An 81,620-nucleotide genomic window follows, 5' to 3' on the forward strand; every position below is an offset into this window, starting at 1 on the left:
TATAGACGATGGGGTTGATAGGCCGGGTGTGGAAGCCTTGTGAGGGGTGGAGCTGACCGGTACTAATAGGTCGAGGGCTTGTCCGCTGCAGATTATTGGGTGCTCGCGCATACTTGTTCACATCATGGTTTCCGTGGTGGTTATGGCGGGGGGGTTACACTCGGTTACATTCCGAACCCGGTCGTTAAGTTCCTTTGCGCTGATGGTACTGCCCTGTGGTGGGGTGGGAGAGTAGGTCGCTGCCACGGTTTTTTGTTGGGAGGGGGTCGTCCTTGGGGGCGGCCCTCTTTCTTTTTTGTGTGTTGGGGGTGCCGGGGTGGGCGCCCCCTTTTTTGTTGTGTGGGTGGGTTGTGGACGGGCGGGGGCCCGGGAGGGAACCCCTCTCCCGGGCCTGGGAGGATCGAGTCATGACGACCATTCCTGCCGAGCTCCTGTCGGCCGCCGAGACGGCCAAGGGGTTCATGCCCACCGACGAAGGCACCGCGCTGTACGAGACCGCACTCGCCTACGCGCACCTCGGCCCGATCGTCGAGATCGGAACCTACTGCGGAAAGTCCACCGTCTTCCTCGGCGCCGCGGCTCGCCGGACCGGTGGTCGGATTCACACCGTGGACCACCACCGGGGGTCCGAGGAGCACCAGGCCGGATGGGAGTACCACGACTCCTCCCTCGTGGACGAGGCCACGGAGAGATTCGACACCCTTCCGCACTTCCGGCGCACGATCACCCGGGCCGGGCTCGACAGCGAGGTGATCGCGCACGTCGGACCGTCAGCGGAGGTCGCCGCCGTGTGGGGCGCGCCGCTCGGGATGCTCTTCATCGATGGAGGCCACAGCGAGGAGGCGGCCCAGACCGACTACGTGTCATGGAGCCCGCACATCGCCCCGGGCGGGGCGCTCGTGATCCACGACGTCTTCCCCGACCCCGCGGACGGAGGCCGGCCCCCCTACCACATCTACTGCCGCGCCCTGGAGTCAGGCAGGTTCACTGAGGTGCGTGTGGTCGGTTCCATGCGTGTCCTCGAACACACTTCCTGACCCCCCTCCCCGAAGACGGGGATGGCCGGATGGGATCCCCCGCCGAGCCTCACACCGGGATTCCCGGATCTGGCCGGGTGAACGCCTCTCGGGCGTGCGGATCCTCCGCCCTCCGGGTCGCCAGGCCCAACGGCCTCGCGCGCGGAGTGCGGGGACACGGGCTCCGCGCACACGGCGCCGATGCGGGTCCTCGGATCGGAGGCAGCACGCGCCGTGGCCGGGGCCGCTTTCCGGGCACGAGGACCTACGCATCCTCACGCAGTGACACGCCGCGGAACGTTAAGCCTTCGGTAAGAACTGCGGGCCTGGTCGGCCGACCGGCGGTCGCGCTGTTACGTCCCGGTATCGTGTGGGAGAGGGTTGAGCGAACGTGGCCTTATTCCCCGAGTCACCGCATCAGTCCTGATTCTTACCGAACCGATCCGGGGCACTGGCGCGTCAAAGACAGGGCGGCACCGTGCCGGACGTGATTTGCCATGGGGGCGGGGAACTGAGCGAGAGCACACACGGCGAGGGCGGGGCGGATGGACAGCGTCCTGAGACCGACACGCCGGAGACGAGAACCTCTGCCGAAGAGCTGTCCAACGAGGCGACCTCGGAGAGCGGAGTACCCGCTGCCGGGGAGGACCAACCTTCCCCGGACGTAGCGGAACCCGAGTACGAGCCCGGAGTCTTCAAGACCAGCGGGTCCTTCCTGCGTGAGCGAGTCGCACAGACCCTCCAGGACCAGGGCTTCGGACCGTCCGGGCGCGACGCCGACTCCTCCCCCTCGGAGCGCTCCGAGGGGGAGGAGTCGGCGCCCTCCGAGACCGGGAGTGTCGCGGCCGACACGTCGGAGTCCGAGGAGACTGAGAGCACCGTCGCCGGCGCCGCCGGCGACCAGGTGCGTTCGGTGTCCCCGCCGTCCCCCGCGCAGGCTCCGAACGCCGACAACGACGCGTCGTCCTCGGGGGAACCCCCCTGCTCCGAGGAACCCCCGTCCTCCGAGGAGACCGCGTCCGAGGCCCAGCCCCCCACGCGCCCCTTCTCCCCGGTGGTGGAGGACGACTCGATGTGGCCGTCCCCCCAGCGGATGTCGACCATGGCGTTCCCGCCCCCGAGCGAGGCCGGCGGTCACGCGCCGAGCCAGGCCGGGTCCGGGGCCCCGGACCAGGGCCCTGCCCAGGCTGACGGTCGGGGCCCGACCGCCGAGGCGCGGCCGGCGCCGTCGTCACGAAGAACGGGCCCAAGGCGGCCGGGAAGGCAGGAAGAGCGGGAGGGCTCCGCTGTGGTGGCGGATCCTGCGGGTGTGCCTGGTGGTCGCCGGTGTCGCGGTCATCGCCGGGTGCGGCGTGTTCGCCTACTTCTACTCCACGGTCGAGGTCCCCGACGCGGCCCAGGCGGACGCGGTCGAGCAGGGCTCCACCTTCTATTTCGCCGACGGCGAGACGATGTTCGCCGAGCGCGGCACCCACCGGGAGATCATCTCCTACGACGACATGACCGCCGGCGGTGACCACGTCGTCGAGGCCGTCATCTCTGCCGAGGACCGCGGCTTCTGGACGGAGCCGGGCGTCTCCGTGCGCGGCACCACGCGCGCGGTCTGGTCCACCATCACCGGTCAGCAGGTCCAGGGCGGTTCCACCGTCACACAGCAGATGGTCCGCAACTACTTCGAGGGTGTCTCCAACGACCGGACGATCTCCCGGAAGGTGCAGGAGATCATCATCGCCATCAAGATCGACCAGAGCCAGTCGAAGGAGTGGGTGATGGAGCAGTATCTCAACACCATCTACTTCGGCCGTCAGGCGTACGGGATCCAGGCGGCGGCGGAGGCCTACTACCACAAGGACGTGGACGAGCTCACTCCTGAGGAGGCGGCCTTCCTGGCCGCGGCCATCCAGCAGCCGACGCCCTTCGGCCAGGCGAACGTGGAGACCACGCCCGAGATGGAGCAGCGCTGGCAGTACGTCGTCGACGGCATGGTCACGACCGGGGCGATCACCCAGTCCGACGCCGACGCGATGGAGTTCCCCGAGCCCGAGCCCGAGCGTCCGGGCGCCGGTGCCGATCTGAGCGGCTACCGGGGCTACATGCTCCAGGAGGCCATGAACGAGCTCGACCGGCTCGGCTTCACCGAGGACATGATCAACCGGCAGGGCTACCGGATCGTCACCACCTTCGACGAGGACAAGATGGAGGCCGCCTACCAGGCGGTCGAGGACACCGTGTCCCAGGACGACCTCCCCGAGGGCGTCAACATCGGTATCAGCACCGTCGACCCGGCGACCGGTGAGGTCGTCGCGTTCTACGGCGGGCACGACTACAACGCGAACCAATACGACAGCTCGTTCCTGGGCCGGGCCCAGGCCGGGTCGGCGTTCAAGCCGTACGTGCTGGCGACCGCGCTGGAGCAGGGCATCGGCCTGCACACGACCGTGGACGGTCGCGGTCCGCAGAACATCAACGGAAGCCGGATCCAGAACCCGGGCGATGCGCCCGGCGGCATCATGTCGCTCCTCCAGGCGACAGAGGTCTCCAACAACCTCGGCTACATCGAACTCGCCCAGCGGGTGGGCTTCGACGAGGTCCGCCAGACCGCCTACGACATGGGCTGGCCCGAGGGAAGCATCGGCGACGACCAGCTCGTGCCCGTCATGCCGCTGGGGGCGGCCAGCGTCCGTCCCATCGACCAGGCCAGCGGGTACGGGACGTTCGCCAACGGCGGTGTGCACGTCGAGGCGCACGTCGTCCGGGAGATCGTCAACACCGAGGGCGAGAACGAGCGACCGGAGCCGGAGAGCAGCCGGGCCCTGGCGGAGTCCACGGCCTCGGACGTCACCCACGCCCTTCAGCAGGTGGTCAGCAGCGGTACCGGTACGGCCGCCAACCTGTGGGGCCACCCCACGGCGGGCAAGACGGGCACCACCAACGACAGCGTCGCCGCCTGGTTCGTCGGGTACACGCCCCAACTGGCGACGTCGGTGGGCGTGTACAACGAGAGCAACCAGAGCTTCAGCATTCCCGGCCAGAACATCTCCGGCGGCGGCATGCCCGCCCAGCTCTGGAACCGGTACATGTCCGCGGTGATGGAGGACTACGAGCCGGGCAGCTTCCCGAGCCCGGATTTCGCCGGCAGCAGCGAGAACTGGGCGCCCGTGGTGCCTCCCGAGGAGCCCGACACACCGGTCGAGGACGCGCCGCCGGTCACGGAGGTGCCCGAGGCTCCGGAGTTCCCGGAGTTCCCGGTCGAACCCGTCGAGCCCAATCCGGAGATCCCGGTCGAACCCGTCGAGCCGGATCAGGAACAACCCGGTGAGCCGGGCGGCCCGGGCGGTCCGGGCGGCCCAGGCGGCACGGACGTGCCGCCCGGCCGCGGTGAGGGCGAATAGACGGGGCCCCGCACCGCCACGACGCCGTTGAACTGCTCCCTGGAAGTTGGACTGGAGATCCAGTTCCATCGACCAGGGAGCAGTCCCATGAGAGCGAACAGCTCGCTCAGCCAAGACCAACGCCACGACGCGGTGCGGGGCCTCGCCCGTGCCGCGGGTGCGCCCCTACACGCCGTCCCAGGTGTGCAGGAAGACGCGTGACCCGTCGGTCGTGCCGCTCAGGGCGTCCACCGCGAGGATCACCGCGGCCGACGTCCACGTGCTGCGCTCCACCGGCCAGCGCACGTCCTCGGCGAACTGGTAGCCGGTCCAGAAGGCGCCGTCCTCGGCGTCCCGCAGGTGCTGGACGTCGGCCAGGACACGTGTCCCGGCCTCGCGCTCGCCCATGGCCGCCAGGGCCAGGACCAGCTCGGCGGACTCCGCGGCGGTCACCCACGGCTGGTCGCTCACGCACCGCACGCCCAGGCCCGGGACGACGAACCGCTCCCACCGGTCCTGGAGGCGTTCCTTGGCGGCCACTCCGCGCACGGCGCCGCCGAGGATCGGGTAGAACCAGTCCATCGAGAACCGGCTCCGGTCCGCGAACAGGTCCTCGCGGTCGTTGATGAGCGTCTCCAGCCGGTCGGCGGCCGAGGTCCACGCCGGCCGCTCGCGGCCCAGCCGTGCGCCGAGGGCGGCGCCGCAGCGCAGGGCGTGGTGGACGCTCGAACACACCGTGAGCAGCGCGTGGTCGCCGGGGGAGCCGTCCTCCGACCGCGCCCACAGGATCTCCCCGTGTTCGCCGCGCAGGCCGAGCACGAAGTCCAGCCCGCTCTCCACCACCGGCCAGGTCCGTTCGGCGAACGCCGCGTCACCGGTGACCAGCAGGTGGTGCAGGAGCCCGACCGCCGGGTAGGCGGCGTGGTTGGCCTCGCGCAGGTCGGTGACGGGCGCGCCCTGGCGGAACTTGGCGGGCCAGCCTCCGTCCGCGTGGCGGCTCCGCGCCAGCCATAGGTAGGCGCGGCGGGCCGCCTCGGCGTGCGCGGGCACGGTGCGTCCGGTCACGGTCAGCGCCATGGCGCACTCGACGTGGTCCCACACGTCGGTGTGGCCGCCGGGGAACCAGGGGATCGCGCCGTCCGGCTCCTGCGCGCGCACCAGGTAGTCGGCGGAGCGCAGGACCTGGTCGGCGGTCAGGACCTCGGGCAGAGCGGGTGCGGCGCCCATCACGGCTTGCGCACGTACACGACGACGCTCTTGCCGATGACCGGGTTGAGCAGCCGCTCGGCGACACGGGTCACCTTCGGGGCCTGGAGCATGTCCCAGACCAGCAGGTCGTGGTAGGCCCTGGCCGCCGGGTGGTCGTCGTTGGAGGTGCCCACGGCGCATTTGATCCACCAGTAGGGCGAGTGCAGGGCGTGCGCGCGGTGGTGCGGGCCGATCTCGAATCCGGTGGCCTTGAGCTTGGCCTCCAGTTCGGCGCGCGTGTAGATGCGGATGTGGCCGCCCTCGTTGGTGTGGTACTCCTCCGAGAGCGCCCAGCACAGTCGCTCGGGCAGGAAGCTCGGCACGGTGACCGCGGCGATCCCGCCGGGTCGCAGCACCCGGAACAGCTCCTTCATCGCGGCCGTGTCGTGGGGGACGTGCTCGAAGATCTCGGCGGCCACCACCCGGTCGAAGCTGGCGTCGTCGAAGGGCATGTCGAGGGCGTCGCCCTTGACCGTCTCCGCCGTGGCCTCCTCGGGCGCCTCGCCCTCGGCGCGCATGGCGGCGAACATCGTCTCGACCTCGGCCAGGTCACTGACGTTCTGGTCGAAGGCGACGACGTCGGCGCCGCGCCGGTAGATCTCGAAGGCGTGGCGGCCTCCGCCGCAGCCCAGGTCGAGGACGCGCTGGCCCGGGCCGACGGGGAACAGGTTGAAGTCGACGGTGATCAGTGGAGGCTCCCTACAGGTGTGGTGCGCGGTCAGGCGCGGTTCGCGCGGGTCCCTGGCCAGAACCCCTGACGGTGTCGATGGTGGAGGCGTAGCGCTGGGCGGTGAGCTCGGCGACGGCCCGCCACGTGAACCGTTCCTGGACCCGGCGCCAGGCGGCGGCGCCCATGCGGGCGCGTTCGGCGTCGTCGTCCAGGAGGGCGGCGAGTTCGCTCGCCAGCGCCTCGGGGTCGCCCGGAGGGACGAGCCGTCCGGCGTCGCCGTCGGTGCCGACCACCTCGGGCAGGGCTCCGGCCCGGCTGGCGACCAGGGGGGTGGCGCAGGCCATGGCCTCGACGGCGGGCAGGGAGAAACCCTCGTAGAAGGAGGGCACGACGGCCACCTGGGCGCTGGCGACGAGTTCGGCGAGGGCGGTGTCGTCGATGCCGCTGACGAACTCGACGCGGTCGCGCAGGCTCAGTTCGTCGACGAGGCGGTCGGTGGGCCCTCCGGGCTTGGGCCTGCTGACGACGGTCAGCCGCACGTCGCGTTCGGTGGCGAGTTTGGCGGCGGCGCGCAGGAGGGTGGCCACGCCCTTGAGGGGGCTGTCGGCGCTGGCGGTGCACACGATGCGGCCGGGCACCCGTTCGGTGTCGGGGCGCGGGTGGAAGTAGCGGGTGTCCACGCCCAGTGGGGTGACCTCCATGGCGGCCGGGTCGACGCCGAACTCGCGCGCGATGTCGTCGGCGGAGGAACGGGAGGGGACGAGGATCGGGTCGAGCCTGCGCGCCACCTTGGCCTGCATGGCGACGAACCCGTACCAGCGGCGCTTGGAGAGCTTCTGTAGGCCGCGCGCCTCGGCGAGTTCGATCCGTCGGTCGACGCTGATGGGGTGGTGGATGGTGGTGACCAGCGGGAGTCCGGCGGCCTTGACGCCGAGCAGGCCCCACCCGAGGGTCTGGTTGTCGTGGACGACGTCGAAGTCGGCGAGGCGTCGGCGTAGCGCGCGGTTGGCTCGCAGGGAGAAGGTGAGCGGTTCGGGGAAGCCCGCGGTCCACATGGTGGCGACTTCGAGGACGTCGATCCAGTCGCGCCACTCGCGCACGGGCGGCGCGACGAACGGGTCGGCGTCGTTGTAGAGGTCGAGGGAGGGGAGCGGCTCCAGGGTGACGCCCCCGTCCAGGACGGGGTAGGGCTGGCCCGAGAACACGGTCACCTCGTGCCCGAGGGCGGCCAGCTCGCGGGACAGGTGGCGCACGTAGACGCCCTGGCCGCCGCAGTGCTCCTTGCTGCGGTAGGACAGCAGCGCGACGCGGAGGGGGCGGTCGCCGGACGGGTGCGGGCCCGGTTCCCTGCTGGTGCCCGACTGGGTCAAGAGTCCACCTCTTCGTTGGGTCGCGGGCCCGGTCGCCGCCGCGCCGCAGGACAGCCGCGGACGGTGGGCGTCCCGGTGGGGCGCGCGTTCGCCGGTGAACAGGCGCCCCATATGTTACTCGGGAGTTTTATGCGGGTCGGCGTCGGGCTGGTTGGTAAGGGATCCTATGCGTGGCTTGCCCGATCAGTGACGGCGACCCATCGGGGCCGGTCGTCCGGGCCGGTCCGGACGGCGCGGCCGCGTTCCTCCAGGGTGCGCAGGTGGGCTGCGGTCTCGGAGGCGGCCATGTGGCGGGCCAGGAGGCGCATGTCCGACCAGGGGCGCTTCCAGCGCAGGCGCGAGGTGAGCTCCCACAGGGTGGCGGGGCCCGCGTCGAGGAGACGGGCCATCGCGTCGAGGCGCTCCTCGTGGTGGGCGACGATGTGCGCGGTGCGTTCGGCCAGTCCGGTGAAGCGGTGCTCGTGTGAGGGAAGGCATAGCAGTCGGTCGGCGTCGGGGAGAGCGCCGACCGCCTTCTGCGAGGCGAGGAAGTCGCTGAGCGGGTCGCGGTGGGGGTGTGGAGGGGGAAGTGGCCTACGTGCGGAGTGATCCCCGGTAGGACGTGGTCGCCGGTGAAGAGGACGTCGCCGTCGGCCAGGCGTAGGCACAGGTGCCCGGGGGTGTGGCCGGGGGTCCACAGGACCCGCAGGTCGCGGCCGGGCAGGTCGACGGCGGCGCGTCCTCCAGGGCGAGGTCGGGGACGGCGGAGGGGGCGATGACGTGGGGGGCGGCGAGGAAGGCCTCGACGTCCTCGTCGGGGAATCCGGCGGCGCGGAACTGGGCGGCCACGGCGTCCGCTCGGTGGGGCGGGCTGGCGGAGGCGAGCTGTTCGGTGACGGCGATGTCGGCGGGGTGCATCGCGATCCAGGCGTCGGAGGTCGCTCGCAACCGTGCGGCGAGCCCGGAGTGGTCGGGGTGGAAGTGGGTGAGGACGGCGCCGCGGACGTCCTCGACGGTGTGCCCCGTCTGCTTGATGCCCTGGAGGAGGCCGTCCCAGGAGTCGTCGTGGTTCCAGCCGGTGTCGACGAGGACGGGCCCCTCGTCTCCCTCCACGAGGTAGACGAGGGTGGCGCCGAGGGGACTGTGGGGGATGGGGACCGGCAGGCTCCACACGCCGTTGCCGAGGTCCTCGACCGGGGGGACGTCGTTCATGGTGGACCTCTCCGTAGAAACCGAATCTGGTTCGATTCTATGGCGGACGGCGCGGGCCGGGGTGTGGGCGGGGTGCCCGAGGGGCGGGATGCGGGCGGCTCCGGTGACAAAGTAGAACAAATTCTACAAATCTGGTCGCATGATCCGAAAACCATCGCCATGTCCTCGTATTGCTACCGCCACGTCGGGCAATGAGGCGAGGATCATGGGTTCGAAGCGCTGCGCGAGCGGGAAATCTTTGGATAACGTGTTCTCGTCTGGAGCCCGGGCGGGCTCCGGCTCGGACGAACGGCTCTCGGTGCCGTGGCGAGTGGGCCGCGCGCGGACCGATGACGAATGGGAGACCCAGTGGCGGTGCAGGCGCCGAGCGGAACCTTGTCGCGAAGTCAGACCCAGCGCCGCAAGCGCATCGTACAGACCGCGGCGGCCCTGGCCGTGCGCGGGGGCGTGGACGCCATGCAGATGCGTTCGGTGGCCGAACGCGCCGGGGTCGCCCTCGGCACGCTCTACCGGTACTTCCCCTCCAAGATGGACCTCGTCGTCGCGGTGGTCACCGAGGAACTCGACCTGCTGGAGGGCGGCATCGTCCGCCGTCCGCCCACCGCGGAGACCCCCGCGGGCCGTGCCGTCGACGTCCTGCTGCGCGCCACCCGGGGGCTGATGCGCGAGCCCGAACTGGCCGACGCGCTCGTGCGCTCGCTCATCATGGCCGAGGTCAAGGTCGAGCTCGACACGCGCATCTCCGACCTGGTGTGGCGGGTGGCCACGGGCAACCCCGAGGGTGTCGCGCCCGGCGGGGCCGAGGACGACGACACCGGTTCGCCCGTGGACCGCGGTGAGGTCGGTTACGTCCTGGTCGGTTCCTTGACGAGCGTGTGGATCTTCGAACTGGTGGAGGTCCTCAAGGGCCGCCGGGACGTCGACGAGGTCGAGCGGCGCCTGCACACCGCCGCCGAGCACCTGCTCGCCTCCTTCTGAGCCCCGGGAGCCCGGGGCCTCCGCGGGTCCGGCACGGCTCAACCGTCGCCGAGGAGGAGCCCCAGCAGACCGTCGAGGAAACCGCCCCCGGCCCCCTCGCCCGCGGGATCGGCGGCCGCGTCCTCCTCCGCGCTCTGGGAGCCGTACGCCCCCTCCCCCTCCTGCGGTGAAGGGGTGCTCGGCCCGTCCGTGGGCGCGGCCGAGTGCGTCGCAGACGGAGGGGCGGCGTCCTGCCCGCTCTGCCCGCTCTGCCCGCCGTGCTCCTGCCCGGAATCCTGATGAGCGTGCTCGGAGGGCTTCGCCCCCTGGCCCGGGTGGTCTCCGGTGCGCGGTTCGTGCGGCTGGTCGCCGTCCTGCTCCGTCGGCTCGGCCGCCGGTCTGCCGTCCGAGGCGGTGGACGTCGTCTCCACGTCCTGACCCAGGGGGTTGCGTTCGGCCTCGCGCGTGTCGGGGCCGATGATCGTGGACGGCGCGCCCAGGGCGCTGGCCCACCACCACAGGGCGACGGCGAGCACCACGGTGACCACCCCGGACACGGCGGGCAGCGACCAGCGCCGGGGGGAGGAACCGTCTGCGGCGTCCTCCGCGGTGGCGGAACGGGGACCGGGAAGCGGGGTCGTCGGTTCGGCGCGCACGGGGTGGTCGCGGGTCATCACCCGGTCCCTGGGCAGCGCGCGGGGCAGCCGTTCGACCGTCGGCGCGGGGGCTCCGGCGCGGGCTCCTCGGGGGCGCCGCCGAGGCGCGCGCGGTGCACCGGGTAGCCGTCGCTGGTCAGGGGGCGCGCCTTCGCGGCGATTCGCTCGCGCGCCTGGGCGTGGTCGGGGTCCACACAGGTGCGCACGACCTGGTCGCGCAGTCCGGGCGGCGGCCCCGGCGGGCGGAGCAGGGCCAGGGCGAAGGAGACCTCCTGGACGCGGGCGCGCCACGCCGCGGAGGGGGACTCGTGCGGGTCTGCGTCGCTCCGGTCCAGGTCTGCCAGGCCGTCGGCGGCGCGGCGGATCGCCGAGCGGGACAGTTCCGCGCACAGTTGGGTGTCCAGGCCGAGGATCCGGGCGATCGCGGACACCGGCAGCGCGTGGCGCAGGTTGAGTTCGACCAGTTCGCGGTGGCTGGACGGGAGCCGGGAGAACATCCGTGCCGCGGGCTCCTCGGCGGGGACGGTCGCCAGTCGGGCGTAGGGGCAGGTGAGTGCGAGGCCGCGGCGCTGGCACGCCGAGCGGACCAGCGCGTAGAGCCAGGGGCCGCGGTCGCTGTCGTCGGCGAGTTCGGCGGACAGGACCACCCCGGCCACCAGCCGTCGTGCACGGCCTCGGCGACGCGGTCGGCGGCGTCCCGGCCGACGGTTCCCGTTGTCGGGTCGGCTGCACGGCGAGGGTCGGCCCCGCCGCCCAGCAGGGACCAGGCGTACCGGTACAGGGCCGGTGCGAAGGCGTCGTAGAGCCGCTCGACCGCCTCCGGGGTCGGTTCGTCGCGTTCTGTGCTTCTGGTCACGATTCTCCCCCCGCTCCATCCGTGACGGTAGCGGGGCCCGGCGCCGGCGCGGGCTTTTCGGTGACGTTGGCCCCGAAGGTGAGGGTTCTGTTATCACGAACGCCGCCGACCCGACGCGCGGTCGGGCCGGCGCCGTGGTGCGGAGGGCTACTCGCCGCCTCGCGACGGGGAGCCGATGGCGATCATCCGCTCGACCGAGCGGCGGGCGCGCGCGGAGGTGTCGGCGTCGACGGTGATCTCGGTCGTGCCGTGGCGCAGCGAGCCGAGCAGCTTGTCGGCGTCGATCATCTTCATGTAGTGGCACTCGGCGCGCGAGTTGACCGGCTCGAACCGGGTGGTCGCGTTGGCGTTGCGCAACTGGTGCAGCATCCCGGTCTCGGTGGCGATGAGCACCTTCTTGGCGGTGGTGTTCTCCGCGGCGGTGAGCATTCCGCCGGTCGAGAGCACCTTGACGCGGTCCTCGGGGACGGCGCCGCTGCCCACGAGGTAGAGGGCGGAGGTGGCGCAGCCGCACTCGGGGTGCACGTAGACCTCGGCGTCGGGTTCGGCGGCGACCCGCTCGCGCAGGGTGTGGCCGTCGATCCCGGCGTGCACGTGGCACTCGCCCATCCACACGTGGATGTCGTCCCGGCCGGTGACGCGCTTGACGTGGGCGCCGAGAAACTGGTCGGGGAGGAAGAGGATCTCCCGGTCCTCGGGGATGGACCGGATGCGTCCGCGGCGTTGGACGAGGTGCAGCAGATGTCGGTCTCGGCCTTGACCGCCGCGGTGGTGTTGACGTAGGCGACGACGACCGCGCCGGGGTGCTCGGCCTTCCAGGCGCGCACGTCCTCGGCGGTGACGGTGTCGGCGAGGGAGCACCCGGCGTTGGGATCGGGAAGCAGGATCGTCTTCTCCGGGGCGAGGATCTTCGCGGTCTCGGCCATGAAGTGCACGCCACAGAAGACAATGGTGCTGGCGTCGACGCTCGCGGCCAGGCGGGAGAGGGCCAGGGAGTCGCCGGTGTGGTGGGCCACGTCCTGGATTTCCGGGCGCTGGTAGTTGTGCGCGAGGATGACGGCGTCGCGCTCGTTCGCCAGGCGGCGGACCTCGGCGGCCCACTCCTGCCTGGTCATGGTGTCCGCCGCGGCGGTGACCGGTGCCATGTCGTACTACTTCCTTGAGGCTGTGGGCACGCCGTACGGGCTTCGTGCCGGTGGTGGCCGGTGCTGGTCGACAGGTTTTAGCCTGCCAGGCACAAACCTGGTTCAGCTTAACATGGCGTGGAACGGAAGGGACAGGGTGGACATCCCTCAAGTAAACGGACGGACCATGGCACATGGTGCGGATGGGGTCGAACCACTCGCTGCGCACGAGGCACTGGCCGTCGTCCTCCAGATTCGCGGCGGGGAGTTGTGCGTCCTCCTGTGGCGGCGGGCGCTGCCGCCCTGCGAGGGGGAGTGGTCACTGCCCGGCGGCAGACTGGGTTCTGGCGAGAGCCTGGGCGCCTCCATCCGGCGCCAGCTCGCGCAGAAGGTGGACGTGCGGGACCTGGCCCACCTCGAACAGCTGGAGACCCGCAGCGATCCCGAGCGCCACCCCGACCGCCGCACGCTCGCCACCGCCTACCTGGGCCTGGTGCCCGCCCACATCGACCCCGTCGTGCCCGAGGACACCGGATGGCACCCGTCCGCCGAGCTGCCGGCGATGGCCTTCGACCACGCCGCCATCGTCCGCTCCGGACGGCTGCGGCTGCGCGCCAAACTGGGCTACACCAACGTCGGCTTCGCCCTGGCGCCGCCTGAGTTCACGATGTCGGAGCTGTCCGGCTACTACCGCGCGGCCCTCGGCTACGACGTGGCCGCCACCAATCTGCGCCGGGTCCTGCTGCGTCGGGGTCAGATCCAGGAGACCGGCCGCTCCGTGCCCTCCGGCCGTTCCGGCGGGCGTCCCGCCGCGCAGTTCCGGTTCCGGGCCCGGGAGCTGGAGATCACCGACGCCTTCGCGGTGCTGCGGCCGCCCGAAGGCGGCTGATGGCCGACTGTCCCGCGTCGGCCTGGCGCGCTCGGGCACGCCTTGTACACTCCCTCTTCGTGGCAATTCGTACTGTGGTGTTCGACGTCGGAGAGACGCTGGTCGACGAGACGCGGATCTTCGCGCGCTGGGCCGACCGCCTCGGAGTCCCGCACATGGCGTTCTTCGGCACCATCGGCGGCGTCATCGCCTCCGGCGGCACCCTCACCGACGCGTTCCGGCTCGTCGCGCCCGGGTTCGACCTGGCGAGGGAGAGCGCGCGCTGGCGGGTCGAGGACCCCACGGCGAACGCGAGCACTTCGCGGACGAGGATCTGTACCCCGACGTGCGCCCCGCCTTCGCCGCCCTGCGCGAGGCCGGGCTGTCCCTGGTGATCGCCGGGAACCAGCCCTCCGAGGCCGGACCGGCGTTGGCCGCCATGGACCTGGGCGTGGACGGCATCGGCATCTCCGACGACTGGGGGGTGAGCAAGCCCGACGCCGCGTTCTTCGACCGCGTCCTCGCGCTCGCCGGCACCGCCCGTCCCGGGATCACCGCGGCCGAGGTCCTCTACGTCGGGGACCGCGTCGACAACGACGTGCTGCCCGCCCGCGCGGCGGGAATGCGCGCCGCCCTGCTCCGCCGCGGCCCGTACGGCTACCGGCACGCCGCGGGCCCGGACGCGGGGCGGGCCGACACGGTCGTGGACGACCTCCACCAGCTCGCCTCCTGGATCGCAGCCCAGGACTGAGGGAAGCATTCCCGTGCTCGGCGTCGGACATCTCACGTCGTACACCTGTCCGTCTTGGCTCGGTGTGTCACCCGTTTGATCTACCTTCGCGTGGGTAACGTGCCATTTTGCGCACGCCTCCCACCACCGTCCGCCCCCGAATGGAGGCAGCCCGGCCGATGATCACGTTCGAGGGCGTCAGCAAGCACTACCCGGATGGCACGGTCGCCGTCGCGGACCTGGACCTGACCGTCGAGGCCGGGGCGACGACCGTCTTCGTCGGGCCGTCGGGCAGCGGCAAGACCACATCGCTGCGGATGATCAACCGGATGGTCGAACCGACCGGCGGCACCGTCCGCGTCGACGGAAGGGACGTCCGCGACCAGGACCCCGCCGTGCTGCGCCGGTCGATCGGCTACGTCATCCAGCAGGCGGGCCTCTTCCCGCACCGCACCGTCCTGGACAACATCGCCACCGTGCCCCTCCTCCTGGGCTGGCGCAGGTCCAGGGCGCGGGCGCGCGCCGCCGAGCTGATGGAGCTCGTCGGCCTCGAACCGTCCCAGGCACGGCGTTACCCGCACCAGCTCTCCGGCGGACAGCAGCAACGCGTGGGGGTGGCCCGAGCCCTGGCCGCCGACCCGCCCGTCCTGCTCATGGACGAGCCGTTCAGCGCCGTCGACCCCGTCGTCCGGGCCACCCTCCAGGACGAGCTGCTACGCCTGCAACAGGAGCTGCACAAGACCGTCGTGTTCGTCACGCACGACATCGACGAGGCCGTCCGGCTCGGCGATCGCATCGCCGTCTTTCGGCCCGGCGGCGTGCTCGCGCAGTACGACGCGCCCGAACGCCTGCTCGCCGATCCCGTGGACGCGTTCGTGGAGTCCTTCATCGGCTACGACCGGGGTGTGCGCCGACTGTCCTTCTTCCCCGCCCGCGCGCTGTCCCCGCGCGAGGACGCCGTGTTCGACGACCAGACCCGGGCCGGGGACGCGCGCGAGATCGCCGCTGGCTACGGCATCCCGTGGGTGCTGGTGGTGAGCGCCGAACGCCTGCCCCTGGGCTGGGTGGACGCCGGCCAGCTCGCCCGGGTGCCCTCGGGGATCCCGCTCGGCGGGCTCGATCTGACCCCCTACGGACACACCTTCAACGTCGGCGCCGACTCGCTGCGCGCCGCCCTGGACGCCGCGGTGCTCTCCCCGGCTGGGCGGGCCGTGGGCGTGGACGACGACGGGTGCGTGGTCGGCGTGGTCTCCCAGGACGACCTCGGCGCCGCGCTCTGGTCGGTGGCCGAGTGAGCGCGGCCGAGGCGGCGCACGCGTCGGTCGCGGCCTGGGACTGGGTCACGCGCGTCGCGGAGTGGGGGGTGGACGACTGGAGCCACCCGGGCGACCCCGACCGCGGCATCCGGCCGCGCCTGGTCCAGCACATGCGGCTGTCCTACCTGTCGATCGGCATCGGGCTGGCGCTGGCCCTGCCGCTGGGCCTGGCGTGCGCGCGGTGGAGACGCCTGTACCCGGCGGTGCTGACGGGCGTGAACGTGCTCTACGCCGTGCCCTCGATCGCGCTGTTCTTCCTCATGCTCCCCTACACCGGGTTCAGCGACTGGACGGCGGTCATCCCGCTCGCGCTGTACACGCTGGTCATCCTGTTGCCCAATGTCGTCGACGGGCTGCGACAGGTACCCGACCACGTGCGCCAGGCGGCCGTGGCGATGGGGTTCGGTCCGCTGCGCCGCCTGGTGTTCGTCGAGACCCCGGTCGCCGTCCCGGTGATCATCGCCGGACTGCGCGTGGCCTCGGTGGCCACCATCAGCATGGTCAGCGTCGCCTCCCTCGTCGGGCTCGGCGGTCTGGGGCAGCTGATCCTCACCGACGGGTTCCGGCGCCAGTTCGACGCGCCCATCGTCATCGGCATCCTGCTGACGGTCGCGCTCGCTCTGGTCACCGACGCCCTGCTGGTCCTGGCGCAGCGCCGGCTCACCCCGTGGCGCGCGGGGACCGCACGCGCACCCGGCGTGTGCGGGCGGTCGCCGCGGCTGCGGAGAAGGGGTAGACATGGGCATCCTCACCGACCTCTACCTGTGGTTCGCCGACCCCGCCCAATGGTCCGGGGCGGCCGGAATCCCGGCGCGGCTGGGCGAGCACGTGTACTACTCGGTGCTCGCGCTGGTGCTGTCCAGTCTCGTGGCGGTGCCGCTGGGCCTGCTCACCGGACACACCGGCGTGGGCGGGTTCGCCACCACCAGCCTGGCCAACTTCGCCCGCGCCCTGCCCACCATCGGCGTGCTCTTCCTCGTCGTGCTGTTCGCGGGGATCGGACTGGTCCCGGTGGTCTGCGCCCTGGTGGCGCTGGCGGTGCCGCCGATCCTGGTCAACACCCACGAGGGCGTGCGCGGAGTCGAGCCGCGTCTGAAGGACGCCGCCCTGGGGATGGGCATGCGCGGCCGGGAGGTGCTGCTGGGCCTCGAACTCCCGGTGGCCGCCCCGCTCATCCTCATCGGCATGCGCACCGCCGCCGTGCAGGTGGTGGCGACCGCGACCATCGCCGCCTACGTCGGCGTGGGGGGCCTGGGCCGCTACATCGTGGACGGACAGGCCCGCCAGGACCTGACGATGATGCTGGGCGGTTCCGTGCTCGTGGTGGCCCTGGCCGTTGCCACCACCCTCCTGTTCGCCGGGTTGCGCGGGCTGCTCGTCGCACCCGGATTACGCGCCGAGACGGCGTCGGCGCGCTAGGGCGTGTGCCGTGGATGCTGCCCGTCGCGAGCGGCGTATCCAGTGCGGCTGTCGCAAGGCCGAAGAAGGAGTGCCCCTACTGTGCCCTGCTCCGCAAGCTCCGCAGTGTCGCACAGCGGGGGCCCGCCCGGGTTGGCTGTCGACTGATGAGAACGTAGCGAGAGTTGTGCTCGGGCGCCGCGCAGCAGGGTATGTGTCCGCGGCACACGTCCTAAGGCGCGCACACCATGAGAGAGAAGGTTGGGACATGCGGAACAGAATCGCCCTCGTCGGGCTCCCGCTGGTGTTGCTGCTGAGCGCGTGCGGCGCGAGCGACCCCTACGAGGAGGGCGGCTCCGGCGGGGAGGGCGACGGCGGAGCCGTCGTGGTCGGGTCGGCCGACTTCCCGGAGAGCCAGCTGCTGGCGGAGATCTACGGACGGGCCATGGAGGCCGCCGGGGTCGAGGTCGGGTACCAGCTGGGCATCGGCAGCCGTGAGGTGTACTACTCGCAGATCGAGTCCGGCAACCTGGCGGTCTTCCCCGAGTACAACGGCGCCATCCTCGCCTACCTCGACGAGGACGCCCCCAGCGGACCGAGCGAGGAGACCAACGCGCTGTTGGAGGAGGCGCTGCCCGAGGAGCTGGAGATCCTGGACTCCTCGGCCGCCGAGAACAAGGACTCGGTGACCGTCACCCGGGAGACCGCCGACGAGTTCGGCCTGACCAGCCTGGCCGACCTGACGGAGGCGTCCGGGGAGATGGTGCTCGGCGGGCCGCCCGAGTTCGAGACGCGCCAGCAGGGCGTGGTCGGGCTCGCCGAGACGTACGGCGTGGAGTTCGCCTCCTTCCGGTCCGTGGACGTGGCTCTGCTGACCCAGGCGCTGCTGGACGGGGACGTGCAGGCCGCGAACCTGTTCACCACCGACCCGCAGATCGCCGCGAACGGGTTCGTCGTCCTGGAGGACCCGGAGAACCTGTTCGGCGCACAGAACGTCACGCCCCTGGTCAACTCCGACCAGGTCGGCCCCCAGGCGCGCGAGGCACTCGACGCGGTGTCCGCGGCGCTGACCACCGAGTCGCTCACCGCGCTCAACGAACGGGTGATCATCGACAACGAGAACGCGGCGGACGTCGCCCAGGAGTGGCTGGCCGAGGAGGGTTTGGCCTAGCAGTGCTCGCATTGGGCCTCCGCTTCGGCCCGTGTTCGGGCGCCCCGAAGAGCGGACCGGCGGGCGCCCCCGGCTCCGTCCACGGCGAGGGCCTGTAGCCCACCGGAACGCGTGACGGCCGCGCACGGACTCCCTCCGAGCGCGGCCGATCCCGTTCCGCACCATGATCGGCATGCCCACGCCGACCGTGCCGCCGCTGAGGGGGCTGTTCGTCGCCAGCCCCAGGCGCTGCCCGGCGACGGCGGGCGTGGTCGTGAACCCGGCCGTCTCCTCGGTGGCGCAGTTCGCCGACGACGTCAGGTCAGCGAGTGGTAGCGGCCCGACCAGCGGGCCAGCGCCGGACCCCGCCCCGCGACCTGCGGCAGGTCGACGACGTCGGCGAAGAAGACCACGTGGTCGCCGACCGGGACCCGGAGACGGACCGAGCACTCCAGCGCGGCCAGCGCCTGGTCCAGCACCAGCGCGCGGGTGCGTCGACCCCGGTGGTGGGCCTGCCCGGAGACCAGCAGGCGCGCGCTGGGGCGTCCCTCGGCGGAGAACCGCCCCGCCAGGGCGCGCTGGCCCGCGCCCAGCACGCTCACCGCGAACTCGCCCACCTCCTCGATCACCTCGGCCATGTACCCGTCCGCGCGCACGCTCACCGACACGATCGGCGGGTCGGCGGACACGGACCCGAAGGCGCTGACCGTCGCGCCGACGTCGTCACGGCCGTCGGCGACGGTCACCACGGTCACGCCGGTCGGCAGCAGGGCCATCGCGTCCAGGAAGGGACCGGTCAACGGATGTCCCAACCGTCGACCATCGACAGCGGACCCGTCACGGGCAGCCCCATCGCCAGGGCGGCGTCCGTCAGCGCTCCCCACGGGCTCAGCGTGCTCTGGGGCTGCGCGGAGGCCAGGTCCTCGCTGGACTCGTGCGGGCGGAACCGGTCCAGGGGGTGTGTGCGCGGGAAGGCGCGCAGGGGAAGCGGACCGGCGTCCGCCTTCTCCCGGGCCAGGCGCACGGCGGTCGCCAACCCGCCCAGTTCGTCCACGAGTCCGCGCTCGTGCGCGTCGCGCCCGGTCCACACACGGCCCCGGGCCACCTCGTGCACCTGCTCGCGGGTCATGCCGCGGGCCTGGGCGACCTTGCCGACGAAGTGTCGTAGATCTCGTCCAGCAGGGCGTTGATCCGCTCCCACTCGGACTCGGTGAACGGGCGCGTGGTGTCGAACATACCCGCGTGATCGCCGCTGCTCACGGCGTCCGTGGTCACCCCGAACCGCTCCATGAGGGCGCCGAACACCGGCTTGCCGGTGATCACGCCGATCGACCCGGTGATCGTGCCGGGCTGGGCGACGACCGCGTCCGCGCCCAGCGTCACGTAGTAGCCGCCCGACCCGGCGATGTCGCCCATGGCGGCGATCACGGGGATGCCCGCCTCGCTGGTGAGCTGGCTCTCGCGGCGGATGGCGTCGGAGGCCGTCGGGGAGCCGCCCCGGCTGTCCACCCGGAAGACCACGGCCTTGACCCGCGGGTCTCGTCGGGCGGCGCGGAAGGCGGCGGTGACGGTGTCGGAGCCCATGACCGAGCCGCCGCCCAGCGGCGAGCGACGCGACCTGCCCAGGGCGATCGCGCCGTGGCCGGTGATCAGCGCGATGTGGCCGGGGCCGTCGCCGAGGGCGGGCTTGGGCATGGGCGTGTGCTTGCGGTGGTAGCGGGCCACGTACTGCAGTTCGGGGTCCTGGCCCCTGGGGTGCTCGGCGCGTACCCGCTCCGTGAGCTCCTCGTACACCTCGTCGCGGTAGGACAGGGCGTCGACCAGTCCGGCGTCCAGAGCCTCCCGTGGCATGAGCGGTCCGCGTGAGACGAACGCGCGGACCTCGTCCTCGGTCAGGCCGCGCGCCTCGGCGACGGCTCGGTGATCTGGTCGCTGAGCGAGGTGACGATGCGGTCGGCGGCCTCGCGGTGCGCCTCGGTGAACCCGGTCTCGGTGACTCCGTTGAGGGCGTTCTTGTACTCGTGGCGCTTGCCTACCTCGTAGGTGACGTCGAGCTTGTCGATGGCGCCCTTGACGAAGGTGCTGCGCATGATCAGGCCGGTCAGCCCCAGGACGCCGGTCGGGGACATCACCACGCGGGAGAAGGCGCACGCCAGGTAGTAGGGAAGGTTTCCGGAGCCCGTCTCGCCGAAGGAGTCGGCCCAGGCGACCGCGGTCTTGCCCGAGGCGCGAAAGTCGGCGACCGCCTCGCGCAGCTCCTGGGTCCTGGCGAAGCCGAGCGGGCGGCCGTCGATGCGCACGACCAGTGCGGCCACCTTCGGGTCGCGCGCGCCGCGCCGGATGCCCTCGACGACGTCGAGGAAGTGCTGCCGACGGCGGTTCATGATCTGGCTGATCGGGTCTCCGGGGGCCTCGTCGGCGACCCCCTCGGTCAGGTCCAGTTCCAGCACCAGCGGGCCGTGCGGGCCCGGCCGGAGGCGGGAGAGGGACAAGGGCTCCGTGATCTTCGCGAGGTCCACCATGGAACCACCCTAATGGCCGGGGCTCGGGGCGGCCCCGTGTCCAGGTGAGGGGGTGGGGCGCCGGCGCGGTGATCGGGGACCGCCAGGGCGGGTGCGCCGAAGATGCCCTAGGGTCGTGGTTGTTCTGAGCACGGGACGCGGGGTTGAGAGGGACGAGGCATGGCGGGCACGAACGACGGGGTCGGTCGACGACGGCGGACGCCCGCAGCGCGCACGGGTGCGGGAGTCGCAGCGGCCGCCGCGGCGCTGACGGTGCTGGCCGCCTGTTCCGGGGGCGACGGCGACGGCGGCGACGGCGGGCCGCGGATGGCGCTCGGCGACAGCGGGCTCATGGAGGGCGTCGCGCCCCCGGGCCCCGAGGGGTTCACCCCGGTGGAGGTCGCGGGCATCGCGGTCAACGCCCCCGACGGGTGGGAGGTCCAGAACGAGGGCGACTCGCTGTGCATGAGCCCGCCCGGCCAGGCCGCGTGCGCCTACGGCTCGGTCCAGCTCGTCGCCCGGGCTGCGGCGAACCAGCCCCAGGGCTGGCCCCTGGAGGGCGAGGCCTATCGGGAGGACGAGGGCTGGGCGGCCGCCCCCGACAGTTGCCGCAGCCTCAACACGGCCGCCTCGGGCGACATCGGCGTGGAGGACTCCGACCTCCGCGAGTCCGGTTTCTTCGAGGACCACGCGGACGGCCTGACGTCCCACCAGGCGCTGTGGGACGTCACCTGCGTCAACGACGAGACCTTCCAGGTGCGCATGTGGTTCCTGCCGATCAGTGACGTGCTGCTGTACGTCTGGTCGGTGGACGCCCAGTACGAGGAGGTCTACACCCAGATCGCCGCTTCGATGGACACCTCCGGCTACCGGAACTGAACCGGGGCGCCGCCGCGTCCGTCCGGGGCCGTTCACCCGATGGGTGCCCGTCAGCCCTCCGGAGGCCATAGGGTCGTAGTCGTCAGGTGACGACAGTTCGGCTACGGCGCGAATCGGGGTGCAGCACTGGTGACCACCAATGGAGCGGCGGGACGTGTGGTTCAGTACACGCTCGACAACGGATTGCGGCTGGTGACCGCACCGGCGTCCACCGGGAGGGTCGCCGCTGTGAACCTCTGGTACGGGGTCGGGTCCCGCCACGAGGTGCCCGGCCGCACCGGGTTCGCGCACCTGTTCGAGCACCTGATGTTCCAGGGCAGCGGGAACGTCGTCAAGGGTGAGCACTTCGAGGTCGTCGAGCGGCTCGGCGGCGACATCAACGCCTCCACCTCCACCGACCGCACGAACTACTACGAGACGGTGCCCGAGCACGCGCTCGACCTCATCCTCTGGCTGGAGGCCGACCGCCTGTCCACGCTGCGCGACGGAATGACCCAGGAGGTCCTGGACAACCAGCGCGACGTCGTCAAGAACGAGCGCCGCCAGCGCTACGACAACCAGCCCTACGGCACGGCCCTGGAACGCATCCTGCGACTGGGCTACCCCGAGGGCCACCCGTACCACCACCCGACCATCGGCTCCATGGCCGACCTCGACGCCGCCGACCTGGACTACGTCAAGTCCTTCCACAAGGCGCACTACGGCCCGGACAACTGCGTCCTCACCGTGGTCAGCGACCTGGACCCCGAGGACGTCCTGGCGCGCGTCGAGCGCTTCTTCGGACCCGTTCCCGCCCGCGACGCCCTGCCCGAGGCGCCCGACGCCTCCCTGCCCGAGCCATTGGGCGGCCCGGTCCGCGACTCCGTCACCGAGACCGTGCCCGCCGCGGCGTGTTCGCCGGGTACCGCGTCGCACCCTACGGTTCGCGGGACTTCGACGTCATGCACCTGGCCTCGGCCGTGCTCGGCCAGGGGCAGGGCAGCCGCCTGTACCGCGCGCTCGTGGTCGACCGCCCCATCGCCGCCGACGACGGCGGGGCCGCTGCCGACATCCTGCCGTTCCGCTACACCGACAGCCTGATGCTGGTGAACATGCTCGCCCGCGAGGGCGTCAGCGGCGACGAGCTGGAGACCGCCATGCGCGAGGAGATCGCCAAGCTCGCCGCCGGCGTCACCGAGGAGGAGCTCGACCGCGCCCGGGCCGTCCTGGAGCGCGACCACCTCCAGACGCTCGCCAGCCCGGCGGGTCTGGCCGACGCCATCGGCAGCGCCACGCAGCTGCTGGGGGACCCCGAACTCGTCTTCACCTGGCCCGAGCGCTGGGCCGACATCACCGCGGAGGAGGTGCGGTCGGCGGTCGAGCGCCTGCTCGTCGACGACAACCTGCTCGTGGTCCGTTTCGACCCCGAGACCGCACAGGCGTCCTCGGAGCCCGAGCCCGCCGCCTCCTAGTCACAGGCACTGTCACCGCAAGTCGCAGAAAGAGCCGTAGAGCATGCCGCAGACACGCCCGGACCTCGGTTCCCCAGCGTCCTACTCGTTTCCCGTGCCCCAGCGGGTCACCGTCGGGGGCGGCACGGTCGTCGCCGTCGACCTGCCCGGTCAGAACCTGGCCTCCCTTCGCCTCGTGCACCCCCACGGCGGTGCGGCCGAGCCGCTCGACGCGATGGGCGTCAGCGTGCTCACCAGCGAGGTCCTGGAGGACGGCCCCGACGGAAACAGCTCCCTCGCCCCGGCCCTGGAGCGGCACGGCGCCGAGTGGGTCTCCCGGGTCACCTGGGACGGTTTCATCACCGGCCTCGACGTCCCGGTGAGCCGACTGGGCGACGCGGTCCGCCTGTTCGCCGACGCCGTGCGCCGCCCCGCCCTGACCGCCGACGACGTCGTCCGCCGCCGCGACCAGCTTCTGGAGCGGTTCTGGCTGGAGGCGGCCTCCGCGTCCACGCTCGCCATGCGCTGCCTGGGAGGGCAGCTGTTCACCGGCCGCTACGCCACGCCGCTGTCGGGCGGCCCGGTCCGGTTGGCCGACGTCACCCCGGAGATGGTCGCGCGCCACCACAACGACTTCGTCGCCTCGGCGGCCGGGACGCTCGTGGTCGTCGGCGACCTGCGCGGGGTCGACCTGGAGGCGCTGGGCAAGACCGTTTTCGCAGACGTGGCCGCGACGCCGGAGCCGGAGTTGGCCGAGCCCGCGCCGCCGCCGGGGGAGCTGCCCCGCCTGCTCATCGTGGACCGGCCCGGCTCGGTGCAGTCCGCCCTGGTCATCGCGCACCGCGCTCCGTCGCGTTCCCAGGTGGACCTGCCGCGCGCCGAGGGCGTCAGCGAGGTCCTCGGCGGGATGTTCACCTCCCGCCTCAACATGGAGCTGCGCGAGCGGCTCGGCTACACCTACGGCGCCGGTTCGCGGTTCGACCTGCGCCGCGACAGCGGGGTCTTCTTCGCCTCCACGCAGGTCGAGGCGGACACCACCGCGCACTCGATCACCTCGGCACTGGAGCAGATCACAAGGCTGCGGGAGTCGGGGGTGACCGAGGACGAACTGGCGTCGGTCCGCGAGTCCAACATCGTGGGCCTGCCGGTCACCTACTCGACCGCGCGGGCGATCGCGGGCGCGCTGGTGGACATCGTCGTGCACGACCTGCCCGACGACCACGTCGACCGCAATCGCGCCGGATACGAGCGGCTCACCCGGGCCGACCTCGACTCGGCCGCCGTCGAGTACCTTCGCCCGGAGGAGGCGGTCGTGATCGTCGTCGGCGACGCCGAGCGGCTGCGTCGGCCCCTCGCCGACATCGGTGTGGGCCCGGTCGAGGTACGCTCACCCGAGTCCCTCTGGTCCTGAACGTCGTACCGGGCGCGGCGCCCCGCCGCGCCCGGACCCGACCTCGTCCCAGGTCCCGGGCAAGGAACGGTCAAGGAGACGTAGGTCACCGCATGTGTGGCCGAGCATCGGACATAACGAAAACGAACCTATGTATCAGTGTTCCGGCGTCGACCTGCGTCGACCCGGGGCGCGACTGATATAACGAGTGATCCGTGCACCTACGTGGTGACAGCGACCGCAATGCTCCGCAGGAGGCCGCCATGACCGGTGAATGGACCCGTGGATAACCTTGTCCTCCCTAGACAACCCCCACACCCAGCGGCCCGAGGCATCGCCCGGCGCGGCGACCCCGGAGGGTGCCAACATGGCCGACGTCGAGCCTGAGGGTCGGCTGCTCAAGGGTCGCTACCAGTTGACCTCCGAGATCGCTCGGGGCGGAGTGGGCACCGTGTGGCGCGCCACCGACCTCGTCATCGACCGCGAGGTGGCCGTCAAGGAGTTGCGCCTGCCCGCCGACCTCAGCCGGGCCGAGCGCGAGTCCCTCCTGCAGCGGACCACCCGCGAGGCCCGTGTCGCCGGGCGTCTGACCCACCCCAGCCTGGTCACCGTCCTGGACGTCGTGGACGAGGACGACCGGCCGTGGATCGTCATGGAGCTGGTGGAGGCCTCCACCCTGGAGGCGATCATCCAGATGGGCGGCCCGTTGCCCTACCAGCGGGTGGCCGAGATCGGGCTCCAGCTGATCGACGCCCTGAAGGTGGCGCACGCCGAGGGGATCGTGCACCGCGACGTCAAGCCCGAGAACGTGATGATCAGCGAGTCCGGCCGCGTGGTCCTGACCGACTTCGGCCTGGCCGCGTGGAACGGCGAGTCGGCGCTCAGCGCGTCCGGGCGCATCATCGGTTCGCCCGCCTACATCCCGCCGGAACGGGCCAAGGCGGGGCCGGTGGGTCCGGAGTCGGACCTGTGGTCCCTGGGCGCGACCCTGTACGCGGCAGTCGAGGGCCACCCGCCCTACGACCGCAAGGCTACATCAAGATTCTGCGCCAGGAGCAGCTGGACGAGCCCGCCGCCGCGGCCAACGCCGGTCCGCTGGCGCCGGTGCTGGCCGGGCTGTTGAAGGTCGAGCCGAGTGAGCGGCTCACCGCGGAGAACGCCACGAAGATGCTGAGGATCGCGGCGCTGGCCCCGTGGGCTCCGGAGACGAGCCCCGAACGCGGCGCGGACGGTCCGGCCACGCCCGCCGAACCCCGCCCCGCGGAGGCAGAGCACGGCCACCACGGGTCGGCGCGCGAGCAGGCGCGGGAGCACTTCCGGGCGGGCGCGCACGTGCTGGCCGAGTCGATCAACGAACGGCTGCGCCACAGTCCCGAGGCGATGAACACGATCATGACGTCGATCCGCGAGTCGACGGACACGCTGGGACTGACGAGTTCGGGCAAGCACGCCGAGCGCGGCCGGCTGCCGGTGGTGGCCGCCGTGGTGCTGGGGATCGCCGTGCTGCTGGCCATCGTGCTGTGGGCGCTGCTGGGCCGCTGAACCGGTCGCGCACGCGCACGGACCCGCGGACGTGGACGCGCCCGCCCGCGGGGCCGTCCGCGAACCGAGTAGGGCCGGCGGGATTCGAACCCGCACTGTACAGCACCTAAAGCTGCCGTCTCCTGCCGGTTGGACTACGGCCCCGTCTGGACAACTGTACCGGTGGTGGACAGCGGTCCCGCTCCGTAGGCGGGCGACGGCGCCGGGCCGCACGGGCCGGGCGCCGGGGGAACGGGGACGTCAGACGCCGAGTTCGCGCTTGATCCGGTCGACGTGGCCGGTGGCCTTCACGTTGTAGAAGGCCTTGGCGACCCTGCCGTCGGCGCCGACGACGATCGTGGAGCGGATCACGCCCTGAACGAGGCGGCCGTAGTTCTTCTTCTCCCCGAAGGCGCCGTAGGCGCGCAGAGTGTCCTTCTCGGGGTCGCCGAGCAGGGGGAAGGTGAGGCCCTCCTTGTCCCGGAACTGCGCGAGCCTGTCCGCGGTGTCCGGGGAGATGCCGAGCACGGTGAACCCGGCGGAGTCGAAGTCGCGCAGGTTGTCGCGGAAGTCACAGGACTCCGTGGTGCAGCCGGGCGTCATCGCGGCGGGATAGAAGTAGAGGACGGCGCTCTTGCCGGTGGAGGCCAGCACCTCGCTGAGCGTGACGGGTTTGCCGTCGGCGTCGGGGAGGGTGAAGTCGGGGGCCTGGTCGCCGGGCTCCAGACGGATCGGGTCGCTCACGTGGTGTTCCAATCTGTGGCTGGCGGAGCGGTCGGCCCCGCTGTCCTTGGCCCTCACACTACGCCCCGAGCCCGGGGTGCGGGCCGCCGCTTCGGAGGTCAGGGGCGCTGGCGAGGGCGTTCTTCGGTTGCGATTGCGGTTCGGTTCCTCCGCGACGGCGGAGATCCGTGGTGCTATCGCCTATCGTTGACCGCACTCGTGGTTGTGGTCCGATCCGTCGATGATCCGGACCTTGACCCGCACTCGGGCGACACGCCCTCGTCCGGTAGGCGGCCTCGGAGCCCCGGGACCGGAACAGACCCGCTTCGCGTTTGGGAGTCATTGCCGACGATGCCTGGATTCACACTCGACGAGGTCAGGACTCGGACCCTCAAGCAGCGCGACTCCTGGTGGACGGTCTACTTCGTGGACCCGATGGCCGTGCGGCTCGTGCGCCTGGTCGCGAACCGGACCTCGATCACACCCAACCAGTTGACGGTGGCCGCGCTCTTCCTGGGGCTGGGCGCCGCGGTCTGCTTCGCGCTGGGCTACCGGGAGGCCCTCGTCCTGGGCGCCCTGTTCTACTTCCTGTGCTTCCTGGTCGACTGCATGGACGGCAAACTCGCCAGGCTCACGGACACCGAGTCCCTGTTCGGTTCGTGGATGGACTACGTCTCGGACCGGTTCCGGGTGTTGGTCTGCGCGGTCGCCTGATGGGCGGGCAGTACGTGGTCGCCACGGAGGAGAACCCCGACTCAGCGCCGGTGGTGTTCGTGTGGCTGGCCCTGGCCGTGGTGTTCATCGACATGCTGCGGTACCTCAACGCGCTCCAGGTGCACAAGCTGCGCCGTGAGATGCGCTCGCACCTGGCGGCGGCCCTGGAGCGGGCGCGGGCCACCCTGTCGATGCTGGAGCCGGAGGCCGGCGACGCGTCCGGGGTCGGCGGGGAGCGTGGCGGCGCGATGAGCGACGGTGGCGAACAGGCGGTGCTGCGGCACGGGATCGACGTGCTGGAACAGATCCTTCACATTCAGAACGAGCGGGAGACGCGCAATCAGCGCACGGCGGGCAAGCAGCCGGACCTGACCCTGCCCAAGGTGGACCTGCACCAGGAGTTCCGGGCGCGTTTTCCCTGGTACACGCGGTTCTGGGGGGCGCTCAACGAGCGTCGGACGCGTACCCATCTGTTCAGCGGCATCGAGTTCCAGATCGCGGTGTTCGTGGTCGCGCCGCTGGTCGTCGCGGTGACCGGGGCGCCCGCCGCCATCGGCTGGATCGCCGCCTTGGCGGGCGTTTTGCTGCTCGCGTTCGAGATCGCCATCATCTATAAACTGTGGTTGTCCACGCGGGACTTCTTCCGCGTGGTCGACGGAATCGATGGCGCGCTGAGATTCTCCGGTCCGTCCGACGGCGCGGAGGATGGGAGCCGGGACACCGGCTCGGACACGGACTCTCATTCGACCCTGCGCTGATGGAGGAAGGCACCCAATGACGGGACGCGACACCGAGCCGCGCCAGACCCCGGCCGACGTCGAGGCCGAGATCGACCGCGAACAACGGCGGTTGGCGCAGACCCTGGACGAGCTGGCCGTGCGGGCCCGCCCGCGCAACATCGCGCGGCGGCAGATCACCCGGGTCCGTGAGCGCGGCGCCAGGATCGCGGACGAGGCCAGGGCGCTGGTGGTCGGCGGCGGCGCGGTGCGTGTGGAGAGCCACGCGGTCGAGCCGGAGGAGGGGAGCATCCTGCTCCGGGGCGACGAGGAGGTCGTGACGACCTACCAGTCGCGGCGGCCGCTGCCCCCCGAGGCACTGATCCTGATCGCGGGTGTGGGCACGGCCATCGCCGTGGGCGTCGTGGCCTGGGCGGTGCGCCGGAGGAGGTAGCGAGGACGTGAACGTGGGGCCCGGGCGGCATTCCCGCCCGGGCCCCACGTCTGTCCGGGGTGCGCGCCTCGGCGAGGTCAGAGGAACGTGCGTCCCTCGCCGCGGTAGGTGGGGGCGCTGCCGAGGTACTCGCCCGTGTCGCCGTCGACGAGGTGCAGCGTGCCGAAGCGTTCGCACATCTCGCCCGCCTTGGCGTGGCGCATCCACACGCGGTCGCCGACCTCCAGGCGCGCGCGGCCTCGCCCACCAGAGGGGTCTGCACCTCCCCCGCGCCCTCGTTCGCGGTGTAGGCCAGCCCCTCGGGCAGATGGGGCACCGGCGCACGGAGGGCGTCGACCGGACCCGAGGCGGGGTAGCCGCCGCCCAGGACGGTGGCCACGTCGGGGGCGGGGCGGCGGACGACGGGGAGCGCGAACAGGGCGGCCGGGCGGCCGTCGAAGGAGCGGAAGTGGTCGAACAGGTGCGGGTGGTAGAAGCCCGATCCGGCGGCCAGTTCGGTGACGGCGCGTTCCCGGCCGGTGGTGTGCAGGCTGCCGGTCCCGCCGCCGTTGACGAAGCGCACGTCGGCCACCTCCCGCACCGCGCGGACCACGGCCGCCCGCCGCCGGGCGAGTTCGACCGCCGAGCGCCGTTGGACGCCCCGCAGCACCCGGCCCAGGAGGGGCTTGCCGGGAGGGGCGTCCCCGACCCCGGCGATCTGGCCCTCGTAGGCCATGACGCCGTCCAGATGGAGTTCGGGGCGGCGGACGACCGCGCGGGCGAGCGCGGCGGCCTGGGCGGGCGTGCGCACGGGTGAGCGGTAGGCGCCCACGCGCAGGCGGGGGCCGAGCGGTTGCCAGCTGGTGTCGATGTCCAGGCACACGCGGATCGGGGGCGCGTCGGACGCGCGGGCGGCGGAGGCCTCGGCGACGGCGGCCGTGATGAGGTCCAGGTGCGCAGTGGAGTCCACCATGAGGGTGATGCGGTGGGCGGCGTCCGGGGTGCGCGCGAGCCGGACGAGGGCCTCGCGGTCGGCGGTGGGGTAGGCGACGAGGATGTCGTCGCTCAGGGGGCCCCGTTCCCCGTCCGCGGCCAGCCAGAGAGCCTCGGGCAGGGTGAAGGCCATGATGCCCGCGTAGCCCGGCAGGTCCAGGGCGGCGCGCATGAGTCGCCGGCAGCGGAGGGACTTGCTGACCACGCGGACGGGGCGGCCGTGGGCGCGACTGGTCAGGGCGGTCGCGTTGGCGCGGAACGCGGCCAGGTCGACGACGGCGAAGGGGGCGTGGAGCGCGCGTGTGGCGGCCTCGTACTTCTCGCGCTGGTTCGTCATGCGTCGAGGATGCCAGAACATGAATAGATTTCATATTCCCTTGGCCGAACCTGGACCGGTGTGGGTCGCCGACGCGGTCGAGTCCCGACGCGGTTGGACAGGTGCCGATATCCTGGAGCATCCTGGCTGTTCAGCCGGTCCGATCCCTGGAATGGTTCTTTCGATGAGTGAGCGCGAGTACGTCCTGACCCTTGCGTGTCCCGACAGTCGGGGCATCGTCGCGGCGGTGGCCAATCTGTTGTCCGACCACGGTTGCAACATCACCGAGAGTCAGCAGTACGGCGACCACTACACGGGACGCTTCTTCCTGCGGATGCAGTTCCTCGCGGAGCGCGGTTCCGACGGCGCCGTGGTCGGCGAGGACGTCCTGCGGGGCGCGTTCGCCGCCCTGTCCGGCGACTTCGGCAAGGGGCCGGGCGACCAGGTCGTGGAGTGGACGCTCCAGGCCCGCGACATCCGCCCCAGGATGATCGTCATGGTCTCCAAGTTCGGGCACTGCCTCAACGACCTGCTGTACCGGCAGCGCAGCGGACTGCTGGACGTCGACATCGCGGCCGTGGTGTCCAACCATCCCGACCTGGAGTTCCTCGCCGAGTCCTACGGCGTGGACTTCCACCACCTGCCGGTGACCGCGGCGACCAAGGGGCGTCAGGAGGCGCGGCTGCTGGAGTTGGTCGAGTCCTGCGACGTCGACCTGATCGTCCTGGCCCGGTACATGCAGGTGCTCACCGAGCGGCTGTGCGCGAAGATGTCCGGCCGGATCATCAACATCCACCACTCCTTCCTGCCGAGCTTCAAGGGTGCCCGCCCCTACCACCAGGCGCACCAACGCGGCGTGAAGCTGATCGGCGCGACCGCCCACTACGTGACGGCGGACCTCGACGAGGGGCCCATCATCGAGCAGGAGGTCTCCCGGGTCGACCACACCCACAGCCCCGAGCAGCTCACCGCGATCGGTCGGGACCTGGAGTCCGTGGCGTTGGCGCGCGCGGTCAACTGGCACGCGCAGCGCCGTGTGCTGTTGAACGGGGACAAGACCGTCGTCTTCGACTGACCCGGCCGGGCGGCCCGGGAGCGGGGGCCGCGGCCGTGACAAACGTCGGGGGCGCCTGGGGCGCCCCTTGCGTTTTCCCTGAGCAGGGGGATTCCCGACGCGGATTTGGGGCAGGGATGGTGATGTCGTTGCTCCCGTGCTTCGCGAAACCTTACTGAGAGCATCTTGTCGACTACGTAGAGTGCGTATATGGTGTGTTGGGGTCGATTCCCGTCGGTTCACGGTCGGACACCTTGACCGGGTTTCGGTCTGACTGGTACCGCCGGGCGAGGGCGACCACGGGACGCGTACACGGCGTAGGGGGGACCGGTGTCGGAGACCAGGAGCGAGGCGAGGGTACCGGGAGCCCGCGACGCGGCCACCGCGGAGCGCCCGGCGGTCGGCGCGGGGCGCACGCACATCGCGGACGGCGTGGTCGCCAAGATCGCCGGCATGGCGGCCCGCGAGATCGGCGGCGTCCACGCCATGGGCGGCGGGGCGGCGCGCGCGGTGGGCGCTGTGCGCGACGCTGTCATTCGGGGAGGCGACAGCGGCTCGGTGACGCGGGGCGTGGCGGTCGAGGTGGGTGAGCGCCAGGCCGCCGTCGACATCGACCTCGTGGTCGAGTACGGGGTGGCCATCCAGGACCTGGCTGCGGCGGTGCGCCGCAACGTGACGGCGGCGGTGGAACGGATGACCGGGCTGGAGGTCACCGAGATCAACATCAGGGTCGACGACATCCATCTGCCCGACGACGGCGATGGGGCGGGAGCCCAGCCGACCCGCGCGGCGTCGGCGCAGACGCGCCCAGGGTCCAGTAGCGGTGACCGGTGCGGACGACCCCGGGCAGCTCGCGGCGGTCCTCGCCGCAAAGGCGGCGCGCCACCCGGACGTGGCCTGGCTGTCGTCGGGGGCGTTCAGGACGATCAGCACCCCGGTTCGGGGAGGGACCGTGGTCGGCGTCGCGGTTCGGTCGACGGCGGTCGAGGTCGGACTCGTGACGCGGTTCGGGAGGTCGATCCCGGACATCGTCGCGGAGGTGCGTGACGTACTGGCCCCGCTCGCCGGTGGCCGCGTCGTCCACGTGTTCGTGGAGGACGTGGTCGCGGGTCTGGGCGGGGGCGCGCCGAAGGACGGCTGAGGCCGTCGCGGGCGTGGGAGGCGGTTGGACACGAGAGGGGGCGGCTATGTGGCCGATCGTGGGGTTGGCGTTCGGGACGGTGCTGGGTCTGGCCGGGGCGTTCGGCGGGTTCGTGGCCTTCCTGCTCGTGCTGGGGCTGGGGATCGCCGGATACGTCGCGGGGCGGGCGGTCGAGGGTGAGATCGACTCGCGCAGGTGTTCACACGGCGCTCGGTGTAGGGGGGCGCTGTGGAGCGGTCGCTGAGCACGGAGGCGGCGGCGCCACCGCCGCGGAGTGGCGGGGCGCCGGTGACGGGCCTCGGGCACGCGGTGGCGCGCGACCCCGGCGGCCGGACGGACATCCCGCCGCGGGTGGTCGAGCGGGTGGCGGTCCAGGCGCTCCGCGAGGTGCCCGAGGCGGGCCCCGCGCGGTCGCGCGTGGTCAGGGCGTGGATGAGCGGCGACAACGTGCGGTTGCGGCTGAGGATCACGGTCCGCTACCGCAGGTCGGTCACCGGGGTGGCCGACCGGGTGCGTTCGCACGTCAGGGAACGGGTCGAGTGGGCCACGGGAGGACGGGTCCACCACGTCGACATCGAGATCGCGGAGTTGGTGCGCTGACATGACCACCGTGGAAGAGGTCCTGGGCCGACCCGACCAGGGGATCGACCGACGGGCGAAACGCGTGGCGGTCCACACGTTCCGCCCCCGCAGGTCCTGGCCCGCGGTGGCCACGGGAACGGTGATCCTCGCGCTGGCCGTGGTGTCGGCGGCCGAGGTCATCTCGGCGCTGGCGGGCAGTCCCCTGCGGATGATCCCGTTCGGGGCGGCGAGCGACTACGCGGCGACCACGACGTGGTCCGAGCCGTCGGTGCAGATCGCCTCGGCGGTGCTCGCCGCGATCGGGCTGGCCCTGATCGTCGTGGCGCTGGCGCCGGGGAACGGTCGGTGGACGGCGCTGCGCACCGACGACCCGGCGCTGGTGGTCGGGCTGACCCGGCCGGCCCTGCGTCGGACGGTGTCCTCCGCGGCGCGGGAGGTCAGCGGGGTCGACTCGGTGCACGTGGCGGTGCGCGGACAGCGGATCCGGGTCCACGTGCGTACGGCCGTGCAGGACTGGGAGGGTCTGCCGGCCGAGGTGACCGCCGCCGTGGAACGGAGACTGGAGGAGCTGGCCCCGCTGCGGAGCATGCGGATCGTCACGCACGTGCGCTACGCGGAGGACTGACATGGGACGGGACATGAACCGACGGTCGGCCAGGGGCAACAGGATCGGACTGGTCGTGGTGGGCGCGGCCCTGCTGGCCGTGGGACTGGCGTCGCTGGCCGCGGGCAGGGGCGTCCTCGGTCATGACCTGGCGGGTGAGGCGATCGCCAGCGCCCAGGTCAGGGACGTGCTCGACCAGCGGTGGGTGCCCTACGCGACCGTCGCGGCGGCTTCCTGGCGGGGTTCCTCGCCCTGCGGTGGCTGCTGGTGCAGGGGACGAACGACACCGTCGGCAGGCTGGTGCTCGAACACGGCCCCGAGGGACGCGTGGAGATGAGCGAGAGCGTGGCGCGGGGCGCCCTCGAACAGGAGGTCGCCGATTACCCGGGGGTGCGGCGGGCGCGGGCGCGGCTGACGGAGTCGGGCGAGGCGCCGCACCTGCGGCTGGCGCTCCTGCTGGAGGAGGACGCGGACGTGACCCGGGTGTGGGAGCGGGTGCGCTCGGAGGCGGTGGCCAACCTGGGGGAGGCCCTCGACCTGGAGCGGATTCCGACCGTGATCCGCATGTCGGTGGCGGCCCCGGCCCGGACGCCGCGCCGCAGCCTGGCGTGAGGGGGCGGACACCCACGACGTACCGGATCGGCGCGTTCGTGGCTCGTGGGGGGACGGTTGGGCGGCCGGTGCGTCATGGGCCCTTCTGCCGGAATTCTGTACCGACTTCGAGGCAGATTCGGACTGGCATGGGGATATGACGACGCTGCCCCTCACCGAAGCCCGCAACCGCTTGTCCGAGCTGGTCGACGAGATCGTCCGTACCCACGAGTGAGTGACGATCACCAGACACGGGGATGCGGCGGCCGTCATCATCTCCACCGATGACCTGGGAGCCGTCGAGGAGACACTGGAGGTGCTCTCCAACTCCGACCTGATGCGTCAGGTCGCCGAATCGCGGGCCGCGGTCGAGGCCGGGGACGTGCTGGACTCCGACGAGTTCGCCGCGCTGATGGCCAAACGGCAGCGTGATGCATGAGTGCGGAGGAAGCGGAGGCCCACCGTCTGATCCTCTCCGGTCCGGCGGCACGGGCGGTCGCCAAGCGGCTTCCCGAGAAAGTGGCGACGGCGGTGTACGAGTTCGTCACGACGTCGCTCGTGGCCAACCCCCACCGGCTCGGCAAGAGGTTGCTCCTTCCACCCTGTGAGGGCGTGTGGTCAGCGAGGCGGGGAGCGTACCGGGCCCTGTACGAGATCGATGAGTCGGACCGCACCGTGACGGTCCTGGCGGTGGAGCACCGAGCGGACGCGTACCGGTCGCGCTGAGACGGGAAGGCACGAGACACGACATGGAGCAGCAGCGCAGCGTGATCGACGCGGTGGAGCGAGTGATGCGTGTCTCGTGGCGGCTCAGCGCGCGGCTGACTGGGGAAGCGGACCCGGATCGGTGGCGGCGGCTCGTCGAGGAACGTCTCGACTCTCCCGAGACTCCGATGAGTCAGGTGTTGGCCGAAACCTTGGAGCGGAACGGGTAGGCGCTGGCCCGCTGGAGACTCTCAGCACTCGATGACGTTGACGGCCAGCCCGCCGCGCGAGGTCTCCTTGTACTTGTCGTGCATGTCCCGGCCGGTGTCCCTCATGGTTTTGATCACCTTGTCCAGCGAGACGAAGTGGCTCCCGTCGCCGCGCAGGGCGATCCGCGCCGCGCTGATCGCCTTGACCGACGCCAGCGCGTTGCGCTCGATGCACGGCACCTGCACCAGCCCGCCGATCGGGTCACAGGTCAGCCCCAGGTTGTGCTCCATCGCGATCTCCGCGGCGTTCTCCACCTGGGCGGGGGTCCCCCCGAGCACCTCGGCCAACCCCGCGGCGGCCATCGACGACGCCGATCCCACCTCGCCCTGGCACCCGACCTCGGCCCCCGAGATCGACGCGTTCTGCTTGAACAGGATGCCGATCGCCGCCGCGGTGAGCATGAACCGCACGACGCCGTCGTCACCGGCCCCCGGGCTGAAGTGCAGGTAGTAGTGGAGCACCGCGGGCACGATCCCCGCCGCTCCGTTGGTCGGCGCGGTCACGACCCGGCCTCCGGCGGCGTTCTCCTCGTTGACCGCCAGGGCGTACAGCGTGATCCAGTCGCTGCCCCGCATCGGGTCGGAGTCCACCGAGGTCGGCGCGAGCAGCCCGGAGGCGTCGCACACCCCGCCCAGCTGCCGGTAGAGGCGGTGCGCCCGCCGGGGCACCCTGAGACCGCCGGGCAGACTTCCCTCGGTGAGCACGCCGCGGCGCACGCACTGGCGCATCGCGGTCCAGATGGCCAGCAGCTCGGAACGGATCTGCTCGGTGGTACGGCCGAACGCCCGCTCGTTGGCGAGCATCACCGCGCTGATCGACTTCCCCGTCTGCTCGCAGATCCGCAGGAGCTCCTCCGCGCTGGCGAAGGGGTGCGGCAACGGGGTGTCGTCCTGGGTGATCCGGTCGGCGCCGGCCGCCTTCTCGTCGACGACGAACCCGCCGCCCACCGAGTAGTACACCTTGGACGCGATCTCGGCGCGACGGAGTCCAACGCCACGAACCGCATCCCGTTCGGGTGGTCGGGCAGGCTCTCCTTACGGCGAAAGTCCACGTCCACCGCCGGGTCGAAGCTGACGGTCGGACCATCGGCGCCGCCCAGGGAGACGGTGCGCCCGGAGCGCACGCACTCGACGAGTTCGGGAACCGCGTCCACGTCCACGTTCTCGGGCGTGTGTCCCATCAGCCCCAGGATGACGGCGGTGTCACTGCCGTGCCCCTTGCCGGTGAGCGCGAGGGAGCCGTAGAGCTCCGCCCGCACGTGCGCGGCGTCGGACAGCCGGCCGCGCGAACGCAGACCCTCGACGAAGGTCAGCGCGGCCCTCATCGGGCCGACCGTGTGCGAGCTCGACGGTCCGATCCCGATCGTGAACAGGTCGAAGACACTGATGGCCATGGCTGTCCTCCTCGATGAGCACAGGTGTGGCGAGTGGGCCGCGCGGGGCGCGCGTGGCACCCCGCGCGGTGGTATTACAGGTTGGGGTACAGCGGGTGCTTGTCCGCCAGCGCCCGCACCCGGCCGCGCAGCGCCTGGGCGTCGAATTCCGGCTTGAGCGCCTCGGCGACGACGTCGGCGACCTCGGCGAAGTCCTCGTCACCGAAGCCGCGCGTGGCCAGCGCCGGGGTGCCGATCCGCAGCCCCGACGTCACCATCGGCGGACGCGGGTCGTTGGGCACCGCGTTGCGGTTGACCGTGATCCCGATCTCGTGCAGCCGGTCCTCGGCCTCCTGCCCGTTGATCGCCGAGTCCACCAGGTCGACCAGGACCAGGTGCACGTCCGTGCCCCCGGTCAGCACCTTGACGCCGACCTCGGCCATGTCCTGCCGGGTCAGGCGCTCGGCCAGTAGCCTGCGCCCGAGACGGTGCGACGCTGCCGCTCGGCGAACTCCTCGCCCGCGGCGACCTTGAGCGCGACGGCCTTGGCGGCGATCACGTGCTCCAGCGGCCCGCCCTGCATGCCCGGGAACACCGCGGAGTTGATCTTCTTGCCGAACTCCTTCCTGGCCAGGATCAGCCCGCCGCGCGGGCCGCCGAGGGTCTTGTGCGTGGTGGTGGTGACCACGTCCGCGTGCGGCACCGGGTTGGGGTGCTCGCCCGCGGCGACCAGGCCCGCGAAGTGGGCCATGTCGACCATGAGCAGCGCCCCCACCTCGTCGGCGATCTGGCGGAACCGCGCGAAGTCCAGCTGGCGCGGGTAGGCCGACCAGCCCGCCACGATCATCTTGGGCTGGTGCTCCTTGGCCAGCGCCGCGACCTCGTCGTAGTCGACGGTGCCGTCCTCGTCGCGCACGTGGTAGGCCACGGCGTTGAGGATCTTGCCCGAGTAGTTGATCCGCATACCGTGCGTCAGGTGCCCGCCGTGCGCCAGGTCCAGGCCCAGGATTGTGTCACCGGGCTTGAGCAGCGCGAAGTACACGGCGGTGTTGGCCTGGGCGCCCGAGTGCGGCTGCACGTTGGCGTGCTCGGCCCCGAACAGCTCCTTGGCGCGGTCGATGGCCAGCTGCTCGACGACGTCGACGTGCTCGCAGCCGCCGTAGTAGCGTCGGCCGGGGTAGCCCTCCGCGTACTTGTTGGTCAGGACGGTGCCCTGGGCCTCCAGGACCGCCTGCGGAGCGAAGTTCTCCGAGGCGATCATCTCCAGGGTGTCGCGCTGGCGACCCAGCTCGGCGTCGACCGCGGCCGCCACCTCCGGGTCGAGTTCGCTGAGGCTCTGGTTGAGCAGGGTCTTGTCGGTCGCCATCGGGGGCTACTCCTCTTCCTTGGTCAGAGCCTTGTACTCCTCGGCGGAGAGCAGGTCGGAGGGCTCCTCGGAGACCCGGGCCCGGAACAGCCACGCGCCGTAGGGGTCGGAGCTGACCGACTCCGGCTCGTCATCCAGCGCTTCGTTGATCTCGACGACCTCACCGCTCACCGGCGAGTAGATGTCGCTGACGGCCTTGGTGGACTCCACCTCGCCGCATTCCTGCCCCGCGACCACCTCGGTGCCGACCGCGGGAGGCTCGACGAACACGATGTCGCCCAGCGACTCGACGGCGTACGCGGTGATCCCGACGGTCGCGACGCCGTCCTCGATCCGGACCCACTCGTGTTTTTCGGTGTAACCCAGCTCCGTGGGAACGCTCACTTCGACTCTCCTTGGAGATATTCGTGCATCCTGCCGTGCGCCGTCACGCGCCCCGGCCCGACCTACGTCTGGTCACGCCCCGACCGTGCCGGTCCCCGGATCGGGGATCCCGCCGTGGGGGCGCGCGGGCCCCGGGGTGCGGGGCCCCGCTGTCACGGCTGCCGCTGGTAGAACGGCAGCTCGACCACGTCGACGTCCTCGCCGCGCCCGCGCACGTCCACGGTGAACGCGCCGGTCGCGGTGTCGAGGTCGCCGTCCACGTAGGCCATGGCGATGGGGCGGCCCAGGGTGGGCGAGGGCGCGCCGCTGGTGAGGGTGCCGACGACGGCGCCGTCGCGCAGAACCTTCTGGCCCTTGCGCAGCGGGCGGCGACCGTGGCCGACGAGGCCGATGAGGCGGCGTTCGCGCGCGGTGCGCGCGGCCTCCTCCAGGGCGGCGCGGCCGACGAAGTCACCCGGCTTGTCGAGCTTGACCACGCGGCCGAGCCCGGCGTCGAAGGGGGTGAGGTCGCTGGTGAGCTCCTGCCCGTACAGCGGCATCCCGGCCTCCATGCGCAGGGTGTCGCGTGCGGAGAGCCCGGCGGGGACCAGGCCGTGCCCGGCGCCCGCCTCCATGAGGGCCCTCCACACGTGCGGGGCGCGCTCGGCGGGGCGGACGAAGATCTCGAAGCCGTCCTCGCCGGTGTAGCCGGTGCGGGCGAGCAGCACGGGCTCCCCGGCCACCGTGTGCTCGTAGCCGGCGTAGTAGCGGATCCCGTCGAGGTCGGCGTCGGTCAGCGGCGCCAGGATCTCCACCGCGCGCGGGCCCTGGAGGGCGATGAGCGCGTACTCGGCGGACTCGTCGGTAACCTCGACGTCGAAGTCCCGTGCCCGTTCGGTGAGGGCGGCGGCGACCACGGACACGTTGGCCGCGTTGGCCACGACGAGGTACTCCTCCTCGCCGAGCCGGTAGACGATGAGGTCGTCCAGGACACCGCCGTCGACGGCGGTGATCATGGTGTAGCGGGCGCGGCCGACTCCCACCTTGGACAGGTGACCGACCAGGGCGTGGTCGAGGGCCTCGGCGGCCTGCGGTCCGGACAGGCGGATCTCACCCATGTGGGAGAGGTCGAAGAGCCCGGCGGCCTCGCGGACCGCCGTGTGCTCGGCGGTCTCACTGCCGTAGCGCAGGGGCATGAGCCACCCGGCGAAGTCGACCAGTGTGGCCCCGGACTGTTCGTGGATCTCGCGCAGCGCTGTCGCGCGTGGCGCGGACGCGGGCTCTGGCATGGGCACTCCCGAGAGGATGGGCGTCTTCGTGCGTGGCGTTGCCATCCTCCCCCTCTGTCATCTGTGCCTGAGAGCTTCACCGCGCGCTCGGCGTGGTTTGCACCTTCGGCGAGGGACGGCGGTCCCTGCTTTCCAGAGTGGTCTCGCCCGTACGGTCCAGCGTGCCTGAGAGGTTGTCATCGGGGAGGGATTGCTCCTTCGGCGGCCCGCATTGGCTACGCGGGCTCTCTCCCGTACGGGGTCAGCAACACGATCAGACTAGCAGCGGCGACTGCCGACACCCAAGGGCGGTCGAGGTCCCATCCGGCACGCCTGTGGAAAACGCCGTACGGGCGGTGACGAAGCGTTAGCGTGGACGCGATGGTCGGGGCGACGTGCGAAGGGGGCACGAGTGGTCACCGGTGGCAGGCGAAGGAAGCGGTCTGCGGCGCCGGGCCGCGGGACGACGCCGTGGGCCATGGCGGCCGTGGCGCTGGTCGTGCTCGTCGGGGTCGCGTGCACGGGCACCGCGCCGGAGACGGCCGACCACGTCCGGGGCGACGCGCGCCTCGTCGACCGGGTCGGCGGTGACGTCCCGGCGGAGGAACGCGAGGACCTGGAGGCGGTCTTCGAGGAGGCGGGCGTGGAGGGCACCTTCGTCCTCTTCGACACCGGTGAGCGCACGGCGACCGTCGTAGCGCCGGAGGAGGCCCGTCGGCGCACGGTTCCCGCGTCCACGTTCAAGCTGGTCAACTCGGTGATCGCGCTCCAGACGGGCGCGGTCTCCGATGTCGACGAGGTGGTGCCCCACGGCGGTGGATCCCGGCCCGTCCCGGAGCGGGAGCGGGACATGAGCATGCGCGAGGCGCTGCCCGCGTCCAACGTGGCGGTGTACCGGGAGATCGCACGCCGGGTCGGCCACGGCCGGATGGCCGCGTGGGTGGACCGGTTCGACTACGGCAACCGCGCGATCGGCGGTGAGGAGAGGGTGGACCGGTTCTGGCTGGAGGGGCCGCTGGAGGTCTCTCCGATGGAGCAGACCGCGTTCCTGGCGAGCCTCGCCCGCGCGGAGCTGCCGGTGGAGGACCGCCATCTGGCAGCCGTGCGCGAGATCGCGCTGGTCGACCGGATCGGGGACCACGCCCTGTTCGCCAAGACCGGGTGGGGCGGGACCGTGGAATCGTCGCCGGGCTGGTGGGTCGGTTGGGTCGAGCACGGGGAGGACGTGTACACCTTCGCCCTGCGGGTGCACATCGAGGAGGAGTCGCAACTGGAGCTGCGGGAACGGCTCGGGCGGGAACTGCTGGTCGAGTTGGGTGTGCTGCCGCCGGAGGCCGCCCGCTGATCCTGGCGGCGGGCGACCTCCGTCGCGGGTCCCCTTTGGAGCGGACGCGGGGCCCGGCGGCGCGCCGCCGGGCCCCGCTCGACCGGCCGCCCGGTCTCAGTCGGTGCTCTTGCGGCGCTGGCGCACGGACTCGGCCAGCTGGGTGAGCACGTGCTCGGTGGTCTCCCAGCCCATGCACTTGTCGGTGATCGACTGGCCGTAGGTGAGCGCGGCCGGGTCGCTGAGCTTCTGGGCGCCCTCCACGATGAAGCTCTCCAGCATGACGCCGATGATTCCCGCCTGGCCCTCGGCGATCTGCTCGGCGATGGCGGACGCCACACCGGGCTGCCGGGTGTGGTCCTTGCCGCTGTTGGCGTGGCTGGCGTCGATCATCAGACGGCGCGGCAGCCCCGCCTTGCCGATGACGTCCAGCGCGGCGTTCACCGACTCGGCGCCGTAGTTCGGGCCGACCCGGCCGCCGCGCAGGATGACGTGGCAGTCGGGGTTGCGTCGGTGACCACGACGGACCCGGCGCCGGCCGGGTCGACGCCGAAGAACGTGTGCGAGGCGGCGGCCGCGCCGACGGCGTCCACGGCGACCTGGACGTCGCCGTCGGTGCCGTTCTTGAAGCCGACCGGGGTGCTCAGGCCGCTGCTCAGCTGGCGGTGGACCTGGCTCTCCGTGGTGCGGGCGCGATGGCGCCCCAGGTCACGGCGTCGGCGATGTACTGGGGCGTGATCGGGTCGAGGAACTCGGTGCCGGCCGGCAGCCCCAGGGAGTTGATGTCCAGCAGCAGCTGGCGCGCGGTGCGCAGACCGTGGTGGACGTCGTAGGTGTCGTTGAGGTGGGGGTCGTTGATCAGGCCCTTCCAACCCACGGTCGTGCGCGGCTTCTCGAAGTACACGCGCATGACGACGCACAGGTCCTCGCGCAGGGACGGGACGAGGCCGAGCAGGCGCCGCGCGTAGTCCATCGCCGACTCGGGGTCGTGGACCGAGCACGGGCCGACGACGACGAGCAGGCGGTCGTCGTCGCCGTCGAGGACGCGCTTGACCTCGGCGCGCGACCGTTCCACCAGGGTGTTGCGGTCGTGGCCCAGGGGGAGTTCCCTGAGCAGGTCCCGAGGGGCGATGAGCGGCTGGTAACTCGCCACCCGTGTGTCGTTGGTGCTCGGCATCGTGATCCCCTCGGTCCCTCGGTCGGTGCTGGCTGTCGCCGCGACTGACAGTAGCGCGGTCCGGGCTGGTCGGACACGGTCGCGTGGGGTGGTGGCGCGGGTCTGGGGAATGGGAAACACCACAACGGGTGTGCCGCCGAATCGTCTCCGCACGCGGGACGGCCGTTGCGGGAACCGTTCCGCCTCGGGGCCGCGAGGATCAGTCCTTCAGCCCCGGCAGGTCCTCTTCCCAGAACTCGCCCGGGTTGCGCTCGCCATCGGTGACCGTGCCGCGTTCGGCCTCGGCCCGACGCAGTTGTACACGCCGGATCTTACCCGAGACGGTCTTGGGAAGCTCGGTGAACTCCAGGCGGCGCACCCTCTTGTAGGGCGAGAGGCGTTCGCGGGCGTAGGCGAGGACGGCACGGGCGGTGTCCGCGTCCGGAGGCACCCCCTCGGCCAGGGCGACGAAGGCCTTGGCGACCGACAGCCGCAGTGGATCGGGAGAGGGGACCACCGCTGCCTCGGCGACGAATTCGTGCTCGACGAGCACGCTTTCGAGCTCGAACGGTGAGATCCGGTAATCGGACGCTTGAACACGTCGTCGATCCGGCCGATGTAGGTGATGTGGTCGCGTGCGTCCCTGGTGGCGATGTCGCCGGTGTGGTATAGGCCGCGCCGGGTCACCTCGCGGGTCAGGTCCGTTCCGTCGGCGTACCCCGTCATCACCCCCACCGGGTCCCCGGACAGGTCGACGCAGATCTCCCCGCTGTCGGAGGGCTCGTCCGTGGTCGGGTCGGCGAGCACGATGTCGTACCCGGGCAGCGGGCGGCCCATCGATCCTGGCACGACGGTCTGGCCGGGCGCGTTGCCGACGAGCATGGTGGTCTCGGTCTGGCCGAAGCCGTCACGGACGGTGATCCCCCAGGCCTCGCGCACCCGGTCCACCACCTCCGGGTTGAGCGGCTCGCCCGCGGCCACCGCCTCGCGCAGCGGCACGTGCCAGGACCGCAGGTCGGTCTGGATGAGCATCCGCCAGACCGTGGGCGGCGCGCACATGGTGGTCACCCCGCAGCGCACGACCTGGTCCAGCAGGCGTTCGGCGTCGAACCTGGTCTGGTTGACCACCAGTACGGTCGCCTCCGCGTTCCACGGGGCGAACACGCTGCTGTAGGCGTGCTTGCCCCATCCGGGGGAGGAGATGTTCAGGTGGATGTCGGCCGGCCGGACGCCCAGCCAGTACATGGTCGACAGGTGGCCGACCGGGTAGGAGCGCTGGGAGTGGGAGACCAGCTTGGGCCGGGAGGTCGTGCCGGAGGTGAAGTAGAGCAGGAGCGGGTCGTCGGCGGCGGGCACGTGCGGGGGCGCGAAGTCCAGGGCCGAGTGCTCGGAGTCGGGGTAGCTGAGCCAGCCGTCCATGTACCCGACGCAGATCCGCGTCCAGTGGCCGCGCAGGCTCGCGAACTTCGCCGTCTCGGCGGGGGCGCTCACCACGTGCGCGATCTCGCCCCGGTCCAGCCGGTCGACCAGGTCGCTCTCGTTCAGCACGGGCGAGGTCGGGCAGACCACGGCGCCGAGCTTGATCGCCGCGAGGGTGGTCTCCCACAGCTCGACCTGGTTGCCGAGCATGAGCATGATCCGGTCGCCGGCGTGCACCCCCTGGCCGATCAGCCAGTTGGCCACCTGGTTCGAGCGCTCGGACAGATGACGGTAGGTGTACTTCGCCTCGCTTCCGTCCTCCTCCACGATCCACAGCGCCGTCCGGTCGGGGACGGATTCCGCCAACGCGTCGAAGTGGTCCAACGCCCAGTTGAACCGTTCGGACCGGGGCCAGGTGAACTCCCGGTGCGCTCTCGGCTGGTCCTCACGGAGTCGGAGCAGCAGGTCGCGCGCGGCATGGAACTCCGCCGCGCCCTCCGCGGCCCTCTGTTTCGACATCCTCGGCGACCTCCGGGTCGGGGACGGCGGCCGGGCCGGACCGTCCGCGTGCTTGGCCCGCGCGGGGCGGTGGATACGCGTGTGCGCAGCGAGTCCTACCCGGGATGCGCGCGGGCGATGCCTCCGGTCCGGGAGCCCTACTATGGGGCGCATGGAGGAACTGCGCGGACATCACGGAACCTGGCGAATCGACGAAGAGACGGTACGGATCAGGTTCGACTCGGGGCGCAAGGTTCCCACCTTGCTCAGGCACGTGAGTGAGTGCGCGGTCCCGCTGGTGGCGGTGCGTGAGGTCGAGTTCGGGCGCGGTGACCGCAAGCGCGGGTGGCGGATGCGGCTGTGGCTGGTCGACGGTGCGGACCCGTACGCGGGGCTGGGTGCGCCCGGACGGGGTGCGACGACCCCGCTGGAGCTCACCGGCCCGTATGACGGGGAGCTCGTCGCCGAGTACGTCGCGGACAAGATCACCTCCGCGGTCGGCTTGGCCCGGGAGATCGCCGGCGGGGCCGTCGACCCGCGCGAGGTGGCGCGGTCGCTGGTGGCGCGGCCTCCCTTCCAGGCCCGCACCGCCGAGGGCACGGCCACCTTCGACGGCACCCGTGTCCGGCTCCAGTGGGACGGCCTGATGGCCAGTTCGGCCAAGGAGAAGGAGAAGGCGAGGGAGTTCCGCCTCGCCGAGATCGCCGAGGCCCGGTGGTTCCCGCCGGTCGACCTGACCGAGGGCCTGCTGCGCATCGAACTGCGCGGCGTGAGCGAGGCCACCGACGTCGCACACGACTTCTTCACCCTCGCCTCCCACGGGACCAAGGGCAGCGAGGAGACCCTGCTCATGGCGGCGACGATCAACGCCCACCGCGTTCCGGCCGAGCCGGAGGCCGCGCCGCCCGGCCCGCTGCCGGCCCCGCTGGCCGAGCAGGGCGCCGAGGCGGTTCTGGCCACCATTCGTGAGTTGGGCAGGCTCCATGCGGAGGGACTGCTCACCGATGAGGAGTTCGACGCGAAGAAGGCCGAACTCCTCGGACGCCTGTGACCGGGACGGCCGCCCCGCGCCCCGCGTCCGCTCCCGCCGGGTGACCGCCCGGCGGTTCGCGACTGGAAAGGTCATCCGCCTTGCGCACCCTCTACCCGCGTATCGAGCCGTACGATTCCGGGACGCTCAACGTCGGAGACGGACACCGCGTCTACTGGGAACTGTGCGGCAACCCCGTGGGCAAACCCGTCGTGTTCCTGCACGGCGGGCCCGGCGGCGGCTGCTCGCCGACCCACCGCCGGCTCTTCGACCCCGAGCGGTACCGCATCCTGCTCTTCGACCAGCGCAACTGCGGCCGGTCGACGCCGCACGCCAGCCGGATGGACTCCGACCTGTCCACGAACACCACGTGGACGCTGGTCGAGGACATCGAGCGACTGCGCGAGATGATCGGCGTGTCGCGGTGGCAGGTGTTCGGCGGGTCCTGGGGCAGCTGCCTGGCGCTGGCCTACGCGCAGCGCCACCCGGAGCGGGTCAGCGAACTCGTCCTGCGCGGTGTCTTCACCCTGCGCGACGAGGAGCTGCGCTGGTTCTACCAGCAGGGCGCGTCGATGCTGTTCCCGGACCTGTGGGAGTCCTACCTCGCGCCGATCCCGGTCGAGGAGCGCGACGACCTCATCGCCGCCTACGCACGGCGGCTGGGCGATCCGGACCGCGCCGTGCGCCTGGCGGCCGCCCGAGCGTGGAGCGTGTGGGAGGGGTCGACGGTGACGTTGCTGCCCAACGACGAGATCCGCGCCCAGCACTCCGACGAGGACTACGCGCTGGCGTTCGCGCGGATCGAGAACCACTTCTTCAGCAACCGGGGCTTCCTGGCCCCGAACCAGCTCATCGACGGGGCCGAGAAGATCCGCGACATCCCGGGCGTGATCGTGCAGGGGCGCTACGACGTGTGCACGCCCGTCCACACCGCCTACGATCTGCACAAGGCGTGGCCGGAGGCGCGGTTCCACATCGTCGGCGACGCCGGGCACGCGTTCAACGAGCCCGGCATCCTCGACCGGCTCATCGAGGCGACCGACCGTTTCGCCGGGTAGCGACCGTCCGGGGGCCGCAGGGCCCGGCGGGTCGCGGTGGGCGGGACCCTGGAGACGACGGGAAGGGCGACCCGGCCCGGACGGGTCCCCGATCCCACGATGCGGCGCACTAGAGTCGAGGCACCCGAGATCCGCGCGACGAAGGGACAGACATGCGAGTCGAGGTCGACTTCGACCAGTGCGAGAGCAACGCCCTGTGCATGGGGGCGGCCCCCGAGGTCTTCGAGGTCCGCGACGACGACTTCCTCTACGTCCTGACCGAGGAACCGTCCGCCGAGCTGCACGAGAAGGTGCGTGAGGCCGCGCGCCTGTGCCCCAAGCAGGCCATCACCCTGAAGGCGTAGCTCCCGCTGCGGTCAGCGCCTCGTCCCATGTCGTGGGCTCGTCCAGCAGACCCCGGTAACGCATGGTCCGCGGCGTTGACCGCAACCCCAGCACCCCGGTGAGGAGCCCGCCGCGGCCCAGGAAGGCCACGAACTTGCGGTCCTCCGCAGACCCGTGCACGAACGCGACCTTATCGGCGGGTGCGGCCTGTCCCAGCAGCTGGATCTTCATCTTGTATTGGTCCGACCAGAAATAGGGCACCGGGGTGAAGGGGGTGCGCCCCGAGCCCGCGAGGAGGTTGCGGGCCGCCGCCTCCCCCTGCTGACTGGCGTTCGTCCAGTGCTCCAGCCGGATCCGGCCGCCGTAGCGCGGGTGCGGCCAGTTCGCCAGGTCGCCGACGGCGTACACGTCGGGCACGGACGTCGCCGAGAACGCGTCGCAGGCGACCGCGCCGTCGGGGAGCAGTTCCACGCCCGACCCGTGCAGCCACTCGGTGTTCAGGTGCACACCCAGCCCCGCCACCACGAGGGACGCCTCGACCGCGGATCCGTCGGCCAGCCGGACGCGCTCCACGCGGTCGGCGCCCTCGAATCCGGTCACGCCCACCCCGAGACGCACGTCGACGCCGTTCTCCCGGTGCAGTTCGGTCAGGATCCGTCCGATCCTCGGGTCGATCACCCGCGTCAGCGGCGTGGTCGCCGCCTCCACCAGCGTCACCTCCATGCCCACGGCACGGGCGCTGGCCGCAACCTCGGCGCCCACGAAGCCCGCTCCGACGACCACGAGGCGGCCGCCGGAGTCGAAGGCGGCGCGCACGGCCTCGGCGTCGTCCAGGGTGCGCAGCACGTGCACGCCCGCGAGGGTCGTGTCGGGCCGTCGCGCCCGGGCGCCGGTCGCGATGACGAGGCCGTCGTAGCGCACGGTCTCCGAGCCCTCGGGTCCCGTCACGTCGACCTCGCGCGCCCGTGTGTGGAGCCGGACGGCGCGGGTGTTCGGGCGAAAGTCCAGGTCCAGGGCGTCCAGCGCGGCGTCGTCGCGCAGCCGCAGGGCGCGGTGTCCCACGAGCCAGCCAGGAGCGCCGTTGGACGGGTCCATCCCTGCCCCGGTGAGGACCTCCTTGGACAGCGGGGGCCGCGAGTACGGGCGGTACGGTTCCTCGCCGACCAGCGTGATCCGACCGTCGAACCCCTGCTCGCGCAGGGACTCCGCGGCGTGCAGCCCCGCCATTCCGGCGCCGGCGATGACGATGTCGCTGAGGGTGTCCGGCACTGTGGTGCCTTTCCGGTGTCGGGTCAGGTCGTGTTCGCCGGGGTCAGGGCCCGGACTACAGCGCGCGGACCTCCCCGACGGGCGCGCCTCCGCCGTGGACGTCGACGCGCAGGAGGTCGTGCACGGGGGAGACGTCCACGCCGATGGCGCGCAGGGCGTCGAGTGCGACCAGGGTACGCGCCCGCTCCTCGGCGTCGCCGTCGCTGATCTTGACCGCGACGGTCTCGCCGGTGGGCGCGCCGATGAGGTGCACCCCGTCCGCGCCGATCTTGGCCACCATCCCCGGGACGCGGGTCATGAGCACGGTGTCGATCCGGTCGGCGCCCGACACGTATTCCGGGTGGGCGCTCATCGCGTCGGTGACGGCGCGCTCGGGGCTGCCCTCGGGGGCGGCGCGCATGCGCCGCAGGCCCCGGGCGAGCCCGACCAGGGAGACGGCCAACTGGGGCGCCCCGCAGCCGTCGACGGCGGTGTGCGAGACGCGTTCGCCGGTCAGTTCCTCGACGGTCTCTCGGACCAGGACCTGGAGGGGGTGCTCGGGGTCGAGGTAGTCGTCGGTGCTCCAACCCCGCTGGACGCAGGCGGAGAGCATGCCCGCGTGCTTGCCTGAGCAGTTCATGAGGAGGCGTTCGGGTTCGCGGCCCGCGCGCAGGAAGTCGCGGCGCGCCGCCCGCCCGCCGGGGATGTCCTCCGGGCACCGCAGGGCGTCGGGGGTGAGCCCTGCCTTGGTGAGGATGCGCTCGGCCTCGGCGGCGTGCATGTCCTCGCCGCCGTGGCTGCCCGCGGCGATGGCGAGGGAGCTGCCCTCCAGCGGGGCGCCCGCGCGCAGCATGGCCAGGGCCTGGAAGGGCTTGGCGGCCGAACGGGGGAACATGGGCTGGTGGACGGGGCCGCGCGCGAGGGCGATCCGCCCGGTCGGGGTCAGGGCGACCACCGCGCCGTAGTGGACGCTCTCCCGCATTCCGGAACGGGTGACCTCCGCGAGGGGCACGTATTCCGGGTACGGGCTCAGCGTCGGCCGCGGGGTGTGGGGCATGCGGGATCTCCTCGCCGTTGAGGTGCGGGTGCGCGGGGAGTGTCCATGTTTCTGTGGACACGAATAAGAACGTTACATAATGCACCTTTCTTCCGGTGTTGGGGTGGGATCAACCACTCGTGCCCCGCTCACGCTCGTGCCGGGACGGCGCCGTGCGGGCACGGTCACGCGCACGGCGGTTCGCTGTCGCGCACGGGGAGTAAGGTCGGTTCGAGTACGACCGGGCCGGACACCGGCGAACCGGCGGTGACGAGTGAGTGGAGCAGGCGATGGGAACGCTGCGGTGGGGCTCGCTGACCCGCAGGCGGGTCGGCCCGCGGGCGGCGGACCTGGAGTACGCGGTGCTCGACACGGAGACGACCGGGCTGGATCCGCGCACGGGCGCCCGCGTCGTCGAGGTCGCCGTGGTGCGGCTGCGCGGTGACGGCACGGTGGTCGAGGAGTTCAACACACTGGTGGACCCGCGCGCCGAGGTCGACGGGCGCGAGTTCCACGGCATCGGCGACAGCGACACCGTCGGCGCGCCCACCTCCGCCCAGCTGGTGCCCAAGCTGACCGAACTCGTCTCCGGGGCGGTCGTGGTCAGCCACAACCTGGACTTCGAGCAGCGCTTCCTGGCCTCCGAGCTGGTCCCCGCGGGCCTGCCCCCGGGGCAGTCCGGCCTGTGCACGCTGCGCGCCCTGCGCTCCCAGCTCGACCTGCGCCGCTACTCGCTCGCCCGCGCCTCCCACGCGCTCAGCGGGGATTGGCCCACCGGGCAGCACACCGCGCTCGGCGACGCCCGGGCCTGCGCCAAGATCCTCGCCGAGCTGCTGACCAACGCCCCCGGCGAGCTGCGTTACGACGGCCCCGAGCCGAGGATCCTTCCGGCCCCCGGTGCTCGGGGCGAGGCCGCCCGCGTGCGGTGGAAACCGCGCACGGGAGGCGGCCCCGGCGGCCTCGGCCCGCTCCGCCCCTGGCCGTCGTGCTGGCGGAAGGCCGAGCTGGACCCCGTCCTGTGCGGCGGCGCGTTCGACGAACGATCGCGTGCCGAGGCGGAACTGGCCGCCCGCCGCGACACCCGACTGCGCGCGCGGATGGCCGCGGTCGCCGCGGTGACGGGCGCGGCGGCCGCCGCGGCCGTCGGCGGTCTGCTGGTGCGCATGGCGGGAGACTCCGGCGGGCTCAGAGGCCGGAGAGCGTGAGGAAGAAGGCCACGATCAGCGCGCTTCCGCCGACCGCCGTGCACAGGGCGCGCCCCTGCTCGGTGAGTCGCGCGGAGGCCAGTTCGACGCGTGCGCGCGTGCCGACGGCACCGGCGGCCGGTCTCGGGCGTGCGGTTGTGCCGCCGCGCGCGGCGACGGCCCGGGAGCGGGCCGCGGAGCCCCGGCGCCGGGCGGGGAGGCGGCCCGCCGGAACGTAGCGGGGCACCTTGTTGAACAGGGCGAGCGACACCAGCGCGGCGCCGAACAGAATCAGGGCGAGGGACACGTCGGGGAGGGCCTCACGACTCGTCGGGTGGTCGGCTGCCCGGGAGGGGCGGGCAGCCCGATTCTCACCGAGGCCGGCCACACACCGCGACTTCGACCGCCGCGGACAGGCCCACCGCGCAGATTACGGGCCCGCCCTTATCGCAGCACGTTCAGGCGCTGGCACCGTGGGTCACGGTCCGGGTGGGTTTCGGCAGGATGGTGTCCACGGTTTCGGGGGCCACGCCCAGAGCGCGCAGGACGAACCGCGTCACCAGCGCGTGGGTCTCGTCGAGGTCGATCTCCCCGCTCACGAGCGGGATGCGCTGGGAGCCCACCACGGACAGGGTCAGCCGGGCGGTCGCCTCGGCGGGCAGCGGGTCGAACTCACCCGCGACCGTACCCTCCTCCAGGATCTCGGTGAGCAGGCGTTGCATGGGCGCGACGTGCGCCGCGAGCGCTGGTAGGCGTCGGGGCCGAGGCTGGCCCCGAGCTCGGCGGCGGGTGGGTGCGGATGGGCGACGATGCCTTCGAGCTGGAGACGGACGAACGCGGAGACCCTGCGCGCGGCGGACACCCCCGAGGGGAGCTCGCGCCTGTACCGGTCGACGAACGCCCCGCTGACCTCCTCGGTGAAGGCCAGGAGCAGCGTCGCCTTGTCGGGGAAGTAGTTGTACAGGGCCGTGCGCGTGATGCCCGCGGCGTTGGCCACGTGGGTCATGGAGACGCGGTCGATTCCCTGTGACCGGATCAGCTCGTCGACGGCCGCCATGATGCGCTCCCGGGTGCGGGCACGGTGCGCGGCGATGGTCGGTGCCGTGATCTTGGGCATCCTCCTATGGTGTCACGCCGATCGACCGGGTGGCACGGGGCGGCGACTCCGGGTCACCGTTCTGGGGCACGGGGTGACCGGCGCGGTGGTGTCCGCGCGGACACGCCCCAGGTCAGTCGACCTGGGCGCGGGGTGTGTGGCGGCGTCCGAGGTCGGCCAGGACCTCGGTGTTGAGCTGGTAGGCCAGACGGGTCTCACTGACGAGGCGGTCGGCGGCGGCCGGGGTCAGTTCGAGGGAGTCGAGCCGCGCGCGGTACTCGGAGCGGAACCGCGGCAGGCTCCCGAGCCCGTCGAAGACGTAGAAGGACAGACCCTCGTGGGTGAGGCCGTAGGTCCTGGCGGCCACCCGGCGGATGAACTGGCCACCGGACACGTCGCCCATGTAACGCGTGTAGTGGTGGGCGACGAACCCCTCGGGGTGGTCGGCCATCCGCTCGATGCGCGCCGTGTAGGCGCGGGTGGCGGGACTGGGGGAGACGCGGTCCCGGAAGTCCGGTCCCAGCAAGTGTTCCAGGTCGCGGACGAGCGCGGGCACGCGCAGGAGTTCGGGCTGGTGGAAGCGGCCCGCCACGGGATCGTCGGCCAGGGCCCGGCCCAGGTCCTCCAGGGCGACGTAGGCGAAGTAGTGCTGGGCCACCATCGCGGTGTAGCCGTCGAGGGGGAGGACGCCCTCCATGAGCGTCCGGGTGAAGCCGTGGTGCTCCGCCGCCTCGTGATCGCCCCACGTTGCCGCCCTGAGCCGTTCGGAGAACGGGACCTCGCCGTGTCGGGACGTGGGGGCCTGGGTCGTCGCGTTCATCCGAGCCGTCCGCCTTCCGCTTCGGGTATTTCATGACATGATGTCATCAACACGGGACCCGGTGTCAAGATTTATATGACATATTGTCGCAAAAATATCTGACACACCGGGGATGCGAGCCGAACATCACATCTCGCACGTGTCCGTGCATGCGCGACTGCGCGTGCGGAAAGCGGACGCAGCCGCACTGCACGTGCACCACCGAGCGGTCGCCGCGGCTCCCACGTGCGACGGAGGGACACCCGCCGCGGTGCCCGACGTTGCATGTGTCTCGTCCCGCGCGCTGGTCAACAGGTCGCCATGGCGTTTATCGTTTGGGTGTCGTGTGGGTCCGAACCGCCGGGAAGACCCGAGTGTCCAACCTCCGGGCACGCGGCGCGGCAGTGCCCCACGGACCAGCAGACCAAAGGCGATGAGTGGATACCAGGAGAACAGGGCACGATCCCGTGACGGTGATCGGCGACGAGACGGCCTGGGCCGTCACCACACACGGCGCCGCCGCGCATGACGGCGCCGTCCTCGGTGACGACGCCGCCCCGCCCCACCGCGTGGACGCGGCCGTCGAATCGGTCGACGTCCTGCTTGTCGAAGACGACCCGGGCGACGCCCTCCTCGCCGAGGAACTGCTCGCCGACACCCCACTGACGACGCGCATCACGTGGGTGCCCACGCTCGCGGACGCGCGCGCTGCCCTGAAGGGCTTCCGCGGCTGCGTCCTCCTCGACCTCAACCTCCCCGACGCGCAGGGCCTGGACCTGCTGCGCGAGGTGCTCCAGAGCGCGCCCTCGGCCGCCGTCGTCGTCCTCACCGGCCTCGACGACGAACACGAGGGCGTGGCCGCGGTCGCCGCCGGCGCCCAGGACTACCTCGTCAAGGGCCAGGTCGACGGCTCTCTCCTCGGCCGGAGCCTGCGCTACTCGCTGGAGCGCCGCCGCGCCGACGACAACGCGCGCCAACTGCACGAGGCGCGGATGCGCGCCCGCGAGAACACTCGCCTCGAACGCGGCCTCCTGCCCCAGGTCCTCCTCCAGAGCTCACCGCTGAGCCACCGCGCCTACTACCGTCCCGGCCGCAAGCGCGCCGTGGTCGGCGGCGACTTCTACGACGCCGTGGAGAAGAACGGCACCACGCACGTCATCATCGGCGACGTCAGCGGCCACGGCCCCGACGAGGCCGCGCTCGGGGTGAGCCTGCGCATCGCCTGGCGGACCCTCGTCATGGCCGGGGTCGCCGAGGACCGCGTGCTGCCCAACCTTGAGGAGATACTGGTCAGCGAGCGGGCCCAGGAGGAGATGTACGCCACACTGTGCATGGCCAGCCTGGACACCGGCACCGACCGCGTGCGCGTCCGCCTCCTCGGCCACCCGCCGCCCCTGGTCATCCAGGACGGATCGGTCGTGGAGGCCCAGGCGTCCCCGCAGCCGCCGCTGGGCGTGTTCCCCGTCGAGGCCGCCGACGTGGACGAGGTCGTCCTGCCGGTGGGCGCGAGCATGCTCTTCTACACCGACGGTCTCGTCGACGCCTACGACGGTCGCCCGCCCGCGCGGTTGGAGGTGGCTGGTCTGCGCCGCATGGTCAGCGGCGTCCTGGACCAGGGCGTCTCCCTGAGGCGCCTGCCCGAACACGTGGTGGACGAGGCCGAGCGCAGCAACGGCGGCCCGCTCCAGGACGACGTGGCGATGCTGCTCATCGCGCACGGCGTGAACGGGGACGGCGCGTGAACCGTGCGGAGGAGTCGGTCACGCGGCCCGAGGAGACCGAACCCCGCCGGACGGCGGGAACTCCGGTCGCGGGGGACCTGTTCGCGGACGGAGTGCCGCGCGGGCTGATCGGCCCGCGGGCGCCCTGGAGTCTGCGCCGCCGCGTCACCAGTCTGCTGACCGTCGTCGCCGTCGTGCTCGTGACCGCGGTGTCGGTGATCACCCTGGCCGCGCTGAACGCGCGCGACTCGCTCACGTTGCAGGTGGACTCCCTCACTCCGGCGGTGAACGCCGTCGACCAGACGCGCGCCGCCTACCTCAGCCAGGACCACGCTCTGCGCGGATACATCCTCACGCACGACCGCGAGTTCCTGGAGCCCTACGTCGAGGGCAACGTGACCCTGCTGGACAACCGCGCCGATCTCGAACGGCTGGCCGCGAACAACCCCGAGGTCGCCTCCAACGTCGAGGACCTGCTGATCGCCGGGCAGGTGTGGACGGACGAGTTCGCCGAGCCCGTCCTGGAGCAGGTGAGCAACGGAGAGAGCCCCTCTCAGGAGGACCTCCAGCGCGGGCGCGTGCTCTTCCTGGAACTCAACCGGGTCAGCGACGCCACCAACCAGCAGCTCCAGAGCGAGATCGAGCAGGCCCGCACGGGGCTCACCCTGGCGACGCAGCAGGTCGTCGCACTGCTCGTCCTGGTCGGCCTGGTCGTGGTGTTCCTGTCGGTGTTCCTGTGGGTCATGCTCCAGCAGTGGGTCCTGCGCCCCCTGGAGGAGCTGGCAGGGCACATGCGCCAGGTGTCGGAGGGTTACTACGCCCACCGCATCACGCTCCAGGGCCCGCCGGAGATCGTGCGGCTGGGCCAGGACGTGGACGCCATGCGCGAGCGGATCGTGCACGACCTGGACGAGGTGGCCAACGCGCGTCGCGCGCTCCAGGAGCAGTCCACCCTGTTGGAGCACCAGACCGAGGAGCTGCGCCGCTCCAATCTGGAACTGGAGCAGTTCGCCTACGTCGCCTCCCACGACCTGCAGGAGCCGCTGCGCAAGGTGGCGAGCTTCTGCCAGCTGCTGCAACGCCGCTACCACGGGCAGCTGGACGAGCGCGCCGACTCCTACATCGACTTCGCGGTCGAGGGCGCCAAGCGTATGCAGACCCTGATCAACGACCTCCTCGCCTTCTCCCGGGTCGGCCGGACCAAGGACTTCGCCTCCGTGGACCTGGACGTGGCGCTCGGCGACGCGCTGAGCAGCCTGTCGACCCGTCTGGAGGAGGCCGGCGCCGAGGTCACGAACGACCCCATGCCCACCGTCCAGGGCGACCGCACCCTGCTCACCCAGGTGTTCTTCAACCTGGTCGGCAACGCCGTGAAGTTCCGTGCCGAGGAGGACCCGCGGGTCCACATCGGCGTCGAACGCCGCGGTGACGAGTGGGTGTTCCGCTGCACGGACAACGGGATCGGGATCGAACCGCAGTACGCCGAGCGCATCTTCGTGATCTTCCAGCGGTTGCATACTCGCGACAAGTACACGGGAACGGGCATCGGCCTGGCGATGTGCAAGAAGATCGTGGAGTTCCACGGCGGCCGGATCTGGCTGGACACCGACGACGGTCCGCGGGACGCGGTCCGGGCCGGAACGCGCATATGCTGGTCATTGCCCGCGGACCCCGAAGAGGACGTGACGGCCGACACGGAAACCGTGGAGGGCGTCGGCGACGATATCGGGGACGAGGGGGCGGAGGACTCCGCGGACGCGGACACGAGGCCGGAGACCGCGGAGCGGTCGACGGACACCGACGCTCCCGGAGGGGACGGCACCGAGCCGGACGAACGGCTCGACACGGTGCCCTCCTCCCGGTCCGTCACCGATGGCGGTACGGTTCCCCCCGGTGACGGGGCGGGGCCCTGACACCAGGGGTCTGGAAGCTTGAGCGAGGTCATGTTGGTGCATCCCATCGAGGTGCTGCTGGTCGAGGACGATCCCGGGGACGTCCTCATGACCAAGGAGGCGTTCGAGGAACACAAGCTGGGCAACCGCCTGCACGTGGTTTCGGACGGTGTGGAGGCCCTGCGGTTCCTGCGCCGCGAGGGCGAGTACACCGAGGCCCCCCGCCCGCACCTGATCCTGCTCGACCTCAACCTGCCCCGCAAGGACGGTCGGGAGGTCCTGGAGGAGGTCAAGGCGGACGACGAGCTCGCCCACATCCCGATCGTGGTGCTGACGACCTCCGAGGCCGAGGAGGACGTGCTGCGCAGCTACCGCCTGCACGCCAACGCCTACGTGCCCAAACCGGTGGACTTCGAGCAGTTCATCAAGGTGGTCCGTCAGATCGACGACTTCTTCGTCACCGTGGTGCGCCTGCCCAAGGGATGACCGGCGCGCCCCGGCACGTGCACCGGTTCGGTCCCTCCCGGCAGGTGGAGCGCGTGAGCTGCGCGGTTATTGGTTACCGTAGGGGGCATGAGCTTGCCGGAACCGCGTGACCCCGCCGGGCCGTACCGCGTCAGCCTCGTGTGCCTGGGCAACATCTGCCGCTCACCCATGGCCGAGAAGGTCCTGACCGCCGACCTGGAACGGGCGGGGTTGGGCGACCTCGTGTCGGTGGACAGCCTCGGCACGGGCGACTGGCACGTCGGCGGGGGCATGGACCCGCGCGCCGCCTCCACCCTGCGCGTCCACGGGTACCTCACCGACCACACCGCCAGGCAGTTCGAGGACTCCCTGCTCGCCGAGCGGGACCTGGTCCTGGCCCTGGACCGCGACAACCTCGCCGACCTGCGCGCCGTGGTGGACGTGCGCGGCGCGGAGTTCGGCTTCGCCGCGGACCGCCTGCGCCTGTTCCGGTCGTTCGCGCCCGGGGCGGGTCCCCACCCCGAGGTCCCGGATCCCTACTACGGCGGGGACGACGGCTTCACGGCCGTCCTCAACATGGTGGAGGCCGCGGCCAAGGGGCTGACCGGCGAACTCGTCGTGCGGCTGCGTGGGTAGCGCCGGTGGACGGAGACCCGATCGTGTGCCCCGTCGGCGGTGACGACGGCGACGGGACCCGCGGGGGCCGCCGCCGGGACCCCGTCACCGGAACCATGGCCGAGCGCCTGACGGCGCTGCTCGGCGAGGGCGTCCGCCGCGCCGCCCGGGCCGGGACCAGCCACGACTGGGAGATCTCCTACGCCGAACTGGCCGACGGCACCCGACTCTTCGTCAAGTCGCTGCCCCGGGGCGCTCCGGCGAGCGGGGTGCTCACCGCCGAGGCGCGCGGGCTCGACTGGCTCGGCCGCGGCCTGGGGTCCCCCGCGATCGACGTCGTGGCCTGGGACGAGCGCATCCTGGTCCTGCCGTGGGTGGGGGAGCGCGAACCGTCGCCGCCCGCCGCCGAACGGCTGGGCCGGCAGCTGGCGGGGATGCACCTGAGCGGCGCCGACCACTTCGGCGCGGACTGGCCCGGCTACATCGGTCCGCTGCCCTTGGACCACACTCCCTCGCGGGACTGGGCGCGCTTCTACGCCGAACAGCGGCTCCGCCCCTACCTGCGCCGGGCCGTCGACCAGGGCGCGCTCACCCCCTCCGACTGCCGGACCGTCGAGCGGGTGGTCGACGCCGTGCCCGACCTGGCGGGGGCGGCCGAACCCCCGGCCCGCGTCCACGGCGACCTGTGGAACGGCAACGTGATCTGGCGGGACCGGGACGCCGTGCTGGTGGACCCGGCCGCGCACGGCGGGCAGCGCGAGGCGGACCTGGCGATGCTCGCGCTGTTCGGCCTGCCGTTCCTGGACCGCGTGCGGGACGCCTACAACGAGGTGGCGCCGCTGGCGGACGGATGGCGGTCGCGGGTGGCCTGCACCAGTTGCATCCACTGCTCGTGCACGTGTGCCTGTTCGGGGCCGCGTACCGGACGACGACGCTGGAGGCCGCGCGCACCGCACTTCGGGGCGGGTGAGCGGGAAGGCCAGCCCGGGCTGCGGGGCGGCGGGGTCGTCCGGTGGTTCGGGGGCCATAGATTGGGCGCATGTCTGACGTGTCCCACCACCACGAGCCGGGCACTCACGCCGCACCGGAGCTGCACGTCGCGTTGGTCGGCTACGGGAAGGGCGGCGAGGTCTTCCACGCCCCGATCATCGACGCGGTGCCGGGCCTGCGGCTGTCCGCCGTGGTCACGAGCGACCCCCGGCGTCGGGCGGCGGCCGAGGCACGCTACCCCGGCGTCACCGTCTACCCGACGCCGACCGACCTGTGGGCCGACGCCGACCGGTACGAGATCGCGGTGGTGGCCACCCCCAACCGCACCCACGCGCCGCTCGCGCGGGCAGCCCTGGAGGCGGGGCTGTCAGTGGTCGTGGACAAGCCGTTCGCGCTCACCGGGGACGAGGCGCGGGAACTCACCGAGACGGCGGCGCGGTTGGGGCGGGTGCTCACCGTGTACCAGAACCGACGCTGGGACGCGGACTTCCTGACGCTGTGGAAGCTGGTCGAGGAGGGCGCGCTGGGGCGGGTGCACCGGTTCGAGTCGCGGTTCGAGCGCTGGCGTCCCGAGGCCAAGGGGACCTGGCGCGACAGCGGTTCGGCGGCCGACGGTGCGGGCGTCCTGTACGACCTGGGGCCGCACCTGATCGACCAGGCGGTGAACCTGTTCGGACCGGTGGCCTCCGTCTACGCCGAGGTGGACGCGCTGCGCCCCGGGGTACGGGCGGACGACGACGTCTTCCTCGCCCTGACGCACGAGCGGGGGACGCGGTCGCACCTGTGGATGAGCGCGCTCTCGGCCCAGAACGGGCCGCGGTTCCGGGTGCTGGGGGACACGGCGGCGTACACCAGCCGCGGTCTGGACGGTCAGGAGGACCGGCTGGGCGCGGGGGAGCGGCCGGACGCGCGGGACTGGGGCGTGGTGCCGGAGGCGGCGTGGGGGACGCTCGGCGCGGACGGCGACCTCCGTCGGGTGCCCAGCGCGCGTGGAGCCTACCCGCAGTTCTACGCGGCGGTGCGGGACGCGGTCGGCGAGGGCGAACCGCCGCCGGTCGATCCGCACGAGGTGATCCACGGGCTGGAGGTCATCGAGGCCGCCCGGCGCAGCGCCGCGACGGGCACGGTGGTTCCGCTGCGTCAGGGGTGAACCGGCCTCAGGCGTCCGTGGCCGCGGGGGACCCGGCGGCGCGGCCGGGGGACGGGGAGGCGGCCAGGGCCGTGCGGGTGAAGTCGACGAGGAACGCGCGCAGGCGCTCCTGCTCGGCGTCCGTGACCGCGTCGGGACCCAGGACGAGGCGGGCGATCTGCGGGGTGATCTGGGGCCAGACCGCCAGGCCGATCAGGGTGAGGAGCAGCTGCCGGGAGTCGAACGCTCGGCGGTCTCACCGAGGGCGTCGGAGAGGGAGGCGACCTTGGCGTCGTAGAGTTCGGCGCGCTCCTCCTCGGCGGGCAGACGGGCGTTGCCGTAGTGCAGGGACTCCCACAGCAGCAGCCGCAGCAGGTCGGGGTGCTCACGGTGGTAGTCGAAGCAGCGGGCGACGTAGGCCGCCGGGTCGCGGTCGTCGGTGACGGTGACGGCCTGGGAGAGTTCGTCGAGCGCCTGGACGACGACGTAGCGGAAGAGCTGTTCCTTGTCGCCGAAGTGGGCGTAGATGCGTTGCTTGTTGACCCCGGCGCGCTCGGCGATCCGGTCCACGCGCGCCCCGGCGACGCCGTGCTCGGCGAACTCGTGCCTGGCGGACCTGAGGAGCAGGGCACGGGTGTTCTCGGTGCGGGTGGTGTTGCGCATGGTGACAGATTAGGCCAACCGGTTGGTTGCCGGAATCGGGACCGGCGCGGACGGGACGTTCCAGGCAGGGCCCGCGCACGGGCCTTTGGCTCTATGTTGGAGGGAGGTTGCCCCAGCGTTTCGTCCGAAGGAGCAGTGCCGTGGCCCAGGTCCTCGTGGTGGCGGACGACCTCACCGGAGCCAACGCCACCGGTGCCCGGTTCGCGCGCACCGGCATGCGCGTTGCCACGGTGACCCCCGAGCACGTGAGCCGGGTACAGGCCGACTACGACGTCGTCGTGGCCAACCTGGACAGCCGCCACGTGCCCCCCGAGCAGGCGGCCGACCTGGTCACCGACGTGGTCGAGGCGGTCTGGCCGGTGGGTTTGGTGGTCAAGCGGACCGACAGCACCCTGAGGGGAAACGTCGGCGCGGAACTGGAGGCCGCCTACGACGCCGTGCGCGAGCGGGTGCCGTCCGGGACCCGCGTCAGGGTCCTGTTCACTCCGGCCTTCCCCGGCTCCGGCCGGATCACGGAGGACGGCGTGCAGCTGCTCAACGGGCAGCCGCTGGAGCGTACCGACCTGGCGCTCGATCCCCTGAACCCGATGACCACCAGTGTCGTGAGCGACATCCTCGCCGCGCAGACCGACCTGCCGGTGCGGCATGTGCCCGTCCGGCAGATCACCCAGAAGATGCTCACCGCGGAGCTGCTCGCGGGCGACGAACCCGTGGTGGTGTGCGACGCGAGTTCGGAACAGCACCTGAACGACATCGCGGAGGCGGCGGCCGAGGCGCACCACGAGGCGGGGGTCGTGTGGGTGTCGGTCGACCCTGGGCCGACCGGGGCGCTGCTCGCCTACGCGCTGCGTCTGCGCGGCCAGGCCGGCTCGCGCGGTGCGCTGCTCGGGGTCACGGGCAGTACGACCGACCTGACGCGCCGCCAGTTGGCGACGGTGGCGCGGACGGGGGCGGTGCGGTTCGTCGATCTCGACGCGGTGGCGCTCAGTGATCCGGACGGCGACCACGCGGACAAGGTCGCCGAGGACCTGACCGAGCAGTTGACGTCGACGGGCTTCCCGGAGCTGTGCGTGCTGCGCGTGGTGACCACCGCCGAGCACGTGCGGGAGCTGCCGGTCCAGGCCAGGGCGGAGCTGCCCGGACGGATCGCCCGCCTGGTGGCGGACGTGATCAACGACATCGCGGACACGGCGGGGCCTCAGGCTCTGCCGAGCGGGTTGTACCTGACCGGGGGAGACCTCACCGCGAGCCTCCTGGACGAACTGGACGTGCACGCGGTGGACGTCGGCGGCGAGGTCGTGCCGCTGGCCGTGCACGGGCACCTGAGCGGCGGGCCGCTGGACGGCACGCCGGTGGTGGCCAAGGGGGGTCTGGTCGGCGACGACATCACGCTGGTCGAGTGCCTGGCGAAGCTGCGCAGGGCCGTGCAGACGCGGCTGCACCAGGTGCACTCGGAGGTGTCGGAGCACGTCGTGCCGACCCTGACCAGGGGCCCCGCCTGAGACCGTCGCGCACGCGCCGGGGAGGTTACGAGGACTTGCTCGCCTTCCTCACGAAGTAGCGGGTGCGGCGGGCGGCGCCGGGAGGCACCCCGGGTTCCTCCCGCGCCCGGCTCACGTGTGCTCCGGGGACGCCTCCAGGTGGTCGGCGGCCAGCTTCTCCAGCAGCTCGGCCAACACCCCGGGCGCCTCCAGCGGTCCCATGTGCCCGATTCCCGGCACCTCCCGCACCTCCTCGCACCGCGCGAGCAACGACCCGATGTGGTGCGCGTGCCACGGCGGCGTGAACCTGTCCTCGGCGCCGGCGACGACCACGGTCGGGGCGGTGATCCGGCGTGCCGCGTCCTCCAGTTCCAGGGACGCCAGGACCGCTCCCCAGCGACCGCGCGCCACGGGCTCGCACGCGTGCACCATGCGCGTCGTGAGCCGCCTGGCGCGCGGGTCCGACGACCTGCCCAGGACCAGACGCCTCAGGGCGGCGGCGGAGACGGGGTTGGCCGGGCCCATCGGCAGGGTGGCGCGCAGGAACACCTGCCCGCCGAGGCGCCCGAGCACGCCGGGCAGAGGGAAGGCCGTCGACCTTGCCACCAGCTGCGTGCATCCGGTGTTGGTGAGCAGCACGGCGGCGGCGCGGTCGGCGAACGCCCGGCGCGGACCGGCCGCCATCACGGTCATCCCTCCGATGCTGTGACCGGCGACGACCGCGCGTCGGCCGCCGGGGACGGTCGCCTCCAGGACGGCGCACAGGTCGTCGGCGAGCTTGTCCGTGCCGTATCCGGCCCTCGTGATCGGGGTCTGGCTGCGGCCGTGGCCGCGTTGGTCGTACAGGACCACGCGCAGGCTCGGGTCGAGCGCCCGGACGACCGGACCCCAGGAGGCCAGGGACGTGGCCCAGCAGTGGGCGAGGACCACGGTGGGACCGTCCTCGGGGCCGCGCACCTCGACGTGGAGCCGGGTGCGGTCGGCGGAACGCACGGTGATTTCCCGGGCCGCGCCCAGGTGTCGGATCGCCATCGGGGGGCCTCTCGATTGGGGGAACGCTCAGTCGTCGTTGGTGACGTGGGGGACCGCGAAGGGCGGGGCGCCCGCTCCGCTGACCGGATGCCCTCCCCAGAGGTCGGGCTCGTCCAGGTGGCCGGAGCCTCGTGGCCTTCGGGGGTGCGGATGCGGACGGCGCGCACGCCGCTGGCGAAGGCCGCGCTCAGGGAGGGGTGGGCCGAGAGCCGCCCCTTCCACCGGTAGTCGCCGGTCAAAGGTGAGAAGTGCCCCGCGAAGTGGGCGTCGACCTCGACCTCCCCGTCGGGCAGGGCGACGGTCACCGCCCCCCGGTACCCCTCCTCGCCGTCGTCGAACCCGCTCACCGCGCCGCCCCCGTGCGGTTGAGGCGCAGGTCGTAGTTGTGCGGGTCGAACCAGCGGGTCCGCAGCGCGTAACTCCAGGTGAACGAGGGCCACAGCGTGGTGTTGCGCCCCTCCTCGTTCAGGTACCAACTGTCGCACCCACCGGACACCCACACGGTGCCCTCCATGGACGCGGCGACCCTTCGGTTGTAGGCGCGCTGGGCCTCGGGTCTGACGCCGAGACGGTCGACCCGGTTGCGGCACGCGTACCTGAGCGCCTGCATCGTGTACCGGATCTGCGCCTCGATCATGAACACCTGCGAGCTGTGCCCGAGCCCGGTGTTGGGTCCCGCGAGCACGAAGGCGTTGGGGTACCCGGCGACCGTCGTGCCACGGAAGGCCTGTGCCGTGGAACCCCAGTGCTGGGCCAGGGACACCCCGTCGGCGTCGAGGATCCGCTGGGCGATCGGCGGGTCGGTCACGTGGAAGCCGGTGCCGAGGATGACCGTGTCGACTTCGTGCTCGGTCTCGTGCCCCGAGGCGTCGCGGGTGACGACCGCGTGCGGGCGGATCTCGACGATGCCGTCGGTGACGACGTCGACGTTGGGCTGCGCGAGCGCCGGATAGTAGTCGTTGGACATGAGGATGCGCTTGCAGCCCGCGCGGAAGTCGGGGGTGAGCTTGGCGCGCAGCCGGGGGTCCTTGACGCCGCGGTGGATGTTGGCCCGGCCGAGCCGCTCGACGACGGACAGCAGTCGTGGGTTCTTGGCGAAGCCGAACACGTAGTTCTCCCGCCCCCAGTAGATGCTCGTGCGGGCGATCCGCTGGGTGAGGGGAAGGTTGCGGAACAGCCAGCTCTCCAGCCTGGTGATGTCGCGGTCGTGGCGGAGGATCACCCAGGGCGCGGTGCGCTGGAACAGGCTGAGCGTTGCGACCTTCGGCTGGATCCGGGGGACGAACTGGATCGCCGACGCCCCGGTGCCGATCACAGCCACCCGGCGGCCCGTCAGGTCGTGACCGTGGTCCCAGTCGGCCGAGTGGAACATCGTCCCCTCGAAGGTGTCCAGCCCCTTGATGTCCGGGAAGGAGGGGTCGGCGAGCGGCCCCGCGCCGCTGACCAGGAACTGGGCGGTGACCGTGCCGCCGGTGGTCTCGATCCGCCACCGGTCGCGCCGGGGCTCCCACCGCGCGGCGGTCACGTCGTGGCGGTGGCGGACGTGGCGGTCGACGCCGTACTCTCCCGCGACGCGCCTGAGATACTCCCAGATCTCGGACTGGGAGGAGAACGAGCGGCTCCAGCCGGGGTTGGGCGCGAACGAGAAGGAGTACAGGTGCGAGGGGACGTCGCAGGCGGCGCCGGGATAGGAGTTGTCCCGCCAGGTGCCGCCCACGTCGTCGGCGCGTTCCAGGACCACGAAGTCCTCCAGGCCGGCCTGGAGGAGCCGAACCGCCATGCCGATCCCGGCGAAACCGGTCCCGATGACGGCGACCCTGAAGTGCGGTGGTTCTTCGGTCAAGATGGGGTCCCTTCGTGCGAACCGGACCGGCCCCGTGGGGTCGGGGGAGTAGGGCCCCGGGGGCGCGGCGCGTTCGCCCCCGGGGGGTGGGAGCCGTCGTCGGAGGGGCGCTGCGCGTTCCGCCCGCCGATGACGGCGTTCACGGGCTCGGCGTCAGCGGCCGAGCAGTCCGGCCTTCCTCCAGAAGCGCCGACCCGGGCCGGAGACGGCGCCGGCGGTGGTCAGGGTCGCCACGACCTTGCGGGCCGCCCAGGTCTTGGTGTCGATCCAGTGCGGGTTGGCGCTGGCGACCCGGCGGGCCTCGCCGGGGTCCAGCCCGACCCGCTCGTAGACCTTCGGGTTGATCAGCCTGGTGGTCGAGTAGTAGGTGACCAGGCCCAGGAGGAGGCGGCTGTAGGCCTTGTTCAGGGCCCCGCGCCCCGCCCAGTCCCGCGCGAACTCCTCACGCGCGTAGCGCATGTGCCGCGCCTCCTCCACCACGTGGATGCGGGAGACCGAGCGCACCAGGGGCAGGATCCGCTCGTCCGCCATCGCCTCGCGCTGGATCTGGTCGAGGACCTCCTCGACGAACAGGGCCCCCGCGAAGATCAGCGGTCCGTGCGCGATCGCCTTGAACACCCGTCCGAGGTGGTAGGCGACCGGGTCGAGTCGGTGCGCCCGCCATCCGAGCTTGCCGACCATCCTGGCGAACATGACCGTGTGGCGACACTCGTCGGCGATCTCGGTGTAGGCGTACTGGACGTGGTTGGTCGTGGGGTCGTTGCGGTAGGCGTGCCGCACCAGCATCTGCATGAGGATGGTCTCGAACCAGATGCCGACGGTGGCGACGGAGGCGACCTCCAGGCGGCTCAGTTCCCTGCGCTTCTCCTCGCTGAGCCGGTCCCACAGGTGGGTGCCGTAGAGGGAGATGCGCTCGGGGCGCAGGGCCCACATGCCGGGGTCCACCGGGGCGTCCCAGTCGATCTCGACGAGCGGGTCGAAGGAGCCTTGGCCGAACCGCGCAGCAGGCGCCCGGCGATGTCCTCACGGTCGGTGAGTCGGGGTTCGGCGGTGGTCCGAACGTTCATCTCGTCCCTCCTCGGGAAACGTGCGGCCGGGGGTCGGCGCCGACGTGACGGGCATGGAGCCCCTGGGCGATCTCCGCGTCCTCGAAAACGCCGTCCGCGAGGAGCAGGCCCAACTGGAGCGAAACGATCCGATCCGTCGTGCCGGGGAAGTGCCGTGTCAGATGCAGCGCCACCGAGCCGAGGCCGGTGGCGGCCACGTCGCGCGGCGCCCTCCGGGACGCGGCGGCCCGGACCACCGCCATGACCGTGTCCCGTGCGCGTTCGGCGGGCACGAGGCCGTCGAGGGCGACGCCGGTGGCTCGGGAGCTCTCGTGGATGGGGGTGTCGACGTAGCCGGGATAGACGGTGCTCACTCCGACGTGGGTGCCGTACTCGGCGCGCAGGCTGTCGGCGTAGGCGACCAGGGCGCGTTTGGAGACGGTGTAGGCCCCGGCGAAGGGGAAGGGGAGGTTGGCCAGCAGTGACGAGGTGAGTACGACCCGGCCCCGGCTCCGCAGGAGTGCGGGCAAGGCGGCCGAGGTGACCCGCCAGGCGCCCAGGAGGTTGACCTCCAGCGCCTGGTGGACGTGGACGTCGGGTTCCTCGCCGATGTCGACCGCCGGTCCGATGCCCGCGTAGTGGATCAGCAGGTCGAGCCGTCCGCCGAGCTGGTCGACGGCTTCGGCGACGCGGGCGCGGACCTGGGCGTCGTCGGTGATGTCGCAGCCGAGGACGCCGGGGGCGGGCTTGCGGTCGAGGCCGACGACGTTCACGCCGAGGTGCCGGAGGACGGTCACGGTGGCGCCGCCGAACGCGCCGGACGCACCGGTGACGACGGCGTTCTGGCCGGGGAGCCGCCGCAGGCGGCGCGGAAGGGGGGTCGGCATGCGATCTCCTCCACTGTCATTGCCGGAACGTTACAACGATCATTGTCACAATGCAATGGGTGGTGGGGTGGAATTTACCCGCGGGTAGCTTCGCGGTGCGCGAAGGAACGCGCCGCGGGCCGCGCGGCCTCGGCAACCAGCCGACAGCGCGTGCGACGGTCTCTAGGCTTGTGCCATGGCCGAATACCGCATTGACGAACTCGCCAGGCTCGCGGACACGACTGTGCGCAACGTCCGGGTCTACCAGGACCGGGGGCTGCTCGCCCCGCCGCGCAAGCAGGGGCGCGTGGGCATCTACTCGGAGGCGCATCTGGCACGTCTGCGGCTGATCGGCCAGCTGCTGCGACGCGGGTACACCTTCGCCAACATCGGCGAGATGTTCCAGGTGTGGGAGCGCGGCGGCGACCTCTCCGACATCCTCGGCTTCGAGTCGGCCATCGGGGACGCCTGGAGCGACGAGATCGCCGACTACGTCACGATCGGTGAGCTGCGCGATCTCTTCGGCAAGGAGGTGACGCCCAGAACCGTGAAACGCGCCGTCGACCTGAGGTTCATCGAGCGCGACGGGCTGCGCTTCCGCGTCCCCAGCCCGCGCCTGCTGCACGCCGGGGCCGAACTGGTCCGCATGGGCATGAGCGTGGACGCCGTACTCGACATCGCTGAGAACCTGCGCGACAAGGTGGGCGACGTCGCCGAGCACATGGTCCGCGTGGTCGCCGAGCACATCCTCGCGACGTACGCGCCGCTGACGGTGATACAGACCAACAGCGGGGAGGTCGCCGAGATCGCCGAACTGATCCGCCGCGTCCGCCCCCTCGCGCAGCAGGCCGTGGACGCGGTCCTGGCCCAGGCCATGGCGGAGCACATCAACGACGTCATGGGCGAACACTTCGCCCTGGCGATGGAGCACCTGCGCGGGGAGTCGAACTCCCACGCCGCACAGGGCGGTCCCGCGGGACCCGCCTGATCCGGGGGGCGTACCGGGCCCGGCCATGGGCCCGGGAGTCCAGACGGACGCGGGCGGGACGGTCTGGCGAACGCGTGGGGACGGTCAGCCCGCGGGCCGCCCCTCCCCGCGTCGCGGGGGCGGTCAGCCGCCGTGCTCGGCGGAGTCCGCGTCGGTTTCGCCCTCGGTGGTCGCGTCCGCTTCGGGCGTCTTGTCGGACTCCGCGCCCCCGACCACCGACAGCGGCAGGGTGGTGGTGTGGCGCAGTTCGGCGAAGGCACCGGCCGGGACGGCGGGGGAGTGCGGGAACACCGGTCTGAGCCGCTGGTAGGGCGCGCCCTGCTCGGGCCGGGAGTCCGCCTCGCCCTTGTTCGGCCACAGCGCCATCGCGCGCTCGGCTTGGGCGGTGATCGTCAGGGACGGATTCACGCCCAGGTTGGCGGTGACCGCGGCGCCGTCCACGACGTGGATTCCCGGGTGCCCGTACAGCCGGTGGTAGGGGTCGACCACCCCGGTGTCCGGCTCGTCGCCGATCGGGCAGCCGCCCAGGAAGTGCGCGGTCATCGGGATGTTGAACACCTCTCCGACGGTGCTGCCCGGGTAGCCGTCGATCCGCTCCGCGAGCCGCCTCGCGGCCTCCTCGCCGGCGGGGATCCAGGTCGGGTTCGGTTCCCCGTGGCCCTGGCGCGAGGTCAGCCGCTTGCGTCCGCCGAGCGGTCCGCGCCGGACCGAGGTGGTCAGCGAGTTGTCCAGGGACTGCATGACCAGTCCGATGATGATCCGCTCCGACCAGCGCCGGTTGGACAGGCTGCGCGCGAAGACGTGGGGGTGGCGCACGGCCCGCCCCAGGAAGCGCAGCCAGCGCGGCGTCCTCCCTCCGCCCGGCACCTGGATCGTGCTGAGCAGCCCCATCGCGTTGGAGCCCTTGCCGTAGCGGACCGGTTCGATGTGGGTGTTCTCGTCGGGATGGATGGACGAGGTGATCGCCACGCCCTGGGTCAGGTCCTCGGGCGGCGTCAGGTGGCGGCTCATCGCGCCCACGAGTGCCTCGGAGTTGGTCCGCGTGAGCGTCCCGAGACGGGGGGACAGCCGTGGCAGCAGCCCCGAGTCGCGCATCCGGTGCAGGAGGGTCTGGGTGTTGTACGTTCCGGCGGCCACCACGACCTGACCGGCGGTGAACGTGCGGGCGTTCTCCCTGCGGCGCGGGGCGTCGGTACGCACGGTGTCGACCGCGAAGCCGCCGTCGGGGAGTTCGCGCAGGCGCTCGACGGTGGTCAGCGGGTGGACCTCGGCGCCCGCGCGCTCGGCGAAGTACAGGTAGTTCTCGGTGAGCGTGTTCTTGGCGCCGTGGCGGCAGCCCGTCATGCACTCGCCGCACTCGATGCAGGCTCGCCGCTGCGGGCCCGCGCCGCCGAAGTAGGGGTCGCCGACGGACTCCCCGGGCGCGCCCTCGTTTCCCTCGCCGTCCTCGCCGTCGCCGAAGCACACGCCGACCGGGGTCAGGCGGAAGGTGTGGCCCACGCCCATGTCCTGCGCGACCGCCCTCAGATGGACGTCGGAGGGGGTGACCGTGGGGTTGGTGCGCACGCCGAGCATGCGTCGTGCCTGGTCGTAGAAGGGGGCCAGCTCCGACTTCCAGTCGGTGATGTGCCGCCACTGGGGGTCATCGAAGAACGCGTCCATGGGGTGGTAGAGCGTGTTCGCGTAGTTGAGCGAACCGCCTCCGACCCCCGCTCCGGCGAGGATCACGACGTCGCGCAGGAGGTGGATCCGCTGGATCCCGTACATGCCCAGGTGCGGCGCCCACAGGAAGTTGCGCAGGTCCCAGGAGGACGAGGGCAGGGTTTCCGAAGTGAACCGGCGTCCGGCCTCCAGGACGCCGACGCGGTACCCCTTCTCGCTGAGGCGGAGGGCGCTGACCGAGCCGCCGAAGCCGGACCCGACCACGATGACGTCGTAGTCGTGCCGGTCGGCGGCCCGCGCGGTGGAGGCGTCGGACGGAGGTGCGCTGCGCTCTGCGGACACGGAGGGTCTCTTTTCCAGGTCGGGTGACGCGATCCCGTGGTGCGCCGGATACGAGTCGGCAACATCGAATACGTCATCTAGAAATGTGACATCTTCTATTGTAACGTTCGTCACTACCGCCGAGTAGGTGTGTTCCATGTAACACGCGAGGCGCGCGTCGGCGCAACACGTTCCCCTCGCCCCCGCGGGTGGCGAAACCCGGAGGTCGCAGATGCCCAAGCCTTCCGATGAGACCCCCCAGGCGCCTCAGGACCCGCCTGAACCGCACGAGGGCACCGGCGGCACCCGCTGGCGGCGGTTCGCGCTCATCGCCGTCCCCGGACTGGCGGCCGCCGCCGTCCTCGGCGCACTGACGACACAGGGGCTGCTGGCCGCGTCGTTCGCCGTCTCCGGCGACAGCTTCAAGATGTCCGCCGACCGACTCGCCGGACAGGGTTTCACGCAGTACGGCGACGTGGCCGAGTCCGTCGACGGCACGGGCCGCCCCGTCGGCCTGTCCACGGTCGACACCGCCACCCTCGACAACCTGTGCATGTCGTCGCTGTGGGACCTGGGCATTGGAGAGGCCACACTGGTGATCACGGCCGGCGAGGCGGACCCGGTCGAGGGCACGGACCTGGTGCTCGACCTGGAACAGCTGCGCGGAGACGCCGAGTTCGGCGAGATCGAGATCGGCCGCGACGCCAGCACCCTGGACAAGGCCGAGGGCGGTCAGGGCCCGGCGGGCGGCTTCGGCCTCCAGGCCGACACCATCAGCGTCTCGGGCGTGGAGCTGACCACCTGGGCGGTCACGTCCGGCAGCCTGCGGCTCAGCGGCCTCGACCTCGCGGTACGCCCGGGCGAGCACGAGTGCTTCTGATCCCATGTCCCACGCACTCGACGCGCTCCGCACGGCCCGGGGAGGGTTCCGTTCCTGGCGGCGGACCCGTCCGTTCTGGGGCGGCCTGCTGCTCGCCGCCGCCGGTGCCGAACTCCTGGTCGCCCCCGCCGCGCAGAGCCTGTTCCTGCCGATCGACCTGATCGTCTACGCCGGGATCGCCGGTGTGTCGGGCACGCTCATCGGGATCCTGCTGGTCGCGATCGGCGTGCTCACGTGGTTCCAGCCGGCCCAGCACACCTTCTTCGGGCTGGTCGGACTCCTGTTGGCGCTGGTGTCCTTCGTGACGTCCAATTTCGGCGGGTTCGTCATCGGCATGCTGCTCGGAATCGTCGGCGGCTCACTCGTCTTCGCCTGGTGCCCCCGCGTGCGCGGGCGCGCTCCCCGTCGCCGCGCACGGTTGCGCCGACGTGCGGTGGAGGCCGGCCCAGACGGCGACGCCCCGGGCGGCCGGTCCGGAGCCGGGGACGGGGCGGGCGACGACGGGGCCGCCCCTCGGCCCCGCCCCCGGCCGTTGGCCGCGCTGGCGCTGCCGCTCGCCCTCGTCCTGACCGTCCAGGCCGTCCACGCACCCGCCGACTGGCCCTTCCCTCCGGGGGAGGAGCAGGAGAGGCCCTCCGCGCCGCCCTCGGAGGGGGCCGGCCCCTCGGAGAAACCCTCCGGGACCCCCTCCCCGGACCCGACCGCCGAGCCGGGCGACCCCGACCGAGGGCCGGGGGACCCCGGTGGTCGCGAGGACCCCGCCGAACCGGGGGACGGGGACGCCGGGGACGACGCCGAGGGCGCGGACGGGACGGAAGGCGACGGGGAGGAGGTCGCCGACCCGGCGGACTGCCCCCTGCTGACGGGCCGGACGGGCGCGGTCGAGACCGAGGAGGAGTTCCTGGCTGCCGTCCGTGCCTGCGAGGCAGCCGACGAGGAGGGCGGACTCCCCGAGGTCCCGGTCGACCAGGACCACGCATGCTTTCGCGGCTCGGTCCGCACCTCGGGACTGACGGCGGACCGGCTCACGATGCGCGGTGCGAGCTTCGGCGGCGTCGTGGAGTGCCCCACCGACGACGGTCCCCGCCGCTACCTGCGCCTCACCATGCGCGGGGCCGACCTGCGTGACGCGGAACTGTGGTTCGAGGACGCCGGAGTCAGGATGAGCCTCGCGCTGCCGACCCTGGTCATGGACGGCGACGTGGAGATGCACGTCACCCGCATGCACGTGCGGGTCCTCGGCATCCCGCTCACCTTCACGCCCGACTTCCCGCCCCCGCTGCTGCTGCCGTACATGATCGTCACCGACGTCGACGTGGCCAGCCCCATGGCCGGCACCGACACCATGTCCATCCCCGGCTTTGACGGCCGGTACCGCGGAGCCTGAGGGTCGCCGCGGAGTCGGCCCGGTCGGCGGGCGCACCCGCCGACCGGCGCCACGGCCGGGCCGCGGTCACCACGAGTCCGCGATCAGTCGGCTCGGCCGCCCCACATGTGACACGTACAGCGCGTCCCTGGCCCGGGTCGCGGCGACGAACAGGAGCGTCCGCTCGCGCTGGAGGGTGTGCTCCAGCGCCACCGGGTCGCCCTCGGCCGCCTCGACGGCGGCCTTGGGCGGCAGCAGGTGGTCGCCCAGCCCGACCAGTGCGACGCAGCGGAACTCCTGCCCCTTGAGCCGGTGCATCGTGCCGACCCGCACCGCTTCGCCCCCGCTGGGACCCTCCAGCGGCGCGGTGCGCACGCCGCGGGCCTCCAGTTCCTTGGCGACCCCCCGCGCCACCCAGTGGTTGCGCCCGGCCACCGCGATCTCGCTCGGGTCGACCCCGGCCTCCAACCACACCCGAACCCAGTCGCCGAGGGCGGAGAGCTCCTCGGCGCGGCTGGAGCACTCACGCACCACCGGAGCCGGACCGCGCAGGAGGGAGCGGTACCCCGCGAGGGTGTCGGCGTCGTCGTCCATCCCGAGGGCGGCACGGCGACCCAGGATCGGCATGGTCCAGTCCAGGATCTCCTGGGTGACCCGGTAGCTGACCCGCAGCCGGTGCCCGCGCCCGCGCACGTTGATGCCGAGCGAGGCCAGTGAGACACGGTTGTCGGACACCCGCTGGTGCGGGTCGGCGACGATGAACAGGTCGTCCGGCCCCTCCGGGACGGCCGCGCGCAGCATCCGCCACTGGGCCGGGTGCAGGTCCTGGGCCTCGTCGACCACGGCGTGGCGGAACAGCGGGCCGCTCCGTCCCAGCACGCGCGCGGCCTCCGCCGCGAGCTGCGGGTACGACCACAGTCCCTCGACGCGCATCGCCCCCACGTACCGGCGGACGGTCTCCCACACCTGCCGACGGTGCTCGGGCGCCAGGTGCTGGACCCGACCGCTGCGCTCACAGCGAATGTACTGCGGGAGCAGCTCCAGGCCCTGGGCGAGGACGACCTGCTCCCACTCGTCGACCAGGAACGGCCGGAGAAGGGGAGCCCGTCGGCGACCGCCACCGCGCGCCAGCGCCGGGCCAACTCGTCCTTGCCGATCAGGCGGGGCGCCACGCTCGCGTGCGCCTGGACGACGGACCGGGCGAGGCTGTCGATGGTGGCCACCCGCACCCGGGCGCGCGTGTCGGGGTCGGGGAGCAACTGGTCGAGCCGCTCGGACAGGGTCTGGGCGAGGGCACGGTTGTAGGTGGTGAGCAGGACCGACTCGCGGGGGTCGTCGGGGCGCGCGGCGGCGTCGCGCTGGGCCAGGTGGGCGGCGCGGTGCAGGGCGAGGACCGTCTTGCCGGTGCCCGGGCCCCCGGTGACCTGGGTGGACCCGTTGAAGTGCGCCTCGGCCAGCGCGTGCTGGTCGGGGTGGAGCGTGATCTGCCACTGGTCGAAGGGCGCGCGCAGGGCTCCGGCCAGCTCGGGCGGACCGGTGGGAGTGGGGTCGTCGCCGCCGGGGCCGGCGACGGTCGGACTGTCCGGGCGCAGACCGCGGGCGAGTCGCAGGGCCTCGTCGTGGGGACGCACCGCGACGATGCGGTACTGCGGAGGGACGTCCTCGGGGCGGTCGGCGTCGGCGTGCTCTGCGGCGGTGTCGGGCAGGACCACTCCGGACCAGTCGGGGGCGATGCTGACGACCCGGACGCTCGGGTCGGCGGCGCCCTCGACGGACTCCAGCGCGGGGTGGTCGCCCGCCTGGTAGGCGCGCATCGCGGTCAGCGCGAGGAGCTGGACGTCGGGCGTGAGGCGGGAGAAGTCGCTGAGGAACGTCGGGGCGATCGCAAGGGCTGACACGTCGTGATTTCCTCCGGTCGTCGACCAGGTGTCTCTGGGTGGTACAGGGGTGGTCGGAACGGATGGTGGCGCTCGGGGGACGTCGGCCGGATGACCGTCGCTCCAGGTGAAGGATGCTCGCGCTGGAATTCCGGCAAACGTCGCTCACGAGGCGATTCTCGGCATGTTGGAGGCGTGGGTCGACATCTCTGTTCATGCAGGTCAAGGCGTTCATTGCGGAAGTCAGTTCGAGATGTTCGGGCGCTTTTCCGACTCCGTTCGGGCGGGGTCCGTGACCTGCGGTTCTCCGTGCGAGATCCGTGTCTGAAAGTCGACTACTGGCATGTCCGAAACGCGACCCCGTGTGGTTCGAGGTGCTGTTCCGGGCGAGGGTGGTGGGAAGCGTGCGGTGTTCCGGGACGGCACGGGAGGAACGTCCGAAACCGGGGACGCGGAGTGACGACGCGGAGGGCGGAACAGCCCGGTCGCGCCTCGGCCGCTTCATCGTCGGGACATCCGGTCCTTCGGCGCACGAGGGCTTCCGGGTGATGCGGGCAGCGGGCTCCGTGCGGCCGGGACACACTCCGGACCGGCCCGCCTACACAGGGGGAACGGGGCCCGTGGGACGGGGGAGCCGCCGGGGCGAGCGGCTCCGCCGCTGACGATGTGGCCGGATCCGGACACTCTCTGTGCGGACGGGGACCTCGCGCGAGATCGTGTACGACACGGAGCACGCGGTCGGCGCGTGGTTCAGGACTCTGCCGGGGTCCGTCCTACCCCGGCAGAGTCCTCAACCACCCTAGAGAAGCGGTACCCAGTCCCGGGCGTCGTCAAAGCGCGCCGGGCCCTCGAACCTCGTGCTGGTGGCGAGTCCCGTACGGTCCGTGTGACCGGTCGAGCGCCATCATCGCTGAGGGGTACGACAGACGGACGGTCGGCGCCCCCGAACGGTTCCGTTCCCGGCGCGCGGTCGCACGCCCTCCCCGGCCGACCGCCCCGACCCCCGCGCGTACGCCATGATTGGGGTGCGCACGCGCGTTGGAACGAGGAAGGCGGCCGGGTGACTGTGTGGATCGTGGCGATCGGGGCTGGTGTGTCTGCCCTGGCACTGGCGCCGTTCGCGTGGACGTACCTGGCCAGCGCGGGACGCGCGGGACCCTCCGAACCGTGCCTCACCGGCCCGTCGCGGTCGTCCTGGGCGCCGCCGCGTGGAACGACGGGCCCTCGCCCCTGCTCGCCCGCCGACTCGACATCGCCGTGCGGCTCATCGAGGACGGCCGGGTCGACCGGATCATCGTCTCGGGCGACAACCGCGAGGTCTCCCGCCGCGAGACCGACACCATGACCGACTATCTCGTCGCCCGCGGCGTGCCCGCCGACCGTATCGAGGCCGACCGCCACGGCTACCGGACCTGGGACACCTGCGTGCGTGTGCGCGACCACTTCGGAGTCCAGGCGGCCACCATGGTCACCCAGTCCTTCCACCTGCCGCGCAGCGTCGCCCTCGCCCGTGCCGCCGGGATCGACGCCGTCGGCGTCGGCGACCCGAGCCTGGGCGTCCGGCGGCGCTCCACCGTCGTCGGCTACGCGCGCGAGGTCGGGGCCGCGTTCAAGGCACTGCGCGACGCCGCGCTGCGCCCCGCCCCCGCGCACGCCGAGCCTTGACACGTCCCGTGGTTTCCCACCCTCCAGCGGCTTGTTTGTAGGCTCCAGACAGGAAGGAGATGGGTGCTGCCTCCCCGCCAAGGGCGGGCGGTCCACACCCACGAATGCACATGGACGCGACCAACAGCTCACACGACGGCGCGCGGGACGTGGACTGGGCCGCGCTGGCCCCCGAGGGGGGCGAGCGGATCCCCGAACTCCTGGAGACGCTGGCCGGAAGCGACGCCGCGCTCTCCGAACTCCACGACATCATCCGCTTCCCCGCCCCGGGACACCTCGCCGCGCCCAGGACCGTCGACGCCCTCGTCGACGTCGCCTGCTCCCCGGGCACGCCGGTCACCGACCGCTGGCGGCCACTCAGTCTCCTCCTCGAACTGGTCAGCGGGAACGCCGAGGACCGCTTCCCCGAGCCGCGCGACCTCCGACAGTGGCGGGACGAAGTGGCCTGGGCGGCCTCCAACGACGCAGAGAAGGTCCGCGAGCAGTACCGGATCTGGGCGGAGGAGGCCCCGGACGAACAACGCCACGCGCGCATGCGCCAACGGCTGGCCGTCATGGACTCCCCGGACGGGGCGGCCCTCCTCCAGGCCGAACTCGACACCTACGAGGCGGTCCGCGCCCGCGTGCCCGACCTGGTCACCCTCCTGCGGGGCGGCGGCAACCGGGGCGGACTGGACCGGGCCGGGGAGTGGGTGAGCTACGTGCTCGCCTTCCTCCACGACGACGCCGAACTGATCACCGCCGAGATCACCGGAGCCTCCCAGTTCCTGCTCGCCAAGGACCTGCGCGGCGCGCCCCAGGCGCCCGCGTCCCTGAGCGAGGTGATGAGCGGCGGACACGACAACGGGGAGCCGCTGCCCGCCGAACTGTTCGCCCTCGGTCTGCTGGCCAGCCCCGAGGACATCGACACCACCGTCGCGCTCGCCCACCAGATGGGCGGCGGGAACCTCTACAACTCCTTCGCGGCCTCCGTGGCCATGGTGCTCGTGCACGGGGAGAACACCCCGCGCGAGGGGCTGCGCCGCATCGGGCGCGGCGGCGGCACCAGCCTGGGGTACGAGGGCCTGTTCAACGAGTCCTGGCCGCACTGCGGCAGGCGCTCCCCGCAGGTCCTGGGCTTTCTGGCGCTCGGGCGCGCCGGCGCGCGGGCCCGACGTGTGCGCCTGGACATGCTGCCCGGCCTGATCAAGGGCGAGGACGCCTCCCGCGCCCTGGTCGCCGGGGTCGGACTGGAGATGGTCCTCGGTCCCCGCTCGCGGGGGTTCACCGCCGAGGAGCACGCCCACGCCGAATACGGAGAGGACACGCTCAAGGTCCTGTGGGCGATCGCCGAACTGCCCGCCTCCGCCTGGGCGGACGAGGAGTTCACCGCCACCCTGCGCGCCTGGGCGCTGCCGGAGGACCCAGCCGACTTCTGCGAGTTGGTCGGCGTGGAGCCCGAGCCCGAGGAACCGCGGGCTCCGGCGGCCCCGGCGTCCGGGACACGGGGCTCCGACGCCGAACGCGGCGGCCTGTTCGGGCGGCTGTTCGGCGGCCGGTGACCGCCGGGGCGGATCAGCCCCGGCCGTCCGCCCCGGCGGCGGCCAGGGCGTCGTCCACCCCGGACCCGTACCCGCCGAGGAACACGGGATCGGGGCGCGACACCCACATCAGGACGGTGGCCGCGGCCAGAACGCCGAGGATCCGGCGCCGGGACACCCCCGCGTCCGGGACCCGTGGCCCGGTCCCCGCGGGCGCGGCGTCGCACGTCGTCACACACGGGGAGACGAATCCACGGCCCGTCGGGCTCCGGACTCGGCGCGTGTCCGTCTTCGCGCCGTGCACGGCGCTCGCCTCGCGAGGACGCCGGGCGGTGGCTTAGAGTCGCCGGATGCCAGACGAACACGAACTCACGCCGCGCCTGCGGGCTTTGACCGACTTCCTTCCCGCCGGGATGCGCGAGGGCGCCGGGATGCACGAGTACGACGGCGTCGTCGCCGACCTGTCCCCGGAGGGCGTCCGCGCGGGCCTGGCCGCCCTCGGCGGCGACCCCTTGGACGACCCCCACGACGAGGCCCACCTGTCCGCCTTCGAGGACGGCCTCCGCGTGCAGCTGGGCGAACTGCGCCTGCACCGCGCCAACCCGCTCTACCACCTCGGCCAGCTGGATCTGTCCTGCTACGACCGGGCCTACGCCCCCCGGGAGGAACGGGACCGCGCCCGGGTGGACCACCTCAGACGGTGGCCGGAGGTCGTCGACCACGCGCTCTCCGCGCTGGACCGCCTCTCCGCACCCGTCGCGCGCTCGCTCCTCGGAGCCGTCAGGGGCGCCGCCGAAGGGCTGCCCGCGAACATCCCGGGCGACGTGCGCACGGCCGCCCTGACGGCCCACGCCCGGTTGGTCGCGCATGTCGAGGAGGCCGCCGGGACCGGGCCCGCGAGCGCCGCGCTCGGGGCGCGGGACCTGAGCAGGCTCATGGGGGTCGGCGAGGCCGCCACCGTCGACCTCGCGACCTGGCAGCACGGGCCGACACCGAACGCGACCGCCTGTGCGACCGGTTGGCCGAGGCCACCGGCGCCTGGCTCCCGGGCGCGATCCGATGGAGGTCAGCCGGGAGCTGACCCGGCGGCACCCGCGCGCCGAGGAAGTCCTCGACGCCGCGCGCCGCTGGACCCGGCTCGCCCTGGACTTCACCGCCGAACGCGGTCTGGCCCCGTACGGCGACGGCGAGTGCAGCGTGGACGTCTCCCCACCGTCCCAGCGGTGGGCCACGGCGATGATGGCCTGGTCGGGCCCGTGGGAGGCGGACACCCCGTCCTTCTACTTCATCACCCCGCCCGACGCCGCGTGGTCGGAGGACGAGGCGGCGGAGTGGCTGGAGATGTTCAGCCACACCACCCTGCCCGCGGTCAGCGTCCACGAGGTCGCGCCCGGACACTACTCCCACGGCCGCGCCCTGCGCCGGGCGCCCAGCGCGGTCCGCCGGGCCCTGCACTCGATGACCTTCGCGGAGGGCTGGGCGCACTACGCCGAGGAGATGTGCCTGGAGGAGGGCTTCGGCGCGTACGCGGCCGAACGGCTGGGGGATCCGGAGTGGACCGCGACGCACTACGAGATCGGTGTGTGGCTGGAGGCGCTGATCCGCGTCACCCGTCTGTCCGTCGCCATCGGCGTGCACACCGGGGGGATGACCGTGGAGCGGGCGGCCGCCCGCTTCTCGGCGGACACCCCGCTCCAGGGCCCGGCCGCGCTGTCCGAGGCCAACCGGGCCACCTTCGACCCCACCTACGGCCGCTACACCTGGGGCAAGCTGGAGATCCTCGCCCTGCGTGAGCGGGCCCGGGAGCGGTGGGGCGACGGGTTCTCCCTCGCCCGGTTCCACCGGGCCCTGCTCGACCTGGGATCGCCGCCGCTCGGCCTCATCGACAAAGCCCTCGACGGTTAGGCGCAGTCTCCGGCGCGGTCGGTCGAGGGGTTCGTTCGGGCACGCCGGGGTGCCCGGCGACGGCACCGCGCCGGAGACGTCGGTTGAGGACGGCGGAGGGCGACGAAGCGGGAGGTGCGCCCCCCTGACCCGAGGAAGCGCGCTCACGCGGACCGGTCGGGAGCCCCCAGTTCGGCCAGTGCGGCGCGCACGCGCCCCCGTCCGGCGGACAGCGCCCGCGCCGCCCGGTCCGGATCGACGTCGGCCAGGAGCGCCACCAGCGCCACACGGGTGTCGCCGTCCGCCGCCGTCAGCGTCTGCGCGCACACCCGCTCGGTCAACCCGGTCGCCTGGGTGAGGATGGTGACGACGCGTCCCCGCAGCTTGCGGTTGGACGCGTCGACGCCGACCATCAGGTTCGAGTAGGTCCGCCCCATCCGCACCATGACGGCCGTGGAGAACGCGTTCAGCGCCATCTTCTGCGCCGTCCCCGCCTTCATCCGGGTGGACCCGGCGATCACCTCGCTCCGGTGTCCATCCCCACGTGCACGTCCACGTCCCGGGCCAGGGGCGCGGCCGGGTTGGCGCTGATCAGCACCGTCGCCGCCCCCCGTTCGCGGGCCGCCTCCAGCGCGCCGCCCACGTAGGGGGTGCGGCCGCTCGCGGCCAGCCCCACGGCGAGCGATCCCGGGGTCAGTCCCGCGGCGTCGATCCGGCCGGACTCCCAGTCGTCCTCGACCCCCTCCACCGCCCGGGTCAGGGCGCCGCTACCCCCGGCGTGGTGCGCCATCACCCACTCGGCGGGCACGCCGTACGTGGGCGGCAGCTCCGCGGCGTCCTGCGCGGCGACGCGGCCCGAGGTGCCGGCGCCGAAGTAGTGGATGGCCGCGTCCGACTCCAGGGCCGCCACGCCCAGATCGACGGCGCGCGCCAGCTCCGGCAGGACGGCGGCCACGGCGGAGGCGACGGTCACGTCCTCCGCGTTGATCTGCCGCAGCACGTCCAACGATGGAAGCAGGTCGATGTCGTGCGTCCCCGAGTTGCGGGCCTCCGTCGGGGCGCGGACGATCACCGTGTCACCGTCCCCGGGTGGACGGGTGGCGGGGCCCGTGCCCGTGGAGCCGTCTTCCGTCCCGCTGTGCACAGCGCTCTCCTGTTCGGTCCGCACCGGCAGCCGTTCCCTTCCGTCGGTGGTCGTCCCGGGCCGCCGCGGCCCGGGACGGCTCGGATCAGTCGTCGCCCGCGTCCCTGTCGTCGGGGGCCCCGCCGCTTCGTCTGTGTCTGCGGTCGTCGTTGATGCGCAGGCCGCGCACGGCCTCGAAGGTGGTCTCCAGGGCAGTGCGGCTCTCGGTGTACCGGCTCTGGGCGAGCCCCACGAAGAGACAGTCCACGACCGTCAGCTGGGCGAGTCTGCTGGCGGTCGCCCCCGACCGGAACGTGGTCTCGCGCGCCGCCGTGGTGAGCACGTGGTCGGCGAAGCCGATGGCGGAGCGCGGGAAGTTGGTGATCGCCACCGTCCTGGCTCCGCGCCGCCCCGCCTCCGCCAGTGCCTGCACGGTGTCGATCGTGGCGCCGCTGTGCGAGATGCCGATGGCCACGTCGCGCTCGTCGAGCAGCGCGGCGCTGGTCAGCATGACGTGGGCGTCCGCCCACGCGAAGGACGTCATCCCGATCCGGTGCAGCTTCTGCTGGAGGTCGGCGCCGACGAAGGCGCTCGCGCCCACGCCGTAGACGTCGATGCGGCGGGCGGCGGCCATCGTGTCGATGACGGTGCGCAGGGCGTCGACGTCGAGAGCGGCGCCGGTCTCCTCCACGGCGCGCGCGTCGGTGTAGGCGATTTTCTGGACCACGGTGACCAGGGTGTCGTCCGGGTCGATGTCGCTGGCCAGCTCGGGGGCCGTGGACCGGGCGCCGCGCGCTTGGCCGGCCTCGGTGGCCAGGGCCAGGCGCAGTTCGCGGTAGCCGCTGAAGTCGATGGTTCGGCAGAACCTGATCACGGTGGCCTCGGAGGTCGCGCAGTCCTTGGCGAGCTGGGTGATGGACGACGCCGCGGCCCGTTCGGGATCGTCCACGACCCGCCGGGCGACCCGCCGCTCGGCCGGGGCCAGGGAGGGGATCAGCGACCGGATACGCAGAACCGTGGTCGGTACGGCGGAGGCGACGGTGCCCCCAGCGGCCTGCTCACCGTTGGGCTTCGGAATTTGCGCCATGGAGGAAAGTTTCTTTCGGTCGTGGTGCAGAGTCAACGCGAGGAAGGGAAATAGCGGGAGAATCAAGGATGACAAGGGACCCGGTCGGCGGCAAGTACCGGGGTGGCGATTGCGAAATCCCAGCTCAGCGGGCACTCTGGGGCGGGGCGCCACGGCCACCCGCTCACGTCGGCGCCGCCAGGCAGGGGGGATGGTGCTGTGTCGCCACGCGACCCGGCGGTAGGCCGGCACGCCGTGACCGCCGACCTCCGACCCTCGGCCCCGTCCACGGCGGACCACCCGGCCAGGGCGCTGCGCGTGACGCTCCTCGGCCGCCTCGGCGTCGAGGTCGACGGGACCGCCCTCCCGGTGCGCGGCGGCAAGCGCCGCGCCCTCCTCGCGGCCCTCCTGCTCGGCGCCGGCCGCACCCTGACCGTCGAGGAGCTCGTCGAACGCGTGTGGGGTGTGCCCGCGGACCCGGCCAACCGCAGTGCCCTCCAGGTCCACGTGGCCCGCGCCCGTGCCCTGTTCGACGCCCACTGCGGCCGCCCCCTCATCCGGGGCGGCGACGGCGGCTACCGGATCGACCTCGCCGAGTCCGAGTCCGACCTGTTGGCCTTCCGCGCCTGGTGTGCCGCGCCGACGCCGCCGACGCCCCGGACGCCCGCGCCGACCTGCTGACCGATGCGCTGGCCCTGTGGCGCGGCCCCATTCTCGCCGACGTCGCCAGCCCGGCCCTGCACGAACACGACGTCGTGCCCCTGCAGGAGGAGTTGCTGCGCGTCGCGGAGGACGGGTTCGGTGCGGCCCTGGACCGCGGCGGCCACGAGGAGGTCGCGCACCGGATCGCCCCCGTCGCGGCGGCCCACCCCGAGCGCGAACCCCTGGCCCGGATCCACATGGTCGCCCTCTACCGGAGCGGTCGACCCAGCGAGGCGCTGCGCGTGTACGCGCGCACCCGCGCCGTGCTGGCCGAACGCCTGGGGGCGGACCCCGGCCGCGATCTACGCGAGACCTTCCACGCCGTTCTGCGCGGCGATCTGGACCCGGTGCCGCGGGTTCCTCGTCCCCGGGCACGCTCCGGCCCCGGCACGGCTGGCCCCGCCCCGGCGGGGCGGCGCGGGGCGGTGGACCCGGACCGCGCCGCCGAGGGGGCGACCGACCCGGCCGACGCGGCGGTCGTTCCCGCCGAGCTGCCGCCGTGGTCGCGCCGCTCGTGGGTCGGGAACGGGCCCTGGCCGAACTCGACCGGATGGTCGACCCGTGCGGTCTGGTCCCGGCCGGCGTGCTCGTGCGCGGACCGGCCGGGGCCGGTGCCAGCGCCCTCGCCGTGCGCTGGGCGCACACCGCCGCCTCGCAGTTCCCGGACGGACAGCTCTACGTCAACCTCCGCGGCGAGGACGGTCGGCCGCGGGAACCGGCCGAGCTGCTGCGCCGCCTGCTGCGCTCCCTGTCAGGGGACGCCGAGGTGCCTCCCGGACTGGAAGCGGACGAGACGGCCGCGCGGGCTCGGACGCTCACGGCCCACCGGCGCGTGCTGCTCGTCCTCGACAACGCGGCCTCCGCACGGCAGGTGCGTCCGCTGCTGCCCGGCGGCACGGGCTGCGCGGCGGTCGTCACGAGCAGGTCCTGGCTGACCGACCTGCTCGTCCGCGACGGGCTGCGGGTGCTGTCGATCGGAGCGCTGGAGCCGGACGAGGCGGTCGGGCTCCTGGAATCCCTCGTCGACCCCGCCCGCCGCTCACGCGCGCAGACGGAACGCCTCGCCGCGCTGGCGGGGTACCTGCCGCTGCCGTTGCGCATGGCGGTCGCGTGGCTGGACACCCACCCGGACCGGACCGCGGCGGACCTGGTGCGGCTCGTGGAAGGGGTGGACCCGGCGCGAGGGACGACACCCACGGCCCGGATGACCGCGGTGCTGCGCGCCGGGCCCGGGGAGGGCCGCTTCGGCCGCGGGGAAGTACCGGCCGGACCCGGCCCACCGGAGACGAGTGTCGGGCCGCGGGCTCACGACCGGCTTTCGCGCAGGTGAGGCTCGGCGTGTGATGAGGCGAAGGTGATCCCCGCCGCGATCCCGCCTTTCGCGCAGGTGAGGCTCGGCGACCACGGGGGAGAAGAACGCCTCTTTTGGGACGTGAGAGACTCATGAGGTGGTTGTGATCTCCGCTGGATCGGTTCTCAGGGGTGCTCACGGGGCGATCGAGTCGCTAGTGTCGATCACATGACACAGAACAACGAATCGAACCTCGACCCGGCGGGGAACACCCAGCACTTCCGTCGTTTCGTCGACGAGAACCCCGTGACGGACGAGCCCGCGCGCCGCCCGATCCTCCCGCTCGTCCTGGCCGGCGTTGGCGTGGTGCTCGTCATCGTCGTCGCCGTCGCGCTCTTCCTCGCCCTGGCCTAGACGAGTCTTTCCGAACACGTTCAGTGGTCGTAGGCGGTCAGTGAACGGCTGACCGCCTGGCCGGTCTGGAAGTTGCGCCAGATCGCGGCCGCC

At 72.2% G+C, this 81,620-nt stretch carries 55 protein-coding genes, 1 tRNA gene, 2 rRNA genes, 24 pseudogenes and 1 riboswitch; of the genes and pseudogenes, 48 read left to right on the forward strand and 34 right to left on the reverse strand.

Translation table 11 applies throughout. The features are described 5' to 3' along the window. The 4 genes from BJF83_RS07895 to BJF83_RS07910 all read left to right on the forward strand — a co-directional run. A 23S ribosomal RNA gene (locus tag BJF83_RS07895) occupies positions 1-86 on the forward strand; the annotation flags it as partial. Positions 87-132: 46 nt separating this feature from the next. Next, positions 133-248, forward strand: a 5S ribosomal RNA gene (rrf, locus tag BJF83_RS07900). A gap of 159 nt (positions 249-407) precedes the next feature. Then, positions 408-1,037, forward strand: coding sequence for a class I SAM-dependent methyltransferase (locus BJF83_RS07905; RefSeq protein ID WP_075925777.1), 630 nt, complete (start codon positions 408-410; stop codon positions 1,035-1,037). A 1,295-nt stretch (positions 1,038-2,332) separates the two neighbouring features. Beyond that, the gene (locus BJF83_RS07910) at positions 2,333-4,408 is read left to right on the forward strand and encodes a transglycosylase domain-containing protein (protein WP_316042228.1); all 2,076 of its coding nucleotides are present in this window, start codon (positions 2,333-2,335) and stop codon (positions 4,406-4,408) included. Positions 4,409-4,573: 165 nt separating this feature from the next. Here BJF83_RS07910 and BJF83_RS07915 read toward each other — a convergent pair whose 3' ends face one another. The 4 genes and pseudogenes from BJF83_RS07915 to BJF83_RS07930 form a co-directional block, all read right to left on the reverse strand. Further along, the gene (locus tag BJF83_RS07915; RefSeq protein ID WP_075925778.1) at positions 4,574-5,614 is read right to left on the reverse strand and encodes a prenyltransferase; all 1,041 of its coding nucleotides are present in this window, start codon (positions 5,612-5,614) and stop codon (positions 4,574-4,576) included. Continuing rightward, positions 5,614-6,324, reverse strand: a complete 711-nt coding sequence (locus tag BJF83_RS07920) for a class I SAM-dependent methyltransferase (protein ID WP_075925779.1) — start codon at positions 6,322-6,324, stop codon at positions 5,614-5,616. Before BJF83_RS07920 ends, BJF83_RS07915 begins: the two co-directional genes overlap by 1 nt. Before the next feature lie 10 nt (positions 6,325-6,334). Then, on the reverse strand, positions 6,335-7,675 hold the full coding sequence (locus BJF83_RS07925; RefSeq protein ID WP_075925825.1) for a glycosyltransferase family 4 protein: 1,341 nt from the start codon (positions 7,673-7,675) through the stop codon (positions 6,335-6,337). 164 nt (positions 7,676-7,839) lie between these two features. Beyond that, positions 7,840-8,866 (reverse strand): annotated as a pseudogene (locus tag BJF83_RS07930) (MBL fold metallo-hydrolase). Positions 8,867-9,214: 348 nt separating this feature from the next. Here BJF83_RS07930 and BJF83_RS07935 point away from each other — a divergent pair. Next, positions 9,215-9,844 (forward strand): TetR family transcriptional regulator, encoded by a 630-nt coding sequence (locus BJF83_RS07935; protein WP_075925780.1) that lies wholly within the window; start codon positions 9,215-9,217, stop codon positions 9,842-9,844. 38 nt (positions 9,845-9,882) lie between these two features. Here the strand turns inward: BJF83_RS07935 and BJF83_RS28660 are convergent, their stop codons facing one another. From BJF83_RS28660 to nadA, 3 genes and pseudogenes are all read right to left on the reverse strand, one after another. Then, positions 9,883-10,497, reverse strand: a complete 615-nt coding sequence (locus BJF83_RS28660) for a hypothetical protein (RefSeq protein WP_075925781.1) — start codon at positions 10,495-10,497, stop codon at positions 9,883-9,885. Next, positions 10,497-11,135, reverse strand: coding sequence for a hypothetical protein (locus BJF83_RS28665; RefSeq protein ID WP_075925782.1), 639 nt, complete (start codon positions 11,133-11,135; stop codon positions 10,497-10,499). The genes BJF83_RS28660 and BJF83_RS28665 overlap by 1 nt, the downstream gene beginning before the upstream one ends. Before the next feature lie 347 nt (positions 11,136-11,482). After that, positions 11,483-12,480 (reverse strand): annotated as a pseudogene (gene nadA / locus BJF83_RS07950) (quinolinate synthase NadA). Positions 12,481-12,616: 136 nt separating this feature from the next. Between nadA and BJF83_RS07955 the strand changes: the two are divergent. The 6 genes and pseudogenes from BJF83_RS07955 (at position 12,617) to BJF83_RS07980 (ending at position 17,942) form a co-directional block, all read left to right on the forward strand. Further along, complete coding sequence (locus BJF83_RS07955) at positions 12,617-13,348, forward strand: NUDIX domain-containing protein (protein ID WP_075925783.1); 732 nt, start codon at positions 12,617-12,619, stop codon at positions 13,346-13,348. A gap of 74 nt (positions 13,349-13,422) precedes the next feature. Then, positions 13,423-14,078 (forward strand): annotated as a pseudogene (locus tag BJF83_RS07960) (HAD family hydrolase). Between the two features lie 158 nt (positions 14,079-14,236). Then, the gene (locus BJF83_RS07965; protein ID WP_075925784.1) at positions 14,237-15,352 is read left to right on the forward strand and encodes an ABC transporter ATP-binding protein; all 1,116 of its coding nucleotides are present in this window, start codon (positions 14,237-14,239) and stop codon (positions 15,350-15,352) included. Beyond that, positions 15,349-16,108, forward strand: a pseudogene (locus BJF83_RS07970) (ABC transporter permease); the annotation flags it as partial. The gene BJF83_RS07965 and the pseudogene BJF83_RS07970, both read left to right, overlap by 4 nt. Before the next feature lie 3 nt (positions 16,109-16,111). Then, positions 16,112-16,792: an ABC transporter permease gene (locus BJF83_RS07975; protein WP_075925785.1), complete on the forward strand. Its 681-nt coding sequence runs from the start codon at positions 16,112-16,114 to the stop codon at positions 16,790-16,792. A 247-nt stretch (positions 16,793-17,039) separates the two neighbouring features. After that, complete coding sequence (locus tag BJF83_RS07980) at positions 17,040-17,942, forward strand: ABC transporter substrate-binding protein (RefSeq protein ID WP_075925786.1); 903 nt, start codon at positions 17,040-17,042, stop codon at positions 17,940-17,942. Between the two features lie 296 nt (positions 17,943-18,238). Here the strand turns inward: BJF83_RS07980 and BJF83_RS07985 are convergent, their stop codons facing one another. Together BJF83_RS07985 and sppA are read right to left on the reverse strand one after the other, a co-directional pair. Further along, positions 18,239-18,697: a flavin reductase family protein gene (locus BJF83_RS07985; RefSeq protein WP_075925826.1), complete on the reverse strand. Its 459-nt coding sequence runs from the start codon at positions 18,695-18,697 to the stop codon at positions 18,239-18,241. Positions 18,698-18,717: 20 nt separating this feature from the next. After that, positions 18,718-20,443: pseudogene (gene sppA / locus BJF83_RS07990) on the reverse strand (signal peptide peptidase SppA). Positions 20,444-20,602: 159 nt separating this feature from the next. On the opposite strand from sppA, the gene BJF83_RS07995 reads away from it, so the two are divergent. The 4 genes and pseudogenes from BJF83_RS07995 (at position 20,603) to BJF83_RS30930 (ending at position 25,663) form a co-directional block, all read left to right on the forward strand. Continuing rightward, positions 20,603-21,301, forward strand: coding sequence for a hypothetical protein (locus BJF83_RS07995; RefSeq protein WP_075925787.1), 699 nt, complete (start codon positions 20,603-20,605; stop codon positions 21,299-21,301). A gap of 129 nt (positions 21,302-21,430) precedes the next feature. Continuing rightward, positions 21,431-22,752, forward strand: a pseudogene (locus tag BJF83_RS08000) (M16 family metallopeptidase). A gap of 43 nt (positions 22,753-22,795) precedes the next feature. Further along, positions 22,796-24,142, forward strand: a complete 1,347-nt coding sequence (locus BJF83_RS08005; RefSeq protein ID WP_075925788.1) for a pitrilysin family protein — start codon at positions 22,796-22,798, stop codon at positions 24,140-24,142. Positions 24,143-24,488: 346 nt separating this feature from the next. Further along, a pseudogene (locus tag BJF83_RS30930) lies at positions 24,489-25,663 on the forward strand (serine/threonine-protein kinase). Positions 25,664-25,732: 69 nt separating this feature from the next. Here BJF83_RS30930 and BJF83_RS08015 read toward each other — a convergent pair. Both BJF83_RS08015 and BJF83_RS08020 read right to left on the reverse strand, forming a co-directional pair. Next, a tRNA-Leu gene (locus BJF83_RS08015) sits at positions 25,733-25,807 on the reverse strand. 96 nt (positions 25,808-25,903) lie between these two features. Beyond that, on the reverse strand, positions 25,904-26,386 hold the full coding sequence (locus BJF83_RS08020; RefSeq protein ID WP_075925827.1) for a peroxiredoxin: 483 nt from the start codon (positions 26,384-26,386) through the stop codon (positions 25,904-25,906). A gap of 330 nt (positions 26,387-26,716) precedes the next feature. Between BJF83_RS08020 and BJF83_RS08025 the strand changes: the two are divergent. Then, a pseudogene (locus BJF83_RS08025) lies at positions 26,717-27,837 on the forward strand (CDP-alcohol phosphatidyltransferase family protein). A gap of 16 nt (positions 27,838-27,853) precedes the next feature. Continuing rightward, complete coding sequence (locus tag BJF83_RS08030; protein WP_075925789.1) at positions 27,854-28,249, forward strand: DUF3618 domain-containing protein; 396 nt, start codon at positions 27,854-27,856, stop codon at positions 28,247-28,249. A gap of 77 nt (positions 28,250-28,326) precedes the next feature. Here the strand turns inward: BJF83_RS08030 and BJF83_RS08035 are convergent. Further along, a pseudogene (locus BJF83_RS08035) lies at positions 28,327-29,558 on the reverse strand (alanine racemase). A gap of 163 nt (positions 29,559-29,721) precedes the next feature. On the opposite strand from BJF83_RS08035, the gene purU reads away from it, so the two are divergent. The 9 genes and pseudogenes from purU (at position 29,722) to BJF83_RS08085 (ending at position 34,444) form a co-directional block, all read left to right on the forward strand. Then, positions 29,722-30,612 carry a formyltetrahydrofolate deformylase gene (purU, locus tag BJF83_RS08040; RefSeq protein WP_075925828.1) on the forward strand — a complete coding sequence of 297 codons (891 nt, stop codon included), beginning with the start codon at positions 29,722-29,724 and terminating at the stop codon, positions 30,610-30,612. 309 nt (positions 30,613-30,921) lie between these two features. Continuing rightward, positions 30,922-31,359 (forward strand): annotated as a pseudogene (locus BJF83_RS08045) (Asp23/Gls24 family envelope stress response protein); the annotation flags it as partial. A gap of 419 nt (positions 31,360-31,778) precedes the next feature. Next, on the forward strand, positions 31,779-31,976 hold the full coding sequence (locus BJF83_RS08055; protein ID WP_075925791.1) for a hypothetical protein: 198 nt from the start codon (positions 31,779-31,781) through the stop codon (positions 31,974-31,976). Between the two features lie 44 nt (positions 31,977-32,020). Then, complete coding sequence (locus tag BJF83_RS08060; protein WP_075925792.1) at positions 32,021-32,332, forward strand: Asp23/Gls24 family envelope stress response protein; 312 nt, start codon at positions 32,021-32,023, stop codon at positions 32,330-32,332. Between the two features lies 1 nt (position 32,333). Then, the gene (locus BJF83_RS08065; RefSeq protein ID WP_075925793.1) at positions 32,334-32,939 is read left to right on the forward strand and encodes a DUF6286 domain-containing protein; all 606 of its coding nucleotides are present in this window, start codon (positions 32,334-32,336) and stop codon (positions 32,937-32,939) included. A gap of 1 nt (position 32,940) precedes the next feature. After that, positions 32,941-33,530, forward strand: a pseudogene (locus BJF83_RS08070) (alkaline shock response membrane anchor protein AmaP). Positions 33,531-33,744: 214 nt separating this feature from the next. Continuing rightward, positions 33,745-33,948 carry a type II toxin-antitoxin system Phd/YefM family antitoxin gene (locus BJF83_RS08075; protein WP_262391394.1) on the forward strand — a complete coding sequence of 68 codons (204 nt, stop codon included), beginning with the start codon at positions 33,745-33,747 and terminating at the stop codon, positions 33,946-33,948. Beyond that, the gene (locus tag BJF83_RS08080) at positions 33,945-34,235 is read left to right on the forward strand and encodes a type II toxin-antitoxin system RelE/ParE family toxin (RefSeq protein ID WP_075925794.1); all 291 of its coding nucleotides are present in this window, start codon (positions 33,945-33,947) and stop codon (positions 34,233-34,235) included. Before BJF83_RS08075 ends, BJF83_RS08080 begins: the two co-directional genes overlap by 4 nt. Positions 34,236-34,258: 23 nt before the next feature. After that, positions 34,259-34,444 (forward strand): hypothetical protein, encoded by a 186-nt coding sequence (locus tag BJF83_RS08085; protein ID WP_075925795.1) that lies wholly within the window; start codon positions 34,259-34,261, stop codon positions 34,442-34,444. A gap of 21 nt (positions 34,445-34,465) precedes the next feature. Here BJF83_RS08085 and BJF83_RS08090 read toward each other — a convergent pair. From BJF83_RS08090 to gcvT, 4 genes and pseudogenes are all read right to left on the reverse strand, one after another. Next, positions 34,466-35,877: pseudogene (locus tag BJF83_RS08090) on the reverse strand (L-serine ammonia-lyase). Positions 35,878-35,951: 74 nt separating this feature from the next. Next, a pseudogene (glyA, locus tag BJF83_RS08095) lies at positions 35,952-37,222 on the reverse strand (serine hydroxymethyltransferase). A gap of 6 nt (positions 37,223-37,228) precedes the next feature. Beyond that, the gene (gene gcvH / locus BJF83_RS08100; protein WP_075925796.1) at positions 37,229-37,606 is read right to left on the reverse strand and encodes a glycine cleavage system protein GcvH; all 378 of its coding nucleotides are present in this window, start codon (positions 37,604-37,606) and stop codon (positions 37,229-37,231) included. Positions 37,607-37,758: 152 nt separating this feature from the next. Continuing rightward, the gene (gene gcvT / locus BJF83_RS08105) at positions 37,759-38,874 is read right to left on the reverse strand and encodes a glycine cleavage system aminomethyltransferase GcvT (protein ID WP_075925797.1); all 1,116 of its coding nucleotides are present in this window, start codon (positions 38,872-38,874) and stop codon (positions 37,759-37,761) included. Positions 38,875-39,016: 142 nt separating this feature from the next. Then, a riboswitch (glycine riboswitch) is annotated at positions 39,017-39,118 on the reverse strand. Between the two features lie 213 nt (positions 39,119-39,331). Here gcvT and BJF83_RS08110 point away from each other — a divergent pair. Beyond that, a complete protein-coding gene (locus BJF83_RS08110) occupies positions 39,332-40,198 on the forward strand; it encodes a penicillin-binding transpeptidase domain-containing protein (RefSeq protein WP_075925798.1) in 867 nt (288 codons plus the stop codon). A gap of 96 nt (positions 40,199-40,294) precedes the next feature. Here BJF83_RS08110 and BJF83_RS08115 read toward each other — a convergent pair. Together BJF83_RS08115 and BJF83_RS08120 are read right to left on the reverse strand one after the other, a co-directional pair. Next, a pseudogene (locus tag BJF83_RS08115) lies at positions 40,295-41,354 on the reverse strand (3-deoxy-7-phosphoheptulonate synthase). Between the two features lie 199 nt (positions 41,355-41,553). Continuing rightward, positions 41,554-43,271 (reverse strand): annotated as a pseudogene (locus tag BJF83_RS08120) (AMP-binding protein). A gap of 151 nt (positions 43,272-43,422) precedes the next feature. On the opposite strand from BJF83_RS08120, the gene BJF83_RS08125 reads away from it, so the two are divergent. The 3 genes from BJF83_RS08125 (at position 43,423) to BJF83_RS08135 (ending at position 45,682) form a co-directional block, all read left to right on the forward strand. Continuing rightward, entirely contained in the window at positions 43,423-44,301 is an 879-nt protein-coding gene (locus BJF83_RS08125; RefSeq protein ID WP_075925799.1) for a DUF4429 domain-containing protein, read from the forward strand. A gap of 80 nt (positions 44,302-44,381) precedes the next feature. Then, complete coding sequence (pip, locus tag BJF83_RS08130; protein ID WP_075925800.1) at positions 44,382-45,338, forward strand: prolyl aminopeptidase; 957 nt, start codon at positions 44,382-44,384, stop codon at positions 45,336-45,338. 152 nt (positions 45,339-45,490) lie between these two features. After that, positions 45,491-45,682, forward strand: coding sequence for a ferredoxin (locus tag BJF83_RS08135; protein ID WP_075925801.1), 192 nt, complete (start codon positions 45,491-45,493; stop codon positions 45,680-45,682). On the opposite strand, the gene BJF83_RS08140 is transcribed toward BJF83_RS08135, so the two are convergent. Both BJF83_RS08140 and BJF83_RS08145 read right to left on the reverse strand, forming a co-directional pair. Further along, positions 45,666-46,931 (reverse strand): NAD(P)/FAD-dependent oxidoreductase, encoded by a 1,266-nt coding sequence (locus tag BJF83_RS08140; RefSeq protein WP_075925802.1) that lies wholly within the window; start codon positions 46,929-46,931, stop codon positions 45,666-45,668. The genes BJF83_RS08135 and BJF83_RS08140 overlap by 17 nt on opposite strands. Positions 46,932-46,986: 55 nt before the next feature. After that, positions 46,987-47,967, reverse strand: a complete 981-nt coding sequence (locus BJF83_RS08145; protein WP_075925803.1) for an asparaginase — start codon at positions 47,965-47,967, stop codon at positions 46,987-46,989. A gap of 269 nt (positions 47,968-48,236) precedes the next feature. Between BJF83_RS08145 and BJF83_RS08150 the strand changes: the two genes are divergently transcribed. Next, entirely contained in the window at positions 48,237-49,151 is a 915-nt protein-coding gene (locus tag BJF83_RS08150) for a 3'-5' exonuclease (RefSeq protein WP_075925829.1), read from the forward strand. On the opposite strand, the gene BJF83_RS08155 is transcribed toward BJF83_RS08150, so the two are convergent. The 3 genes and pseudogenes from BJF83_RS08155 to BJF83_RS08165 form a co-directional block, all read right to left on the reverse strand. Continuing rightward, the gene (locus tag BJF83_RS08155) at positions 49,132-49,437 is read right to left on the reverse strand and encodes a hypothetical protein (protein WP_075925804.1); all 306 of its coding nucleotides are present in this window, start codon (positions 49,435-49,437) and stop codon (positions 49,132-49,134) included. The two genes, BJF83_RS08150 and BJF83_RS08155, sit on opposite strands and share 20 nt — an antisense overlap. Before the next feature lie 151 nt (positions 49,438-49,588). Beyond that, positions 49,589-50,247: pseudogene (locus BJF83_RS08160) on the reverse strand (TetR/AcrR family transcriptional regulator). 112 nt (positions 50,248-50,359) lie between these two features. Beyond that, positions 50,360-51,046, reverse strand: coding sequence for a heme oxygenase (biliverdin-producing) (locus tag BJF83_RS08165; RefSeq protein WP_075925805.1), 687 nt, complete (start codon positions 51,044-51,046; stop codon positions 50,360-50,362). 446 nt (positions 51,047-51,492) lie between these two features. Between BJF83_RS08165 and BJF83_RS08170 the strand changes: the two genes are divergently transcribed. The 6 genes and pseudogenes from BJF83_RS08170 (at position 51,493) to BJF83_RS08195 (ending at position 57,858) form a co-directional block, all read left to right on the forward strand. Beyond that, a complete protein-coding gene (locus tag BJF83_RS08170) occupies positions 51,493-52,767 on the forward strand; it encodes a PP2C family protein-serine/threonine phosphatase (protein WP_075925806.1) in 1,275 nt (424 codons plus the stop codon). Continuing rightward, complete coding sequence (locus BJF83_RS08175) at positions 52,764-54,659, forward strand: sensor histidine kinase (RefSeq protein ID WP_075925807.1); 1,896 nt, start codon at positions 52,764-52,766, stop codon at positions 54,657-54,659. The genes BJF83_RS08170 and BJF83_RS08175 overlap by 4 nt, the downstream gene beginning before the upstream one ends. Positions 54,660-54,689: 30 nt before the next feature. Then, positions 54,690-55,124, forward strand: a complete 435-nt coding sequence (locus tag BJF83_RS08180) for a response regulator (RefSeq protein WP_075925808.1) — start codon at positions 54,690-54,692, stop codon at positions 55,122-55,124. 87 nt (positions 55,125-55,211) lie between these two features. After that, positions 55,212-55,739 carry a low molecular weight protein-tyrosine-phosphatase gene (locus BJF83_RS08185; protein ID WP_075925809.1) on the forward strand — a complete coding sequence of 176 codons (528 nt, stop codon included), beginning with the start codon at positions 55,212-55,214 and terminating at the stop codon, positions 55,737-55,739. Positions 55,740-55,744: 5 nt separating this feature from the next. Then, positions 55,745-56,688, forward strand: a pseudogene (locus BJF83_RS08190) (fructosamine kinase family protein). Between the two features lie 69 nt (positions 56,689-56,757). Beyond that, the gene (locus BJF83_RS08195; protein ID WP_075925810.1) at positions 56,758-57,858 is read left to right on the forward strand and encodes a Gfo/Idh/MocA family oxidoreductase; all 1,101 of its coding nucleotides are present in this window, start codon (positions 56,758-56,760) and stop codon (positions 57,856-57,858) included. A gap of 192 nt (positions 57,859-58,050) precedes the next feature. Here BJF83_RS08195 and BJF83_RS08200 read toward each other — a convergent pair whose 3' ends face one another. Then, on the reverse strand, positions 58,051-58,500 hold the full coding sequence (locus BJF83_RS08200; protein ID WP_262391395.1) for a TetR/AcrR family transcriptional regulator: 450 nt from the start codon (positions 58,498-58,500) through the stop codon (positions 58,051-58,053). Positions 58,501-58,640: 140 nt separating this feature from the next. Here BJF83_RS08200 and BJF83_RS08205 point away from each other — a divergent pair, with 140 nt between their 5' ends. Further along, positions 58,641-60,002: a four-carbon acid sugar kinase family protein gene (locus BJF83_RS08205; RefSeq protein ID WP_075925811.1), complete on the forward strand. Its 1,362-nt coding sequence runs from the start codon at positions 58,641-58,643 to the stop codon at positions 60,000-60,002. 111 nt (positions 60,003-60,113) lie between these two features. Here BJF83_RS08205 and BJF83_RS08210 read toward each other — a convergent pair whose 3' ends face one another. The 5 genes and pseudogenes from BJF83_RS08210 to BJF83_RS08230 form a co-directional block, all read right to left on the reverse strand. Next, positions 60,114-61,013: an alpha/beta fold hydrolase gene (locus BJF83_RS08210; RefSeq protein WP_075925812.1), complete on the reverse strand. Its 900-nt coding sequence runs from the start codon at positions 61,011-61,013 to the stop codon at positions 60,114-60,116. Positions 61,014-61,040: 27 nt separating this feature from the next. Beyond that, a pseudogene (locus BJF83_RS08215) lies at positions 61,041-61,360 on the reverse strand (DUF4873 domain-containing protein). Further along, positions 61,357-62,856 carry an NAD(P)/FAD-dependent oxidoreductase gene (locus BJF83_RS08220; protein ID WP_075925813.1) on the reverse strand — a complete coding sequence of 500 codons (1,500 nt, stop codon included), beginning with the start codon at positions 62,854-62,856 and terminating at the stop codon, positions 61,357-61,359. Before BJF83_RS08220 ends, BJF83_RS08215 begins: the two are co-directional and overlap by 4 nt. 153 nt (positions 62,857-63,009) lie before the next feature. Then, positions 63,010-63,923: pseudogene (locus BJF83_RS08225) on the reverse strand (diiron oxygenase). Further along, a complete protein-coding gene (locus BJF83_RS08230) occupies positions 63,920-64,789 on the reverse strand; it encodes an SDR family oxidoreductase (protein ID WP_075925814.1) in 870 nt (289 codons plus the stop codon). The pseudogene BJF83_RS08225 and the gene BJF83_RS08230 overlap by 4 nt, the downstream one beginning before the upstream one ends. Positions 64,790-64,964: 175 nt before the next feature. Between BJF83_RS08230 and BJF83_RS08235 the strand changes: the two genes are divergently transcribed. After that, complete coding sequence (locus BJF83_RS08235; RefSeq protein ID WP_075925815.1) at positions 64,965-65,756, forward strand: MerR family transcriptional regulator; 792 nt, start codon at positions 64,965-64,967, stop codon at positions 65,754-65,756. Positions 65,757-65,879: 123 nt separating this feature from the next. Here BJF83_RS08235 and BJF83_RS08240 read toward each other — a convergent pair whose 3' ends face one another. Beyond that, positions 65,880-67,760, reverse strand: coding sequence for a GMC oxidoreductase (locus tag BJF83_RS08240; protein ID WP_075925816.1), 1,881 nt, complete (start codon positions 67,758-67,760; stop codon positions 65,880-65,882). Between the two features lie 211 nt (positions 67,761-67,971). Between BJF83_RS08240 and BJF83_RS08245 the strand changes: the two genes are divergently transcribed. Together BJF83_RS08245 and BJF83_RS08250 are read left to right on the forward strand one after the other, a co-directional pair. Next, positions 67,972-68,619, forward strand: coding sequence for a DUF6230 family protein (locus tag BJF83_RS08245; RefSeq protein WP_075925817.1), 648 nt, complete (start codon positions 67,972-67,974; stop codon positions 68,617-68,619). A gap of 4 nt (positions 68,620-68,623) precedes the next feature. Beyond that, a complete protein-coding gene (locus BJF83_RS08250; protein WP_075925818.1) occupies positions 68,624-70,006 on the forward strand; it encodes a DUF6114 domain-containing protein in 1,383 nt (460 codons plus the stop codon). A gap of 66 nt (positions 70,007-70,072) precedes the next feature. Here the strand turns inward: BJF83_RS08250 and BJF83_RS08255 are convergent. Further along, a pseudogene (locus tag BJF83_RS08255) lies at positions 70,073-71,883 on the reverse strand (UvrD-helicase domain-containing protein). Between the two features lie 1,039 nt (positions 71,884-72,922). On the opposite strand from BJF83_RS08255, the pseudogene BJF83_RS08260 reads away from it, so the two are divergent. Continuing rightward, positions 72,923-73,527, forward strand: a pseudogene (locus tag BJF83_RS08260) (vancomycin high temperature exclusion protein). Between the two features lie 110 nt (positions 73,528-73,637). Then, entirely contained in the window at positions 73,638-75,068 is a 1,431-nt protein-coding gene (locus BJF83_RS08265; protein WP_075925830.1) for a hypothetical protein, read from the forward strand. Positions 75,069-75,081: 13 nt separating this feature from the next. On the opposite strand, the gene BJF83_RS08270 is transcribed toward BJF83_RS08265, so the two are convergent. Further along, positions 75,082-75,282 (reverse strand): hypothetical protein, encoded by a 201-nt coding sequence (locus tag BJF83_RS08270; RefSeq protein WP_075925819.1) that lies wholly within the window; start codon positions 75,280-75,282, stop codon positions 75,082-75,084. 115 nt (positions 75,283-75,397) lie between these two features. On the opposite strand from BJF83_RS08270, the pseudogene BJF83_RS08275 reads away from it, so the two are divergent. Next, a pseudogene (locus BJF83_RS08275) lies at positions 75,398-76,952 on the forward strand (DUF885 family protein). A gap of 143 nt (positions 76,953-77,095) precedes the next feature. Here the strand turns inward: BJF83_RS08275 and BJF83_RS08280 are convergent. Continuing rightward, positions 77,096-78,099 (reverse strand): annotated as a pseudogene (locus BJF83_RS08280) (N-acetylmuramic acid 6-phosphate etherase). Between the two features lie 61 nt (positions 78,100-78,160). Continuing rightward, the gene (locus tag BJF83_RS08285; RefSeq protein ID WP_075925820.1) at positions 78,161-79,141 is read right to left on the reverse strand and encodes a MurR/RpiR family transcriptional regulator; all 981 of its coding nucleotides are present in this window, start codon (positions 79,139-79,141) and stop codon (positions 78,161-78,163) included. 234 nt (positions 79,142-79,375) lie between these two features. Here BJF83_RS08285 and BJF83_RS28680 point away from each other — a divergent pair, with 234 nt between their 5' ends. The 4 genes and pseudogenes from BJF83_RS28680 (at position 79,376) to BJF83_RS08305 (ending at position 81,527) form a co-directional block, all read left to right on the forward strand. Next, positions 79,376-79,801: a helix-turn-helix domain-containing protein gene (locus tag BJF83_RS28680; protein ID WP_075925821.1), complete on the forward strand. Its 426-nt coding sequence runs from the start codon at positions 79,376-79,378 to the stop codon at positions 79,799-79,801. Further along, positions 79,750-80,091 (forward strand): annotated as a pseudogene (locus tag BJF83_RS28685) (BTAD domain-containing putative transcriptional regulator); the annotation flags it as partial. The gene BJF83_RS28680 and the pseudogene BJF83_RS28685, both read left to right, overlap by 52 nt. A 230-nt stretch (positions 80,092-80,321) precedes the next feature. Beyond that, positions 80,322-81,152, forward strand: coding sequence for a hypothetical protein (locus BJF83_RS28690; protein WP_262391398.1), 831 nt, complete (start codon positions 80,322-80,324; stop codon positions 81,150-81,152). A 189-nt stretch (positions 81,153-81,341) separates the two neighbouring features. Beyond that, positions 81,342-81,527, forward strand: a complete 186-nt coding sequence (locus BJF83_RS08305) for a hypothetical protein (protein ID WP_075925824.1) — start codon at positions 81,342-81,344, stop codon at positions 81,525-81,527. Positions 81,528-81,620 lie beyond the last annotated feature (93 nt).

This window comes from Nocardiopsis sp. CNR-923 (genome assembly GCF_001942255.1).
Taxonomy (GTDB): Bacteria; Actinomycetota; Actinomycetes; order Streptosporangiales; family Streptosporangiaceae; genus Nocardiopsis.

What these genes read in the sequence shown, in the direction of transcription:
- BJF83_RS07975 (WP_075925785.1), top strand. Translation starts at nt 16,112, where the DNA reads ATGGGCATCCTCACCGACCTCTACCTGTGGTTCGCCGACCCCGCCCAA.
- BJF83_RS08110 (WP_075925798.1), top strand. Translation starts at nt 39,332, where the DNA reads ATGGCGGCCGTGGCGCTGGTCGTGCTCGTCGGGGTCGCGTGCACGGGC.
- BJF83_RS08055 (WP_075925791.1), top strand. Translation starts at nt 31,779, where the DNA reads ATGTGGCCGATCGTGGGGTTGGCGTTCGGGACGGTGCTGGGTCTGGCC.
- BJF83_RS07980 (WP_075925786.1), top strand. Translation starts at nt 17,040, where the DNA reads ATGCGGAACAGAATCGCCCTCGTCGGGCTCCCGCTGGTGTTGCTGCTG.
- gcvT (WP_075925797.1), bottom strand. Translation starts at nt 38,874, where the DNA reads ATGCCAGAGCCCGCGTCCGCGCCACGCGCGACAGCGCTGCGCGAGATC.
- BJF83_RS08135 (WP_075925801.1), top strand. Translation starts at nt 45,491, where the DNA reads ATGCGAGTCGAGGTCGACTTCGACCAGTGCGAGAGCAACGCCCTGTGC.
- BJF83_RS07905 (WP_075925777.1), top strand. Translation starts at nt 408, where the DNA reads ATGACGACCATTCCTGCCGAGCTCCTGTCGGCCGCCGAGACGGCCAAG.
- BJF83_RS08285 (WP_075925820.1), bottom strand. Translation starts at nt 79,141, where the DNA reads ATGGCGCAAATTCCGAAGCCCAACGGTGAGCAGGCCGCTGGGGGCACC.
- BJF83_RS07915 (WP_075925778.1), bottom strand. Translation starts at nt 5,614, where the DNA reads ATGGGCGCCGCACCCGCTCTGCCCGAGGTCCTGACCGCCGACCAGGTC.
- BJF83_RS08250 (WP_075925818.1), top strand. Translation starts at nt 68,624, where the DNA reads ATGTCCCACGCACTCGACGCGCTCCGCACGGCCCGGGGAGGGTTCCGT.
- BJF83_RS08165 (WP_075925805.1), bottom strand. Translation starts at nt 51,046, where the DNA reads ATGAACGCGACGACCCAGGCCCCCACGTCCCGACACGGCGAGGTCCCG.
- BJF83_RS08235 (WP_075925815.1), top strand. Translation starts at nt 64,965, where the DNA reads ATGGCCGAATACCGCATTGACGAACTCGCCAGGCTCGCGGACACGACT.
- BJF83_RS08080 (WP_075925794.1), top strand. Translation starts at nt 33,945, where the DNA reads ATGAGTGCGGAGGAAGCGGAGGCCCACCGTCTGATCCTCTCCGGTCCG.
- BJF83_RS08210 (WP_075925812.1), bottom strand. Translation starts at nt 61,013, where the DNA reads ATGGCGATCCGACACCTGGGCGCGGCCCGGGAAATCACCGTGCGTTCC.
- BJF83_RS08245 (WP_075925817.1), top strand. Translation starts at nt 67,972, where the DNA reads ATGCCCAAGCCTTCCGATGAGACCCCCCAGGCGCCTCAGGACCCGCCT.
- BJF83_RS08185 (WP_075925809.1), top strand. Translation starts at nt 55,212, where the DNA reads ATGAGCTTGCCGGAACCGCGTGACCCCGCCGGGCCGTACCGCGTCAGC.
- BJF83_RS08145 (WP_075925803.1), bottom strand. Translation starts at nt 47,967, where the DNA reads ATGCCCCACACCCCGCGGCCGACGCTGAGCCCGTACCCGGAATACGTG.
- purU (WP_075925828.1), top strand. Translation starts at nt 29,722, where the DNA reads ATGAGTGAGCGCGAGTACGTCCTGACCCTTGCGTGTCCCGACAGTCGG.
- BJF83_RS08195 (WP_075925810.1), top strand. Translation starts at nt 56,758, where the DNA reads ATGTCTGACGTGTCCCACCACCACGAGCCGGGCACTCACGCCGCACCG.
- BJF83_RS08265 (WP_075925830.1), top strand. Translation starts at nt 73,638, where the DNA reads ATGGACGCGACCAACAGCTCACACGACGGCGCGCGGGACGTGGACTGG.
- BJF83_RS08005 (WP_075925788.1), top strand. Translation starts at nt 22,796, where the DNA reads ATGCCGCAGACACGCCCGGACCTCGGTTCCCCAGCGTCCTACTCGTTT.
- BJF83_RS08150 (WP_075925829.1), top strand. Translation starts at nt 48,237, where the DNA reads ATGGGAACGCTGCGGTGGGGCTCGCTGACCCGCAGGCGGGTCGGCCCG.
- BJF83_RS08200 (WP_262391395.1), bottom strand. Translation starts at nt 58,500, where the DNA reads ATGCGCAACACCACCCGCACCGAGAACACCCGTGCCCTGCTCCTCAGG.
- BJF83_RS08065 (WP_075925793.1), top strand. Translation starts at nt 32,334, where the DNA reads ATGACCACCGTGGAAGAGGTCCTGGGCCGACCCGACCAGGGGATCGAC.
- BJF83_RS07985 (WP_075925826.1), bottom strand. Translation starts at nt 18,697, where the DNA reads ATGGCCCTGCTGCCGACCGGCGTGACCGTGGTGACCGTCGCCGACGGC.
- BJF83_RS28660 (WP_075925781.1), bottom strand. Translation starts at nt 10,497, where the DNA reads ATGACCCGCGACCACCCCGTGCGCGCCGAACCGACGACCCCGCTTCCC.
- BJF83_RS07965 (WP_075925784.1), top strand. Translation starts at nt 14,237, where the DNA reads ATGATCACGTTCGAGGGCGTCAGCAAGCACTACCCGGATGGCACGGTC.
- BJF83_RS08085 (WP_075925795.1), top strand. Translation starts at nt 34,259, where the DNA reads ATGGAGCAGCAGCGCAGCGTGATCGACGCGGTGGAGCGAGTGATGCGT.
- BJF83_RS08305 (WP_075925824.1), top strand. Translation starts at nt 81,342, where the DNA reads ATGACACAGAACAACGAATCGAACCTCGACCCGGCGGGGAACACCCAG.
- BJF83_RS07995 (WP_075925787.1), top strand. Translation starts at nt 20,603, where the DNA reads ATGGCGGGCACGAACGACGGGGTCGGTCGACGACGGCGGACGCCCGCA.
- BJF83_RS08180 (WP_075925808.1), top strand. Translation starts at nt 54,690, where the DNA reads ATGTTGGTGCATCCCATCGAGGTGCTGCTGGTCGAGGACGATCCCGGG.
- BJF83_RS08230 (WP_075925814.1), bottom strand. Translation starts at nt 64,789, where the DNA reads ATGCCGACCCCCCTTCCGCGCCGCCTGCGGCGGCTCCCCGGCCAGAAC.
- BJF83_RS08125 (WP_075925799.1), top strand. Translation starts at nt 43,423, where the DNA reads ATGGAGGAACTGCGCGGACATCACGGAACCTGGCGAATCGACGAAGAG.
- BJF83_RS08030 (WP_075925789.1), top strand. Translation starts at nt 27,854, where the DNA reads ATGACGGGACGCGACACCGAGCCGCGCCAGACCCCGGCCGACGTCGAG.